Annotated in this window: 93 protein-coding genes (2 of these 93 running past the window's edge); 52 read left to right on the top strand and 41 right to left on the bottom strand. The window is 41.3% G+C overall.

Annotation, left to right across the window (positions count from 1 at the left end):
* The 3 genes in view from IPJ09_06975 to IPJ09_06965 are tightly spaced (at most 56 nt apart) and all read right to left on the bottom strand, a layout consistent with a single transcriptional unit that may run on beyond the window.
* Positions 1–2,545: the 5' portion of a hypothetical protein gene (locus tag IPJ09_06975; protein MBK7371172.1), read on the bottom strand. The gene continues 230 nt to the left of window position 1, outside the view; only the first 2,545 of its 2,775 coding nucleotides appear in the window; its start codon is at positions 2,543–2,545; its stop codon lies off the left edge, out of view.
* A gap of 48 nt (positions 2,546–2,593) precedes the next feature.
* Positions 2,594–3,772: a thiolase family protein gene (locus tag IPJ09_06970; protein ID MBK7371171.1), complete on the bottom strand. Its 1,179-nt coding sequence runs from the start codon at positions 3,770–3,772 to the stop codon at positions 2,594–2,596.
* Positions 3,773–3,828: 56 nt separating this feature from the next.
* Positions 3,829–6,216 carry a 3-hydroxyacyl-CoA dehydrogenase/enoyl-CoA hydratase family protein gene (locus IPJ09_06965; protein MBK7371170.1) on the bottom strand — a complete coding sequence of 796 codons (2,388 nt, stop codon included), beginning with the start codon at positions 6,214–6,216 and terminating at the stop codon, positions 3,829–3,831.
* A gap of 156 nt (positions 6,217–6,372) precedes the next feature.
* Between IPJ09_06965 and IPJ09_06960 the strand changes: the two genes are divergently transcribed.
* From IPJ09_06960 to IPJ09_06945, 4 genes are read left to right on the top strand one after another with little or no spacing between them, the layout of a single operon-like run.
* Positions 6,373–7,071 carry a MotA/TolQ/ExbB proton channel family protein gene (locus tag IPJ09_06960; protein ID MBK7371169.1) on the top strand — a complete coding sequence of 233 codons (699 nt, stop codon included), beginning with the start codon at positions 6,373–6,375 and terminating at the stop codon, positions 7,069–7,071.
* A 37-nt stretch (positions 7,072–7,108) separates the two neighbouring features.
* Complete coding sequence (locus IPJ09_06955; protein ID MBK7371168.1) at positions 7,109–7,510, top strand: biopolymer transporter ExbD; 402 nt, start codon at positions 7,109–7,111, stop codon at positions 7,508–7,510.
* Between the two features lie 40 nt (positions 7,511–7,550).
* Entirely contained in the window at positions 7,551–8,492 is a 942-nt protein-coding gene (locus IPJ09_06950; protein MBK7371167.1) for an energy transducer TonB, read from the top strand.
* Between the two features lie 40 nt (positions 8,493–8,532).
* Positions 8,533–9,834, top strand: coding sequence for a bifunctional folylpolyglutamate synthase/dihydrofolate synthase (locus IPJ09_06945; protein MBK7371166.1), 1,302 nt, complete (start codon positions 8,533–8,535; stop codon positions 9,832–9,834).
* Positions 9,835–9,910: 76 nt separating this feature from the next.
* On the opposite strand, the gene IPJ09_06940 is transcribed toward IPJ09_06945, so the two are convergent.
* Positions 9,911–10,303, bottom strand: coding sequence for a hypothetical protein (locus IPJ09_06940; protein ID MBK7371165.1), 393 nt, complete (start codon positions 10,301–10,303; stop codon positions 9,911–9,913).
* Positions 10,304–10,497: 194 nt separating this feature from the next.
* Between IPJ09_06940 and IPJ09_06935 the strand changes: the two genes are divergently transcribed.
* Complete coding sequence (locus IPJ09_06935; protein ID MBK7371164.1) at positions 10,498–11,055, top strand: UbiX family flavin prenyltransferase; 558 nt, start codon at positions 10,498–10,500, stop codon at positions 11,053–11,055.
* Here the strand turns inward: IPJ09_06935 and IPJ09_06930 are convergent.
* The 3 genes from IPJ09_06930 to IPJ09_06920 are packed head-to-tail and all read right to left on the bottom strand — an operon-like array spanning position 11,052 to position 13,744.
* Positions 11,052–12,074 (bottom strand): YihY/virulence factor BrkB family protein, encoded by a 1,023-nt coding sequence (locus IPJ09_06930; GenBank protein MBK7371163.1) that lies wholly within the window; start codon positions 12,072–12,074, stop codon positions 11,052–11,054. The two genes, IPJ09_06935 and IPJ09_06930, sit on opposite strands and share 4 nt — an antisense overlap.
* The gene (locus IPJ09_06925) at positions 12,046–12,483 is read right to left on the bottom strand and encodes an acyl-CoA thioesterase (protein ID MBK7371162.1); all 438 of its coding nucleotides are present in this window, start codon (positions 12,481–12,483) and stop codon (positions 12,046–12,048) included. Before IPJ09_06925 ends, IPJ09_06930 begins: the two co-directional genes overlap by 29 nt.
* Before the next feature lies 1 nt (position 12,484).
* The gene (locus IPJ09_06920) at positions 12,485–13,744 is read right to left on the bottom strand and encodes an arginine deiminase (GenBank protein MBK7371161.1); all 1,260 of its coding nucleotides are present in this window, start codon (positions 13,742–13,744) and stop codon (positions 12,485–12,487) included.
* 223 nt (positions 13,745–13,967) lie between these two features.
* Here IPJ09_06920 and IPJ09_06915 point away from each other — a divergent pair, with 223 nt between their 5' ends.
* The 6 genes from IPJ09_06915 to IPJ09_06890 all read left to right on the top strand — a co-directional run bounded on the left by IPJ09_06915 (position 13,968) and on the right by IPJ09_06890 (position 21,083).
* On the top strand, positions 13,968–14,636 hold the full coding sequence (locus IPJ09_06915; protein ID MBK7371160.1) for a hypothetical protein: 669 nt from the start codon (positions 13,968–13,970) through the stop codon (positions 14,634–14,636).
* Between the two features lie 23 nt (positions 14,637–14,659).
* Entirely contained in the window at positions 14,660–15,688 is a 1,029-nt protein-coding gene (locus tag IPJ09_06910; protein MBK7371159.1) for a hypothetical protein, read from the top strand.
* Between the two features lie 87 nt (positions 15,689–15,775).
* On the top strand, positions 15,776–17,356 hold the full coding sequence (locus tag IPJ09_06905; protein ID MBK7371158.1) for an OmpA family protein: 1,581 nt from the start codon (positions 15,776–15,778) through the stop codon (positions 17,354–17,356).
* 6 nt (positions 17,357–17,362) lie between these two features.
* The gene (locus IPJ09_06900) at positions 17,363–18,469 is read left to right on the top strand and encodes an ABC transporter permease subunit (GenBank protein MBK7371157.1); all 1,107 of its coding nucleotides are present in this window, start codon (positions 17,363–17,365) and stop codon (positions 18,467–18,469) included.
* Positions 18,470–18,471: 2 nt separating this feature from the next.
* Positions 18,472–19,272: an ABC transporter ATP-binding protein gene (locus tag IPJ09_06895; GenBank protein MBK7371156.1), complete on the top strand. Its 801-nt coding sequence runs from the start codon at positions 18,472–18,474 to the stop codon at positions 19,270–19,272.
* A gap of 170 nt (positions 19,273–19,442) precedes the next feature.
* Positions 19,443–21,083: an alkaline phosphatase family protein gene (locus IPJ09_06890; protein MBK7371155.1), complete on the top strand. Its 1,641-nt coding sequence runs from the start codon at positions 19,443–19,445 to the stop codon at positions 21,081–21,083.
* A gap of 65 nt (positions 21,084–21,148) precedes the next feature.
* Here the strand turns inward: IPJ09_06890 and IPJ09_06885 are convergent, their stop codons facing one another.
* Complete coding sequence (locus IPJ09_06885; GenBank protein MBK7371154.1) at positions 21,149–24,490, bottom strand: fibronectin type III domain-containing protein; 3,342 nt, start codon at positions 24,488–24,490, stop codon at positions 21,149–21,151.
* A 467-nt stretch (positions 24,491–24,957) separates the two neighbouring features.
* Between IPJ09_06885 and IPJ09_06880 the strand changes: the two genes are divergently transcribed.
* The 5 genes from IPJ09_06880 to IPJ09_06860 all read left to right on the top strand — a co-directional run bounded on the left by IPJ09_06880 (position 24,958) and on the right by IPJ09_06860 (position 32,017).
* The gene (locus IPJ09_06880; protein MBK7371153.1) at positions 24,958–25,407 is read left to right on the top strand and encodes a GNAT family N-acetyltransferase; all 450 of its coding nucleotides are present in this window, start codon (positions 24,958–24,960) and stop codon (positions 25,405–25,407) included.
* 1 nt (position 25,408) lies between these two features.
* The gene (locus IPJ09_06875; protein ID MBK7371152.1) at positions 25,409–26,554 is read left to right on the top strand and encodes an aminotransferase class V-fold PLP-dependent enzyme; all 1,146 of its coding nucleotides are present in this window, start codon (positions 25,409–25,411) and stop codon (positions 26,552–26,554) included.
* A 22-nt stretch (positions 26,555–26,576) separates the two neighbouring features.
* The gene (locus tag IPJ09_06870) at positions 26,577–28,259 is read left to right on the top strand and encodes a D-aminoacylase (protein MBK7371151.1); all 1,683 of its coding nucleotides are present in this window, start codon (positions 26,577–26,579) and stop codon (positions 28,257–28,259) included.
* Positions 28,260–28,411: 152 nt separating this feature from the next.
* On the top strand, positions 28,412–30,436 hold the full coding sequence (locus tag IPJ09_06865; protein ID MBK7371150.1) for a TonB-dependent receptor: 2,025 nt from the start codon (positions 28,412–28,414) through the stop codon (positions 30,434–30,436).
* 78 nt (positions 30,437–30,514) lie between these two features.
* Positions 30,515–32,017: an alpha-L-fucosidase gene (locus tag IPJ09_06860; protein ID MBK7371149.1), complete on the top strand. Its 1,503-nt coding sequence runs from the start codon at positions 30,515–30,517 to the stop codon at positions 32,015–32,017.
* Positions 32,018–32,053: 36 nt separating this feature from the next.
* Here the strand turns inward: IPJ09_06860 and IPJ09_06855 are convergent, their stop codons facing one another.
* Entirely contained in the window at positions 32,054–32,479 is a 426-nt protein-coding gene (locus IPJ09_06855; GenBank protein ID MBK7371148.1) for a DUF393 domain-containing protein, read from the bottom strand.
* 112 nt (positions 32,480–32,591) lie between these two features.
* Here IPJ09_06855 and IPJ09_06850 point away from each other — a divergent pair, with 112 nt between their 5' ends.
* Positions 32,592–33,155 carry a DUF4197 family protein gene (locus IPJ09_06850; GenBank protein MBK7371147.1) on the top strand — a complete coding sequence of 188 codons (564 nt, stop codon included), beginning with the start codon at positions 32,592–32,594 and terminating at the stop codon, positions 33,153–33,155.
* Between the two features lie 210 nt (positions 33,156–33,365).
* On the opposite strand, the gene IPJ09_06845 is transcribed toward IPJ09_06850, so the two are convergent.
* Complete coding sequence (locus tag IPJ09_06845; protein MBK7371146.1) at positions 33,366–35,744, bottom strand: zinc-dependent metalloprotease; 2,379 nt, start codon at positions 35,742–35,744, stop codon at positions 33,366–33,368.
* Positions 35,745–35,997: 253 nt separating this feature from the next.
* Here IPJ09_06845 and IPJ09_06840 point away from each other — a divergent pair, with 253 nt between their 5' ends.
* The 4 genes from IPJ09_06840 to IPJ09_06825 all read left to right on the top strand — a co-directional run bounded on the left by IPJ09_06840 (position 35,998) and on the right by IPJ09_06825 (position 44,504).
* Positions 35,998–38,436 (top strand): dienelactone hydrolase family protein, encoded by a 2,439-nt coding sequence (locus IPJ09_06840; GenBank protein ID MBK7371145.1) that lies wholly within the window; start codon positions 35,998–36,000, stop codon positions 38,434–38,436.
* Positions 38,437–38,728: 292 nt separating this feature from the next.
* Positions 38,729–40,705 (top strand): carbohydrate binding domain-containing protein, encoded by a 1,977-nt coding sequence (locus IPJ09_06835; GenBank protein ID MBK7371144.1) that lies wholly within the window; start codon positions 38,729–38,731, stop codon positions 40,703–40,705.
* Positions 40,702–43,056, top strand: coding sequence for a c-type cytochrome (locus IPJ09_06830; GenBank protein MBK7371143.1), 2,355 nt, complete (start codon positions 40,702–40,704; stop codon positions 43,054–43,056). Before IPJ09_06835 ends, IPJ09_06830 begins: the two co-directional genes overlap by 4 nt.
* Positions 43,057–43,112: 56 nt before the next feature.
* A complete protein-coding gene (locus IPJ09_06825; protein MBK7371142.1) occupies positions 43,113–44,504 on the top strand; it encodes an L-alanine-DL-glutamate epimerase in 1,392 nt (463 codons plus the stop codon).
* 73 nt (positions 44,505–44,577) lie between these two features.
* On the opposite strand, the gene IPJ09_06820 is transcribed toward IPJ09_06825, so the two are convergent.
* On the bottom strand, positions 44,578–45,771 hold the full coding sequence (locus IPJ09_06820) for a TIM barrel protein (protein ID MBK7371141.1): 1,194 nt from the start codon (positions 45,769–45,771) through the stop codon (positions 44,578–44,580).
* A 292-nt stretch (positions 45,772–46,063) separates the two neighbouring features.
* Between IPJ09_06820 and IPJ09_06815 the strand changes: the two genes are divergently transcribed.
* Positions 46,064–46,936 (top strand): cation transporter, encoded by an 873-nt coding sequence (locus IPJ09_06815; GenBank protein ID MBK7371140.1) that lies wholly within the window; start codon positions 46,064–46,066, stop codon positions 46,934–46,936.
* 57 nt (positions 46,937–46,993) lie between these two features.
* Here IPJ09_06815 and IPJ09_06810 read toward each other — a convergent pair whose 3' ends face one another.
* From IPJ09_06810 to IPJ09_06800, 3 genes are all read right to left on the bottom strand, one after another.
* Positions 46,994–48,313: a Gfo/Idh/MocA family oxidoreductase gene (locus tag IPJ09_06810; protein ID MBK7371139.1), complete on the bottom strand. Its 1,320-nt coding sequence runs from the start codon at positions 48,311–48,313 to the stop codon at positions 46,994–46,996.
* A gap of 225 nt (positions 48,314–48,538) precedes the next feature.
* A complete protein-coding gene (mqo, locus tag IPJ09_06805; protein MBK7371138.1) occupies positions 48,539–50,026 on the bottom strand; it encodes a malate dehydrogenase (quinone) in 1,488 nt (495 codons plus the stop codon).
* A complete protein-coding gene (locus tag IPJ09_06800; GenBank protein MBK7371137.1) occupies positions 50,013–50,282 on the bottom strand; it encodes a hypothetical protein in 270 nt (89 codons plus the stop codon). The genes mqo and IPJ09_06800 overlap by 14 nt, the downstream gene beginning before the upstream one ends.
* Positions 50,283–50,398: 116 nt before the next feature.
* On the opposite strand from IPJ09_06800, the gene mnmA reads away from it, so the two are divergent.
* From mnmA to IPJ09_06785, 3 genes are read left to right on the top strand one after another with little or no spacing between them, the layout of a single operon-like run.
* On the top strand, positions 50,399–51,508 hold the full coding sequence (gene mnmA / locus IPJ09_06795) for a tRNA 2-thiouridine(34) synthase MnmA (GenBank protein MBK7371136.1): 1,110 nt from the start codon (positions 50,399–50,401) through the stop codon (positions 51,506–51,508).
* Positions 51,509–52,246 carry a hypothetical protein gene (locus IPJ09_06790; GenBank protein ID MBK7371135.1) on the top strand — a complete coding sequence of 246 codons (738 nt, stop codon included), beginning with the start codon at positions 51,509–51,511 and terminating at the stop codon, positions 52,244–52,246.
* Positions 52,247–52,774, top strand: a complete 528-nt coding sequence (locus tag IPJ09_06785; protein MBK7371134.1) for a hypothetical protein — start codon at positions 52,247–52,249, stop codon at positions 52,772–52,774.
* Here IPJ09_06785 and IPJ09_06780 read toward each other — a convergent pair.
* Positions 52,769–53,116, bottom strand: a complete 348-nt coding sequence (locus IPJ09_06780; protein MBK7371133.1) for a DUF1232 domain-containing protein — start codon at positions 53,114–53,116, stop codon at positions 52,769–52,771. The two genes, IPJ09_06785 and IPJ09_06780, sit on opposite strands and share 6 nt — an antisense overlap.
* An 81-nt stretch (positions 53,117–53,197) precedes the next feature.
* Here IPJ09_06780 and IPJ09_06775 point away from each other — a divergent pair, with 81 nt between their 5' ends.
* On the top strand, positions 53,198–54,139 hold the full coding sequence (locus IPJ09_06775; protein ID MBK7371132.1) for an SUMF1/EgtB/PvdO family nonheme iron enzyme: 942 nt from the start codon (positions 53,198–53,200) through the stop codon (positions 54,137–54,139).
* Between the two features lie 13 nt (positions 54,140–54,152).
* On the opposite strand, the gene IPJ09_06770 is transcribed toward IPJ09_06775, so the two are convergent.
* From IPJ09_06770 to mfd, 3 genes are all read right to left on the bottom strand, one after another.
* Positions 54,153–54,608 (bottom strand): RES family NAD+ phosphorylase, encoded by a 456-nt coding sequence (locus IPJ09_06770; protein MBK7371131.1) that lies wholly within the window; start codon positions 54,606–54,608, stop codon positions 54,153–54,155.
* Positions 54,605–55,033: a DUF2384 domain-containing protein gene (locus IPJ09_06765; GenBank protein MBK7371130.1), complete on the bottom strand. Its 429-nt coding sequence runs from the start codon at positions 55,031–55,033 to the stop codon at positions 54,605–54,607. The genes IPJ09_06770 and IPJ09_06765 overlap by 4 nt, the downstream gene beginning before the upstream one ends.
* Before the next feature lie 85 nt (positions 55,034–55,118).
* Positions 55,119–58,565: a transcription-repair coupling factor gene (gene mfd / locus IPJ09_06760; GenBank protein ID MBK7371129.1), complete on the bottom strand. Its 3,447-nt coding sequence runs from the start codon at positions 58,563–58,565 to the stop codon at positions 55,119–55,121.
* 239 nt (positions 58,566–58,804) lie between these two features.
* Between mfd and IPJ09_06755 the strand changes: the two genes are divergently transcribed.
* Positions 58,805–59,524, top strand: a complete 720-nt coding sequence (locus IPJ09_06755) for a DUF2807 domain-containing protein (GenBank protein ID MBK7371128.1) — start codon at positions 58,805–58,807, stop codon at positions 59,522–59,524.
* Between the two features lie 180 nt (positions 59,525–59,704).
* Here the strand turns inward: IPJ09_06755 and IPJ09_06750 are convergent, their stop codons facing one another.
* The 7 genes from IPJ09_06750 to IPJ09_06720 form a co-directional block, all read right to left on the bottom strand.
* Complete coding sequence (locus tag IPJ09_06750; protein ID MBK7371127.1) at positions 59,705–59,953, bottom strand: hypothetical protein; 249 nt, start codon at positions 59,951–59,953, stop codon at positions 59,705–59,707.
* A gap of 149 nt (positions 59,954–60,102) precedes the next feature.
* Positions 60,103–60,561 (bottom strand): hypothetical protein, encoded by a 459-nt coding sequence (locus IPJ09_06745; GenBank protein MBK7371126.1) that lies wholly within the window; start codon positions 60,559–60,561, stop codon positions 60,103–60,105.
* A 68-nt stretch (positions 60,562–60,629) separates the two neighbouring features.
* Entirely contained in the window at positions 60,630–61,019 is a 390-nt protein-coding gene (locus tag IPJ09_06740) for a DUF423 domain-containing protein (GenBank protein MBK7371125.1), read from the bottom strand.
* Positions 61,001–61,681, bottom strand: a complete 681-nt coding sequence (ung, locus tag IPJ09_06735; GenBank protein ID MBK7371124.1) for a uracil-DNA glycosylase — start codon at positions 61,679–61,681, stop codon at positions 61,001–61,003. The genes IPJ09_06740 and ung overlap by 19 nt, the downstream gene beginning before the upstream one ends.
* Before the next feature lie 68 nt (positions 61,682–61,749).
* Positions 61,750–62,547 (bottom strand): DUF2520 domain-containing protein, encoded by a 798-nt coding sequence (locus IPJ09_06730; protein MBK7371123.1) that lies wholly within the window; start codon positions 62,545–62,547, stop codon positions 61,750–61,752.
* Between the two features lie 3 nt (positions 62,548–62,550).
* Positions 62,551–65,349 carry a cytochrome c biogenesis protein CcsA gene (ccsA, locus tag IPJ09_06725; GenBank protein ID MBK7371122.1) on the bottom strand — a complete coding sequence of 933 codons (2,799 nt, stop codon included), beginning with the start codon at positions 65,347–65,349 and terminating at the stop codon, positions 62,551–62,553.
* A gap of 1 nt (position 65,350) precedes the next feature.
* On the bottom strand, positions 65,351–65,743 hold the full coding sequence (locus IPJ09_06720) for a cytochrome c maturation protein CcmE (GenBank protein MBK7371121.1): 393 nt from the start codon (positions 65,741–65,743) through the stop codon (positions 65,351–65,353).
* A 196-nt stretch (positions 65,744–65,939) separates the two neighbouring features.
* On the opposite strand from IPJ09_06720, the gene IPJ09_06715 reads away from it, so the two are divergent.
* On the top strand, positions 65,940–66,410 hold the full coding sequence (locus tag IPJ09_06715) for a hypothetical protein (protein MBK7371120.1): 471 nt from the start codon (positions 65,940–65,942) through the stop codon (positions 66,408–66,410).
* Here the strand turns inward: IPJ09_06715 and IPJ09_06710 are convergent.
* The 5 genes from IPJ09_06710 to IPJ09_06690 are packed head-to-tail and all read right to left on the bottom strand — an operon-like array spanning position 66,386 to position 69,891.
* On the bottom strand, positions 66,386–66,709 hold the full coding sequence (locus IPJ09_06710; protein MBK7371119.1) for a divalent-cation tolerance protein CutA: 324 nt from the start codon (positions 66,707–66,709) through the stop codon (positions 66,386–66,388). The two genes, IPJ09_06715 and IPJ09_06710, sit on opposite strands and share 25 nt — an antisense overlap.
* Positions 66,700–67,548 carry a hypothetical protein gene (locus IPJ09_06705; protein MBK7371118.1) on the bottom strand — a complete coding sequence of 283 codons (849 nt, stop codon included), beginning with the start codon at positions 67,546–67,548 and terminating at the stop codon, positions 66,700–66,702. Before IPJ09_06705 ends, IPJ09_06710 begins: the two co-directional genes overlap by 10 nt.
* Before the next feature lie 3 nt (positions 67,549–67,551).
* Positions 67,552–68,487 carry a hypothetical protein gene (locus IPJ09_06700; GenBank protein ID MBK7371117.1) on the bottom strand — a complete coding sequence of 312 codons (936 nt, stop codon included), beginning with the start codon at positions 68,485–68,487 and terminating at the stop codon, positions 67,552–67,554.
* Positions 68,488–68,501: 14 nt separating this feature from the next.
* Positions 68,502–68,918, bottom strand: a complete 417-nt coding sequence (locus IPJ09_06695; GenBank protein MBK7371116.1) for an RNA-binding S4 domain-containing protein — start codon at positions 68,916–68,918, stop codon at positions 68,502–68,504.
* A 40-nt stretch (positions 68,919–68,958) separates the two neighbouring features.
* Complete coding sequence (locus IPJ09_06690; protein ID MBK7371115.1) at positions 68,959–69,891, bottom strand: DUF58 domain-containing protein; 933 nt, start codon at positions 69,889–69,891, stop codon at positions 68,959–68,961.
* Between the two features lie 111 nt (positions 69,892–70,002).
* Between IPJ09_06690 and IPJ09_06685 the strand changes: the two genes are divergently transcribed.
* Positions 70,003–70,374, top strand: a complete 372-nt coding sequence (locus IPJ09_06685; GenBank protein MBK7371114.1) for a VOC family protein — start codon at positions 70,003–70,005, stop codon at positions 70,372–70,374.
* A gap of 15 nt (positions 70,375–70,389) precedes the next feature.
* Here the strand turns inward: IPJ09_06685 and IPJ09_06680 are convergent, their stop codons facing one another.
* From IPJ09_06680 to IPJ09_06665, 4 genes are all read right to left on the bottom strand, one after another.
* A complete protein-coding gene (locus tag IPJ09_06680) occupies positions 70,390–71,439 on the bottom strand; it encodes a PorV/PorQ family protein (protein ID MBK7371113.1) in 1,050 nt (349 codons plus the stop codon).
* Between the two features lie 11 nt (positions 71,440–71,450).
* Positions 71,451–75,407 carry a hypothetical protein gene (locus IPJ09_06675; GenBank protein MBK7371112.1) on the bottom strand — a complete coding sequence of 1,319 codons (3,957 nt, stop codon included), beginning with the start codon at positions 75,405–75,407 and terminating at the stop codon, positions 71,451–71,453.
* Positions 75,408–75,419: 12 nt separating this feature from the next.
* Positions 75,420–79,019 (bottom strand): carboxypeptidase regulatory-like domain-containing protein, encoded by a 3,600-nt coding sequence (locus IPJ09_06670; GenBank protein ID MBK7371111.1) that lies wholly within the window; start codon positions 79,017–79,019, stop codon positions 75,420–75,422.
* Between the two features lie 202 nt (positions 79,020–79,221).
* Positions 79,222–81,786 (bottom strand): phosphoenolpyruvate carboxylase, encoded by a 2,565-nt coding sequence (locus IPJ09_06665; protein MBK7371110.1) that lies wholly within the window; start codon positions 81,784–81,786, stop codon positions 79,222–79,224.
* Between the two features lie 183 nt (positions 81,787–81,969).
* Here IPJ09_06665 and IPJ09_06660 point away from each other — a divergent pair, with 183 nt between their 5' ends.
* From IPJ09_06660 to IPJ09_06620, 9 genes are all read left to right on the top strand, one after another.
* Positions 81,970–83,586 (top strand): sodium/solute symporter, encoded by a 1,617-nt coding sequence (locus IPJ09_06660; GenBank protein ID MBK7371109.1) that lies wholly within the window; start codon positions 81,970–81,972, stop codon positions 83,584–83,586.
* Between the two features lie 144 nt (positions 83,587–83,730).
* Entirely contained in the window at positions 83,731–84,522 is a 792-nt protein-coding gene (locus IPJ09_06655) for a segregation/condensation protein A (GenBank protein ID MBK7371108.1), read from the top strand.
* Between the two features lie 158 nt (positions 84,523–84,680).
* On the top strand, positions 84,681–86,198 hold the full coding sequence (locus IPJ09_06650; protein MBK7371107.1) for a F0F1 ATP synthase subunit beta: 1,518 nt from the start codon (positions 84,681–84,683) through the stop codon (positions 86,196–86,198).
* Positions 86,199–86,215: 17 nt separating this feature from the next.
* Positions 86,216–86,470 carry an ATP synthase F1 subunit epsilon gene (atpC, locus tag IPJ09_06645; protein MBK7371106.1) on the top strand — a complete coding sequence of 85 codons (255 nt, stop codon included), beginning with the start codon at positions 86,216–86,218 and terminating at the stop codon, positions 86,468–86,470.
* A 139-nt stretch (positions 86,471–86,609) separates the two neighbouring features.
* Positions 86,610–87,434 carry a helix-turn-helix transcriptional regulator gene (locus IPJ09_06640; protein ID MBK7371105.1) on the top strand — a complete coding sequence of 275 codons (825 nt, stop codon included), beginning with the start codon at positions 86,610–86,612 and terminating at the stop codon, positions 87,432–87,434.
* Between the two features lie 107 nt (positions 87,435–87,541).
* The gene (locus IPJ09_06635) at positions 87,542–87,763 is read left to right on the top strand and encodes a hypothetical protein (GenBank protein ID MBK7371104.1); all 222 of its coding nucleotides are present in this window, start codon (positions 87,542–87,544) and stop codon (positions 87,761–87,763) included.
* A gap of 23 nt (positions 87,764–87,786) precedes the next feature.
* On the top strand, positions 87,787–89,022 hold the full coding sequence (locus tag IPJ09_06630; protein ID MBK7371103.1) for an amidohydrolase family protein: 1,236 nt from the start codon (positions 87,787–87,789) through the stop codon (positions 89,020–89,022).
* Between the two features lie 162 nt (positions 89,023–89,184).
* Positions 89,185–91,101 (top strand): molecular chaperone DnaK, encoded by a 1,917-nt coding sequence (dnaK, locus tag IPJ09_06625; protein ID MBK7371102.1) that lies wholly within the window; start codon positions 89,185–89,187, stop codon positions 91,099–91,101.
* Between the two features lie 81 nt (positions 91,102–91,182).
* On the top strand, positions 91,183–91,590 hold the full coding sequence (locus tag IPJ09_06620; protein MBK7371101.1) for an SET domain-containing protein: 408 nt from the start codon (positions 91,183–91,185) through the stop codon (positions 91,588–91,590).
* A 53-nt stretch (positions 91,591–91,643) separates the two neighbouring features.
* On the opposite strand, the gene IPJ09_06615 is transcribed toward IPJ09_06620, so the two are convergent.
* Complete coding sequence (locus IPJ09_06615) at positions 91,644–92,720, bottom strand: acyl-CoA desaturase (GenBank protein ID MBK7371100.1); 1,077 nt, start codon at positions 92,718–92,720, stop codon at positions 91,644–91,646.
* Positions 92,721–92,775: 55 nt separating this feature from the next.
* A complete protein-coding gene (locus IPJ09_06610; protein ID MBK7371099.1) occupies positions 92,776–93,987 on the bottom strand; it encodes a pyridoxal phosphate-dependent aminotransferase in 1,212 nt (403 codons plus the stop codon).
* 168 nt (positions 93,988–94,155) lie between these two features.
* On the opposite strand from IPJ09_06610, the gene IPJ09_06605 reads away from it, so the two are divergent.
* From IPJ09_06605 to IPJ09_06595, 3 genes are all read left to right on the top strand, one after another.
* Entirely contained in the window at positions 94,156–95,697 is a 1,542-nt protein-coding gene (locus IPJ09_06605; protein ID MBK7371098.1) for an acyl-CoA carboxylase subunit beta, read from the top strand.
* A gap of 62 nt (positions 95,698–95,759) precedes the next feature.
* On the top strand, positions 95,760–97,106 hold the full coding sequence (locus IPJ09_06600) for a peptidoglycan synthetase (protein ID MBK7371097.1): 1,347 nt from the start codon (positions 95,760–95,762) through the stop codon (positions 97,104–97,106).
* Between the two features lie 38 nt (positions 97,107–97,144).
* On the top strand, positions 97,145–98,155 hold the full coding sequence (locus IPJ09_06595; GenBank protein ID MBK7371096.1) for an SMP-30/gluconolactonase/LRE family protein: 1,011 nt from the start codon (positions 97,145–97,147) through the stop codon (positions 98,153–98,155).
* 44 nt (positions 98,156–98,199) lie between these two features.
* On the opposite strand, the gene IPJ09_06590 is transcribed toward IPJ09_06595, so the two are convergent.
* Positions 98,200–98,979, bottom strand: coding sequence for a GNAT family N-acetyltransferase (locus IPJ09_06590; GenBank protein ID MBK7371095.1), 780 nt, complete (start codon positions 98,977–98,979; stop codon positions 98,200–98,202).
* Between the two features lie 27 nt (positions 98,980–99,006).
* Entirely contained in the window at positions 99,007–100,416 is a 1,410-nt protein-coding gene (locus IPJ09_06585; protein MBK7371094.1) for an aminopeptidase P family protein, read from the bottom strand.
* 78 nt (positions 100,417–100,494) lie between these two features.
* On the opposite strand from IPJ09_06585, the gene IPJ09_06580 reads away from it, so the two are divergent.
* Both IPJ09_06580 and IPJ09_06575 read left to right on the top strand, forming a co-directional pair.
* On the top strand, positions 100,495–101,349 hold the full coding sequence (locus IPJ09_06580) for a mechanosensitive ion channel (protein ID MBK7371093.1): 855 nt from the start codon (positions 100,495–100,497) through the stop codon (positions 101,347–101,349).
* Positions 101,350–101,368: 19 nt separating this feature from the next.
* The gene (locus tag IPJ09_06575; GenBank protein MBK7371092.1) at positions 101,369–101,593 is read left to right on the top strand and encodes a hypothetical protein; all 225 of its coding nucleotides are present in this window, start codon (positions 101,369–101,371) and stop codon (positions 101,591–101,593) included.
* Here IPJ09_06575 and IPJ09_06570 read toward each other — a convergent pair.
* Positions 101,590–102,144, bottom strand: coding sequence for a DinB family protein (locus IPJ09_06570; GenBank protein MBK7371091.1), 555 nt, complete (start codon positions 102,142–102,144; stop codon positions 101,590–101,592). The two genes, IPJ09_06575 and IPJ09_06570, sit on opposite strands and share 4 nt — an antisense overlap.
* 240 nt (positions 102,145–102,384) lie before the next feature.
* Between IPJ09_06570 and IPJ09_06565 the strand changes: the two genes are divergently transcribed.
* On the top strand, positions 102,385–102,912 hold the full coding sequence (locus tag IPJ09_06565; protein ID MBK7371090.1) for a DinB family protein: 528 nt from the start codon (positions 102,385–102,387) through the stop codon (positions 102,910–102,912).
* Between the two features lie 29 nt (positions 102,913–102,941).
* Here the strand turns inward: IPJ09_06565 and IPJ09_06560 are convergent, their stop codons facing one another.
* Complete coding sequence (locus IPJ09_06560; GenBank protein ID MBK7371089.1) at positions 102,942–105,884, bottom strand: c-type cytochrome; 2,943 nt, start codon at positions 105,882–105,884, stop codon at positions 102,942–102,944.
* 153 nt (positions 105,885–106,037) lie between these two features.
* On the opposite strand from IPJ09_06560, the gene IPJ09_06555 reads away from it, so the two are divergent.
* The 3 genes from IPJ09_06555 to IPJ09_06545 all read left to right on the top strand — a co-directional run bounded on the left by IPJ09_06555 (position 106,038) and on the right by IPJ09_06545 (position 108,808).
* A complete protein-coding gene (locus IPJ09_06555; GenBank protein MBK7371088.1) occupies positions 106,038–106,433 on the top strand; it encodes a PAS domain-containing protein in 396 nt (131 codons plus the stop codon).
* On the top strand, positions 106,430–107,263 hold the full coding sequence (locus tag IPJ09_06550; protein ID MBK7371087.1) for an MBL fold metallo-hydrolase: 834 nt from the start codon (positions 106,430–106,432) through the stop codon (positions 107,261–107,263). The genes IPJ09_06555 and IPJ09_06550 overlap by 4 nt, the downstream gene beginning before the upstream one ends.
* Before the next feature lie 513 nt (positions 107,264–107,776).
* Positions 107,777–108,808, top strand: coding sequence for a glycosyl hydrolase 53 family protein (locus tag IPJ09_06545; protein MBK7371086.1), 1,032 nt, complete (start codon positions 107,777–107,779; stop codon positions 108,806–108,808).
* 7 nt (positions 108,809–108,815) lie between these two features.
* Here the strand turns inward: IPJ09_06545 and IPJ09_06540 are convergent, their stop codons facing one another.
* The gene (locus tag IPJ09_06540; protein MBK7371085.1) at positions 108,816–109,412 is read right to left on the bottom strand and encodes a superoxide dismutase; all 597 of its coding nucleotides are present in this window, start codon (positions 109,410–109,412) and stop codon (positions 108,816–108,818) included.
* A gap of 201 nt (positions 109,413–109,613) precedes the next feature.
* On the opposite strand from IPJ09_06540, the gene fumC reads away from it, so the two are divergent.
* The 5 genes from fumC to IPJ09_06515 form a co-directional block, all read left to right on the top strand.
* Entirely contained in the window at positions 109,614–111,005 is a 1,392-nt protein-coding gene (fumC, locus tag IPJ09_06535; GenBank protein MBK7371084.1) for a class II fumarate hydratase, read from the top strand.
* Positions 111,006–111,346: 341 nt separating this feature from the next.
* Positions 111,347–111,658 carry an integration host factor subunit beta gene (locus IPJ09_06530; protein ID MBK7371083.1) on the top strand — a complete coding sequence of 104 codons (312 nt, stop codon included), beginning with the start codon at positions 111,347–111,349 and terminating at the stop codon, positions 111,656–111,658.
* Positions 111,655–112,437 (top strand): tetratricopeptide repeat protein, encoded by a 783-nt coding sequence (locus IPJ09_06525; GenBank protein ID MBK7371082.1) that lies wholly within the window; start codon positions 111,655–111,657, stop codon positions 112,435–112,437. The genes IPJ09_06530 and IPJ09_06525 overlap by 4 nt, the downstream gene beginning before the upstream one ends.
* A gap of 321 nt (positions 112,438–112,758) precedes the next feature.
* On the top strand, positions 112,759–114,309 hold the full coding sequence (locus tag IPJ09_06520; protein MBK7371081.1) for an Rne/Rng family ribonuclease: 1,551 nt from the start codon (positions 112,759–112,761) through the stop codon (positions 114,307–114,309).
* Positions 114,310–114,428: 119 nt separating this feature from the next.
* A protein-coding gene (locus IPJ09_06515) for a hypothetical protein (GenBank protein ID MBK7371080.1) crosses the window boundary here: on the top strand, positions 114,429–115,343 show its 5' portion. It continues 159 nt past the right edge of the window; 915 of the gene's 1,074 nt are visible here — the first part of the coding sequence; its start codon is at positions 114,429–114,431; its stop codon lies off the right edge, out of view.

Here is a 115,343-nt window from a genome sequence, read left to right as displayed (position 1 = left end):
TTTTTAAAAAATATATTCCGTTGATCCCTTCGTCGGGATAAAGTAGCGGGAGATGATAACTGATTTTGTACCAGGAAGAATAGTCACTCGAAAATGGCCTATAGCCTCCAATAAATTCCGATCGATTGGCAAACCGATAAGGGTCTGATAGGGTTTGGTGATGAAAATCGGCTTTAAGCTCGATCACATGATTTCTGCTTAACCCTGGAACATGAAACTCGCCATTTAAGTCTGTTGCTGATGCAGCATGATTGAGGGCCCTGTTCCACTGGACAGTTATAGTTTGCGCTAATCGAGAACTTACATGTTGCTTTGCCAACAGGCGTCTATTTGATAATAAAAGGAAGGACCTGATGTATTGCGTAGATTGGTAATTCTTCCTTTCTCCTTGCTTATAATTTGGTATAAAAGATCCTAACTGTATTAACGGTTGTATGCCTATCACCTGATTGCCGGCATAATATCTTAGAGGTACTGTCAGGCCTAAGCGTAATCCGGTTTCATCCCATAGGATACTGTCTTTTTTAGGGCTTGAAAGACTATTGATTTTTCGCCCAAAAGTTGAATTGATATTGGTGGTCAGAATTGGGTAGGCTATTCCAAGGTCCATATTGCCGCCAATAGAATGGGATCGGTCTTCGTTGTTAAAACCATAAAAAATGGATCCATCTATCGTATTCAAAACATTACGCCCAAGGATTCTAAACACATTGCCTCCTTCGTCAGGGCGAACAGACCAGCTGTATATTCTAAATGGATTGTTTAATAGACTAGCCTTGGTAATGGTTGCAATAGGAAGGTCATTTTTATTTGCCGTTGCATACGGTTCAAGAGTGTTTATTGATTTCTCTTTACGGGAAAAATAATCCACCGGCTTGTAATCACAGTCCTGTAATTTTTTCCTTCTGATTTCTATGCCTGTTGAAGATCGAAAGTTGTAAAGAAGTTCATCTCCGAGGACACTGTATTGCTGGATGCCTATGCTATTATGAGTTAATTGATAGACCTTGTCATGGATTATAGCATACAGTTGGTCCCGGCCATCTATATCACTACTAAAATAAATCGTATCACTATTAATGGTGATATTGGCGATTATCCCTTCGATTGGGGTGGTTAATTGTTGAGTTGTATAATCCTTCAGTGAATACCTTACTATAGCAGCGTTCCCGCCACCTCGGACTATGGATAACAGTGTCGAATCTCCAACTTCAAAAATCGGGTAGGTGCCAAGTTTGTTTGGCTTCATTGGAATAGAATGTAATTTTTTGCCAAGAGTATCTAACACGACTATATTGCATGACCCATTGTCGAGATATTCCATGCAGGAGATCATGCTGACATCATTGGAAGGTGCAGGATTAAAATATTTTTGATGGTTAGATATTTTCCGCTTTGTTTTAGTGGCGATATTGAATAGAACTAAGTCAGAATAATTTCGATTGCTCCATCTGGAGTCTGTCCTGACTATAGTCCAGGCTGCCAATGGTTCGACGAATCCGTAATCAGGATTGGTGGTGATGCCCAAATTTGTCAGGGTTGATGTCGTATTTTTTTCTTTGATACATAGAGAGGGCAGTTTGTCAAAGGAGTGTTCAATAAACAATACCCCTCCGTTATAAAGGCGATTGGGAGTAGTATAGTTTCTAACCGAATTAGCCTTCGTATTTTTGATCAATACTTCATCATTAAGTTCTGAGTCTAGGCTATCTGCCTTGATTGCTTGGACAGCTCGTTTATATAATTGTGTTGCACTGAGCCCTGTATGACGAATCAAAGATTTATTAAACGGAAATAATAAGCCCTTGTATCGGACAGCATCATTCATTATGTTTCCCCACAGGTTTGGGCCAAATTGATCATTGACATATTTGACCATAGTATATCCCCACACATATTGATTGGGGACCAAATTTTTATAAGATCCATTTCTAACCTTGTCGTAAGACCAAAATTTTTTACCTTGCTGCAATGCTCTAAAATCAGCGACGAAGGAGGGCATTCGACCTCTTCCTCCATTTGAATTTTGAGTTTCAGCATTGACTGCATCCCCTTCAGCAAACCAATCCGGTACCACAAATCCATACGAGGCTCCCCAGGCTTCTTCTCCCAACAGATGATATAGCGCATTATTGATTCCAACTCTTGAGTTCATACCCTGGAGCACATGTCGGTATTCATGAATAGAAAGGGCTTCCACCCAATCGATCGAACCCAAAACATAAGGAAGGTGAGGAGGTGTCAAATAAAATTCTGACATCCAGGGTCCAATACCAACATATCCGTTTGATTCGATAGTTTGGTTTTGGAGCACCATGTTTATTTTGAATCGCTTTTGACCAAGCGAAGTGTCCTTGTAGTAGAATTCGTGGATTTTTTGGTATACACGATTTGCTGTAGATTCTACCCCGGATGGAAAAAAAATATTGATTTCTTCGGTTTTGAGCTGTTGCCAATGTAGACCAGGGGCATGCCCTGAAAAGTCCTGGCTTGTCAACTTGTTACCAAATAAAATAAGAATAAAACCGCAGCACCAGAGTTTCATGATCTCAATATTAACCATGCTCACTCAAATCGCAAAGGATATTATCGATCAATTGATGAGTTCATAGATACCGGCTATTCCTTGACCTCCTCCTACACAGGCTGTTACCATACCATATTTCAAATTTCTCCTTCTAAGTTCACTAAACAATTGGGTAGATAATTTTGCCCCTGTGCAACCGAGAGGATGACCTAGAGCAATGGCGCCTCCATTGACATTGACTATATCAGGATTGAGTCCGGCTTCCTGTATGACAGCGAGGGATTGGGCTGCAAACGCTTCATTGAGTTCGATCAGTTGGATGTCCTGAAGTTTTAAACCCCCTCGCTTCAAAGCTTTAGGAATAGCAGCGCAAGGGCCTATACCCATGATGATCGGTTCTACTCCGGCTACATCACAAGATACCAATCGGGCGATAGGCTCGAGATTTAATTCTCTCATCCTCGCTTCGCTCATGACGATGACGAATGATGCTCCATCAGAAGTCTGTGATGAATTGCCAGCCGTCACAGAACCATTCATAGCAAATACCGCCGGCAGTTTTGCAAGTGCTTCGAGGGTAGTATCTTTTCTCACCCCTTCATCAGTATCCATGATAAATGATCGTTCTATACGTTTATTGTTTTGGACACTAATGTCGGTGACATTCACAGGCACGATTTGATCTTTAAAATAGCCTTGTTCAATGGCATGTGCAGCCTTTTTGTGTGATTGCAAAGAGAATTCATCCTGGCTTTGACGATTGATATTATATTTTTTGGCTACAGCTTCAGCAGTAAGTCCCATGCCTACCACATAGTCAGGAGTATCTACTGCGACTTTGTAACTGGGTGCCAGTTTATATCCGGTCATGGGTATCATGCTCATACTTTCAGTGCCTCCAGCTATAATACAGTCTGCCATGCCTGCGCGGATCTTAGCTACTGCCATGCCGATCGTCTCAAGACCACTGGCACAATAGCGATTGACCGTCATGCCGGGAACATCTTTGCCCAGAGCTCGTACTGATATCTGCCGTCCTATCTGCAGTCCTTGTTCGCCCTCTGGATTGGCACAGCCTACGATGACATCATCTACGGACTTTGGATCCAAATTGGGCGTGGTCTCAAGCAAAGCCTGTATGATTTCCACAGCAAGGTCATCAGATCTAAAAAACTTAAAACTGCCTTTACCTGCTTTCCCAATGGCACTTCTCCTGGCGGCTACGATATATGCTTCTGTTGTCATTATTTAATATTTTGATCTAGTTGAAATTTGAATAAGGATACGGACTTGTTCAAAGCTTAATTTCTGAGCGGTTTGTTGTTTTCTAACATGTATTGAATGCGTTCAAGCGTTTTTTGTTCACCACATAAACTTAAAAAGGCCTCTCGTTCTACATCCAGGAGGTAGCGTTCGCTGACCTTTTGAGGACCGGACAGATCGCCCCCACAGAGTACCCAGGCGGCCTTTTTAGCTATTTTAATGTCATGTGCCGAAGCATAGTTGCCCAGTTTCAGACTGTGAGCCGCTATATACAAAGAGGCCAAACCTTGCTGGCCCAGAACCAATACATCTTCTCTGGGTATAGGCATGGTATAATTAGGAGCGAGCTCCAGTACTTTGGCTTTTGCTTCTGTAATATTTCGATCAGCATTCAATACGACGCTGTCTTTGTTTTTCAATAGGTACCCGAGGTCAAAAGCTTCTGTAGCTGAAGTACCTACAGCAGCCATAGCAATGGTCTTAAACTTCTCTACGAGGGTGGGTATCATGACATCGCCCTCAAAAAAGGAATCAGATGCTCTCACAGCAAATTCTTTAGTACCACCTCCTCCGGGGATCAATCCGACACCTGCCTCTACCAGGCCTATATAAGATTCTGCTGCGCAAAGTGCTGCATCACAATGCATTAGGGTCTCACAACCGCCCCCAAACACATAACCTTGAGTAGCAATGACGACAGGTATCTTGGAATACCGGCATCTCATAGTAGTATCCTGAAAAGTCTTTACTGCGAAGTTGAGCTCATCCCATTCTTGCTGATAAGCAGACATGGCGATCATCATCAGATTGGCTCCGACACTAAAGTTTTTGCCATGATTACCAATGACAAGCCCTTGCCATTTTCCTTCTTCAGCGATAGAGATACCTTCATTGATAGCTTTGACTACGCCTTCTCCAATCGTATTGGCTTTGCTCTTAAACTCAACACAAAGTACCCCATCACCGATGTCATGGATGACGGCATCCGGATTTTGATAGACTGGCTTGTTGCCCGATAAAGCAAAAAGATTGACCAGGGATTCTCTACCTGGTATCGCCAGATAGGATTTTGAACCAGGATCATAAGCCTTGATGGATCCATCATGTGTATAAAATGAAGTATGTCCTTTTTCAACCATTTCCTTTACCCATGGAGCTACAGATTGGCCATCGGACTCAGCCAATTCTATACCTTTGGACAGGCCGATTGCATCCCAATATTCAAAAGGTCCAAGATCCCAGGCAAATCCTGCTTTAAGCGCATCGTCTATACTATATATATTGTCACTGATCTCCGGGATGCGGTTTGAAGCGTAGGCACACAGTCCTGCAAGTGATCGTTTGATCAGCTGAGCTCCGGCATCTTCCATCGTGATGATGGCTTTAAGTCGGGGGCCTAATTCATCGGTTTGCTTGGAGACTCCCAGGCTGGTCAGTTGGGTCTTGTTGGGTACTTCGTATTCTAATGTCTTGAGGTTGAGACTGTAAATTACATTTTTGCCTCCGGCGTCTTTTTCATCAGATTTATAATAAAATCCTTTGCCGGATTTATTGCCCAGCCATTTGTTTTCCACCAGGTGAGTGAGATAAGAGGGCATCTTAAGCTGGTGTATTTGTTCATCATCCGTGCAATTGGTTTGAATGCCTTCAATCACTTTTACTGCAGTATCCAGGCCCACAAGATCTGATAATCTAAATGTGCCTGTACCGGGTCTTCCCATAGCTGGTCCTGTCAGTTTGTCGACTGTGCTGATGTCCAGGTTTAATTCTTCAGTCAGCTGGTATATCTTGGACATGGCGTACACCCCGATCCTGTTCGCTATAAATGCAGGTGTGTCTTTGCACAACACCGTCCTTTTGCCCAGGTGTACATCCCCAAACTTCATGAAGAAGTCTACTACTGCTTTATTGGTATCCTGGGTGGGAATGATTTCTAATAATCTGAGATACCTGGGTGGATTAAAAAAATGGGTGCCTAAAAAATGGGCCTTGAAGTCTTCACTTCTGCCTTCAGCCATCAGGTGAATAGGTATCCCGGAAGTATTGCTGCTGATGAGGGTACCCGGCTTTCGGTATTTTTCGACTTTATCAAATAAGGATTTTTTGATATCCAGCCTTTCTACTATGACCTCGATGATCCAATCACATTCGCTGATAAGAGCTAAATCATCATCAAAATTGCCAGTTTTGATGTTTGAAATCAGGCTTTTATGAAACAAAGGTGCAGGTTTGGTTTTAACAGCATTCAGCAAAGCTGTATCAACAATTTTATTCCTTGCCTTTTTGTTGCCCTTCTCTGCCTCTGTGAGGTCAAAAGGCACTATATCCAACATCAGAACTTGATAACCACAATTGGCCAGGTGACAAGCAATGCCGCTACCCATGACTCCAGAGCCAAGGACAGCTACTTTACTGATTCTATACATATTTCTTTCTTTGACCCAAAGTTAAGTTTTAAATAGCAAAAACCTTTCAAATTAGATTTTATTATAATATATCTTAACGAAGAGCTAATTTTGAACTTTATTATACTACATGGTGGTGATATACCGTTGTGCTAAAACTTAATCAAATACCAACATATGCTTTCAGTATTATTGTTTCAAGTGTCCAATCTTCCTCAGGTACAGACTGCTGTCGAATCCACGGGTACACAAAATTTATGGTCCGTTCTATTGCAGACCGGTTATTTGGGCATTGCCAATATCTTTATCAATTTGGTCCTTTCGGTGATTGCCATTTACATATTTGTAGATCGATACCGTTCCCTTAAACGGGCATCAAATGTGGACGAAAATTTTATGAATAATATCAGGAATAGTGTACAAAATGGCAATATTGATGCGGCCAAAAATCTTTGTGCCCATACTGACACACCTATAGCAAGATTGATAGAGAAGGGACTTCAGCGAATAGGTAAGCCTTTGCGTGACATCGATGCTGCGATTGAAAATACGGGAAACCTGGAATTGTTTAGAATGGAGAAAAATCTTTCTATACTGGCTAGTGTAGCTGGAGCGGCTCCTATGATTGGATTCTTTGGTACAGTGACCGGTATGATTCAGGCGTTTTATAATATGGCCAGTCAGCAAAATGTGACCCCAAGTGTCTTAGCCGGTGGTATTTACCAGGCACTCATCACGACTGCTGTCGGTCTGGCAGTGGGCATATTTGCCTATATTGCGTACAACCTGTTGGTATCCAACGTAGAGAAAGTAGTTTATAGCATGGAGCGTACCACAGTAGAATTTATGGACTTATTACAAGAACCAGCTAAATAAGCGCAGTGCATTTTTTCAAATCTTAAATAATCTCAGTATGGCGCTTAAGAAAAGAAATAAAATCAGTGCAGAGTTTAGCATGGCATCCATGACGGATATGATATTCCTGTTGCTGATATTTTTTATGCTTACCTCAAGTATAGTGAGCCCTAATGCGCTCAACCTTAAACTTCCATCTTCTACTTCAAAGACGGTAGCGGCCTCGACTTTAACCGTGTCTATTACCCCAAATGGCAAATATTATCTCAACGGCAAGGAAATGGCTTATAGCGTTTTAGAGAAAATGGTGCAGGTAGAAGTAAGTAAAAGCGGAGACCCTAAAAATACTACGATGACGATTGTAGCAGATAAAGATGCTACCGTCAATCACCTTGCGAGTGTCATGGAGCTTGCCCATGTATTGAGGATCAATGCTATCCTGGCCACAGAATCGAAATGATACTTTCGACCAGTATTTATCGTTAACATTAAAAGGAAATATGGAAATCCATTTATCAGATAAAGAAAGAAAAGACCAGCAAATAGCCCGATGGACCAGCATCATCGTGCATACCATTATTATTTTGTTGCTGTTCTTACCTTTACTAAAATTTCCAATTCCACCTCCAGGTCAGGAAGGTATTCTCGTGAGTTTTGGAATGCCTGACCAGGGACAAGGCGATGGTAAACCCATGACGCAAAATGAAGAAAAAGTAGATCCTACACCACCTAGCAAGCCTACCCCCCCGCAACCTGAAGAAAAGGAAGAAGTGACTAAGCCGACACCGGCTAAAGCTGCCGAAGCTGCTCCTCCTAAAACACCTGATAAAAAAGTGATCACTACTGAAGACCCAACTACTGCAGCTTTGAAGAAAAAGCAAAAGGAAGATGCCCAAAAGGCTGCAGATGCTGAAAAAGCCCAAAAAGCCGCGGATGCAGCAACAGCCAAAGCGGCACAAGATGATGCCAGGAAAAAAGCTGCCGCGGATGCTGCGCAGAAAAAAGCTGAAGCAGACGCAGCGGCCAAAGAACAAGCTGATCTGGAAAATGCCAAAAAGCAGTATGGGGATGTATTTGGAAGTGGTAAAGGGAATACAGGCAAGACTGGCAATCAAGGGGACCCTAACGGAGATCCCAATGCAGACAACCTGAAAGGGATCAGCACAGGTAGTGGCAAAGTTGGCGGAGGCCTTGATGGACGAGGCGTAAAGTTTGAACCTCAGATCCAGGAAAACTCTCAAAAGACAGGAAGGGTTGTGGTCAATGTTTGTGTGGATGGTAATGGAAATGTGATCAGCGCAAAATATACTCAAAAGGGATCTACTACCACTGATGCCACTTTGCGCCAAATAGCGGAAGATAGTGCCAAAAAATTTAAGTTCACTGCCAGTGCTATCGATCAGCAGTGTGGTACCATCACCATTGATTTTAAAGTAAAATAATAAGACTAACTATTGTATTTTGCCTGCAGATAAGTGATAGATGCCTCAGCAAATTTCATTGGCTGCCCGATATGATCAGACTATAGATTTTTTATATAGTCGTTTGCCGATGTTTGAAAGGGTAGGCCCCATAGCTTTTAAAAAGGACCTGACCAATATTTTGGCACTTTGTGAGATACTGGGTCAGCCACAAAAAAAATTTAAATCAATACATATCGCCGGGACCAACGGAAAGGGGAGTGTCTCTCATATGCTGAGCTCTGTCCTGATCGAAGCTGGATACAAGACAGGTCTTTATATCTCTCCACATTATAAAGATTATCGTGAAAGAATCAGAGTGAATGGCCACTATATCTCTAAAAAACAGGTGGTCAGTTTTGTAGATCAGATCGCTCCGCATATAGATGCTATCAGACCTTCATTTTTTGAAATCACAGTGGCCATGGCGTTTGACCATTTTGCTAACCAAAAGATAGATATTGCGGTGGTCGAGACCGGATTGGGAGGCAGGTTGGACAGTACCAATATCTTAAGCCCTATCTTGAGTATCATCACCAATATCAGTTACGACCATCAAAACATGTTGGGAAATGCCTTAACTGATATAGCCTTTGAAAAAGCAGGTATCATCAAGGCTGGCGTGCCTGTGTTGATCGGAGAGTACCAACAAAAGGTATTTAGTGTATTTAAAAATGCTGCTGTAAAACGAAATAGTGACTTAAAAGTAGCTTCACGGTTGGGTAAGGTGATGACTCAAGCGACTACTAATAGATATGTCTACAAGCCCCTGGATGGTAAATATCTCAAACTGGATATGCCATATCATGGGGCGTATCAAACCAAGAATATCCTCACTGTCATTCAAGCCACCCAATTATTGCACCAGCAAGGGATGTGCATTATATCACAGAGTGATTTAAAGAGGGGTTTAAAAAATGTCGATACTCATGCCCCTTTGGTTGGGCGATGGCAATCATTGTGCGATGTGCCAAAGATAATTGCTGACGCTGGTCACAACGTAGACGGGATTCGTGCTGCCATCAATGAATTGAGAAAGATAAGAGCCAGGCAGATTCACATCATATTCGGAACTGTAAAAGACAAAGATGTATTGCCTGTGTTGCAATTATTGCCAAAATCAGCCCAGTATTATTTTGTCAAAGCTGATATTCCCAGGGCAATGGATGACCAGGAATTATATGAAAAGGCACTTGGCCTTGGCTTAAAAGGTCAGGCATGCGGTACGGTCAAAAAGGGATTCCAAAAGGCAAAGTCCTTGGCAGGTATCAACGACCTGATCCTGGTGACTGGTAGCATCTTCGTAGTAGCTGAAGTATTGTAATAATCATCAGTTAGCACAAAAAAGCCTCACTGACTTTCATCAGCGAGGCTACATAATATTCGGGGGGAAATATATCTTATCGGTCGAGTGTAAACTCGGTGAAAAGCTTTTCTTTGTTACGATCGATGATCAAACGATATCTGCCATTGGTTAAAGTGCTGAGTGAAGCTTGTACTTCGTTTTTGTCCTGAATTCCTTTGACCGGGACTGCATTGCCTGACTCATCCTTGATCTCAAATCTGAGTACATCAAATTGGTTTCTAAGGCGGATGACGATCTTATCCTGGACCATATCCTGGTAGATCTCAAATGGGCTATCCTTTTCTTTATGGATGACATGGAATGCCAGGACTGTTTGACTTGCAAGCGTAGAGGAAGTTTTCAGGGCAGAGGCTGGGATACTATTCTGACCCGATACTAAATACATTGGGCCAATAAAAGCGATCAAAATGGGGAGTAGTTTTTTCATATATACTTTTTCTTATTTCGAAATAATTTGATTCTTAACAAATTAGATATTTTACAACTAATTGTAAATCAAAGATAATAAATATTATTAATAAATGTAATGTGTAAAATGAGAAATATTAAATATTTTTTTCGAATGACCTGGACCAACCCTGGTTATTAAGTTGCCAGATTTACAAGCATATTTGTGGTCCGATGAAAAAACTTGTAATTGGTATTTCAGGTTCTAGTGGGTCTATTTATGCTCATAGACTCATTCACAAGCTAGAAAATCTGAGACCCCAGTGGGCTCGCATAGGTATCGTGATCAGCAGCAATGCCCTCATCAACTGGCAGATTGAGCTCAATAGTGCTTTTAATCTACCTGATGGCATGGAACTATACCAATCTGGAGATTTTAATGCTCCTTTTGCTTCAGGTTCAGCCAGGTTTGAAACAATGATCATCTGCCCTTGTTCTATGGGGACGATGAGCAGGGTAGCTACAGGTATTTCTAATGATTTGATGACCAGAGCAGCAGATGTCATGCTCAAAGAACGCCGAAAACTGATCATAGTGCCCAGAGAAACCCCCCTCAGTCTTATTCACTTAAGACATATGGTCTCACTCACCGAAGGTGGCGCTGTGATACTGCCTGCGGTCCCTTCATTTTATCATCGCCCTGACACTATCCAGGCAGTGGTAGACACTGTGGTCGACAGAATATTGGACCACGCCGGATTCGAAGCGGATATTCTACGATGGGGAGATTAATCAGTCATTACCTTTTTTATGTCCCGGTTGACTGCTATACTGGCATTGAGTTCAAAGCAAGCTACGATTACAAAACAATTTAATTGAATGTAGAGCAAAATAATGATCAATGCGCCTATCGGCCCGTAAATCAGGTGGAAGGAACCAAAATTATTGATCAAAGTAGAAAATATTAGGGATATGATAATCGAACTGGCTGTAGCCAAAGTAGTACCTGGTGAGAAAAATCGGAGCCTTTTCTTCATGGAAGGCCCATACCTGAAAATGGTGGCAAATATGCCTTGAAACAAAAGCACCACAATCAACCACTTGAAAATACCAATCACAAAGGCCGAATATTTTTCTAAAAACAAAAATTGGATGACCCAATTGTTTTCTTCCCCGTAGACCGGATTAGTGATGACCCATTTTTTGCTGGTAAAATAAGAGACCAGGCTGCCCCAGATTTCATTTCCAAAGATGATGATAGCGACAGAAGTCAACACCAGGATGGCAACCAGAAAAACCAATTTTAGGGCATCAAGTCTTTTTTGCCAAAAATTTCTTCTCTTAAAGGTCTCGTCATACGATTTTTCAAACCCCAGCATCATGGCCTGCATAGCGTTCGTAGAAAAATACAGCGCCATTATAAAGGAAATGGATAGGAGTCCATTATGAGGAATCGATACTACATCATCAATAGTCTTAAATAAAAAAGGCCTGACCGCGTCAGGAATAAAGGGTTCTATTTCTTTTAAAAATACGCTTTTGACACCCTTGATGGGTAAGATGGGGATGAGTGTAAAAAGGAATAAAAAAAATGGAAAAAGGGCGAGTAAAAATGAAAATGCCAGCGAATTGACTTTATGGATTATTTTTTCTCTGCGGGATTCGTTATACAAAAAAACCAAAATATCATACAAAGGTATCCTTGCAAATCCTGGCAAGGAGGTCTTTTGAGCCCATTGAATGGCATTGTTTACCTTTTCCTTTCCCAGAAGTTTTTCTAAACTATCTTGCAGTGGGTGTTTCGATTGCATGGGCTATTAGTTCTTGCAGTTTATTTGGACAGGGCACTCTTTTTTTTGAGGCTGCATCCAAAAAGCACAGTTTGATAGTGGCTGCATTGATAAGCTGTTTTGATTCATTGTAAATCTCGGTAAAAAAAATGATAGCATCCTCGGGTACTTGCCTTACGCTGGTTTTTACCTCTAATTCCTGATCATAAAGTGCTGGCCGTAAGTACCTTACCTGCATAGACATCACGGGCATGAGTACTTTTAGTTCCTCTTCAAGTTGTTTGTAGGCCATACCCAAAGATCGAATGGTTTCGACCCGGCCTATCTCATAAAATTCAGCAAAGCGGCCATAATATACAAAACCCATCTGATCGGTTTCACTATACCTTGTCCTGATATGGATGGAATGTGTGTATTCTTTTTTGCTCATATCAGGATGCTCTTTGAATAGGACAGGACAAACAATGCGGTCCTCCGCGGGCTCTGGATAGCTCTGCACTGGGTATGGTGATGATGGTCTGCTTTAGATTATCAGCTTCAGCCGTAGAATAATCTAAAAATTCCCTGGCTGGCAAGATATGGTAGCCTACCTGTTGTAAGGCCGATGCTGTCACGGGATTGCGGTCATAGGTGATGGCTACACCAGGAGCTACAGCTAATAAATTGCAGCCATCAGTCCATTGCTCGCGCTCCTGGGAAGGAGTCTCCCCGCCGCCGGCCCAGACAATTTCTATCTCTGTGCTGATCTCATTCCATAAAAATTCTTTGAGGGTAACATAGTACTGGGTTTCTCCGGTATGTCTATGCACTTCCACATAGGAGCTGAATCCGTCCTGAATGATGGGTTTATAGCCTACAAACCGATGAACATCTATCTGCGTGATGATGGTGTCAATATGCATAAATGACCTGTCTGACGGGATGTTGAACATCACCACATTGGATACGACTTCGTGGTCAAACAGATAGGATTTTAAAGAATGAAAAGCATGCAGATTGGTTCTTTCACTGATACCGATCAACACATAGTCTTTGTTTAATATCATGACATCACCTCCCTCCATGGATACGGGTTCGCCTTTTTTAGAAGGAGGGAAAGTGTCCAGGACACTCAGATCTATGATTTTACCGCTTTGCCTGGGAATTGAAAAGAGCGGATGATTGTACAGTATAAAACGGGTCAGGTAATTTTCTCTTGTACGTGCCTGCTTAGCAGCCTTGGTAATAAGAAAATGCTCGTTTAGGGCAACACAAATGTCACGTGTAAACAAAAAATTGGGGATCGGATCAAATAAAACCCTTTCGTCTGATGCATCATACCCGGTGATCAGACTTTCCGCCAAATCTTGATCAGATTTAGCACCCAGGTTGGCGCCAATAGATTTGGGTAATTCCTCATAATCTACCAGGCTTTGAATTAATTTTTCACGGTGTAGTTCATTTACTCCCAGAGATTCCTGAAGCAATATTTGCGTTTCCAAAACATTTTCTTTCCCAATCAGTTTTCTTAAGATATCTGCGAAAACTTTATGCTCTGCCTGCATAGCCGGCAAGTATACGATATCATCAAACAGCAGATCCGCAGATTTTTTTGGTGATACTCTTAAGATGCCGGCATCAGGATAGTGGAGAATGACTTTTTGTAAAGTACCTATTTCAGAGTCAACTCCTAGATTTTTTATAGTACGCATTTAGTGCAAAATTCAATGATTTTTCCCGGATTGACTTACTCTTCTTTAAAATAAAAAAACTTATATCCCTGGGTGTTGAACTCCATTTTCTACCAATGTTCATAAAATTCAGATCAAATCACTCAAAATTGAGGGTCAAAATTCGTTAAAATCTTCACGACTTTACCTAAGGATAATTTGTATTTTTGTGTCCTGAATATTAAATAATTTCCATTTTAGTTTCATGTTAAAAAAAATCAAGTCCATTTTTGTTGTCGAAGATTCGTCTGCACCTAAAGCTTCTTCAACTTCTTCAGGAGATACGAAAGGTGATACTAATCCACCGATGAGTGAGATTGATCTGACCATTCCCGCCCCTAACAATATCCCGGAAAGTTCCAGTGAAAATCGGTTTCTAAATATCCTGGCACAAGCAATTGAGAAAAATAATCAACAAGGCTTTGATTACTTTGAATTTCGACAATCACTGATCAACCTGTCAAAGTTGAATATGGACGAAATGACGAAATACAAAAGCGCCTACGCTGCAGCCCAGGCCATGGGGGTGTCACCGGCTACTTTGGTCGATAGTGCAAAATTCTACCTCGGATTATTAAATGATGAAGGCAAAAAATTTTCAATAGCTGAGCAGAATCAGCGAACTAAAGTAGTAGAAGATCGTAAAAACGAATTGACTCAGATCGCTAGTGAAATTCAGAAAAAACAGGAGATGATCATTCAATTACAATCACAAGTAGAAAAGCTTAATAAAATACTTGAAGATAAAAAACAAGATGCAGCTAATATGGCAGGCAAACTGGAGCATACCAAAAATGAATTTGAGACTGCTATGAAGTCCATCGCAGGTAAAATATCAGACGACATTGAGAAAATGAATCAATATTTGAAATAAAAACAGAATATTTAATCAAAGACATGGACAACACAGATTATAAACCAAAATCTTTCTGGAAAAGACCTGAAGGGGTGACTGGGGCTATCTTTTTAGCTGGTATCGTGCTTGGTGGAGGATTTTTATTGTTTTCAGTTTTGCCGGCCCTGGTGGTTTTAGTGCAGACCGCACTGGGATTGGCGGTTACCTTATTAGTTTTGGGAGCGATTATCTATATGGCGCTCGACCCTAAAATGCGCAATCTGGTCGGCTATATGTATAAAAGTGTGATGCGCTCCATCACAGGTTTATTTGTCAAAATCGATCCGATTGGTATCCTCAAAAGTTATGTAGATGACTTGAAAGCTAACCTAACTAAAATGAATCAGCAAATTAATCGGCTGAGAGGTCAAATGCATAAACTCAAAGAACTCATCCTCAATAACCAGAAAGAAATCAAAAACAACCTTGAAATAGCTTCTCAAGCGAAAATGTCTAACCAGCAGAATGTAGTCATCCTCAAATCAAGGAAAGCCGGTCGTCTTCAGGAATCTAATATGAAATATGATGATCTCTATAAAAAAATGGAGGTTTTGTACCGGGTATTGACTAAGATGTATGAGAATTCACAGATTATGCAGGAGGACATAGCTGACCAGGTAGAGGTGAAAGAGCAGGAAAGAATCGCAATCAGATCGAGCAACTCGGCCATGCGATCAGCTATGAGCGTGATCAAAGGTGACAAGGACAAGCGTGCTATGTTTGACCAGGCGCTCGAAGCGGTAGCAGATGATGTGAGTCAGAAAGTGGGTGAAATGGAGCGATTCATGGAGTTGTCAGATAATTTTATGAAAAGTATTGACCTTCAAAACGGAGTCTTTGAAGAGGAAGGGCTTAAAATGTTAGAAAAATGGGAGGGTGAAGGGGTTTCCAAACTATTGGGAAGTGAAAAAGCTAACCTGATATCCAAAGCCAACGATGATACGGATATCCTGGACCTGAATGCTCCTCTGTCTCGACCTGAGAAGGTTGGATTACACAAAAATCAATATGACGGCTTTTTTGAAGATTAGATCATTGTTCTTGATATTCAAAATGGAGCAAGAAATCCTTTCATTTTTTATGTAACTTCGAACTTATAATAAATTTAAACTATACATATGGCGACCCGACTTACAGGTTTTTCAAGATTTTTAATCACAATTCTCATATTAGGATTGATCGCTGCGGCAGGATACTTCCTTTTGAATAAAACCAATCTTGGCTCGAAGATCAAAGATCAGGCTCAGCAAACTTCCACCAGCACACCAGGCACATCTTCCGTGCCTAGCGGAAGTTCCAATAGCACCGGAGCATTTAAAGATGCCATCAAGGTCGGAGTAGTCACCTGGGGAGGATATGCAGGTGGCCAATATTTTAACGAAGGATTTAAGGCCAATTCGCGTTCGAGATTTGTGCAGGAATATGGTTTTCCGGTTGATTTTAAAATTCTGGATGATGTGCCTGTATCCCGCGAAGCATGGAAAAATGATGAGGTCAATCTTTTATGGTGTACCATTGACGCTTTGCCTACGGAGATTGGAGGATTGGCTGATTTTGACCCGGTAGTTGTATTCCAGTCTGATTGGTCCAGAGGGGGAGATGCTATAGTAGCCCGAAGAGGAATCAATACAGTCAATGACCTGAAAGGGAAAAAAGTTGCAGTAGCTGAGATGACGCCTTCTCATTCTTTTTTATTGTGGATGTTAGAAGCTGCCAATCTCAAAGCAACCGATGTAGATATCATCAAACAAGCCTCAGCCATTGATGCTGCCCAGGTATTTAAAAGTGGACAAGTGGACGCAGCCGTAGTTTGGAGTCCGGATGATCAGGCTTGTCTTAAGTCTGTGGCAGGATCAAAAATATTACAAAGCACCAAATCGGCATCTAATATTATCGCTGATGCTTTCATTGCAAAAAGAAGCTGGGCTGATGCGAATAGGGATAAACTTAGAAAATTGTACGAAGGTTGGATGAAAGGTGCTGCTGAGATCAATGCCAATGAATCCAACAAACGAAAAGCGGCCAAAATACTTGCAGAAAACTTTAGTGGCTTTACTGAAGACGATGCACTCGCTGCGATTAATAATGTCAGACTGGTCACCCATGGAGATAATGTCAATTTTTTTGGACTCAATCCCACTTATAAAGGAGTAACCGGAGAACAACTATATTCAAGAATGACCAGCATTTATAAATCACTTGGTTATGCCGAAGGCAAGGTACCGAACTGGCGCATCATCAGTGATCCCTTATCTATACGCAATACGGTGTTGACCGGCCCGGACAATGATGCCGAAACTGAAAAAGCTTTTACCAAAGTATCCGAAGAAGCAGGCAAGGTGCAACAAGCTATTTCTACTAAACGAGTATCTATCAATTTTAGATCCGGTGAATTTGAACTCGATGAGAATGCTAAATTTATAGTTGATCGCGAGATGGTAGATATAGCAAAAGCTTTTGCCAATTCACGTATTCGTGTCGAAGGCAATACTGATAATGTGGGTTCTTCACAGACAAATCAAATTTTGTCCCGTAAAAGAGCACAATCTGTAGTTGATTACCTGGTGGCAGTACATGGTATGAATCGTAATCGATTCGTTGTCGTTGGTAATGGACCTTCCAAGCCTGTAGGATCCAATGATACTGAAGACGGCAAAGCAAAAAACAGACGCACCGATTTTGAATTGATCGGAGAATAATCCAAAATGAAAGACTGGTTTAAATTGAGAGGTGATCTGGAAGGATCATCCAAATATATTGCGACAGCTATAGGTTTTGTATTGACCATTTTATTATGGTGGGTATTGGCAGAAATCTTTTCAAAAAACAGACCCATCTATCCTGGTGAAGACAATACTACGATGGAACTTATAGACTCAACCAGCAATCAATCTAAAGTAAAGCTTTGGGACGCCGGCGCTAAGACTGATGATGCTGCAGCAGTACGTTATGAAAAAGTCTATCCATTGCTACCAAGGCCTGATCAAACATTATTATCCTTCAAAGCTTTATTTACAAAAGACAACCTGGTGGGAAATACTTTACATTCTTGTTGGCTCAACCTCCAAGGATATTTTTGGGCTATACTGCTTGCTTTGCCCTTTGGTATGTTTTTATCACTATTCCCTGTTTTTAAAGTAATGTTTGCCAGGCAAGTCGATGCGATGAGATATTTGCCATTGTCTGCTCTAACCGGCTTATTTATTATATGGTTTGGTCTAGGCGACTCTATGAAAATTGCTTTCCTGGCAGTGGGTATCATCGTCTATCTTGTACCGGTAGTCATGCAACGAATCAAGGAGGTTGAAGACAATATGTTGCAAACCTCCTATACCATGGGGGCTACTGCCTGGCAACAGATCAAAAAAGTATATATTCCTGCTTCCCTATCGCACCTTATTGACGATATCAGGGTGCTGACGGCTATTTCGTGGACCTATATCATTATAGCAGAACTTTTAAATAAAGAGACAGGGATCGGAGCACTGATTTATACGAAAGCCAGGCTTGGACAGACTGATCGGGTTTTTGCTATCTTGATTGTGATTACCCTGGTCGGGCTTTTTCAGGACCAATTATTCCAATTAATTGACAAAATCATCAATCCTCACAAATATTATAAAAGCCGTGTTGATGGTCTGTCTGATGCCTCAATTGGCTTTATGGCCTGGGTTGCAGCTATCATTATCGGCATTTTGGCTGGTATGTTTCCTGCTGTAGGAATAATGAAATATGGTGCTTGGATCTTAGGTGCAGCAGGAACACTTTTTTTTGTGCTTGGTTTTTTCAAAATTAATAAAGCAAACCAATAGATATGTTTGAGGTGCAGGATACAGACTTACCTAACCTGATTGAGCTTAAAAATATAAGCCAATCATATGATGGGGGTAAAAATTTTATTATCAAGGATCTCAATTTATTGATAGAAGATAAGCCGGCACAAGGTCAGATGGTGATACTTTTGGGAATGTCCGGATGTGGCAAGTCAACCCTGCTTAGATATATCGCCGGACTCCAACAGCCTACCCAGGGCGAAGTTCATTTGCATGGTAAGCCCAGGACTGAAGCCGATCACGTTGGAATGGTTTTTCAGCAATATTCGTCCTTTCCATGGATGACCGTATTAGAAAACGTTGCAATTGGTCTTGAATTTAAAGGGGTGCCTGAAAACGAAAGAAAAGATCAGGCTATGGCGATGATAGAACTTGTGGGTCTGGCCGGGCACGAGAATAAATTTGCACAATATCCTACCTTGTCCGGTGGACAATTACAACGCGTAGCAATAGCGCGCAGCTTATTGGCTAATGCTGAAATTTTATTGATGGATGAACCCTTTGGAGCTTTGGATATAAAGACCAGGATCCAAATGCAGGATCTTCTGCTTGAATTGTGGAATAAATTTAGCTCTACCATTCTTTTTGTGACTCATGATATTCGTGAAGCAGTTTACCTGGGTGACGATATATATTTCATGAAATATGCTCCTTCCAGGATCGTCGAGCATATAAAAGTCGACCTGCCTTTTCATAGAAATCAAGACACAAGACGACTGTCCAGGTACAACGAATTGATCTATGAAGTAGAAGATGCAATGTTTAAGATTGCTGCCTTGTAAGTTGCAATTATTTAATCTGACCTGTTGTATTTTGTGGTGTTACATGCCGATGTTAGTAGTATTTTTGATCTGATAGCTCATAACTTTCAAAATAGTTCATTCTTTCTTTCTTAAAAGTGGCCATGTTTTATTTCAATTAATATAAAATATTCTTTAACTGAAATTTTCATATGAAGTCAAAAATAAATATCCTGTTAATTAGCCTGTGTTTATTGTTGTATGGTTATTCATCCATCAGTCAATCATTAGACACCCTGGTACGGCCTAAACTCATAGTAGGTATCGTTATAGATCAAATGCGTCATGATTATATATATCGGTATTGGGATAAATACGGTGATGGAGGTTTTAAGCGCCTGGTCAATCAAGGATTTTCCTGTGAAAATACCCAATACAACTATGTGCCTACCAATACGGCCCCAGGTCATAGCGCGATTTATACAGGTACTACACCAGCATTTCATGGGATCATTGGCAATGAATGGTTTCAGCGCTACAGTCGAAAAGCTATGTACTGCGTGGAGGACCCGACTGTAAAAGCCGTCGGAGGGGTAGAAGCCGCTGGCAAAATGTCACCGGTCAATTTATTGGCAACCACCATTACAGATGAACTTAGATTATTCACCTACGATCGGGCCAAAGTGGTAGGACTATCGCTGAAGGACAGGGGCTCTATCATACCGGCAGGTCATCATCCGACTGGTGCATATTGGTTTGATCCCAATACTTTAAATTTTATGACCAGCACCTTTTATATGTCTAAGTTGCCGGGATGGGTAGCTGATTTTAACAATAAAAAATGGTGTGAAGCTTTACTCAAAAGAGGATGGACTACGCTCCGACCTTTGAATGAATATACAGAAAGCCTCAGTGACGAGAATGATTATGAGGGCAGATTGGCAGGTGATAAAAGGGCCACTTTTCCCAGGGAATTTGATGCTTCTAAACCGAATTCAAGTCAGATTTTAAGCACGCCGCTGGGTAATTCGCTGATAACTGAGATGGCATTGGCTGCTTTGAAGGGGGAAAGCCTGGGTCTGGATAAAATCACTGATTTCCTGGCGATCAGCTATTCTAGCCCGGATTATGCAGGACATTTATTCGGACTGCAATCGGTAGAAGTAGAGGACCTTTATTTAAGACTCGATCTCGAATTGAGCAGATTATTAGATTCACTGGACCAGGTAGTAGGTCCCAATCAATACCTGTTGTTTTTATCAGCTGATCATGCAGTGGCCCAAGTGCCTCAATTATTAAAAGATCAGCATTACCCAGGAGATTATTTTAAAGGCAGCAAAATGCTCGATTCCTTAAAAGGTTACCTGGATGATGCATTTGGTCCTTACATTATAGACGGCTTCAGCAACAATCAGATTTATCTCAATGAAGACCGGATAAAAAACAAAAAGCTTGATCGCCCGGCTGTTGTATTGGGTATTAAAAATTTTGTAAAATCTTTTGATGGTGTGATCGATGCCTTTGAGCGCAATGAAGTGCCTTTTCTCTCCCCTGTCAATCCTACGTATGGCATGATCCTTTTAGGCTACTATCCACCCCGAAGCGGTGATATCATGATCATCACCCAACCAGGATGGTTTGAAAGTAGTTTTACCACGGGGACCACGCACGGATCGCCTTACAAATATGACACCCACGTGCCCCTGTTGTGGTATGGATACCATATCCAGCCTGGTAAGTCGTATAAACAATACGCACCCATTGATATAGCTCCAACCTTAAGCCAAATATTAAATATACCACTTCCAAGTGCCAGCATAGGCCAAGTGATTACCGAGCTATTCCATCAATAAAAAAGCCTGCACTTTTGAAGTAGCAGACTTGATCGTATCCAGTATTAAAATAATTCTTTCGCGGCTCAGCTTATTTTTAAAAACTTGACGGCTTTATAACTTTGGTTTGCCGCTTCAGCTTTGAGTATGTAAAAGCCTGCCGGGAGATCAGCCACATTCATAAAGCCGCTGCCTGCTGAGATACTTGTTTTTTTGTGCAATTTTCCCTGGAGGTCAAATACGGAGATTGAAGCATTGGTAGTGAGGCCAACTAGATCAATGGTTAATTGTTGTCTTGTAGGATTAGGTGAAAGTTTGACAGTCCAATCTGTTTTTTCTGACAGGATAGCATTAAATTCTATTTGGGCTGTATTGGTTTGGATCCGGAGAGAATAACATCGATCGTCATGGTGAGAATTGTTCCAGCCATAGACTCTTGCATAATAGGCACCGGGGCTCAAATAGAGATTGACCTGCTCTGGCTTTAAATCTGAATTTTGCGATATACCCATACTGGCTCCTGAACCCGAATAGACCCGTAAGTCATAATCTGCAGGGAGATTGGTCAGGTCTATCGTCAAATTACCGCCTACGGTCACCATGAATTTGTAAAAATCATTGTCCGCTGCAGGACTGATTTTGCCCATGATTTCTTCATTCATTGAAATTGGCTGGGCGGTAGTAAAACTCTCATTTTCTTTTAAGTCCATTGATCCCGGACATGTATCAGCAGCGGCCAGGGTATTAAATTGAGCATTGGCGAAGGAAGAAGAACTGTTTCCACTGCAGTTTGATTTTACCCTCCAGTCATAAATTGAACTTGTAGATAATTTGTCCAATTGATACATATTATTGCTTACTGTTATTGTTGTCCATATAGCTGCAGTAGTAAGCTTATATTCAAGTTGGTAACTGACAGCTTCGGCATTACCAGACCAACTCAAAGTAGTCGTGGTGGCATTCATATTGGTTGAAGTCAAATTGGCTGGCACATTACAAACTGTAGGTGTAGGCGGAGCGGTGGAGCCCGATGCTTTAAATTGAGTTTGGGTATATCCACTGACGCCGGAAGCGCAGTTGGTTCTTATTCTCCAATCATATACTGTACCAGCTACCAAACCAGACATATTTATTGTTGTAGCCGAGGTGTTGGTCAATACAAGCCAGCTGGCAGAAGTAGCTTTTTTAAACTCGATGGTATAGTTGAAGGCACTGGCGACTGCTGTCCAGGATAAGTGAGCCGATGTCTGCGAAATATTAGTAGTACTCAGATTGGTTGGAGCAATACAAGTACTTGGCGATAAGGTCACAAAATCTGATGTGGTATAGCCACTAGTGCCAACAGAGCAGTTTGATTTTACTCTCCAGTGGTAAGCGGTAGATGCTTGCAGTCCGGATAGTACAGCCGTAGTACCGGTCGTATTATTTAAATGGTTAGTCCAATTGGTGGCGGAAGCCAACTTATAGTCAACCGAGTAACTGGTGGCATAGGTATTCGATATCCAGGACAACGAAGCTCCTGAAGTATTGATATTTGTGACGGAAAGACCAGTTGGTGGAATGCTGGTACAATTGATGGCTGTAAGCGTGGTAAATTGCCCTGAAGTATATTCAGAATTGCCTCCTGTACAATTGGCGGCTATCTGCCATTGGTAGGTGGTATTTTGTGAAAGACTTACCATATTGAATGACTGTGAAGTCACAGTGGTAGATGCAGTAATCCAGGCTGTCGTCCCAAGGACTTTATATTGCATGCTATAACTATCGGCTCCAGGTACTGCTGTCCAGTTCGCAGTAGCGCTACTGGTGGTCACATTGGTCACTGTTAATCCGGTAGGAGGTGTTGAGGTACAATTTGGTGTTGCAAGAGCTGTGGTGAATTGAGATTCAGAGTATGCTGAATTGGTGGAACCACAATTTGCCTTAACCTGCCATTGATAAGTTGTGCCTGGGATCAGGCCCGCTAAGTTGACGGTCAGCGCTGTAGTGGAAGATGTCAATACAGTCCATGAGGTATTTGTTGCTATTTTATAGTTTATTGAATAAGACGACGCACCGCTGACAGCTGACCAGTTCAGGCTAGATCCCGACACAGTAATGTAGGTTGCACCAAGACCTATAGGAGGAGTGCAGATAGGAGCCGGTGGTGCTACGGTATTGCATGCTATGACACAAGATCCGTTATTGATGGCATTTAAGATCAGGGCTTTTGGTTGAGGGCCAAATCCATTATTGAAATTGATGCCTATGCTGGTAAGATGACAGTAGGACATGATAGTGCCACCGTTAATTGGGGTAGGGCCAGCGCTGCAGGTGCCTTCTGGGGCATGACAATTATCTATGGGGCCACCGGGCCAATTACAGCTATGGGTATGGGGTGAACCTAAATTATGGCCTATTTCATGGGTGATGACCTCAGAAGTCCACGAGTATGCAGGTAAATTAGAATAGCTGGGTAATACCTCCGCATAACTGTATGGTCCTGCTGCTACAGAAGCTATATATGGAGAACATAATGTGCTCAGCCAGGCGATGCCTGATAGACTTCCAGCGGATTTTAATCTTACGAGTTGTGCGATATTGCCATTAAAATTTAATTGCTTTGCACGACCAAAGTCGGTCAATGCAGTAGAGGCAGAGGCATTATAGGGTTCAGCATTGGTCCATACAAATATCTCGGAGATCTTAACATTGATGCCTTCTCTCACATATAGAGCAGACACTACATTGAATACTCCGTTGATATAATTGACAGCTCCAATGGTACCACCTTTATTATTGTATACGCTATTGCCCAATTCAAAATATACATTGACGCATCCATCAGCTGCACGCTGTTCTAGTTTGGGTAGATTGATATGGCTTGATTTTTCGATATATCCTGGCAGAGATTCACTCATGCAATCTATGGATGGAGCTGTTGCTTGTGCTGCATCATACACTAGGTAGGACTCTCTTCTGAGAGCATTGGATTGCCCCACCACATATTTTTTATTTCCAATAGTATTGATGACGGCCACTACTTCATCATCAAAAAAACTGATGGCTGCAAAACTCCCCGGTTGTCCATCAATCTCTCCCTGATAGAATAGTCCCGGCTCATAAGAGACTGTTTCTTTCCGATCATTTTTAATATTAAAACCGGCGGCTAAAAAATTATTTTTTTCAAGATTTAAGACGATGTCTCCGTCCGGCGTAGGGATCATCATAGAGACTCTTTCATCTTGAGTAGCTTTTAGTTTAGTATATAATAATCGGTCATATTGGATGACTCTTATTTTCTGATTAGACCTTAATGTATTCCATTGGACTTCTTGCTGAAGATCTCTTTTAAAGATTTCTATAGGTATGGATTGTGATCTGAGGATTGTAACGCCTATAATTGATAATATAATTGTCAGAAATCTGGACTTTGAAAATGTAGGCATCGATGAAGGTTTTGGTTTTCTTAGAATCTTAAAGTAGAGTTAATACGGAAGGGGTCTCTGCTTTATTCTTTCTTTAATTTTTTTAACAAATAATCAATTTAACTTATTGAAAATGAATGAGTAATAGCAAGTAGCTGGAAAGAGTATCTTCTCGCTGATTATGATATATTTAACCATATTTATTTTATTCTGAACAAAGGCATTTTCACCTGTTCAGGTCTCTCTTTCAGAGGCAAAAATCTTACTTCTGAGATTTTTTAAATTGTATATAGACTCAACACAGGGCTGGCGAAAAGCATAGTGTAGCCAACACTATACAAGCTATCTTTTTGGGGGAATTTTTGAATTTTCAATAACTGTGCCAAAAGTGTATTTTCCATATGTGTTTTACATGGAGGCCGCGATAATACTACGTGTTTGTAGACCCTAATTGCTTGGTATTATTTTGATTTAGAGTATTATTGTGAATGAAAATATTAAGGCTCGATCTCAGCCATGTAGATGATCTGGTTCCATTGTTTGATAGCTATAGGCAGTTTTATAGAAAGCCTTCAGATTTAGCCGCTGCAGATGCTTTCTTACGGGAGAGGTTGTCGCTGAATGAAGCGATTGTGTTTGGTGCATTCGATGACGGTCACTTGATTGGCTTTACTCTTTTGTATCCTTTGTTTTCATCTACGAGGATGAAATCTTTTTACTTACTCAATGATTTATTTGTTTTGCCAGAGTGTAGAAACAAATCTGTGGGTAAAGCACTTTTAAATAAATGCAAACAATTTGCCACCGAACAAGGCAAGGCAGGACTCATGCTAGAAACCGAAAAGACCAATGATGTCGGAAATCATTTATATCCAGCCAATGGCTTTCAACTTATAGCGGATTCCAATTTCTATTTTTGGGAAAATTCAATTTCATAATATGCTGATTTGTCAAAAAGATAAATTTGAGTTCGAGGAAGGCATCACTTATCTCAATGGAGCCTATATGTCACCTTTATTGAAGTCGGTAGCTGAGATAGGCTGTGACCATCTTAAAAAGAAAATGCAACCCTGGCGGATAGCGCCTGCTGCTTTTTTTGATCAGGTCGATAGACTTAAGTCGCTGGTATCACGAATGCTTAATATTGATACCCCTGATCGAATAGCTATAATACCCTCCGCCTCTTATGGCGTAGCCAACGCAGCAAAAAACATTGATTTCAAAAAAGGCGACCGTATCGTATTGCTGGACCGGCAGTTTCCCAGTAATTATTATATCTGGAAAAAAATTGCTAATCAAAAAGAACTTCATATAGATATAGTTTCACCTCCGGCCCAGAATCAGGATCGTGGAAAAAAGTGGAATGCCAATTTATTGGATGCAATCAATGAAAGGACCAAAGTAGTCAGTATGGAGCATGTCCATTGGACGGATGGCACTTTATTTGATTTGGAAGCGGTTAGAAAAAAAACAAGACAAGTCGGGGCTCTGTTGATAGTGGATGCGACCCAATCAATGGGAGCTTACCCATTTGATCAACAAATATTCCAGGTGGATGCTTTGATAGCTGCTGCATACAAGTTTATGATGGGACCTTATGCCATGGGCTTAGCTTATTACGGCCCTGCTTTTGACCAGGGCCAACCTATTGAAGAAAATTGGATTAATAAAGAGGGAAGTGAAGTGTTTGAAAAATTATTGGATTATACAGATGAGTATAAACCTGGAGCATCGAGGTATAGTATGGGCGAGCAGTCACAGTTTATACATGTGCCGATGCAGATAGCCGCCACGGAACAATTGTTGTCCTGGGGTGTCGATCATATACAATCCTATTGCGCCTCCCTGGTGGATCCATTATTGTCTGTCCTGGAGCAGCAAGGTATATGGATAGAAGATCAGCCGTATAGAGCCAATCATCTTTTTGGACTTAAACCTTCCCAGAATATCACCCCAAAATTAAAGCAGAACCTGATGGAACACAAAGTATATGTATCCTATAGAGGTGATACTATTCGTGTATCTCCAAATGTTTATAACACCTTGGAGGATCTTCAAAAACTGATTAACTTACTTTCTTCATAAATTGCAGATCAATCTTTGCCATATGAAATCAATACTCGCCATTTATCTAGTTTTAGCCTTGATAGGATGTAAGCCAACTCCGGTCATGGTAGATCACCTGGTACATAACGCGATGGTTTATGATGGATCTGGGCGAGATCCGTATATGGGCTCTGTAGGCTGGAGTGGGGACAGTATCACCTATATTGGACCAGACGCCGGGGTTACATCCCCAGACAATATGGATGCTCAGGGCATGATCATCAGTCCCGGATTTGTCAATATGCTTAGTTGGGCACCGGAGACCCTCATCCATGACGGGCGATCCATCAGTGATTTATCGCAAGGCGTGACCTTAGAAGTATTTGGCGAAGGTACCAGCATGGGCCCTATCAATGAAACGATGCGCAAAGAAATGATGTCTTATATGGGGGATCATCCTTACGAGATAGGTTGGACTACTTTGGGCGAATACCTAACCTTCCTGGAAAGTAAAGGCGTATCCTGCAATTTTGCATCATTTATTGGTGCAGCTACTCCCAGAATTCATGAGTTAGGATACCAAAATAGGTTGGCTACCCCTGAAGAAATGATTCGAATGAAAGGTTTGGTCACACAGGCTATGCAGGAAGGCGCTATGGGAGTGGCTTCGGCTTTGATTTATGCTCCTGGCACCTATGCAGACACTCAGGAGTTGATCGAATTATCCAAGGCAGCTTCAGCGTATGGTGGAATGTATATTAGTCATATCCGATCTGAAGGCAATCAAATCTGGTCAGCCCTGGACGAGGTGTTCACTATTGCTCGTGAGGCTGCTATTCCGGCAGAAATATATCATCTTAAAATCAGTGGTAAAGAAAATTGGCGATATCAAGATCGATTGGAACAAAAAATAGACAGTGCTCAAAAGTCGGGTCTCAAAATCACCGCTGATATGTATAATTACACTGCCGGAGCAACAGGACTTGATGCAGCTATGCCTACCTGGTGCCAAGAGGGTGGTTATCCAGCTTGGGCTGCGCGGTTGAAAGAACCGAAACAACGAAAAAGAATCCTCAATGAAATGGAGACGCAGACTAATGCCGGTTGGGAAAATTTCTATAAACTCTGTGGACCTGAAAATATGCTTACGGTAGAATACTTCAACAAAGATCTGAGAAAATATGTCGGCAAGACCATTTCGGAAATCTCTAAAGAAAGAGGTACATCTGCCGCGGAAACCATCCTGGACCTCGTCATCGAAGATGGCAGCAGGGTAGGGGTCATTTATTTTATGATGTCAGAAGAAAATGTAAAACGCAATATTGCGCTGCCTTATGTCAGTTTTTGTAGTGACGCAGGTTCTATTGCCAATGAGGGTATGTTTTTGGAAAACAATGTACATCCAAGGACTTATGGCTCATTTGCCCGATTGTTGGGTAAATATGTCAGAGATGAAAAGGTGATCCCGATGCAAGAAGCTATTCGCAAACTCACTGCTCTGCCCTGCGAAAATCTAAAAATTAAGGATAGAGGTCTGCTTAAAGTCGGATATAAAGCTGACCTGGTGATTTTCGATCCTGCCACGATCGAAGATCATGCTACTTTCGAAAAACCACATCAATATTCTACCGGCGTCCATCATGTTTGGGTCAATGGAGTACAGGTCATCAAAGAGGGGCAACACACCAATGCCAAACCAGGCAGAGCCGTCAGGGGACCCGGATGGAATGGTTTTCAAAAATAAACTGCTGCAATCGCTGGCTCGCAGTAGGTTAATAGCTTCATTAGAGTGAATTTTTGCATCCGATTTCATTATTTAAAAATTTAATAACATGATGAAATAGGTGGGCTCGAACAAGCCCAATATATTGGACCATTGAATTAATACATATTTGTATGAAAAACATAGCTAATCCTATTTTTATTTTACTTTTTGCTATCAATATTGGTAATGGACAGGCATTGGATTCTATGCCAAAAGTACTCCTGCCCAATATCATAATCGATCATCAGGATTTAGATAAAAGTCAGGGAGTTAGACCTGTCCTCAGTATTTCTTCCAAAGATTTAGATGAAATGGGGGTGCTGACTCTGGTGGATGCATTGAACAGGCTTCAAGGCATAAGCCAGATTAATACCGGCTTTATATCCAGACCGGTCATGAGGGGACTGTCCGGCAATAGAGTACAGGTCATCCTGGGAGGCTTAAGATTGGAAGATCAAAAATGGGAAGACGAACAAGGCCTTGGACTTTCTACGGCAGGTATAAAAAAAATAGAGATCATCAAAGGACCTGCTGCACTTCGGTATGGACCAGAAGCGATTGGTGGGGTGATCAATATAGTTGAGGATATGATTGATTCACTGGATTCAGATACTCCGGATCGAAAGAGTAGCCATTTAAATTTAAAATCATTTTCTAATACACTTGGCTTTGGACTCGACTACACCTTAAATAAAAAAAATCCCGGGGGCAGCTCTTGGGCGGCCAATATAAGTGTCGAAAATCATGCAGATTATGCAGACGGTCATGGCCATCAAGCTGCCAATACCAGGTTTGCCATGTATAATTTAAAGCTTGGTCATCAACTTACTCATGGAAAATGGAAAACAGACCAAAAGGTATACGCTTCATTTGGGCAGTTTGGATTTATTAAGGATTCTTCAGAAATCAGAGAAATTTTAAGCGAATCCAGGTTTAGCAGGGAGTTTGAAGATGAACATTACAAGGTATTAAGCCTGATATTTAGCGATAAAAACATTTATACTATCAATCAGACTACTTCGTGGACTAGTCAGCTTGGTTGGCAATCGAATATCAGAGAAGAATTAGAAGGGGAAAAAGAAACTGAATTGGGCCTTACTTTGAATACACTTAATGTTAATAATATACTCGAAAAAAAAATTAATCCTAATCTACATTGGGTGGTGGGACAATCCATAATTTTTCAACTCAATCAAAACTTTGGATCTCGCATTATTGTGCCTAATGCCAATACTTTTGAAGCAGGGCTTTTTACTACGCTCACTAAAAAGATTCATATAGGTCAAACTCAACAAATGCTGATTGAAGCAGGGGGTCGCTACGATTTACGGACCTTAACGCCTAAGACCGGCAGAGATGATTTTCCTAATCTTCCTTTGCAGGATGATCGAATCAGAAGGGGCGTGTTTAACTACTCCTGCGGGGCGAGTTACCTAATCGATCAGTTCAAAATCAATATCAATCTTGCTACTGGATTCCGACAGCCTAATCTTGCAGAAATGTTTTCAGATGGACGCCATGAAGGCACCGCTCGCTGGGATTTAGGCGATCCGGGACTTAAAAGTGAATTTGCTATAAATGAAGAATTTTCCCTCAATTATACCTTCCAGCGGTTTAAAGTGATAGGGACGATCTTCAATAACAGGTATAAGAATTTTATTTTCATTGCTCCTTCCGGGGATTTGATTGAGTCATTTCCAGTGTATAAATATTTGCAATCGGATGCCAGGTTAAAAGGATTTGATGCCGGAATGGAGTGGAGCTCGGGAAAGGTGATAAATCTTGGGATGGATTATTCTTATCTCGTGGCCAAAAAAGATGATGGCTCGTGGCTCCCTTTGATACCGGCTAATAAATTTAGAGGCAATGTCCATCTCTTGATGCCACATTCAATAGGCAAAATTCAAAATATTAACCTGGCCTTTCATTCTGTTTATACTGCCCCTAAAAATCAGGTCGCAGCAGCAGAATTGAGGTCGCCTTCCTACTGGCTTCATTCTATTTCGCTGAGTGCCAGATTGAAATCTTTAAAATGTATTCTTACCTGCAATAACTTGACCAATACTTATTACAATGACCATCTGTCACTGTTGCGTCCCTTAGGAATAAGAGATATTGGTCGCAATGTGGTTTTGAATCTTGGATTTGATTTTTGAGAAAATGGACTTAAGCAGAATAAATTGAAGTAAACAGTCCTTTTTATATATTTTCATCTTATTAATTATTCAAATATTATGAAAACACGACTGCTTGTATGTATGCTCTTTTTGACATTAATGATTTCGATCAATGCTCAGACCAGGTATGATCCAACTTTTCAATCACTTGACTCAAGGCCGATACCGTCCTGGTTTGAGGATGCCAAATTTGGAATTTTTATACATTGGGGGCCTTATTCGGTACCTGCATGGTCACCCAAAGGCAGTTACTCTGAGTGGTACCAGCGCTGGCTGTTGAATAAAAAAACAGGTGGCAATGTAGCACCTGGTGCAAAAGAAATCTGGCAACATCATGAAGAAGTCTATGGCCCTCATTACAGTTATTACAATTTTGGTGATGAATTTAAGGCTTCGGACTTCGATCCGAAATATTGGGCTAAGCTTTTTGAAAATGCCGGAGCTAAGTATATCGTACTGACCTCCAAACACCATGACGGATTTTGTTTATGGCCTTCCAAGGAAGCTGACCGAACCTGGGGGTTTCCCTGGAATAGTTATACCACGGGTGCTAAAAGAGATCTTATTGGAGATTTAAAAGCTGAAGTCGATAAGACCTCCGTAAAATTTGGCCTTTATTATTCTATGTATGAATGGTACAATCCATTGTATCTCAAACCAGATAAAAAAGATTTTGTCGAAAATCATATGTTACCTCAAATGCATGAACTGATCGACAAATACCAACCCTGGTCTTTCTGGACTGATGGATCATGGGACCATCCTTCAGAGGTGTGGAAGAGCAAAGAATTCTTAGCTTGGCTGTTCAATGACAGCCCTGTAAAAAATACGGTTGTGGTAAATGGGCGATGGGGTTCTGATATTAAAAAAGGAGGGCCCTATGTCGGAAATTTTATTTCCACCGAATATGATGGGGTAGAGGCTTTGTCCAGGCCCTGGGAAGAATGTAGGGGCATCGGTTTTTCATTTGGATATAATAGCAATGAGGATATTGCCGATTATAATTCTTCTGTTTCGTTGGTCCATATGTTGATCGATATAGTCAGTCATGGGGGCAATTTGTTATTGGATATAGGCCCGGACGGCCAGGGCAAGATCCCTCCTGTGATGCAAGAACGTTTATTAGATATTGGTGATTGGCTCAAAATCAATGGCGAAGCCATTTATGGAACCAGAAAATGGAAAAACTCAGCGCAATGGTCGGCCGGCAAACAAAGTGATGGCGATACGTACAAAAAAGAACATAAGCTGGCTTATCTGGGCGGAGATTTTATTTTAAAACAAACCATTGATCCGGATCCGGGTTACGCTGTAAAGGAATTATTTTTTACTACCAAAGATTCTAATTTATATGTCATTCTGCCTAAATGGAATTCTACCGGCAAGATTGTAATCAAAGGTCTAAACCTGAATAAAAATAAAGTGATCATGGTGGAGAGTGGTCAGGTACTGAAGTATAAAAATTCTGGACCTGATGTTGAAGTCAGCTTGCCTGTCTTTGATCCTAATGTCATAAAAAGCAAATATGCTTATGTGATCAGGATAGAAGGTGTTAGCTGACCATTTATAAAATTAGGCAAGTAGTAGTCCTGATGATTATACTTCTCTAAATCTGTTTTTTAGTGCTTGGTCTGGTATGAGGCAAGCTTTCTCACCAAACCAACTATACCGATTCTTTGCGATAAATCGATACACACTGTCCCGAATGAATCTTGGGAAAAGCAATCCAAACTTACCCAGCCACCTGGCCCCTCCTCCAAGATGTACCATTACTTTCAGTGCTGCATCAGAGAAGATATAGACCTGGTGGCCATCCCACAAAATGACGGAGTCTATATCAGCGGCCAGAGGATATGAAGCGATGATCTTTTGACCAAAGGTTGATTGTAAAGTGGCGAACGAAAACACTTTTTTAGTATCTCTTTTGAGAATCCATTGAAAAAAGGCATCGCACAATACACAAGTGCCGTCAAAAAGAAGTACGGGTTGATCTTGTAGGTTAAATGCCGATGAATGATCCATTTTAGTGATTACAAAGGTATCGGAGAAGATGTATCAGTTGGGTTATTTATTTTGAGTGATGTGTCTTATCAATGATTCCTACGTATATAAAATAGTAGTCAATATTAATGATATGAAAAAATTATTATTACTTTTTGTTATTTTAGGCATGACAGGGTCGGGTATTTATGCTCAGGATAGCCTCACTGCCGGCGAAAAGCAGCTGTTGGTTTTATTTGGTACCATCTTTAGCGAAGCCAAACACAAAATCATCGAAGACAGCCGTACCAATGGTAATAAAAGTATCATGGGTAATGCCCTCCTGGAGACCATGAAGGGGCTCGCCAACCGGACCAAAGATCAGATCCTTACCTCCGGACCTGACGCCTCCTGGGTCAATCTACCTGACTTATTACAACAAAAAAAGGAAGTTTTAATCAGCCGTGGCAAAGCAAACCTTTTGCAAAATTTTAAGTCTTCTATTGAACAAGCTGCCATCAATGCCTTAAATAACTCTCTCCTGGCCATGGTAGATCAACTGACAGAGATTGACCCTCAAAGCCTGGTCACTGTCACCACTGCACAATCTGTATCCATCACTGATATCTTTTACAATTCCAATAAAAGCAAAATGGTGAATGCCGTAAAACCGGTGGCAAAAGCGGCCTTTAAACTATCTGGTGGTAAAAAGCTCTAGAATAAAATTGAAAACGAGATAAAGAAGTCAGGTGGGCCGAAATTAAACATTGATAATACCGAATTTCTCGCTACAGCGGCAACAGAATATTTCTTTAAAATGCTCAAACAAGAAGAGACTGGCATTAAGAAAAATCCACTACGTGCACTGGACAGCCTGATTGATGTATTGTTTCCCCAAAAAGGGTGATAATACAAACTGCTTTTTAAATTAATTTTCACTCCAACACCCGATCGGCGACCCATCCGGCATTTTAACTGATGAGGGTATAATAAAACTCGAAGGATCAGCTTTGAATTTTTTTATCAGCGACAAAATATAAGTGCCTTGAATCGAACTGCTGCTATTTACCTGAGCTTCAAGGGCTGAAATAAATTTACCCGTAGGGGCGATTACGGATGAAGGGAGATTTGTATCTGCCAATAATGACAATACTTTTTGGATGTACACCCTTTCAGTATTCAATTTTATTTCCTGCTGCAGACCATTCACAGCCACGTAACCGCCGATTTTAATATGAATCGTCTGAAGGTAACTCAGCAAACTCAAATGGCTGGCATCCCGGGCATTTTGTTCTACGATCCGCATGAGCCGCTCACTGTTTAGTAAAAATCCCAGGGTGTAGGTGGTCATAGCCTCCGCAGCAGATAGGGGGTCAAAAGTAAGTCCGGTATTGGATTCAAAGTTTTCCCGATCCCGACTGTATCCCAGGGGCTGTGGAGGAATCAATTGAATGATGCGTTCTGGCAATGCCAGTTCCGCCGGGCTGATACTTTGCAATATGCTGTTTAATGCCGAGGCTTGTTTGTCCGCAGTCAACATCATATTAGTTGTCTGACCATCCCCTTTCAAAGCATAATTGTAATCTACACCTCCGATCCATTTGGACACAGCTTCCACCTGGTAGCGATGACTGAGGTATAAGGGTACCAAAAGATTTTCGAGGATTGCCATGGGCTCGCCCGTCCTGATAGTGTTTACACCAAATTGGTTTAAAGCTTGTATTCTCACTTTCATCATTCGATTTAGTTCGTCGACAGCGTTGCTGCCATTGTCCCATAGGTGTGTATAAGCGTGAGCGCTCCCTGCGGGCCTGCCATCCTGGTCTGAGAGATATTTCCATCCTTGATCAATGGTCTCTTGCATGATGCGAATGAGTTGCGGGTTTTCATCAGTACCGGCAGGAAAATCCTGATATCCCCACAGGATGGCTCTTTTATCCCATGCACCAATACCAATATCATACGCGTTAGAAAAATCAACCTTCCCGTCTTTAAAGTCAATCACCGGATGAGGATAGTCCATCACCGAGGCGCGATCATTATAGCTGGATGCATAGTTATGAGACAGGCCCAAAGTATGACCTACTTCGTGTGCAGCGAGTTGCCTTAGGCGGGCAAGCGCAAGGTCCGTCATTGGTGCTGTATTCAGATCATCATCCTCAAATGGCGAAGCCATGCCCTGCGCAATCAAATAGTCCTGTCTTACCCTCAATGAACCAAGTGATACATGTCCTTTGATGATTTCTCCGGTTCGTGGGTCGGTCACAGTACTTCCATACGACCAACCCCGTGTACTTCGATGCACCCATTGGATGACATTGTATCGCACATCTAATGGATCGACATCTTCTGGCAATACCTTTACCTGGAAGGCATTGATATATCCGGCGTCTTCAAAGGCTTGATTCCACCAGGCAGCTCCTTCCATCAACGCTGATTTGATCGGTTCCGGACACCCGGGATCCAGGTAATAAATGATGGGTTCAATAGCTTCGCTGCTTGGTGCACCAGGATCTTTTTTAGCCAGACGATGCCTTACTGTAAGCATTTTATTGATTGGCTCAGAGATGGGTGTTGCGTAATCGAAATAGGATATATTGAAAAACCCTGTTCTCGGATCAAATTTCCTGGTTTTATATCCATGGTCAGGCAACTCTACAAAGGAGTGATGCTCATGCACGGTCACTGCCTCCGGGCTCGGCACTACGCTCCTGATATAACTTCCGGCAGGCTTGCCGGTGAAGGTGAGCATTACATCAAATTCAGAGTTTTTGGGGAAATTTTTAGTGCGCTCCATGGCGATGGCACTCCGGGATGGATCGAGCCGATAAGAGCCTTGCTGGGTGGATTCTAAACGGCCACTTACATCGTGCACATCTTGCATTAGAAGCGGAGTCAAGTCTATGGTCAATATTCCGTTTTCTTCTTTGTCTATGGTAAAACCCCAAAGAACGGATTGGGCAAAAGCTTCTTCGACAGATTTTTTCTCAGCATCGTTGGTAGAGATCGCCCTATAGTCATAATTGGGCTGAATGAGTAAAAGTTTGTTGGCAGCCCGTACAAATTTAACGATGCGTTCTCTGCCTAACTGACCTCTATCCAGTCCGATATCATTGGATCCTACCCCGGAAGATAGACTGGTGACATAAAGAAACTCTTTGTCCAGTTCTTTTACTTCCAGACTGATTTTTCCGTCTTTATGAGAATAGGTGTAATTGAAATACCCCTGGAAGGATTTAGAATCTTGGGCCTTTAATTCAGTAAACCAGGTGAGCAGGCCAAGGGAGATAAGCATAAATTTTTTCATAGATGGATTTTGAGTTGGGTTGTAAATATAATTCGTTGGTTTGGAATAATTATTTTGAAATGTGCAGTCACTGACCTTTAATTTCAATTGCGATTGCTGGATGACAAATTGCATCGGCATGGATTGACCTCCTGTTAGGATTGGGGTAAATGGTGTTGTTTTTATACAATTTTTTAAACATGCCATGATGAGTATTTGGCTGCTGTGAGATAGTCTTTTCGTATTTTTAAAGACTATAATAAAAAAAGGTTGAATGAAAATTAAATGCTTCGTGATTGGGATATTCGTTTTTAGAAGCTTCCTGATGACACAAGGACAACCTAACGGTATACAACTGGATGTACATTTTCCATATAAATACATGGAAGAAGTGCTTCCCGGTACCCAACGACTGACCCTCGAAGGTGATCTATCTGTAAAAATGCTGGATGGAGCACATCGATTTATCGAAGAAAAAATTTTCAATTCAGTACACGATCGTGCTAAAATGTGGCATCGTGATTTGTCCTCTTTTTCTGCTTATGAAAAATCAATCGAGTCAAACCGGCAACGCTTTATGAGTTGTATTGGGGTGCAAGATAAAACCAAACCGCCACACAATTATTCCATGGGGCCTGAAGCTGAAAACCAGAAGATATTGATGCAACGAATTGCTGTCAACGAGGATGCATTGATCGTAGCAGAAACGGCAAAATACAAAGTATATCAAGTCAGGTGGACTGTATTAAATGATGTCTATGGCGAAGGTCTGCTGCTTGAACCCAAGTCCAGGCCTTTGGCAAACATCATAGCTATCCCAGATGCAGATAACACGCCGGAGCAACTAGCAGGACTTGCCCCGGGCATAGTTGCTGAATCACAATTTGCCAGGCATTTCGCAGAAAATGGTTACCAGGTGCTGATTCCGGTACTTATAAGCAGATCATTGTTGTTTGCCGGTAAAACGCAGCAGCAAACGCATCGTGAATGGATATACAGACAGGCATTTCATATGGGAAAGCATATCATTGGGTATGAGGTAGATAAGGTCATATCAGCTATAGATTGGTTCAAGCAATCAAAATATAAAGACCTAAAGATTGGGGTTGCTGGATATAATGAAGGTGGCCTCATTGCCTTTTATTCCGGAGCGACCGATACAAGGATAGATGCAACTTTGGTCAGCGGCTATTTTAATTCCAGACAACAAGTTTGGGATGAGCCTATCTATCGCAATGTGTTCGGATTACTTTCAGAATTTGGAGATGCCGAAATTGCTTCTTTAATCGCTCCACGCTCCTTGGTCATAGAGCATAGTATAGTGCCAGATATCGTCGATGAAGTCTTAAAGACCACTGAAACGCCAGGTGTCATAGGTGGTTCGCCATTTACTGGATATAAAGGAAGATTAAGTACACCATCTTACGCTTCAGTCGATTCGGAGTATCATCGCATCCCTGCTTTGACAAAGCCAGGCTTCCAACCATGTTATCTCCTGAGCGGTCCGGATCATCAAGCAGTTCGATATGGATCAACAGCGGCCTTAAACCAATTCACTCAGCTTCTGGTACAAGCACCATTCATTAAAATTTCTAAAAATTTACCTATAGATAAACGAAAAACATTTGATCCTAAAGGTCGGCAGATCCGTCAGGTAAAAGAACTCGAAGATCATATCCAAGGGCTGGTTCGTGATTCAGATCAAGAACGTAACAGATTTTTCCTGTACAAGGTGATGCCGGAGTTTGAAAAAAGAACCTGGAGTTCAAAAGCATATCATCCCTATTATTCGCCGGATCACTTTGTTAAAGAAACTATTGCTTATCGAAAATATTTTCAGGAAGACATCATCGGAAAATTTGAGGATAAACTGCTGCCCCCAAACCCTCAGACCCGGAAAATTTATGATAAAGAACGGTGGTCCGGATACGAAGTAGTGTTGGAGGTATATCCCCATTTGATGGCTGCCGGTATACTCCTGATACCAAAAGATCTGATGGCGGGTGAACAACGACCGGTAGTAGTCTGTCAACATGGACGCAATGGCCTGCCTCAGGAACTCGTCGAAGGGAACAATACATATTATAATGATGTAGCAGCTAAATTGGCTGATCAGGGTTTCATCGTATATGTACCACAAAATCCATATCGGGGCGAAGACAGGTACAGGTGGCTTGACAGAAAAGCAAATACCATCAGGAAAACCTTATTCTCCTTTATAATATCCCAACATGATCAAACGCTACGGTGGCTCGCCTCACTGCCTTTTGTTGATAAATCCCGTATTGCATTCTATGGACTGAGTTATGGTGGTGAAACAGCGATGCGTGTGCCATCTGTGTTGGAAGGCTATTGTTTATCCATATGTTCTGGTGATTTTGGTGACTGGACGCGAAAGGTGGCAGATACACACTACAAAGCGAGCTTTATGAATACCCTGGAGTGGGAAATGCCTTATTTTAATATGGGCAATACCTTCAGCTATACTGAGATGGCTTACCTTATTTTTCCGCGCCCTTTTATGGTCGAACGTGGACATGATGATTTGGTGCAGCCGGATGAGTGGGTGGCGTATGAATATGGCAAGGTAAAATATGTATATGACCAGTTTAATCTTGGAGATAGGACTTCAATAGAGTTCTTTAACGGAGGACATTCCATGCGAAATGATGGGACTTTTAAATTTTTGCACCAGCATCTTAATTGGCCTTGATGCAGAAACATTCTGTGAAATTAATATATCCAGATGACAAAAAAGTATATCAGCTTTAAAATTAAAGACAATAGGATAGCCAGTGCCATGAAAAGGAAAAGTATAAATTTCACTATGATTATGTGTGTCGTGAGAATGTAGGTAATACTCAGAACTTTTGATGTCAGTATAAAGGTTAATCTTGTGAAGTGTATTTACCCAAATTGAAGTAATACAAATTCTTTAGTTTTATAGCTCTTAGAAATCCTTAATTTAAAAATTGTATATGAAAATAAAATCCTGGACTAGATGGATGGTATTAAGTACAGGTCTTGTTTGGTCCTGCGGAGTTCTACAAAATGACAATCCAACTCAAACAATAACTATCGACATTGATGCCAAGGCACCTCTGGTCCCAATCCAGCCAACCATGTTTGGTATTTTTTTTGAAGACATCAATTCAGGGGCAGATGGTGGTTTGTATGCAGAGTTGGTTAAAAACCGGTCCTTTGAATTTGAATATCCCTGGATGGGTTGGCGTCATTTGCCAAATCCTGAGACTAGGTTCAATACCATCAATGAACTCACTATTATGAGCAATGCACAAAACCATCCCAACAATACCCGCTACGTTAGGATAGACAAACGAGATACCAGTGCCGATTTTGGTTTTCAAAATGAAGGCTTTGACGGCATGGGTATCAAACAAAACGATTCCTATGATTTTTCTTTTTGGGCTAGAAACAATACAGGTAATGTAAGGGTCAAAGCCGACCTGGTAGATACTTCCGGCCACATATTGGGAAGTGTAGAATTGGAGCCAAATGAATCGATTTGGAAAAAATGGGAAGGCACCATTAAATCCAATTCAACGGAGGAGCATGCTCGATTGAATGTATATTTCCTAGGCCAGGGTCAGTTGGATATCGATCATATTTCTGTCTTTCCTCAAGACACCTGGAAGGGCAGAAAAGGTGGTTTGAGGAAAGATTTGGTGCAGTTATTGGCTGATATGAAACCGGGGTTCATGCGATTTCCGGGTGGTTGTATTGTTGAAGGACGCACCCTGGACGAACGCTATCAGTGGAAAAAAACGCTTGGAAATGTAGAAGATAGGAAGCTGATGATCAATCGTTGGAATATGGAGTTTAAACACAGACCCGCACCGGATTATTTTCAGTCCTTCGGTTTGGGATTTTTTGAATATTTCCAATTGGCAGAGGATATAGGTGCCGAACCGGTCCCAATTATTTCTTGTGGATTGGCATGCCAGTTTAATTCAAGTGAGACTGTGCCGATGGACGAATTAGACCCATATATTCAGGATGCGCTTGATTTGATTGAGTTTGCCAATGGTGATATATCCAGTAAGTGGGGTAGTATCAGATCGGCTATGGGGCACCCAAATCCATTTAATATGAAGTTTATTGGTGTAGGGAATGAGCAATGGGGTCAGGAATATTTCGAACGGTATGCGCAGTTTGCAAAAGCCATAAAATCGAGTTACCCTGACATGAATATTATATCAGGCACCGGACCATTTGCTGAAGGGGAATTATTCGAATCGGCGGAAAAAGAATTGACTAAACTGAAACCGGAGATTGTTGACGAGCATTATTATAAAAACCCACAATGGTTTTTGGATAATGCCGGACGCTATGATAATTATGATCGTGCCCGATACAAAATTTTTGCAGGTGAGTATGCGGCCCAAAGTGTAGCTACAGTGAGTCCTGATAATCGTAATACCTGGGAATGTGCTTTAGCCGAAGCTGCCTTCATGACGGGACTTGAACGCAATGCAGATGTAGTCTACATGTCCTCCTATGCCCCTTTGTTCGCACATGTCAATCGCTGGCAGTGGACCCCGGATCTCATTTGGTTCGACAATTTGACTGCCTTTGGGACAGCCAATTATTATGTCCAAAAAATGTATGCAACCAACACTGGTACCAAGACCCTATCTATAAAAAGTAATGGGCAAAACATGACGGGGCAGCATGGCTTGTATGGTACTGCTTCTGTAGATGAAGATCAACATATAGTGATTGTGAAAATAGTAAATGTGCAGACACAAGATGTGAATGTAGAAATCAAATTGCAAGGAATGGTAGGTCAAAAAACCGGAAGATTAATTTCATTACACAACAAAGATTTGCAGTCATTCAATACTATTAAAGACTCAGACACAATAGTCCCGGATGAAAAAGACATTTTACTGCATGACGGATCAATGACATTAAAATTAGCTGGATCCAGTTTTGAGGTAATCAGGATTCCATCATTATGAAAAAAGTATTTATTTATCATTCTTTTCATATAGCGGCGGTTAAGCTCATTGTATTAGTATTGTTCTTTTCAATATTGATCGCCTGTAAATCCAATGTCCCACATTTGCCAACCAGAGCTATGGATCCCTGGGCTTTCAGGTCAGTATTAGATAAAAATCCACGGATGCTTACCTTGGCGATGGATGATGATTGTTTTGTAGCCTACGATCTTGCCCGATGCACGATTTATAAAGCCTGGAAAGGCGGTGTTACCCTCGAAGGAGCTGCCTATACAGATAAAAAAAATGTCCAGCCTACCTCCTGGGGCCGGGCGTATTTTAATGATAGCCTTCACCTCGCTGAATGGTCAGTTACGTGGCCGGGTAAACAAATTTCTTCTCAGGTGGTCAGCAAAGGTTATCATTTTGATCAAAATCGAATTACACTGGACTACCAAATAGGCCTATCTACTGACGATACCATCATGATTTCAGAGCAGCCGGAAGTTGTCTTCAAAGAAAACGGCAATGTTGGTCTGCAAAGAATATTTAAAACTACTGGAGTTCCACCGGGTGTCAGTATTGTATTTCATGGGGTAGACGGTGACATTCATTTAAAATCAAATGCTTCAACAACGGTGCTAAATTTTTATGAGGCTTTGCCTCCTCAGGTGCCACCGATCGAACAAGCTGAGTATGATCACCGGGGTCGTTATTGGATGGAAAAAAGCGATTGTATGACCTGTCACGAATACGATATCAAGACTGTAGGTCCATCCTTTCAACAAATCGCAAATCAATACCCTAATGAAAAATCAGTGATTGAACGACTATCGCTCAAAGTAAAACAAGGTGGCTCCGGTACATGGGGTACAACAGTGATGAATGCTCACCCACAGCTGGCAGAAAAAGAATTAAAAGAGATGGTAGCTTATATTCTGGCATTAAAGCTGGATACGGATATTCAGAAGAAAGAAGGATCAGGCACAAAAAGTGCGGTTGTAGAAGAAAAATTGAGACCAGGCTTTGGTGCATCCCTTGAAGGCATCCATCCAAGTTATACTGTAAGCACGATTCACCCGGCTCAGTTTAAACCTAGGGTAGGTGGTTTGGCATTTATGCCGGATGGCCGGCTTCTAGTGACTACCTGGGATGCCATGGGTGCCGTGTATATGCTCGATGGAGTAGAGACCGGTGATACCAATAAAATCAAGGTGACACGAATCGCCTCCGGTTTGGCTGAACCGCTGGGCATCGAAGTAGTAGACGGAGAAGTATATGTGCTTCAAAAACAAGAACTCACAAAGCTCATAGACACGGATGGTGACGGCATCATCGATGTGTACAAGACCATTTGCAATGGTTGGGGGGTAACGGCCGACTTTCACGAATTTGCTTTTGGCCTGGTGTACAAAGACGGTTTTTTTTATGTGACACTGTCTATGGCCATGCGCCTTATGTCTTATGAAAAACAAAAGCCGGATCGTGGCAGGACGATTAAGATTGCCAAAGATGGAAGTTTTGAATGGGTCAATTTTGGATTGCGCACACCCAACGGTATTGGCCTGGGAGTGGACAATGAAATATTTGTAACAGACAATCAAGGCGAATGGGAACCAGGAAATAAACTAATCCATGTCAAAAAAGGAGATTATCATGGTATGCGTTGGGGTCTCCCTGATTCATTGCCCAGTACTACGCCGGTTGCTACTCCTGTGATATGGCTGCCTGAAAATGAAATAGGTAATTCACCATCCGAACCGGTATTGATTCATGAGGGACCATACAAAGGACAGATGCTCCATGGAGATGTGACGCATGGCGGCATTAAGAGAGATTTTATCGAAAAAATAAAAGGCCAGTACCAGGGGGCTGTATTTCGTTTTTCTCAAGGATTAGAGGCAGGAGTCAATAGGCTACGATGGGGGCCGGATGGTGCCTTGTACATCGGTGGAGTAGGTATGGTAGGAGGCTGGAGCTGGCAGGAAAAACAATATGGACTCCAGAGGATGCAGTACAATGGCAAAAAGACTTTTGAAATGCTGGCTGTTCGCCTCAAGGAAAATGGGTTTGAAATTGAATTGACGGAGCCAATCAAAGAGAATACTAAAGTCCATGCTGAAGACTTTTTGATCCAACAATGGTGGTATTTGCCAACAGCCAATTACGGCGGTCCTAAAATGGATTTGGAGAATTTGAAAATTACTCACCTGGATATCTCCGGGGATAGAACCAGGTTATTATTGGATATCAAAGGCATGAAAAAAGAACATGTGATTTACCTGCGATTACCGGCTGATTTAAATAGTGAGACTGGCCATGCACTATGGTCTTCTGAAGCCTGGTATACTTTAAATAATTTTGTGGACTAAGGATGGCTTTGAATTGTTGAAAAAATAAAAATTGCATCGAGCATAAAACTAAAAAAATGAAACGCAGAGATTTTATAGATCATGCCGGAAAACTGGTAGCAATGTCTGCTATTGGCGTTACTAATGCCGCAAATGGTTTCAATAAAACAAGTCCAATGAAAAGTCAATTGTCTACCATCCGGATCAGGAATGTAAATAGCAATTTTGAGCGAGAACCGATGCACCCATATCGCTTTAAAGGGAGTGTGATCACGGAAGGCTGGCAGGTGGCCGCCTATCTGGAATCTGAATCTGGTATTCACAAAGTGGGTATCGGCGGACAAGGTACCTTATGGTCAGATTCCACTGTATTCGCAGCGCACTCCGTGGCAGGAGGCAATGCGTTGATGTATGCTATGAGCGAACGGGCACTCCAGGCCATGAAAGGAAATTCTTTTTCTTCGCCCCTCCAATTATTGGATGACCTTTTGCCTGAAGTATTTGAATATGGAAAAAAAATCACCCGCAACCCTAACCTAAGAAAAACTTTTGCGTTGAACGCTTTAGTGTGTGTAGACAATGCAGCCTGGTTATTATATGCAGCAGAAAATAATCTCCACCAATTTGATGAGATGATACCTGTAGCCTATCAACCAGGACTTTCGTATCGCCATACCAAGGTAGGTAGCATGCCCTCCTTTAGCGTCGGCACGGATCCTCAAAAGATCAAGGCAGCTGCGGACCAGGGATATTTTATCATGAAGCTCAAAACCGGCTCCTCCGGCACACAAAAAGAAATGATTGAAAAAGATATCGCATTTCTTTCGGCTGTTCATAAAGCCATTGGACATTACGAAACCCCCTATACCAGGAATGGAAAAATACCTTATTATTTTGATGCCAATGAACGGTATGACGAAAAGGATACGCTTTCCAGATTTTTGGATCATGCTCGGAAAATTGGGGCATTTGATCAAATAGCTGCTGTAGAAGAACCATTTGGAGAAAGAAATGAAATGTTTGTAGGTGACATGGGCGTCACCATAGCTGCGGATGAAAGCGCCCACACAGTAGAGGATGCTGCTAAAAGGATAGAGCAAGGGTATGGCGCCATTGCAGTAAAAGCGATCGCTAAAACTTTGAGTATGACGATGAAAATAACCCAGCTGGCTCACGAAAAAAACATCCCCTGCTTTTGTGCGGACCTTACTGTCAATCCTATCCTGGTAGATTGGAATAAAAACATTGCTGCCAGGTTAGCTCCATTTCCTAATTTGAGTATAGGTCTGCAAGAAACCAATGGCCATCAATATTATGAAAATTGGGCCACGATGATGACTTATCACCCCAAAGCCTCCTCCTCATGGATTAAAACACAGAACGGCGTCTATATCACGGATAAAACATTTTATGAGGAGAGCGCAGGAATATTTGAGCCATCACCTCATTACGAGGAAATGTTCAAATAGATTGGTATATATTAAGATGCGATCCTTATTGGAGAATCAGGTCTCTTTTCAATGTCAGATATACCCAATCGAATTATGCTTTTACAGCTTGTCTGGCCAATAACTTCCAAACTCCATTTTCCCTGGCCCACACCAATAACATTTTTAGATTTATACTTCCTGGTGTTCCGTTGTTAACCAATTCGCCACTCATGATATGACGCACCCAGGCGACATCGCCTTTGACGGTGACATCCTGATCCTTGATATCCAGTGATACCATATCTATTTTTTTGGTTACCAGGTCACTGATAAAAGATTCGCGACCTTCGACTTTACCATTGGAATGGCCATAGGTGAGTTCCGCACTGGTCAGATTGCGTAAGGCCAGAGAGTCTGCATCGATCATCGCTTTGACCAAATACTTGACGGACAATTCTACTGCTTTTACATCAGCATCCAGAGATCTTAAATAGGCCAGATGCATTGGCAATTGCACAGCAGCTCTGGAAGATTCGTCTTCAATGAAGTGATATTTTACGCCGATCTCTTTGGAAGCTTTCATCACTTCAGCGATATTGACATCACCTTGACCTAACACGACATTGCGTTCTTTGTCTTGTCTGCCATTGAGGTTATCTACCGAACCAATCATCCTGTCTTTTAAATGGGTGACGGGGATACGGTTAGGGTATTTTCGCATGAGTGAGGCTGGGTCTTGCCCGGGATTTCTCATCCAAAATACATCCATCTCTATGTTGACATACCTGGGGTCCGTTTTTTCCATAAAATAATCATACATGGTTCCAGGGCCGTTATATGGTCTGAATTCATAGCCGTGTGCGTGATACAGTAAAGATATACCAGACTCCGACAGCTGCTTACCAGCTTTATTGAAGACGGCTATTCCTTTCTCCAGGTCAGCGAAGGTAAAATCATCTCCATTGTGCGGTATCCAATAACAGACTGCATACTGAGCACCATAAAATTTTAAATTTTCGATGATGGCTTTGACACTGTCTGCATTTTCAAGTTTGTCAAAGTTTACTCCGGATGCTATTACTTTGAAACCATATTTATCTAACAATCTTTTATACTCTGTACGGTTCATACCCCGGGCACCTGCTCCTTCCAGATATTTGATGCCCATATCTTTGAGTTTGATCAACGCATTTTCTACGCCATCCTGCATATACCCACGAGCAGTGCCCATGATGATACCTACTTCCTGAGCGTTGGTTTGAGAAAGGGCACATATGAAAATCAGTATACTTGCAAATAATTTCATTGGATATTTTTTAAAATGAATGACTTCAAATTTAAGCTAATAAATGGGTATAATGGTGGATATCTATTAGTATAATTTTGAAATCACCAGGCTAGTTGAATCTTTTAGAGTATTGAATACAATCATTTTATCCACATGCAGTACTTTTTTATTTTTTGCATGGTCATAGACGCTGTGAATATTTGGGTAGATGTAGGGAAGCGTCATATTTAGTACTTGTGAAAAGTTGATTATTTAAAAAACAATTTATCCTAAACACTAATTTTGTTATGTTTAATCTGAATATTTTATAATGTCCAACAAACAAACTGCCATCAATACGACCTATTTCAGTATTGTAGGCAATTTCCTTTTAGCAGCCATAAAAGGTGTAGCAGGATTTTTTGGCAATTCTTATGCCTTGATTGCTGATGCTATGGAGTCTGCCACTGATATTTTTTCATCTGCCTTGGTATTGTTTGGATTAAAATATGCCAATAGACCTGCTGATAAAAATCACCCATACGGCCATGGTAGGGCAGAGCCCCTGGTGACATTTCTGGTGGTGGGATTTTTAATTGTATCTGCCACGGTCATAGCATATCAAAGTGTAAAAAATATAAGGACGCCACATGAACTGCCTAAGGCCTGGACATTGATCGTCCTCGCAATATTAATAGTCTGGAAAGAGTTTTCCTTTAGGTTAGTGATGCGCAAAGGAGATGAAACTAACTCCTCTGCATTAAAGGCAGATGCCTGGCATCATCGCAGTGATGCCATCACCTCGGTTGCTGCATTTATCGGGATTACAATAGCTTTAATTTTGGGCAAAGGATATGAATCGGCCGATGATTGGGCTGCACTTTTTGCTGCAGGATTTATTTATTACAACAGCTATCTAATATTCAGGCCTGCTTTGAGTGAGATCATGGATGAAAATTTGTACGATGAATTGATCGATCAAATCCGGCATGTTTCGCTTCAGGTCGAAGGTATTAAGAATACAGAGAAATGTTTTATCCGTAAGGCAGGCATGGAATACCATGTCGACTTACATGCCAAGGTAGCCGCTACTATCTCTGTAAAAGAAGGCCACGATATTTCCCATAAGCTCAAAGACACTCTGAGAAAAGAAATTCCTTCTTTGGGTCATATATTAATCCATATCGAGCCTTACGAATCTTGATTGATTAATTTATTTTGGCTTCTTAAAGTTCTGATAGTTCGTAAGATAGCTCTGGTACTAGCCTACAGGCAAGGTCCAAGGTGCTCTGTAAGAAGGTTTTATCAATTTACTGCCTTTTTCATTGAGCAATGTCTGACTGTCAGCATGCCAGGTCAACTTCTCCCCAGTCCTGTAGGCTATATTGCCCAGGTGGGCTACCAATGCCGCATTTCGTCCCATTTCAATAGTACAATTGGTCGGTTTTCTTGATTGAATACAGTCCACAAAATTGCGGGTATGGGCATCAAGGCCACTGGCAGTACTACGGGATTCTGGTACAGCTTCTGTCAGATATTTACCATTTTCGATTTGAGGGATTACCTTCCACCGTTCTCTATTGATGGCAAGGATACCATTTTCGCCGATAAAAGCTACTCCCGGCAATCCCTGGTCCTCAAAGTATGGGCTGGTACCCATAGCCATAAATTGCTCCCACACCAACGAGAAGTTCCCAAAATCATAGACAGTTGTAAGCGTGTCAGGGGTCTCAGAGGCATCCAAAGGGAAGGCCATCTTGCCACCTATAGCCGCTACGGATATCGGATCGGATACATTCATTCCTCCCAAAACCATGTCCAGCATATGTACTCCCCAGTCGGTCATCAGGCCGCCCGCATAATCCCAAAAATATCTGAAACTGCCATGAAAACGATTTTCATTAAACTTTCTCTTCGGTGCCGGTCCGAGCCACATATCATAGTCCACCCCTTTTGGAGCATCTGTATCGGGTTTGATATCAAATCCTCTACCGTAATTGACATCAGCCCATGCTTTTACCTGGCGTATTTTACCCAACTTGCCTGTGCTGAGATAGTCCAGAGCAGATATCCAATGAAGATCTGATCTTTGCCATTGACCGACCTGGACGACACGTTGATATTTATGAGCAGCGGCTACCATCAGATTGGCTTCATAGATGCTGTTTGCGATGGGTTTTTCGACATAGACATCTTTGCCGGCTTTGCAGGCTTCGGTCATGATGAGGCAATGCCAGTGATCCGGAGTACCTATTATGACCGCTTGAATCTCTGGCAGCGCCAATAACTTTCGGTAATCTGCAAATAACAAAGGTCTTTTACCTGTTTTCTGATGGATTTCATCAGCTCTTTTATTTAAGATGTTTTCGTCTACATCACAGAGGGCCGCGCATTGAACACCTTCGTTCTTGAGCATTGAACTCAGATCAGCCCAACCCATGCCTCTGCATCCTACGAGTCCGACTTGAATTTTTTCAGCTTCCTTGGAAGGCATTGAATTGGTACTCTGAGCGATCTTAGATATACCGGTGGCCAATGTTGCGGCACCCAATTGTTTGATAAATTTTCGTCTTGGTTTCATCCTGTTTAAAAGTATATAGAGCTAAGCAAAATAATTAATATTGACTGTTTCATCAAGGTTTAGAGTTTAACATTGTCTTCTTATAAGTGACACATCAATAATAGGCAAAAACCGAAATAGCGTCATCATACTAACGGAATTTAGCTAAATTTTAAGATCCGTTGTCAGCGGCCTGATAGAAGGCAAAGGACTGACACCTAAGCACCTTAAATACTTACTCACCGCTCACTCTAATCCCAATAGCCTACTGGTTCGATTGCGGCTGGCACGCACCAGCGCTTCGTCATCCTGGATTGATTGATGAAAGGATGGTATCCAGGTGCCCACTTGCTCTATCCAATTATCTTCGATCATGTCCTTTGCAAATCCTTTTTTTAATACATCCACCATGATACTCAGTGCGGTTGAGGCTCCCGGCGATGCCCCTAAAAGCCCTGCGATTGAACCATCATGACTGCACACGATCTCGGTACCAAATTCGATCATACCGCCTTGTTCGTCGTCTCTTTTAATCACTTGTACCCGCTGACCGGCGATACCGAGCTCCCACTCCTCAGACCGGGCAAGGGGCATATATTTTTTTAGTTCATTGATTCTGTCTTCGTGACTGAGGCTGAGCTGATGAATCAAATATTTGGTCAAAGGTAGATTATGGAGACCTGCAGAGATCATGGGTTTGATATTGTCTAGTTCGATAGACGAAGTCAGATCCCAAAATGAACCATGTTTTAAGAATTTAGTCGAGAATCCTGCAAAAGGTCCAAATAACAGGGCCTGCTGACCATTGATAAATCGGGTGTCAAGATGAGGTACTGACATCGGAGGGGATCCGACTTCTGCTTTGCCATATACTTTGGCCCAATGTCGCTTAATGATACTCTGGTTTTGACAGATCAGCCACTGGCCACTGATGGGAAAACCTCCGTATCCTTCAGCTTCCAGGATATTGGATTTCTCCAGCAACGGCAGGGTGCCGCCGCCTGCACCGATGAAAGCATAAAGTGTGCGAAGCACTATTCGCTCATTATCATTGGCCAGGTCGACAGACTCGATATACCAATGATCTTCATTTTTATATATATCCTCTACCTGGTGGTTGGTATATATCGTGACCCCGTCCAGCTGACCAAGGTATTTAAACATCGCCCGGGTGATAGAGCCGAAATTGACATCAGTTCCAATGTCCATTCGTGTGGCAGCGATAGATTGATGAGTAACACGACCGTCCATGATGAGCGGCATCCATCGGGAGATCTCCTCCCATGAATCCGAATAACTCATATCACAAAAAAGCGCGTTGTTGGTGAGTTGTTCATGCCTTTGTTTTAAAAAAGCGATGTTTTCATCACCCCACACAAAACTCATATGTGGCAGTTTCTGGATAAAAGTTTCCGGATCGATGATTTGTTTATTTTCTACCAGGTAGGACCAGAACTCTTTGGATCTTTCGAAGGCAGTAGCGATTTTTATCGCCTTGCTGATATCCACCTGGCCGTTGGATGACATCGGAGTGTAGTTGAGTTCACAGAATGCAGAGTGGCCAGTACCTGCATTGTTCCAGGCATCTGAACTTTCGAGTCCGACAGCGTCTAATTTTTCAAGTATAACAATAGATAAGAGTGGATTGAGCTCTTTTAATAAGATCCCTAAGGTACCACTCATGATACCCGCACCGATAAGGACGATGTCTGCTCTTAAGTTATTTTTCTGCATGGATTTTGAGCTTCCGGCTTTTTTTTAGTTCAAGACCAAATTCTTCTTTCCTTTTCGCTTTGAAGTCTTCCGCTAAATTTCCACCTTTTAAAATACCTCTTAGACTTTTAATATAATTTGCGGTTAAAGGCCTAAGGATTAGATCATTATCTCTTTCTATCAAGAGGATGCTGCAGCCTGCTTCCAGATGGTACTTTTTTCGAAAGTGTAATGGTATTAATATTTTACCGTTACCAGCAACCACAACAGTTTCCATATTAAGTGAATTTTTTAAAATATCAGGATTAATTTCTCAAAGTGCAAATTTAGCATTCCTCAGAATTTTAAGCCGAAATCACTCAAAAGGGCATTTACACTTACCTTTGCACCTTTATGAGTAAACACGGTCGCATTTTGGTCGCTATGTCTGGAGGTATCGATAGTACGGTAGCTGCCATGCTACTGCATGAACAAGGGTATGAAGTAGTAGGTATTACGATGAAGACCTGGGACTATGCCAATAGTGGTGGCAACAAAAAAGAAACCGGGTGCTGCTCACTCGACTCCATCAACGATGCCCGGGCTGTAGCCGTCAAAATGGGTTTTCATCATTTTATCATAGATATCCGCGAAGAATTTGGAGATTATGTGATTGATAATTTTGTTGAAGAATACCTTGCCGGCCGTACCCCCAATCCTTGTGTGCTATGCAACACACATATCAAATGGGAGTCTTTACTCAAACGAGCTGATGCGCTTGATTGCCAATCGATTGCTACAGGCCATTATGCCAGGATCAAAGATCTGGATGGTCGCAAGTATATATCCCGCGCTGAAGACACTTCTAAAGACCAATCCTATGTGCTTTGGGGGCTGTCACAGTCTTGCATGGAGAGAACCTTATTTCCTCTGGCTGAATATACTAAACCCGAAGTTCGGGATATGGCCTCAGAAAGGGGATATGACGAATTGTCTAAAAAGGCTGAAAGTTATGAAATTTGCTTTGTCCCTGACAATGACTACCGTGGATTTTTAAAAAGGCGCAAGCCAGAATTGGAAGCCAGTCTCAAAGGTGGCAAATACCTGGATATCCAGGGCAAAGAACTGGGCAGCCACGAAGGGTATCCGTTCTATACAATAGGCCAGAGAAAAGGCCTGGGTGTTCACTTCGGGGAGCCTATGTTTGTCACAGAGATCATCCCGGATAAAAATATTGTTGTGCTGGGTAGAGAAGAAGATTTGCAGAGCAATGACATGAAAGTCTATAGGACCAATTGGCAGAAATATGATAAGCCGGTAGAAATGGAATGTATCATCAAGATCAGATATCGTGATTCGGGCACCTGGGGTACTATTAAGACCAATGCAGATGGCACCACAGAGGTCAAGTTTAATGTAGCTGCTAAATCTATTGCACCCGGCCAATCTGCAGTATTCTTTGAAGGTGATGATGTCATAGGTGGTGGTATCATTCAATCAGGCAAACCCTTTTTAATGAACTAAATGGCAAGACTATTATATCTGTTTGTCATCATTATCCTGATTTCATGTGTGAAAAATGTGACAGAAGAGGTGGATATAAAGAGTGACAAGGCTTATTTTCCACTCCAGGTAGGTAAGTACAAAGAATACACTGTTGATTCCATCCTTTTTCGACAAGGTAGATTTTTAGATTCGGTTCGCACCCTGGTCAGGGAAGAAATCGTCAATATCACAAGCGATACAGTGGGTGATCTATACATTATTTTGAGATCTAATCGTAGGTTGACCACCGAGCCCTGGTCGCCTGCAGCCAGTTATACGGCACGCATTGCAGACTTCAAAGTCATACGCAATGAAGGCAATGTTCATTTTATTCCCATGGTATTTCCCATAGTCCTCCGTCAGCAGTGGGATGGCCTGGCACTCGTACAGACCGACCAAACTTACAATGTGCTAGGCGAATCCATAGAAATTTATCAAAACTGGGATCCCTTTCTCGTAGAAGCCGTTGACGAATCAGCTAAAATCGGTTCATTTCAGTTTGATCAGGTGATCAGTATATTACAGACAGATGAGGAGGACATTTTGGCCAAAAGATATTCTTTGGAGAAATATGCCAAAGGGGTAGGATTGATTTATAAAGAACTTACAGTACTTGATTGTAATAATACCATCAACCAATGCTCAGACAATGTTCCCTGGGGCCAGCGAGCCACCAAAGGATTTTTGCTCAAACAATTCATCACTAAGTATAATTAGGTGAAAAACGAATTTGAATCTCAATTGACCGCTATCGGTAGAGTCATTAAAACCGTTGGTTATAAAGGTGCTCTTATCATCGAATCATTTAATGGGTATGATGCCGTATGTGAAAATCTGGATAAATGTTTGATCCGGGTCAATGGTATCTGGGCTCCATTTTTTGTGTTAGAAATCAAAGATCATGGCGCGGACCTGGAAGTATTATTGGAAGATATTGATGAAAAGACTGCCAAACAACTCACTTTTCAGGAAATTTATGTGATGACCAAAGATCTGCCGGAACTGGAGGAAGACGAAGATGATGATGAATTGGACGGGTGGCTGGGTTTTACGATTATAGATGATCATTGGGGAATCATTGGAGTGATAGAAGAATTGAAAATACTGCCTGGACAAGAACTGGCAGTAGTCACTTATAAAGAAAAAAAAATATCCATTCCCCTGGTAGAAGATCTGATCTACGATCTCGATCTGGAGACTCAAACGATCAGGATGAATCTGCCGGACGGCTTGCTGGACTTATAAAAAATGTTCCACAGTACGAATAAGGTGCTTATCAGCGTGATGTCCTATCAACTTTTCTAATCTGTGACGGGCTTTTTCTCTGACATCATCATTGATATATGCAGCGATAAGTACCAGTGCATAGGACAACAGTCCAAGATCGTCTGTAAATCCCAGCACTGGAGTGAGGTCTGGTATGGCATCGATTGGACTGAGCAAATAACCTAATGCACCGATCACAATTGATTTGGCCCAAGCCGGTAAATCCTTACGTTTAAAAGCATAAAAAAGCAGCAAAGCTGAATACAATAGCCTAGTTCCGCCTTTTTTAAGAATTTGTTTGATCAATTTTACTTTTGTCATAAAAATCTAAATTACTATTATAACAAGATATCAGGGGTAATTAGTTGCTCTTTTAGACAGATTTGATGGTACTTTTGTAAGGTGAATCGAGTAGATAGTCGTTTAATTTATTACATACTTATATTTTTAATCTGCGCAAGTTGTAAGCCGGCGCTGGATATAGCTGATCAACGGCTTGAGGAAGGCACTTTTGTACTGCCCGGCTCTATCAGTATCACATCCAGTGTGGAGAATCATTATCCAGTGACTCTCCCGGGTATGATCTTCGTGCCTGGTGGCCAGGTGACACTTAGCGAACCCAGGTCACCTGCTGAAGTCACCGTAAGTGTGAAGGCATTTTTACTGGATAGTACAGAGGTCACCATTGCACAGTTCCGGTCATTTGTGCAGGCGACACATTATATCACAGATGCAGAAAAATTTGGCAATTCTGGAGTTTTTAGCATGGCCACCCGCGAATGGGCACTCATAGATAGTGCCAATTGGACTCGTCCAAGAGGATTAAACCTCCCTGTCGCCAAAGATGATGAACCTGTAACCCAAATCTCCTGGTTTGATGCTACTGCTTTCTGCAAGTGGAAAGGTAAGCGACTGCCTAATGAGATCGAGTGGGAACATGCTGCGCGCAATGGTCGCAATGATCAGAGCATCTATTCCTGGGGTGATGATTGGGAGACGGATACTTCCATCTTTGGCAATGTGTGGCAAGGTGATTTTCCCGAAGTCTTCAGAAATCTTGATGGTTATGAGACCGTTGCTCCTGTTGGTTCGTTTAGATCGTCTCCACTTGGTTTTAAAGATCTGTCAGGTAACGTATGGGAGTGGTGTGACAATTGGCGATTTGAGTATGAAGACCTGGCTACCGGTCACCATAGTCTTACAAAAGAAAAAGTAATTAAAGGAGGATCTTTTCTTTGTGCTCCAAATTATTGTCATGGATATGCCTTGAATTCACGGATGTTTACTACGCCGGAGACTAGTTTGTTTCATATGGGATGCAGGTGCGCCAAAGATGTTGAATAGAGGTATCCGGAAATCATTTAATGAATAGTCTTTTATCAAATTCAAATTTTTCCTTTTTAATGATTTTGACTTTTTTAAAGTCAGGATAAGCTGGGTTGATCAAAAAGTTATATTCTCCCGGTACGATCACGGAGGGTACTTTAAGTGTCAACACTTCCATGGAGGCTACAAATCGATCGCCGATCAGTTGAGTAGTATGTGCCGGAGGTATAGATTTCCAATCTGTTGGAAGTGCGGGCGATAGGGTAATCAGTGAATGATCAGGTAGTTCAACGGAGATCAATTCGTAGTCCAGGGGTACATTTCCCAAGGGTGTATGAACAGCGATTTCTGCCGTACATAGTGCTCTTGACTCGCTACAGTATAACAAAGCAGTGCCTTTGCTATTCCAGCGACCCCCACTTTTTTCAGCTCCCTTGCCTGTAAGGTCATGGGCATAAATTGATTTGCTTAATCTGAATACGATCATGCCAATACACCATGCTCGATTCGAGTCAGTTCATCTATCAGAAGATTGATGCCAAACGTACTGTCAAACAATGATTTAGGTTTTATATTTCCCAGGGCAAGATTTTCGGTATTCAACCAGAGGTCAAATTTGGGCTCATTGCCAAATACTTCAGCACCTTTTTTGTACAATAATACTATCTCAATAAACTTCTCCGATTGAACAGGGGCCAGTGATTTTTTGTCTTTAAGGTAGCGTTGCATAGTGCGCTCAGAGATGTGCAGAAAATCAGCCCATTCTATCAGGCTTAATGAACTCTTTCGGGCATATCGAAGAAAGGTATTAAAATCTATTCCCTTCCTTACCTGCTTTATCAGGGACAAGATATTAATGTCATCTATCGAACTATAGGGTAGGTTGGTGTTAAAGATATTCAGTGCTTTCATCTCTAAGGGATATTTTAAAAGCAAAGATACGCTAATTGTCGGAGTAAAAGCGACAAATGTCGTTATAGCCTCGGTAAAAATGTAATCAGGGTGCTGGAGTAGCGACTTTTTCTTCGATCTTGGCCAATAGATTTTCCAGTAATTTTTTCACCTCTTTCATGGACTTGACTTGATCTCTGCCGAGTATCAGACTTTCGTTGCTTTGTTTTAAATGCCAGTCTTTTTTGTATTCGTAAGTGCTCAGTAATTTTAAAAAGCTTTGAAAAAATGGAGTTTCGAAAAAACTCGATTTGGCATTGCCAAGGAAATATCCTCGTAGCCTATTGTTTTTGAATAATATACGCTCCATCCCCAATCGTTTTCCGATCCATCTGATGCGCAGTCCCTCGAAAAGTTCGATAACCTGGCGGGGTAGGGGGCCGAACCGATCTTTTAATTTTTCTGAAAATTTGATAATGGCTTCTTCGTCTGTGAGCGCATCCAATTCAGTATAAGTGCTTAATCGCTCCTGAATGTTTTGAATATAGGTGTCAGGTATCAATAGTTCTACATCCGTATCGATTGTACAATCCCGTACATAATCTTTTTTCTGAGCCAATTCATCTTTAAATACCTCTTTAAAATCTTCCTCCTTGAGTTCTTGTATCGCTTCATCCAGTATTTTCTGATAGGTATCAAAACCTATATCTGATATAAAACCGCTCTGTTCTCCACCCAACATATTGCCAGCTCCACGAATGTCAAGATCCCGCATCGAAACATAAAATCCACTCCCCAGGTCCGAATATTCTTCGATCGTCTTGAGTCGCTGCCTGGCTTCGGAAGTCAGGGTTGATACCGGAGGAGCTATCAGGTAACAATAAGCCTTTTTGTTGGATCTGCCGACCCTACCACGCAATTGATGGATATCACTGAGTCCGAATTGATGAGCATTATGAATAAACATGGTATTGGCGTTGGGGATGTCCAGACCCATTTCTATGATATTGGTGCTGACCAACACATCAAATTTTCGATCGATAAAATCTAATAGAGCTTGTTCCAGATTTTTAGGTTCCAGTTGGCCGTGAGCGATCCCGAACTCGACGGAAGGGCACTGTTCGCGAAGCATCATAGTCAGCTCAGGAAGAGAAGCTACCCGATTATGCACGAAAAATACCTGGCCACCCCGATTGACCTCATAGTGTATGGCATCGCGGATAGTTGCTTCATCAAAGGTGATGCGCTCGGTATGTACCGGTTGTCGATTGGCAGGAGGCGTTCTCATCACAGACATATCACGGGCTGACAACAATGAAAACTGAAGAGTCCTGGGGATGGGAGTCGCTGTCAATGTCAGGGTGTCCACATTGACTTTGCGTTTGCGCAGTTTTTCTTTGGCACTAACCCCAAATTTTTGTTCTTCGTCTATGATGAGCAATCCCAGGTCTTTGAATTGCAGTTCCTGGGCCAGTAGGGCATGGGTGCCAATAAGAATTTCTACTTTGCCTTCTTTGGTGCGAGCCATGATCTCCTTCTTTTCTTTGGCACTTCTAAATCGATTGATATAATCTATTTTGACATCAAACTCCTTGAGGCGGTCGCTAAAAGTCTTATAGTGTTGCGAAGCCAGGATAGTTGTGGGTACCATTATAGCCACCTGCTTGCCGTCCAGAATGGCTTTAAACGCGGCACGGATGGCCACCTCGGTCTTGCCAAATCCAACATCACCGCATACCATTCGATCCATGGGGTATTCCTTCTCCATATCTGCCTTGACCTCTTGGGTAGATCGGAGTTGATCTGGAGTGTCTTCATAAATAAAGGAGGCTTCCAACTCATGTTGTAAGTAATTGTCCGGGGCAAAGGCATGACCTTTGCTAGCTCTTCGGGCCGCATACAGTTTGATGAGTTCCTGTGCTATGTCTTTTACCTGTCGTTTGGCTTTTCGTTTAAGATTGGCCCAGGTATCACTCCCTATTTTGTTTAGAGTGGGCTCCGTACCTTCCTTGCCTACGTGTTTGCTGATCTTATGAAGCGAGTGGATGCTGACATAGAGCAAGTCATTGTTTTTAAAAACCAGCCTGACGACCTCCTGGGTGCGCCCATTGATTTCTATTTTCTCCAAACCTGAGAACCTTCCAATACCATGATCGATATGGGTCACATAATCCCCTGGTTGCAATTCTTTGAGTATTCTGATAGTCAGTGCTGAATCTTTTTGATAACCTTCTTTTAACCTGTACCGGTGAAATCTTTCGAATATCTGGTGATCGGTATAACAAAGTATTTTATTTGTGGGATCCACAAAACCTTTATGGATGGCGATGGGTACTGGTAGCAATGAAATATCTGCCTTTAGGTCTTTGAGGATTGCAGCCAGCCTCACTAATTGTTTGTCATTGTCTGAAAAAATATAACAGGCATATCCTTCCTCCTTTCTCAATTTCAAATCCTGAATCAGTAGATCAAAATTTCGATTAAAACTGGGTTGTGGTTGCGACTGCCATTTGATGGTTAGGAGTTCATGGGTTTCCAGTTCGGGTTTTTCCTGGTAAAAAACCATATTATAAGCAAGTATAGATCCGGTGATTTCACGCGGAAACAAAAATGCCTTTTCTCTAAATATTTTAGAAAAGGTAGATTGTTGTTCATCTTCTTTGTCAAATACTTTTACTGAATGGCTTTTTTCAAAACATTCTTGTAACCGATCCAACAAGTATTGCATATCTGCAGCCCATATAGTTGACTTGTCCGGTAATATCTCGAATAGGGATACTTTGTCTTCATTGGCAAACTCAGTATGAATATTGGGCAAAATGCTGACCTTGGCGAGATGCCTGATGGAGAGCTGTGACTCCGGTTCAAAGATCCGGATACTTTCTACTTCTGTATCAAACAACTCTACCCGGTAAGGATAATCGTTGGCATATGAAAAAATATCTACAATGCCTCCGCGGATTGAAAACTCACCTGGTTGTGTCACAAAATCTGTACGCTGAAAACCATATTCTGTCAATAGGTCCATGACAAAGTCCAAATCCAATTGATTCCCTTTCTCTATCAGAATCCTGCTTTTATTCAGCGCCTTTGGATTGACTACTTTTTCAAACAACGCTTCCGGAAAAGTAACGATGCAAAGTGATTTTGAATTGGGATTGGCCAGTTGATTGATGACTTCAGTCCTTTCGATCACCTGGTTTTGCCTAATCTCTTCAAACTTGCCTGGTACCTTGAACGAATCAGGAAGGAACAATACCGGGACCTCCTTTTCAATCAAATGCTGCAGGTCATTATAGACATAGGCAGCTTCCTCTTTGGTCTTATTGATGATGATATGGGTCCCTTGATGGTGTAGAATGGTTGCAGCCAGGCAAAAGGATTCCATTGCACCGGTCATACCCGTAATGAATATTTTGGCCGGTGAGTCATTCAGAGCAGTTGAGATTTCAGTTACTCGCGCATCTTGCCGATAGGTACCCAGCAAGTGACTCAGATTTTCCACGAAGCAAAGATAGGAAAGTAGTAATGAGATCAACCGATTTATTGTCATGTATCTACAGAGTGGTCAGGTTGTAACAACAGATTTTTATTCTTAGATGTTTTTGAGAAAATTATTTATACTGTACTGATATTCTTACTGTTATGAAGTGTATTAGCACCGAGTGCCATGAGTGAATAACTGTTAAAAAAGGTTCAATATGCAACCCTGCATGGATAATCACTTTCTTTGAAAGACATATAAATTCAAATCTTGAGAAACCAATTAATCAATATTATATCCTATTCATTATGAAAAAAATCTATCTATTTGTTGTCCTGGCTCTCATCAGTGTGTTATCATTCTCCTCCTGTGAAAAAATTGAAGGACACGGTCCCATCATCTCCGAAATCAGGAACCGGACAGGTTTTGAAGGGCTACGAGTCTCAGTATGTGGACAAATAAATTTCCAGGTATCCCCATTATACAAAGTGGAAGTATTGGCACAAGCCAATATACTTGATGAGTTAGAAACAAAAGTTGACGGTGCAGCTCTCGAAATTAAATGGTCCCATCCACTTCGAGTTCGCAATTGTGAGGACATCACCATCAATATATCTGGACCCAAACTTCGGTTTATTTCCAACAGTGGATCTTCAGACATTCAAGTACTTGGCTTTGTATCTCATCCTAAACTGGAATTGACTAGTAGCGGGTCAGGTAGCATTAATATCGATCAGATCGAGATCTCTGATGAGTTGGAGGCTAAAATTAGTGGTTCGGGACAGATCTTCATAGCCTCGGGTTTGGCAGATAGGTCTACTTTGTATGTCAGTGGATCCGGTGAGATGGATTTAAGTCAAGTAGAGACAGCCATCAATAATTCTCATATCTCCGGGTCTGGCAATGTGACTGTCAAAGTCAGTGAATATCTCGAAGCTCATATATCTGGAAGTGGTGATGTCTATTATTATGGTCGCCCACGTATCGAGACCAAGATCTCAGGATCAGGCAGGGTGAAGGGATTGTAATAAATTAGACGGTAGGGTCGAAGTTGTCTGCTGTTATCTGCTGGCAGTAACCCACATTTAGAGTCGGTTTTTCAACCTCGACTGGGTTAACGAGACTTACGAGTTCAAAATTTTTAAATAGGCAATCCAGTGCCTTACATGCTCTTTAAACTGGCTGGCCATGACTCAGGATATTTGGGCTCAATGATTTAAATCATGAACTACCCAGGCATTCAATAACTGGGATAAAGTCACTTCACCAAACGCAGGATGGATTCCAGGTCTGTTTAGGTCTGTTTGCTGGAAATCAAAAGCTTTAAGTCTCTCAAGGTTAGCCCTTCTTAAAATGCTAAAAGTGTTCAATAATTCGGTCAAAGATTTATCCTTATTACTTTCAAACTGCGCGTACCTGTCAAAGGGTGTAAAGTTTTTGTCTGCCTGATCAGACATAATCAAAGCTATTCGTTCGATCCATAGTGATTAGCTTCAGGTTTAAAAGTCAAGTTTTTCTGTCGATCAAAGGTCAAAACAAGCCCAGATAAGCAAAAAAAAAGCCGTCACGATAACGAAACGGCTTCAGAAATTTATTTAGAGTAAGCTTATGCGTCACCAAATTTTTTGACCAGCCAGATCACAAACGCTACTGTTCCAAACAACCAACACAAACTAGCTAAAAGGCCTAAAAATCCACCTCCTAAAAATCCACCACCAGTCACAACTGCGGCAGCTATAATCCAAAGCAATAATCCTGCTCCCCAACCAAAAACACCAAACCACAACCACTTATTAACCGGATCTTGAAAATCTACAGCATTTTTAGCCATTTTTTTGGTCATGAACTTCTGAACCATCCCAATTCTCTTTTGAGTTCTTACCTGCTTTCTTTCAATTTTTTGAATTTCTTTGGCTTCAGCTTTGGTCAAAGCTTTAGAATTTACCATACTGATTTTCTTCTCAACTCCATTACCAGGTACCAGATTGGCTACCGTATTTGTCGCTAAAGATAATTGTACCAGAAGGACTAAGGACAAGGCAATGCTAAATAATCTACTTTTCATAACAGGTTTTTTTAAATGTTTCCGGTACGAAATTATAATTAATTCTTAAGGAAAAAGAAATATCATAGTTAATTTTTTTTCTTTTTTACCAAAGTATTCATACCCAAAAGCCATGCCAGAATAAAACAGAGGCCTCCCAGTGGTGTGATGGCCCCTATCCATGCGGGAAGATTAGGCATAAGGCTTCTTAAGGATAAGAGGTACAGTGATCCCGAAAATATCAAAATCCCTATCAATGCCATAATGGCGCCTTTATATAAGGTTTTGTCCAGTGGTTTCCATATTAGATAGCTTAATGCCAAAAAAGTATGATAGAAATGGTATCTGTTTGCAGTCTGATAGGTGGCCGCAGCTGCTTCATCCATATATGGTTTAAGAGCATGTGCTCCAAACGCCCCAAGCACCACTGCCAGAGCTCCAACTGCCATGGTGATCATCATTAAATTTCTATTTTCCATTGAATAGGCTTTTTATGTTGTTTTAATAATAATTCATTTGTTTTTGAAAAATGTTTGCACCCAAAAAAAGCCCCTCCTGCCAGGGGTGAAGGATGTGCTGCCTCCAGGACAAAATGTTTCATTTCATCGATCAATACCTTTTTGTTTTTTGCATAATTCCCCCACAACAAAAAGACCAATCCATCTTTTTTGGCAGAAAGTGTTTTGATCACTGCATCCGTAAAATCCTGCCACCCACTTTTTTGATGAGCGCCTGGCCTGGATTGCTCTACAGTCAGGATAGCATTGAGCAGGAAGACTCCCTGGTCAGCCCAGCTGGTCAAATCTCCGTGTGTGGCAATCGGGATCTGCAGATCAGTATTGAGCTCCTTGTAGATGTTTTTGAGGGAAGCAGGTATGGTAATTTGCTTGGGCACTGAAAAACTCAATCCCATTGCTTGCCCTGCTCCATGGTACGGATCTTGTCCTAATATCACCACCTTGACCTGATCGAATGGGCAATGGTCAAATGCATTGAATATCAGAGGACCCGGAGGATATATAATTTTTTTGTTCAATTTTTCCTGGCGAAGAAATGCCCGCAACTGTTGAAAATAGGGCTTTTCAAACTCGTCTTTTAATACATTTTTCCACGAAGGATGAATATTTACTTCTGCTGCCATTAATCAAATTAACTATCTATTATTCAATTATTTAAGTAGTAATAATGAGTTCGATTCACTTTCGAATTTTATTTGAATTCATTTTGTATCAAGGTGGTCATTACCTTATAGGCTTCGTCCCAGCCGGGATGATACTTTTTGAGTAATTCCATATGTTTTGCCAGTACCAGGTTATCTTTTCTTCGTGCCGGTCCAGTCTGTGCTTCTCTTGGGGACATGGTCTTAATTTTAGCGCTGGTCTCTTCGATGAGGGGCAGGAGGATGTCGAAATCTATATTTTGAGCTGCCAAAAGTTGGTATGCCATCAAATATAAATAATTCGGGAAATTATTGACCATGACAGCTGTAAGATGAATATATCCCCTGGTTTCATCAGAGATCACCAACACCTTTTTACTGATCAAAGAAGCAAGTGCTTTTATCATTCCTGCATAGCGGGGTGTGGATCCAGTCACCAATAAGGGGATATTGGCATAAGACATTTTTTTTGATTTGGTAAATGTCTGCAATGGATACAATACGCCATGATTTTTAAAATAAGGACTCAATACTTCACATCCTACGCTACCCGCTGTATGGACTATCAAAGCTGTCTCAGGAAGAATCGATTTTAATTGAAGGGTTACTTTTTCGATCTGGTCATCCTGAACGGCAATCAGGTAGAGATGTGCTTGTGTATTGAGTTCTTCAATGGAGGCAGTCCAGGCACAATGTAGTTTAGTGCCTAAAGATCTGGCGTGCGCCTTTGTTTTGCTAAAAACCTGTATTATCGGGTAATCTCTCTGGTTGCTGATTGCTTTGCCCAAATGAGTCGCTACATTGCCTGATCCTATCAATACTATCTTAAGCCTCAGGATGACAGCCATGGTCTATACTTTTCGTAACCATCGCCTGATACCACTGAGCAACAATCCAGCGAGCATCAGAAGTGTGCCAAACCAAAACATATTGATGCCGGGAAACAATATAGATTGGACAACTATCAAATCATTTCGGGGAGCTTTCTCTGCTATCTCCAGATCAATGCTATCATCACCGTGATAATCCAAAAATCCAATGGTTACACTTTCTTTCTGAGGATCTATTTTGAGACAAGTCAATCGGATTTTTTGATCAAAGTTATAATCATGCACCAGATGGATTTCACTCTTACGGATGATAAATATAGGCTCAGCAGGTACCTTTTTTCCTGATGGGGTGGTGATTTCCAATCGGGCACTGACAGCGATATCACCCTCTTTTGATGCATACCTGGCGGCGTCTATATTTTTGTCAAATCCAAGAAATTTTATAGTGTAACCATCTATAGCTTCGGATTCATTTTCTTTTAATTCGAGTTCATGTCCCTGGGAGAGGGAGGGATAAAATGATTCAAGACTCTGAGGGCTGATCCTGACCTTAAGACCAAGATTGTTTTGAAGGTCAGGGAGGGTATAATACAGTTCTTCCCTCGAAATAATCGCGGGGTTGGATCTATATGTCTGGCTATCATTTAACTGATGAAACTCAATATTTGCTTCGACAATATCATCCCCAGGTATCGGGATATAGTCTGGATGAGCAGTTTTATTTTTTGCCCCTGTATAGATGCCGAAAGCACCACTCAGGAAAAAAGTGTCCCCTACAGCTACATGATAGGATTGATATTTCATCGCAGCTTCAGATTTGTCAGCAGCTTCCCGGTTCATCATCGTTGGCGGCAACCAATTGACGAAAGTATAAAGGTCTTTTGTAAGGCTTCGGTGTATGGAAGGATTAGTGGAAGGTGCTTGATTTTCACTTCGGCTATATACTAAGGTAGGTCTTGATACAAAGGATTTGACCGTAGTGCCATTTTCAGCTTTCTGATCAAATCGAAGATCAAATTCCCTGTTGAACGGATCGAGCAGGGTGTCTCCCTGGTAGGTGACTTCAAAATCTTTGATCGTCATAGGTGCCCCTTTGATTAGCACCAGGTTTTTCATATAGTCATCCGTCTTAAACCCCTCTATCAGGTCGGATTGAGCGAAAAGATTGGTGGAGATGATCTGCTTATTCAGCCCGGTGGCCAGGATGCCGAGCACCATCAAACCAAAACCAAGGTGAGAGATCGCAGAACCGGCCATTTTAAGATTGCCACGTAGAAAGGTGACCAGGTAGGTGATATTGGTGACTATGGCAAAAATACCAGCGAATTGAAGCACAAAATGCTGCCAGGAGGGTTCGTTGAAAGCTTTGACAGAAGCGATAAATGCTATCGATGCCAATCCAAGTGAGATTGATATTAATTTTAAAAAGCGCGATTTGTATGTATCCCAATGTGCATCCTTGTACCTTAATAGTTCTGAAATGCCACTTAAGAAAGACACTAATACTGCGATCCAGAGCTGATACCTATTGTGATGTCCTATTTGATCCACGATCACCTGGCCGGTAAAGGAAGGACTCAATGATTTAGCTATTTTATTGAACACCGGCAAGGAGGTAGAACTGGTAATCAATACCGCTGAAAACAATAAAATCATCGCCCCGATAAACATCCAGTATTCACGGCTATTGATTTTATCTTCCTCTGTAGGCTTTTCGATGTATTTTTTATTTCTAAAGAAAAGGACCATCCCAATCCCTGCAAAAACCACAGCCATTAATACCAGCTGCCATTCCAGGCCCATGTCAGTGAAGGCATGCACACTCGAATCACCCAGGACTCCACTCCTGGTGAGATAAGTAGAATACAATACCAGTATAAAAGCCAATAGATAATAAAGATAGGTGGTGCCAATAGCTCTGTGTGTAGCCCTGGCTATCATATTGGTGTGAAGTCCTGCCACCAGCATGATCCATGGCACAAGTGACATATTTTCTACAGGGTCCCAAGCCCAATATCCCCCAAAACTCAACGCTTCATATGCCCAGGCGCCTCCCATCAATATGCCAAGACCAAGGATAAATGATGAAAATAGTGCCCACTCTTGAGCTGGTTTTAGCCAGGCACGGCTCTCTTTTTTATACCAGCCGGCGAAAGCAAATAGAAATGGTACTATCGTGGCTGCAAAGCCAAAAAACAGGGTAGGGGGATGAATCGTCATCCAATAATTTTGTAACAGAGGATTGAGGCCATTGCCTTTGATCAAAGATACATAATCGGGATTTTGGAATAAAGGTGCATTATAGGTCTCCCTCACGAGGAGGCTGGGGCTGGATCCTATTTTGATAATATGCTCCCCCCATCCCAAGTAGAGGCCCAACAACATAGAAAAAAGAAATACCTGGAGTAAACTCAAAATGCCCATAACAGGACTTTCCCATTGTTTGGAGGTCTTGATCAATATCAGACCAAGGACCACATTCCAAAACATCCAAAGTAAAAAACTACCTTCCTGCCCTTCCCAAAAAGCGGCAAATATGTATTTAAATTTAAGATCATCTGAGATATGATGTCTGACATACTCATACTCGTAAAAATGATGGATCATGGCATAGAACAAAAGCCCGACCGTGACCCATACCATGATGGATTGAGCTAAAAACGAATATCTGGCATATTGCAGCCAATTACTTTGATTGGTACGGGCAGATCTGAAGAATGCTATGAAAGCATTGAGGCTGGCTAAAAAGCCGAGGATTACGGCAGCATGAATGATATATCCAACCCACAGATGTTCACCTACATAATTTATGGGCGGCATCTTAGATTTGTTTTTTCATGTAGATTTCTTCGTCTTTGTATTTAGACGGGCATTTGAGTAGAACTTCATTGGCGACGAAGTCATCTCCTTTCATTTCACCGGTCACTACGATTTGTTCTGACCTGTCAAAATCCTGAGGCTTGCCCTGCAAAAGGATGACTTTTTTCTCCTGGCCTTTTGGGTCTCTTAGGTAAAAAGAAAAATAATTTGGGTTTTCTTCAGGATTGTAATACATCTCCTTGTCTTTGGCTAGAAGACCAGCTACTTTGACTCTTTGGTTGCGTTGCGTAGCCTCAGCAAAAGTGGCATAACTGCTCACATCCCTGGACAGAGAAAAAAATATACCGATACTCACCAAAATAAGTATGCCGGCGATGATATTGAACTTATTCATATTGAAGGTTGATCTTCGCAAATTTACGCTTAATGCCAGTCATATTCAAAATTTACTTATGGCTCCACCAGATCAAAAAACAGGTAGTTCAACTGGCTGCAAGATTCCGTCAAGCTAGTTACATAACAATTATTTCATATACAAAAAGGAATAGATGGGCTTAATAATAGTAATTTAGGGTTCTAAACTCTTCATTATGCGCTGGAGAAAATTTGATGGAACCACCATAGAACCTCCAATCCTGGATGCAGTAGAAGCTACCCTGGTCAGAGAATCTGAAGCAGGCAATAAATTAAAGGTCTGTATCGGTACAGACTCTGAAGTGAGGCAAGATGGTATAGAGTTTGCAACCGTCATCGTTTTTTTGAGAGAAAAAAAGGGAGGATTTATGTTTATTCGAAATCAGCATAAGTCTAAATTGATGAGCATAAAAGAGCGTATGATTACAGAAGTCTCCATGTCTGTAGAAATAGCTTACCATCTTTGTGATTTGTTGGATCTGTACCATGTCGAGTTGGAGGTCCATGCTGACATCAATACGGACCCTCATTTTAAATCCAATGAAGCCTTGAAAGAAGCCATGGGCTATATATTAGGTATGGGTTTTGTCTTTAAAGCCAAACCCGATGCATTTGCTTCGAGCTACTGTGCTGATAAAGTAGTTTGATTTTCAACCCAGTGCCCATAGTCATCCGTGCAATTTACAGCTGACCATGTAATGGCTGGTAATTGATAGGGATGATGCCTGGTAATCGCTTTAATGACCTCTGGCACTAAATCCGGCATCGTTTTCATGATCACTAAAATTTCATTTTCGCACTGGCTTTTATCTTCCCAATAGAAATAGCTTCTGGCTTCGATGAGGTTGGCACAAGCGATCAATTTTGATTGAACCAAATCCAGAGCGATATGATCCGCAACATCTTTGCCCGCATAGGTAGTGTGTATCTCTGCGATTATGACCATGGCTGTTGATGATAGTTGACCAGGTTGTCCATAGGTCGCGCAAGAATATTGCCGCAAATCAATCGATTTTCTTCAAGACAGGCTTGTAAAAAGGTCTTAAAATGATAAGCTACAGAACCTACAAAATGTATGGGGGTGGTATGATAATCCTGGTACTTTGACAGATTAGCATCCACCAGGTCCTGAAAGTTTTTTTTCATCAACTTTTGAATAAATGGATGCTCTATGTGGAGAGAAGCAAAGGGCATGAAGCTGGCCAGGTAGGTATTGACCGCTCTGGTTTTATCATATAATTTTTGCAATAACAATTCATGGCGGCCACCTACAAATGTTTCAAAAGGAACGATCAAATCTGAAGGCATATCCCTGAAAAAATAAGCCCTGATGATCAGTTTGCCAAAATAATTGCCACTGCCTTCATCGCCCAGCAGATAACCAAGATTAGGTACTGAGTCGATAAAAAGCTGTCCATCATACAGACCACTATTAGAGCCTGTCCCTGTGATGACAGCAATGCCTTTTGATGTTCCGCACGTAGCTCTGGCGGCAGCTAGCAGGTCAGTCTCTACCTGAATAGATGCATGTGTAAATACCCTGGACAATAAACCCTTTACTTCGTTTTTTTTAGATTGCTCACCACAACCAGTCCCATAATAGGTTACTTGATTTACCTTTTGATTAATGTGGTGGGGTGTTTTTTTTATTAATTCGGTATAATAGGAGCCATGATCATGCGTATAAGGATTAAACCCTGATACTTCCAGATATTGCACCTCCCCATCCGTTGAAATAAATGCCCAGTCTCCTTTGGAAGCTCCACTATCACAAATTGCAATCATGCATCAATAACTTATATTAGAAAATAATGTTACAAACTTAGCATTTTCTCTTGGTCTGCCGATGATTTTCCAGTTTCCATCATATTGAATCATAGAAGGAAAATATTTTCTTCCGACCGAAATCACATCTATATCCATCATCACATCAAAAGAATAGGCAATTGTCTTGCCTATGATCCGGTATTTTCTTTTTACAATTTGATGGGTGGACTGGTCAAACCAGGTCTGCAATTTTTTGATCACTGTTTTGCTTTCTTTTTTATCCCTGTATTCTGGTTTTAGGTCAATGGTGAATCGATAACAAGCCTGTTGGTTAATTTCCTCAAAGGCAATGGAATAGTCATAATATTGCATCATATCCTTTTCAAAAATAGTGGTCTTACTACCCAACAAAGGCACTCTGACATCTACTCCGGGAGAAAACATGAGTTTTTTTAATTCTGCTACATGCCGCTCCATCCCTTTTGGTTTATCTTCATTTAGCGACGATACAGTATCCACACACGACAGACCGTGTGTAAAAAATAATCGATCATATAACTTGGCGGTATAATAATGATAGTCACCTGTTTTCTCATAAAAATCACCTTTAACCACCTTGTCTGATTCAATCATCTGTCTGCATGGAGCAGTATAGGTTTGCCTGGCTCGGCTGTTATAGGTAGCGGCAGGTTGCTTTTTTTTAGGAAAAAATTCGACCCAATTTGAAAAATCGTAAGAAGCGGATCGTAGATTTTTAAAAGCTGAATAAAAACTTTGATCAGTTACGATATAGGTTATAAAACTGTCTATATCTAGCTCCTGCTGGCTGGCAATTACGGTGATAGAATCAAGTGTGATAAATTGTTTGATGGCATCAATATCTTGCCCTTGCAATCTATTATCGAACCCAAGAAGTATTAAGGTGAATAAATAAATACTTTTAAATAAATAAGTCATAATAGATCGACCATTTATTCTTCGAGCCAAAAATCCTCCATATCTGTTGCAGAAGGATCTTTAAAATCATCGATGTCACGACGCTCTTTTTTGGTAGGTCTGCCTACGCCTTTATCTCTGACTTCTGCTGCTCCTTTACCAACGAACCAGGATTTGTATTTATTGAGTTCGTCCTCAGGAGTAAGATTTTCATAATAGTTTTTCGCCAGGGTGGCGCTGACTCTTTTTTCTAATAAGTCTTTGACTTTAATCTGTAATCTGAATCCTTCTTTGAATACAATCAACAGGTCACCCACTTTAATATCATGGGAAGGTTTAAGATAGGATTCAGCTAACTTGACTTTTCCTGCTTTGCAGGCATCCGTAGCGATGGTACGGGATTTGAATAACCTGATGCTCCAAAGCCATTTGTCCACTCTTACACCATCCATGATTATTTGGAATAATTTTATTTGTATTTAATGGAGAGAGTTATACTCCCATCCGGTTTCGTTTGGCCAGGTATGCCTGTAGTATAGGTTTGTACCCTTTAGTGATATCCGCTTCGATGAGTTCGATTTTAAATTGCAGACAATTCATTCGGATTTGTTCCTGCACTTTAGACATTTGAAGACGGTATTCTTTCTCTACTTCTTTCGGCCGCAACCTGATTTTTTCTCCCGTCTCAAGATCTATAAAGAGGTGTGGCCGGTTTTCGTATTGAAATTCGATCTCTTTACTATGATCCACTGTGTGGAATAATATCACTTCATGTTTATTATGTTTAAGGTGCTGCAAGGAAGCGAATATCTCATCCAGATGGGTTGGGTCTTCCATCATATCCGAAAAGATGATGACCAGGGATCGTTTGTGTATCCTTTCCGCAATTTCGTGCAATACTTCTGCTGCGTTGGTGGTACGGAGTTCGCCTGGTTGTTGTAATTGTTTTTCAAGATGACTCAATAATAGTTTGTAATGGGCCGTACTCGATTTAGCTTCCGTATGGATTTTTAAGGTGTCATCAAACAAGTCGAGTCCAAATGCATCACGTTGTCTGCGAAAAATATTCATCAAAGAGGCAGCCCCCAACGCCGAAAAAATAAATTTGTTTTGAGTATCATTGGCATCATGGAGGCTACTGATTGGAAACTGCATCGAAGAGCTCGCATCGATCACCAATTGGCATCGGAGATTGGTCTCTTCCTCAAAACGCTTGGAGTACATTCGATCAGTGCGGGCATATACTTTCCAGTCAATATTGCGGGTGCTTTCTCCTTGATTGTAGATCCTGTGCTCTGCAAACTCCACTGAAAAACCATGAAATGGACTTTGGTGCAGACCTACGATAAATCCTTCCACCACCTGATTAGCCAATAATTCTAATTTGCTTATTTCCCTGAGTCCGGGTTGTTCTAATGATACCATGTACCTTCAAAGATATGGATTTGTATTGTTGTGGTGGGGAAGACAATTCATCAGATCAGGTGTCAGAAGCACTTTTTAAGAATTATCCATTCGGTTCACTATTTTTATACTATGAAATCAACTGTTTTAGGATTAAGAACCTGTATCATTAAAGTAGCGAATCTGCACGCAGCCAAAGCATGGTATACTGAGGCTTTCCAAGCGGAGCCTTATTTTGATGAACCTTTTTATGTTGGTTTCAATATTGGCGGTTATGAATTAGGTCTGGATCCTAATGGATTCAATGAAGCATCCCGGTCTAACACGACGATTTACTGGGGTGTAGAGCAGATTCAGAATGAGTTTGATCGCCTTCTGGGCCTGGGTGCTACTGAAATCGAAGCTCCAAATAATGTCGGAGGAGAATTGATGGTGGCTACAGTGTCTGATCCCTGGGGAAATTTAATAGGGTTGATCTATAATCCTGAGTTTAAACTCGAATAATTAAGCTTTAAGCTGTTATAAAGCGAGTTTTAAAGATAGACTGTGACTACCACTCCAGGGATTGCTTGCCCGATAGCCATAGTCAATACCTAATCGCTGTTTGCTGTCTTTTTTGAAGGGAGCTTCGATGCCAAACCCAGCGGATAGACCCGTATAGACATTTTTTTCATCGGCACCACCTTGTGAAAGTTGATGTTTATACCCCCCTCGCAGGTAAAACACTTTATTGAATCCATATTCAAGGCCTCCACCTATTTCGTCACTGGAAAAGGAATTTGCGGTAAAATTCGCCACAATCGATAATCGATTTCTTTTGTCAAAATTTAGGTCATAAGAGGTACCTATATTTAACAAAGAGGGTAACTCAAATCCGGCAGACCGTTGGTCAAAAGTCAGATTATAGGGTACATCTCCTTCCGGACTGTTGCCTTGAAATGATAGGCCTTCGCCATTAAATCGCATCGGCGAACCTACATTGCGAAGGGAGATTCCAAATTTAAAATTGTCTTCAGGACCATTCACATATTGGACCCCCGCGTCAAAAGCAAATCCAAATGCGCTTAAATCTGAGGTCGACTCAGATATGCCGCGCACCAGGATACCTACAGAAACCTTGTTTTCAAAAGTGTAAGCATAACTAAGTCCCAGGTTGAGAAAGGTAGGAGAATAGGTAGCTCCGGTCCCTTCAGGCAATTGTGTCGTAGTGACATTAATATCCCCTAGATCCATGGCAACCAGCGTAAATCCAAAAGCGCCACTCGTACCCATCTTCTGTGCAAATCCCAGGGCATTAATTGATATACCAGATCCTCTAAGATATTGGGTATGGCCCATTAAAAGCTCGGTTTTGTTAATTCTGGCTAGTCCTGCAGGATTGAGCCAAAGCGATTCTACACCCCATACCATCGAGGTCGTCATGCCATGCAAGCCAGCAGCACGAGCCCATGGATTGATTGTCAATTCATAGGCACCAGCCTCACCCTGGCGATCTGGGTTACCTGCATTTATTTGCTGACACATGACTATGGTCAGACCGGCTATGAAGTAAAAACAATTTCTTCTCATCATGTCACAATTTATAAACCAGTCGGGTCAAACTTTCGATTGACATTAAACCATTTAATCGTAGTCTCTCCGATACCTTCCGCAGCTATATGTACCAGGTAAACTCCACTTGCTATAGGTATTCCTTTTGCGTTTTTCATATCCCATTCAAGATCAGGCGCATATCGTGTGTTGAGTACTGCGGGATTGTTTCTGTCTTTGATAGGAATATCTTTTTCATCCCTTTTATATTGCCTGATAAACCTGCCGTCCAGAGAATAAATGGTCACATTGCATTTAGCAGGCAGGTTGGTGATCTTGACAATATTGGAAAACTGTGTGGTTTCGTAAGCTGAATAGGCATAATATGGATTGGGTACCATATTGATTCTTTTCAAAGCGGCCGGGATCTCGGCTCCATTCAGCGCTTGACTTTCCTGACCACTAAAATTGAACATATATGAAGGGTACCCTTTGGCAGAATTAGTACCAACAGAAACATTGTAGGGGTTATCTACCCGCATTTTGATAGTCACCTCATTAGGTATGAGACCATCTTTGTATGGCAGTAATTTTTGTCCCTGAGTGACCATCGGTACACCCGTCCAGGACACATCCCGTAGACCTGGTATTTTCTTAAGAATACTTCCTCCCGAAGTCAACCTGGTACGTAAATCTTTGCACTGATCATACTCCTGGGATGTCACGTAGATAAAATGTTGTCCGCCTAAAAGGTAATTAAATAGGGTAGGAGCGCCTCCTGTTTGCAGGATGGCTTGAGAAGTGGGGTTCCACATCATATCGCCGCCAGTAGCTTTTTGATCATCAAAACCCTGGAGAAATAGTCTTCCATCAAATACAGTGTTTTCACCAAAAAAGATGTTAAGCCTTTTGCCGGTCTCTACATCTATGGCATACCCTGGAAACCAGGACATACCTACACCATCATTGTCAGGATCAGCGATGCCGTCCCCGTTAGCGTCTTCTTTACCCACAGATGGACTTTTTCGTAAATCCATATTTTTGGTGTCAAACAAAGTATTGATACCAAGTCCTACGGTAGTATTAAAATAATATGGAGATGCTGTCTCGACGACCACACAGCGGCTCCAGAGTGTCTTATCAGGCGTCAACACAATATCCACATTGTTGAGGTTTTGTAATTTAAATCCTACATTTTCTCTCATAATTCTGAAACCATCCCCAAGGTCCATCCAGGAAGGAGATATGTAAGGATTAGCTGCATCACTTACCCTAAAATCAGTCAAATAGAATGGCACGAAGGAAGTTCCTCCTCCCATTGTGGATAAAGCAGATTTTTGATCCAAAAGAAAATCAATACCATTTTTTCCGGTTTTGATGTAATTGAGTGGGGTATTTCCATTAGGGATTATTGTAAACCACTTAGGTTTGCTAGCATCTTTGTATACGATTTCAGAACCTATTGCACCGTTGCTCCCTTGAGGTGTATCACCTGCATCCAGCGTCTGACCCAGGGTCACTGAAAAGCCATATTTAGCGACTAACTGCTCATTAAGTTTGTCCAGGCTAGTCTCAGACAAAATGGGGCTGTTTGGATCCTGAGTATTCACTAATCTCCATCTGACCGGCGGGTCTAATTGATTATTACTTGGATTTAAATCAGTAAAAGTAAGTATGAACTCTCCGTCCTTGATATCCAATGGATTATACACTTTGACTTGAATAGGTCCTCTGCCGGGTTTATATTTTATTTTACCGTCAAATTTGTTTTCCGCAATAGCCTTTTTTGTCTCGTCGGACATATCTAAAAAATTGCCTCCGGCTCCTATACCATCCAGCCGGGTGATCTCTGCTCCATTGCCATAAGTGGATTGAAGGCTTGTATTGACTATGGGTCGGGGCGTAGGGACATATGTTCGGATATTTCTTCGCCCTTCCAGATATGGAGTACGCTGGCCAATCACATCGCGGGCATTGAATGGCAGGAAGCTATTGTAGGCATATGCAATAGCTGTAAAATAGTATTTTTTATGATTGACCAAAGTTCTGTCATTGGTCGCGAACTGGTCTTCTTTAATTTGAAAACTATGCCTGATACCAATATCCTGGCCTTCAACTTTGATTTCGGGAATCCATATGGGTTGGGTAGAATTGGGATCGGGGACGGACTTCCAGTTATAAATATTACTCACACCATTTTTTACATCAACCTGGTAGATCAGCCGCGCTTTGTTGACATCCTCGATATCAGAGATCCCAACATCAGCACTTTTTAATTGAAATATTTTATAGCCTTCGAATCGGTACAAACTATCAGTAATTCCTTTTGGCGCAAGCAGGTCGACCTCCTGATATGCTTCGCGGGCATTATTGGATTTAATCTCATCATTGGTCAGGAGTACGATCAATTCCTGATCTAACTCGATGAAATCCATATCAGGAGCATCAGGGCCATCTGTGATATCAAAACAATTGTCAAACAATGCCTGAGCCAGATCGTCTGCTGAAGTGAGGCGATCTATACTGGGACAAGGGTAATCCACATCAGGTACCCATACCACCCCGATGATGAGCTCATTGACAGCGCCAGGATCCAGTCTAAAAGGGCCTGAAGCCTGGATAGTCCGCCTGTCTCCAAAATCCAGGTTGGCGGTACACATTGACCACCCGCTGTTGACATTCGGAGCGTCTGTAAAAGCAAAATCGTTGCGGGCTGCACCTATCTGATAAGCAGTACCACCGAAAGAAAATGGAGTGCCGTCTTTCCAGGAACCCGACATATAATTATAATACTCCTGGGCATTGTCAGGGTCTGTCATGGCATTAGGCCAGTTACCTATAGCTGCATTATTATAATAGGTAAAAGAAGACATCCCGATTTCCTTCCCCTTCTCATCCAGAGGGCCACGAAAATAGTCGACTCCCAGGATAGGAATATTATTACAATAGGTGTTGATACCACCTGGGCAGGAACATCCGGTTTCTCCATCGGTAGCATCTTCATTATATACGTAGGCCAATGATCTGCTTACATCACAACCAATGTAATCATCGGTGTGGCAACCTAAATCCGGGTCTACATACATCGCGAAGAAGGTGCTGTCAATACTTTGAGTAGCACGATTGATAAGTTTGTACCGCTGAAAGGTCATATTATTGATCTCATCATTAGTAGCATAAGCAAAAGCTTGTACCTGGATCTCCATCTGGATTGGTTTGCCCTGGGTCTGGGTATGAATACCTCCAGCATCATTGTATATCCAGAAGGTCATTTCATCAGGATATTGAGGGGCGTTACATCCTCTGATCTCTATGATAGGGTAGTCACCATTACATGGATTGTACAGCCCGTCTCCATCCTGGTCATAGAAACCTGCCAGCCCCTGGGAAGTGTTGGGAAGGTCAAATCCGTGTATATTTTTGAAGTAAGGATTACCTCTGGCGGGCCATCCTAAAATATCTTCAGGTATTTTTTTACAGTCAAGGGCATTGCCACTTGCTACGGCTTCATTAAACGCTTTTATATGAATAGAGATATTTTCTCCCAATACCTGGAAATGGCGATCCCATTTAGCACAAGTATCTATGCCTATAGTTCCTTTATTCGGATCGAGCGGGCCTGGCCAAAAATCATTTCTGTTTCCTGTTCTATAGGTCTGTGCGGCCAATTTTAGATTTCCAACCGGATCGTAGCCACCGAGCCAAACTGCTCCGGCAAATATAGCTGAGACTTCAGGTACTCCTGACCCCGGTGTGACTTTGGGTACTATATATTTACCATTCTGAAGGTCCCACCATACATCCCCACCACCTAACAAGCGTGCACGCACATTATTAATAGACATATCAATAGAAGATGTAGAAGGAGCACAATCAGCCCTGGCAGAAAGTCGTTGTTTTAATTCGTTGATTTTACTTGGTTTGATAGGGTAGTTGGGATAGGCATTGAGCTGACCCAAGACTGCAAATGAGAATGAAATAAATAGGATTATATGACTTTTTACCATTTTCAATTTAGTTTAAAATTCTACAATTGCTCCCAGGAAAATTCTTCTGGGCAAAGAATAAAATCCGGGATTAAGTTCAGCCCATTGGTATGAGGCAAGGTAAGCATTGACATCTCGTCCCGAATTGAGGACTGTATTTAAAGCAGATTTTCCATCTGTGGAAGTCAAGTAACCATCATCCTCCGGGGATCCACTCACTGGATACACCCCAAATACGCTTTTTTGGTTAAGGACATTTTGCACCCTGAAGTATATATTGAGTTGCATGGGGAATTTTGAATTTGCTCCTCCAACCAAAAAGCTTTTATCTGCTCTCAGATCCAGGCTAAAGGACCAGGGAAGTCTTGATCCGTTCAATGCGCCTGCAAATCCAGTGCCTCCCAGCGGTTGCGCTCGTTGCAATTTAGTATAAGGTCTGCCACTAACAGCATTGGCTTGAATGTTGATGCCCGCATTGGCCAATATATCCAGACCATTGATCCGGGGCCCAGAATATGCCCGTCCGGATGCATATCTGTAATCCAATACAGTCACCAGCCGATGTCTCTCGTCGAAGTTCAATGGAAAAAGGCTACGGATATTACCCCTGGTATTGAGCCCTCTCTGTGAAGTCGAGCTGGACCCGGTACCATCCGCAAACTGTAAGGTGTAGTTGGCTTGCAACTCAATATTATTGGTACGACGAAGATCATACTGAAAGCTAAACCCCTTGACGGTGCCAAAATCCAGATTGCCGAATCCAGTATAACTATTGACTGGAGAAGGAACGTACAGGTAGTTTCTGCTCTGAATCATGTCACGCATCTCTTTATAATAGGCTGACATCTTCAGCGCCGAGGAATTGGTAAGCTTTTGTTGAAATCCTACTTCGTAGTCAATGGTTTGCTCTGGTTTGAGATTGGGATTGTTAGATGGTGTCCTGGATGGATCTTCAAAATAATAATAATCCAGGGCAGTAGCTATGGTATTGGATGGTGGTCGCTGTACCAGGATGTCGTAATGAGCATAAAAATTGGCATCATCCGAGATCGGAAATGAAAATGCCAGTCGGGGCATCACATTGATCTGAGGCACATAATCTGTAAATGATTGTGAGGGATCAAAGGATTTGAGCCGAATATTAGAATTGGGATCTTTGAGTTTTGGAGTCACTATTTCTCCGCCGAAAAGCACAGAACCATCATTGGCGGGAGTCCCATTTGGAAAGTACCATTGCTCTCCTTTTCGATAAGCTTTGACATTGTTGGAGTTTTTTCCCGTGACATATACCAAATAGTCATCACCCACTGCATCGGGTTTAGGATCGCCTGTCGTAGCAAAAAAATCTTTGGCCTGGGTGATTTCATAGAGAGAAAAAGGGTCTTTCAAGACTTTGGTATTGGCATCATACCGATCTATCCGCACTCCCAACCGAAGGATCAGGTCTTTATAATTAAACTTGTCCTGGATATAAGCTGCTGCATAAGTCGGTCGGTTGGGGGCCACTACAAAAGTCCTGCGACCTTCTGCATCTACCGAAGTGAAAAAATCTTCAAACTTGGCTTTGGTACTCAATTTATTTCCCAGGTAATCATATCCATAATAATCCAGAATACCCTGATCGGTCAGTTCACTGGCTGAAAACATGTCCAGCCTCAGATCAGCTGGTTGCAAACCATCCACATTGACATAGTCGTTGAGGGATTGTCCTGTCAGTTCCCGGATTCGTTTATAAAACAAAAGATCTTTATCCTCTTCGATCAAGGTTTTAAACTGTTCGTAAGTAAATGGAGTCACTACTCCCGGAAATGACCCAATGATTTGAGTGGTATCTACTCCTTTGATATGATTGTTGGCTTGGAGCCTGGCAATAGTCCAAAGTCCGTTTGGATTGATACCCCATGACCGGTTTTCTCTTTTTTCATAAATAAAGCCTACCTGAATATTGTGTCTGCCTTTGTCAGATCCCCCAGGGAAAAGGTCAAAACTTCCTTCGCCGTTAAAAGTCATGATGTCGCTTTCGCCTTTGGCATATGAATTGTACACGGAGCCGACATTGCTATGTAATCTCCAGGCTGAATTATAGTTACTGGAGAGTGATCCATTATAAGCGTAATAATCAAGCAGGGTATTTCCATCGAGGCCATTATTGTAGTTTGCGAGGACAGGATTGATCGTTCCAGGGGTATACCCATTGAGCTGTTGAAGATAGCCTGCATGGGCTACACCAGGTATGGGCCCTCGGGAATACGTAGATTCTCCCTCGACCGGGATCCAGGAAATGTCAAAATTTCCGACATAGCCATAATCGAATAATCTGTCCTTGTGGACATAGTCTTCGCTATTGCTTCTGCCTTTTTCATAAGAAGCCTGAAGGGTGTAAATAGCATTTCTCAAAAACCTATTGTCTCCCTTTTTAGTTTTCCTGGTAGCCTCAAGAGGATCGCCCTGAAGTCTATGGCGCCATTTAAATCCAACCCGATAATTCTGACCCGTAGCTATGGGGTTATTTTCATAATTCAATAAGTTCCAACCTGCACTTGGTGAAAACCTGTTTTGATTGTCATTAAATGCTCCGGTAAAACTGATATCGATTTTTTGGCTGAGCCGGGCATCTATCTTGCCATTCAAATCAATTCTATTGGCGAGCTCATTGATTCGGGCACTTTTAAGATTAACATCATTGTTGGTCAAAAATTCAGCGCTGGACAAAGGCACACCTTGTAACCTGGTCACTGGATTAGCCTCTAATTCTTTCAATTTATCTTGATTGGCGTAATAGGTACCTGTAGCTGAAGGACTATCATCTTCCTGTCGCCGGTATTGTGCACTGAGCCGGTAGCCAAGCACTGAAATTCCTTTTTTATTTTTCAAAATCGGGCCACTGAAATTGGTATTTAACAGGTTGTAGCCGTATGGATCCAGGTATTGTGAAGTCTCTAATTCGACGCCGCCTGTAAATTTATTGCTCGGTCCTTTGGTGGTTATAGAGATCACCCCTCCGGTGACATCTCCATATCTCGCTTCTACGCCACCGGTAATGACCTGTAATTGGTCTATTTCTGTCTGAGGAATGAGGCTGGTATTGACCCGCACGCCATCAATATAATAATTAGTGGCATTAGATCTTGATCCCCGGATATTAAGTGCTCCTCCATTTTGAGAAGCTATCCCTGCGGTAGTAGCAGCGAGTTCGTTAATGTTTTTGGTAGGAAGATTGCGTATTTGTTCGGAGGTCACGGTGCCTCCTGAGGTAGTATTGTCTTGTTGGATTAAGGGGACCTTGTATTCAGTGACTACCACTTCATTGAGCACGATTCCGGTATTCAGTTCAGCGTTGAGTCTGTTGGATTTGCCGGCGAATACTATTACCCCTTGAATACGTTGAGTCTGATAACCAATATAACTGAACTCCACATCATAAGTGCCAGGATCAATATTGGAGATGCTGTAGTTGCCATCTATATCCGTGGTGGTACCATTTTTTTGAACGCCGCTTTTAAATAAAACTACGGTGGCACCAATCAGTCCTTCCTTGTTTTCGTCCTGGACTTTGCCTTCCAAAGAAGTCTGGCTATGAAGCGCAGGGATCACCAAAATACCTAAAATAATACCGAGTAATAGTTTCCTCATAAAACTTTTGACAAATAGTTAAAATTCAATAGGATATGCAATGATAGTACAACGAAGATAAAGCATTAAACGCTGATTGGAAATACAAAGTTGGCTGTGATCATACTTCTCCTTGCATTTTAATCAGATAGCAGTATTTGAGCCTCAAATTATTTAATGATCTTCAACAAATAACTATTTCAATGCACCAACAATATTCAGTTTATACCGAATTGCGGGCTGCGTTGATGATGCCAAAGGAAGACCTGATGATGAGTCGCTCATAGACAGATCGGAGTTCGTGTTCTTTGTATTCAGGCTTTCGCAGCTGGATCAAGGCAAATTGTTGGATGGTGAGCAAGGGTTGTACGATGCGCTCCCGGATATCAACTGACAGTGCGTCAGCAGGATAATCCTCCATCAGGCTTTTATGTTTGGTGAGCTTGAGTACGTATTTTTCAGTTCTTTTATTTTCGTCGAAAATGATCTTAAACAGACCTGCATATTCCGGGTCCTTTTCAAGATAGGAAGTCAGTGGGAAAAAGCATTTTTTTAAGGCCATTTCATTATTTTCCATGAGCGTCTTGAAAAACAAAGAAGAAGCATATAAATCTTCGACCTCGCCCCATCTTCCCGCCTTATCAAGGTGCTCCAGCGCCGAACCTACTCCATAATATCCGGGCACATTCTGTTTTATCTGAGTCCAGGAACTGACAAAAGGGATAGCCCTCAGATCTTCCAGTCTGAGTTGAGCGGATTGTTTTCTCTTGGTCGGTCTGCTCGCGATGTTTGTATCACTGTAATAATTAAGCGGACTCACTACCGTCATATAAGACACAAACTTTGGATGATTTTTTAAGTCCCGAAATACATCAAGGCTAACCTGAGCCAGGTCTGACAATACCTTGCGATGATTTGGATTCAGGGTATTAGTTTGATCAGCGAGCACATCGTTATAGATGCCGGCATTGAGCAACTGTTCGATATTAAACTGTGCAGATTCGATGGTCCCAAAGCTGCTGCTCACCGTCTGGCCTTGTATCGTCAGTTGGATTTCAGTATTAGAGATTTTATGTCCGAGGGAAGCATAAAATTTGTGGGTTTTACCTCCGCCTCTTGAAGGGGGGCCACCACGGCCATCGAAAAAAACCACGCTTATGGCTTGTGCCCTGGAGACTGCAGTGAGCATTTCTTTCGCTTCATAGATACTCCAATTGGCCATGAGATAGCCTCCATCTTTGGTGCCGTCAGAAAATCCCAACATGATGGTCTGAAAAAATGATCTGAACTCGAGGTGTTTTCGATATCCCTGGTGAGCATACAGCTGGCTCATAATATCACCAGATTTGTTGAGGTCAGTTATTTTTTCGAAAAGTGGCACGATATCTACCGTGACTTGGTCTGTCTCCCATATGGTTTTTAAAAGAAAAAAGACTTCCAGGACATTTTGCTGCGACTCGCATTGGCTGATGATGTAACGATGACATCCCAATGCACCATTAGAAGCTTGAATATCCTTAATCGTCTTTATGGTTTGATAAGTGTCATAGAGTAGATTGCTATCATTAGGCACCGGTGGTGAGATTATCTTGCATGGACTAGATAAAAAGGCAAGCTTTTCATCAGGTTTTAAGGACGAATAACTTAATATGGTAGCATCAGTGTATGGCAACAGGGCATCGATCACCTCACTATGTACTATACTATCCTGGCGGATATCCAGAGAGGCAAAATAAAAACCAAATGACTGGACTTTTGCTATAAGTTCATCGACTAACTCCAGGAATAGTCCATCATGTTCGGACAGTATTATTTGACGCACCGTATTTAAATCGCCAATCAGATTTTCTTTACCATATTTTTCAGGATTGCCGATCAACAGATCCTCCAGCATGTTTTCAATTTGCCTAAGGATCTTGTCTATATTTTTAAAGGTTAGCCTTTTCTTTAAAATCTGGATATCCTCTATGTAGCAATTTACCAGGTTGGTTTTTAGGTTTTTAGCCACAGCACGGGTGGTGGCCTCAGTAACAAAAGGGTTGCCATCACGATCTCCTCCCGGCCAAAAGCCTAGATGAACCAATGGGTCTTGTTCGTTAGCGGACTCTGGCACCATTTTGTTGACTCTCTGATTGATTCTTCCAATAGCAGGATAAAATATATTACGCAGGTACCAGATGAGACTATTGGCTTCATCAACAGGGGTAGGCTGGATATGTTTGAAAAAAGGTGTTTTGCCTAATTGTTGCAGCAAGAGATTAATTTCTGTGATATTATTATCGGCGATGCTTTTACTTAAATCATAAATGATGCCCAGGACAGAATCCGGGTAAAATTGAGTAGGATGGGCAGTCAAAACCAATCTGACGGCAAAATCTTTTAATCGTTCGGCCAAAGCATCGGTAAGTGACTTTTGTTTTGTTTCTGCTTCTATTTGGTTGAGTGTCCCTTTGCCTTCAAGGTCGTGTGTATGACTAAAAGCAGCATCTTCCAATGCATCAAACAATACTACCTGCCGCTCCCCATACTGAATAAATCTGAATAAGAGGTCTATTTTGTCTTTTTCAAGTGTGTAATCAGTTTGGCTTTTAAAAAAATAATCTATGATTTCTTTCGGGCTTTTGCCATTGGCATATCCGTCTTCACAATAGGAAGCCAGGAGAGACAACAGTATCCCTGTCTTTTCTATTTTATGAAAGGGTAGAGAAGTAAATAAACTATTGAAAAGCTGAAACTTAAGTAATACCTCTTCTTTGAATACTGCTTCAGGATTGGCTGTAAATGACATAGGATACAAATATCGAGCTTATCCTTCAGTATTGGCTTATTACATCCATTATTTTCTGTCTGTCCATCCTTGTTGTAAGTAACAAAATGCTTAGTTAGGCATGTAATCGCTTACATTTTTTTAACAAAAGGGTTTGAAGTCAAATATTTTAAAGATATTTCGTGCCTTAAATGAAATATGAATATGAATAATGAATTGGTAAGACTAGACTGGATAGTGCTTGGAGGATATATGTTAGTCCTTTTAGGCATAGCCTGGTGGGTGATCAGTAAGAAAAATGAAACTTCTGAAGAATATTTTTTGGCTGGTCGCAACATAGGTTGGTTTGTAATAGGGGCATCCATTTTTGCATCAAATATTGGTTCAGAACATGTGGTAGGGTTGGCCGGTACAGGGGCTGAGAGTGGTGTGCCTCTGGCGCATTACGAATTGCATGCCTGGATAGTATTGTTATTAGGGTGGTTTTTTCTGCCTTTTTATATGCGGAGTAATGCATTTACTATGCCCGAATTTTTGGAAAAACGATTTGATGGACGGTCCAGGTGGTTTCTTTCTATTTTTTCTATAGCAGGCTATGTACTAACAAAAGTGTCCGTCACCATTTATGCAGGTGGGATCGTGGTAGCCAATTTGTTGAATATTTCTTTTTTGAGTGGGGCCATTGTGACCGTGATAGTCACAGGGATTTATACGGTATTAGGAGGCATGAGAGCCGTCGTCTATACAGAGGCATTTCAAACTGTATTGATATTGGTAGGATCCTCTTTAATTACCATATTGGGCCTGCAGGAGATTGGAGGTTGGTCCGAACTAAGAGCTACTGTAGGGAGCGAACATTTCAATATGTGGAAACCTGCATCTGATCCTCAATTTCCATGGACAGGGCTTTTATTTGGCGGCACTATAGTAGGTATATGGTACTGGTGTACAGATCAATATATTGTGCAACGGACCCTGGCAGCCAAAAACATACAAGTGGGCAGGCGTGGGGCCATCTTTGGCGCTTTTCTTAAGTTGGCTCCTATATTTATCTTCCTCATTCCAGGTATCATAGCATATGGACTGAAGAAAAAAGGGCTTTTAAGCTATGATAAAAGTGATGAAGTATTTCCCGCCATGGTCAAACATTTACTGCCTGCCGGATTGAAAGGACTTGTAGCAGGTGGCCTCATGGCTGCTTTGATGAGTTCTTTGGCATCTGTCTTTAATTCGGCATCTACTCTTTTTACTGTGGACATATTCAAACGGTTATATCCTGACACGGCTGAAAAGAAATTGGTGCGGATCGGTAAGATTGCTACAGGATTTATAGTATTGCTGGGCATGTTGTGGATACCGGTTATGCAAAAAATTGGCGGAGGCGTCTTGTATCAATATCTGCAAAATGTACAAGCATATATCGCACCTCCTATTACCGCGGTATTCGTCATTGGAATACTTTGGAAAAGGATGAATGGGCAGGCTGCTATCGCCACCCTCTTTTATGGTCTGATCTCGGCTACCTTGCGTATAGTGTTAGAATTGATGAAAGATTCTCTAAGTGGATTTCCACTTTCATTTGCAACTATCAATTTTTCGCATTTTGCCATTTTCAATTTTCTAGTTTGCGCAGCAGTAGCCATTGTGGTGAGTCTGGCTACAGCTCCGCCGAATGAACTGCAGCTGGCAGGATTGACGATCAGCACCCTTTCTCCAGAGCAAAGGCAGGCAAACAGAGATAGTTATTCTAAATTAGATGTGGCTATCTCACTATTACTCGCTGTGATAGTCATCAGCATCTTGATTTATTTTAGAGGTTAATATCTTGATTTAGCGGCTCATTTTAACTATATTTAGACGAATTCGAGCGAAAATGGGGGAGCATAGCTCCCCTTTTTCATGACTATAATATAGGTAATCCAGTTTTTGAGGTAATTTTGCTCCACAGATTTTGAACCAGTAGCGATGTCATTTACAATCAAACTCAAACAATTTGAAGGTCCTTTTGACCTTTTGCTTTTTTTTATAGAGCGGGACGAGCTTGACATTTATGATATACCAATTTCAAAAATTACCAATGATTTTCTGGATTATATCCACGAAATGGAGCAGCTCAATCTAGACCTTGCCAGCGAGTTTATATTGGTGGCTGCTACTTTAATGAGGATCAAAGCTAAAATGTTGCTGCCACGAAAGGAAATTGATGAAGAAGGTAATGAGATAGACCCTAGATTAGAGTTGGTGCAACGTTTGCTGGAATACAAAAAGTACAAAGCTGTTCTGGAAGAATTTGAGGCATTGGAAATGCGAAGGATGCAACAAGTATCCCGTGGTAATGTAGACCAGGAATTGAAAAAATTTGCGGAGAAAGCCTTTATTGAAGCTGAATGGGAATCAGTGACCTTGTTTAAACTGATGAAAGCCTTTGAGAAGATGCTCACTCAATTTGATGAGCGCAGACATGTACATAAGGTCTACAACTTTCTTTATACGATCCTTGATCAACAGGAATATATTCAGGATCTGATCGTGGCCAAGGAAAAAGTCACTTTTGAGGAAATCTTTGGTATCTGCGAAAATAGGATCCATGCTATTATTACATTTTTAGCCATGCTCGAACTGCTAAATCAGCAAAAGTTGAGTATCATTCTGGGACAAGGGGCTAATAATTTTTGGATAGTAGCCCCGGTTGCTGAGCTTGCCAGTCCTGCGTCTGAAACCCCAGACCTAAGTTCCAGTGAAAATCCTTCGATCTAACAAAAGTCTGGTTGTGGCAGGCTTTCCGGCTCATTGCTTAATATATAGTTATTCAAAAAATGGCTTTGCCGTTTTTAAATCCAAAAAACAAATCTTACCTTTGCAGCGCTAAAATTAAAAATCGATTCTAATACGCTCATTCTCAAAGAATAAAATATATGGCAAATATTGGTAGAGTAAAACAAGTCATCGGTCCTGTGGTGGATGTAAGTTTTGAAGGCGAAGGCAACAAACTGCCGGCTATACTTAACGCCCTGGTTATAAAGAGGAAAAATGGCAAAGACCTGATTCTTGAAGTTCAACAACACCTGGGCGAAGATACGGTGCGTGCCATAGCGATGGACTCCACAGATGGTCTTCGTCGGGGCATTGAAGTGACTGACACAGGATCTAATATCACGATGCCTACAGGAGATGTGATTAAGGGAAGATTATTTAATGTAGTAGGTGAAGCCATTGACGGTATCGGCGAAGTAGTTAAAGACAAAAATGCCTATCCGATACATAGAAAACCACCTTTGTACGAAAATCTTTCAACGGAAAAAGAAGTACTTTTCACAGGTATAAAAGTAATCGATCTGATTGAGCCTTATATGAAGGGAGGTAAAATCGGTTTGTTTGGTGGTGCGGGTGTAGGCAAGACCGTATTGATCATGGAATTGATCAATAATATAGCCAAAGCATATGAAGGGATCTCTGTATTTGCAGGGGTAGGTGAGCGTACCCGAGAGGGAAATGATCTTTTGAGAGAGATGATCGAATCGGGGGTTATAAAATATGGGGATGAATTCAAACATTCTATGGAAAAGGGTGGTTGGGACCTTAGTAAAGTGGACAAAAAAGCTTTAGAAGATTCTCAAGCTACCTTGGTATTTGGCCAAATGAACGAACCACCAGGAGCAAGGGCCAGAGTAGCGCTTTCCGGACTTACAGTAGCAGAGTATTACAGGGATGGTGATATGTCTGATCCAAATGGCGGCAAAGACATTCTTTTCTTTATAGACAATATATTCAGATTTACACAGGCAGGTTCTGAGGTGTCAGCATTGTTAGGTCGTATGCCTTCTGCTGTGGGGTACCAGCCCACACTGGCGACTGAAATGGGTTTGATGCAAGAGCGGATTACTTCCACCACCAGAGGCTCTATTACATCAGTGCAAGCGGTATATGTGCCTGCGGATGACCTGACTGATCCTGCACCGGCTACTACTTTTGCCCACTTGGATGCTACCACTGTATTGAGTCGTAAAATTGCTTCATTGGGTATATATCCCGCTGTGGATCCATTGGACTCTACTTCCAGGATCTTAGACCGCCATATCATCGGTGACGAGCATTATGATTGTGCCCAAAGAGTGAAAAACATACTTCAGCGATATAATGAGCTTCAAGATATCATCGCTATCCTTGGTATGGAAGAGTTATCTGAAGAAGATAAGTTGATTGTACAAAGAGCAAGACGGGTACAGCGATTTTTGTCACAGCCCTTCTTTGTGGCTGAGCAATTTACCGGGCTCAAAGGAGTATTAGTCCCTATTGAAGAGACTATCCGTGGATTCAATATGATCATGGACGGAGAAGTGGACGAATATCCTGAAGCAGCCTTTAACCTCGTCGGAACCATTGATGATGCTATCGAAAAAGGTAAAAAACTCATCGCTGAAGCCAACGGCTAATCAATATAAAATAGTATATGAATCTGATTATTTTGACTCCCGAGCATGAGATATTTAATGGTGCTGTAAAATCCGTTAAAGTACCTGCTATTGGTGGCCAGTTTGAAATATTAAACAAACATGCCCCAGTTGTCGCAGCTTTAGACAAGGGCAAAATAAAGGTGACCAATACTAAATCGGAGTCAACTTATTATCAAATTGACGAAGGATATGTCGAAGTTCTTAATAACCAGGTAGTCATCCTGGTGAGTGGGACCGTTCAAAAACAATAGGCCTGTACAAGCTATTTCTATTGACCACTTCATCTCAGGTGGTGCTTTAGACGAGTTTAAAAAAAAATTAGAATTTTTTGCCTAAATTTCCTCTTTATAGTTATATTTGAGCCGAAAACATATAACATATTTTCGTAATATGAATATTTTATCGGAGAGATTAAGTCAATGTATAACTGCGCTTTGTGCCTTAGAGAAGGTACAATCTTTCAGGCATTTTGCTGCTGCGATAGATTATTTACCTGAAAACTTAAGTGAAATACTTCAATCCAATATTGAACTGAGCCATGATGTAGTCAAAAAGACCTGCAAGTTATTTGATGTTAATCTTGCTTTCCTTAAGTCTGGAGATGGTACTATGTTTAATGAGCAAGACCTTCGTACTGACCTTCGTATCCTTACTATTGTGACAGATGTGCACAACGAAGAAAGAATCGTGCATGTACCGGTACCTGCACAAGCGGGTTATGTCAGTGAATTGGCCGATCCGGTTTTCTATAGTGAGCTACCTACTTATTCATTGCCTGACTTTAGGTTTAGTCAGGGTACTCATCGATCGTTTGATGTCTCAGGCGATAGTATGGAGCCTGTCCTGGAGGACGGTGATATTGTAGTTTGCAGCTACCTGGAGCCAAGCCAATGGATTCATGGTATTAAAGATGATCATGTGTATGTCGTAGTGACCTCTACTGATGTGGTGGTCAAGCGGGTCAAAAACTTAATAAGGCAAAAGAGATCCTTACAACTTATATCTGATAATGAGTCCTATCGTCCTTATCACCTTCCTGTTGAAAACATTCGTGAAGTCTGGTTTGTACGTATGAAAATTTGTCCCTTTACCCAGGCCCGCCCGTTCAATCCTCTCGAAGATTTGGTACATACCCAGGAACAGACCATCAAGGAACAATATGAAATGATCCGCTTTTTACAGCAGACTATCGAAAAATTTTCAGCAGTATCCTGATTTTCTTTTATTTCGCATTGATTAGTTGCATTAGCAGCATGAGTTAAATTGTTTATATTTATCAACTGCTTCCTATTACTTCATCACTTTAAGCAAATACTACCTTAATGAAATCAATCACAATAAAAGGCGAAGTACAATATATCAGCCTGGCTACCGGGTTTTGGGCCATCATCTCCGATAAAGGTGAAAAATATAGACCTGTGAATATGCCGGATCAATTAAAAACTGAGGGAAAGAAAGTAATATGTAAAGCAAAGCCAGTTGAGGAGGAAATCTCCTTGTTTATGTGGGGCACCCCAGTTAAAATCACTGTTTTCGAGACTTAAAGTTCACCTTATCCGGTAAGAGTATGCATTGGAGGTTTCATCTCGTTCTCATTTTATTGCTAGGTTCGATGCTATCACGAACTCAGTCTATATTATTAATCCCGGATAGGGTCTTTGATGGTGAGTCTTTTTTGGATGGATGGCAGGTTTTGGTTCAAGGAACTTTGATCAAGGAAATAAAACCAGTTATTTCAGTTGATAAAGGAACCACTATTCTAAAACTGCCTGGGACTACCTTGATGCCAGGCATGATCGAAGGCCATTCACATATTTTGTTACATCCTTATGAAGAGACTTCATGGAATGATCAGGTATTGACAGAGAGCAGGTCAGAGAGGGTATTGAGGGCTGCTCTACATCTGAAAGCTTCTCTCATGGCTGGTTTTACCACATTGAGAGATTTAGGCACCGAAGGCGTAGATTATGCGGATGTAGAAATTAAACAGGCCTTAGCGAAAGGCATATTGATTGGGCCTGATTTAATCTGTGCAGGTAGAGCGATAGTAGCTACTGGCAGTTATGGTCCAAAGAGCATGGTGTTTTCATCCCCACGTGGAGCAGAAGAAGCTGATGGGCAGGATCTGATCAGGGTAGTCCGTGATCAAATCGGCCATGGCGTGGATGTCATTAAAATTTATGCAGACTATCGCTGGGGTCCTTTTGGTGCTGCTATGCCCACTTTTTCCATTGAAGAGATCAAATCCATTGTTGAGACGGCGGCCAGCTCAGGACGACGCGTTGTTGCCCATGCCAGTACAAAAGAAGGCATGCGAAGAGCCATTCTTGGGGGAGTGAGTACTATTGAGCACGGTGATGAAGGTGATGCTGAAATATTTGCTTTGATGAAAAAGTTCAAGGTCTCATTGTGTCCTACTCTTGCAGCAGGCGAAGCAATCATGTCATATAAGGGATGGGAAAAAAATACGGACAGTCTTCCCGAAAGGATCAAAGCCAAGATGATGAGCTTTAAATTGGCCTTACAAAGTGGAGTAAAAATCATTTTTGGAGGTGATGTTGGTGTATTTGCTCATGGAGAAAATGCCAGAGAGCTCTTATTGATGAAAGAATACGGCATGACCAATATTGAAGTGTTAAAGACTGCGACTTCTATCAATGCCGATGTATTTGGACTTGATCATAAAGGAAGTATCAAGCCAGGTTACCTGGCAGATATCGTCATAGTCATGGGCCACCCCGGTGAAGACCTAAAGGCAGTTCAGAGTATAAAGCTAGTGATGAAGTCAGGTAAGATCTTGTAACCTTGATCTGCCTTTTTGTCAGACATCCTGAATATAAAGATGTCATACTAAGCATAAATTTACCTTTCTAGCCAACATTTTGTCAAAAAAACCTATTGGCATATGTATTGATAAACCAACTATGTTATCATAAATTAGAATTCACTAAAAAGAAATAATCATATGGGAAAAATAATTGGAATCGACCTGGGTACTACCAACTCGTGTGTAGCGGTCATAGAAGGCGGAGAGCCTACTGTAATAGCCAATGATGAAGGTCGAAGGACAACCCCTTCCATTGTTGGATTTATGGACAAAGGAGAAAGGAAAGTAGGTGATCCTGCTAAGCGTCAGGCTATCACCAATCCTACAAGGACCATATCCTCTATCAAAAGGTTTATGGGACGCAGATATGCAGAAGTCACGGAAGAACTCAAGCGTGTATCGTATAAAATCACCCGTGGAGATAATGACACGATCAGAGTGGATATAGATGGAAGGAATTATACACCACAGGAAATTTCGGCCATAGTACTACAAAAAATGAAAAAGACTGCCGAAGACTTTTTGGGATATGAAGTTACAGAAGCGGTCATCACGGTACCAGCTTACTTTAACGACTCTCAGCGTCAGGCAACCAAAGAAGCCGGGGAGATCGCCGGGCTTACAGTAAAAAGGATCATCAATGAACCTACTGCAGCAGCTTTGGCATATGGTATGGACAAGAAGAATAAAGACATGACCATCGCAGTATATGACCTTGGGGGAGGTACTTTTGATATCTCAATCCTTGATCTTGGAGATGGTGTATTTGAAGTAAAATCTACCAATGGAGATACTCACCTCGGAGGGGATGATTTTGATGGAGTCATCATCGACTGGCTTGCGGAAGAATTCAAAAAACAAGAAGCCATCGATCTCAGAAAAGATCCTATGGCTTTACAAAGACTTAAAGATGCTGCTGAAAGAGCTAAAATTGAGCTTTCATCTTCTTCTGAAACTTCTATAACCTTGCCATATGTGACCGCTGTTGATGGTGTGCCTAAGCATTTGGATGTTAAATTGAGCAAAGCTAAGTTTGAACAGTTGGTTGATCACCTCGTGCAAAGATCTATCAAGCCTTGCGAGCAAGCATTGAAAGATGCAGGTTTGACCAAAAATGATATAGACGAAGTGATATTGGTAGGAGGAAGTACTCGGATCCCGAGAATTCAACAGGCAGTTGAAGATTTTTTTGGTAAAAAACCAAATAAAGGGGTGAATCCGGATGAAGTGGTAGCCATAGGTGCTGCCATCCAGGGAGGTGTGCTTACCGGGGATGTTAAAGATGTCCTTTTATTGGATGTCACTCCACTTAGCATGGGTATAGAGACGATGGGGGGTGTTTATGATGTAGTGATCGAAGGAAATACTACTATACCAAGTCGAAAATCAAAAGTATACTCCACCGCTGCTGACAATCAACCTTCGGTTGAAATTCATATTCTCCAAGGTGAAAGAACTATGGCCAAGGACAATCGGGCTGTTGGTCGATTCATACTGGATGGCATACCACCAGCACAAAGAGGTGTCCCACAGATCGAGGTCACCTTTGATATCGATGCCAATGGTATGCTCAATGTATCTGCCAAAGATAAAGGCACCGGCAAAGAGCAAAAGATCCGAATTGAAGCTTCCACCGGATTATCCAAGGAAGAGATAGAAAGGATGAAGAATGAAGCTGAAGCCAATGCAGACTCTGATAAAAAAGCAAAGGAGATGGTCGAGAAAATTAATGTGGCTGACTCACTGATATTCCAGACTGAAAAACAGCTCAAAGATTTTGGTGATAAACTCTCTGCAGGCAACAAAACCAGTATCGAAAGTGCCCTGGCAGCCTTAAAAGAAGCGCATGCTTCTAAAGATGCCGACCGGATAGACAAAGCCACTGAAAGCCTTAATACTGTATGGCAAGCTGCCAGCCAGGAAATCTATCAGGCGCAACAAGGTGCAGGCCAGCCAGGGGCTGATTCAAGTGCTGATGCTGCTTCCGGTGCTAAAAATGAAGGAGCAGATAACGTGACCGATGTGGAGTACGAAGAAGTATCTGACAAAAAGTAAGCATACGTTTTGTTTTAAAAATAGCAAGGGCTTTGATTGATACGATCAGAGCCCTTTTTCTTTTAATTTAGCGCACTTAATATGAGTAAGAAAACATTGTTAGAAGAACTGAATCATCACCATTATGTGATGATCAAGCCATCGGGTATACACGGTATTGGAGTTTTTGCAGTATGCCATATTCCTAAGGGTTGCAGGCGAATGTTTTCAAAAGAGGAGGGAGAATGGGTCAGGTTGAGCTTCGAAGAAGTCAATGCCCTGCCAGACCCTGCCCGCTATATGATAGAAACCTATTGTCTCTATGATGACAAGGACTACTTTGTTCCTGCAGATGGATTTAAGAAAATGGATATCTCCCTGTATCTCAATCACAGTGATGAGCCAAATGTAGCCTCAATCAATGAAGGTGAATCATTTGAAGCAATCCGGGATATCCAACCCGGGGAAGAATTATTGGTTGATTACGGTACAATAGTAGATTGGGAATAAACTTTATTCCTTGAATCCTTTTAATACGTTATTTACGATTTATTGGAATACTATTAGGCAGCTGAACCTAAGGCCCGAAGGTGCATAAAGTGGGAATATATAGCACTTACCACAGTTGGAAACTCCACGTAAGCCACATTAAATTCCTTACAAGTTTGTTTGACAATTTTACTGATTGCAGGGTAATGAATATGAGATATTTTCGGAAATAAGTGATGCTCTATCTGATAGTTAAGTCCTCCCCAAAACCAGCCATGCCATTTTTGTTTGGTTGCAAAATTGGCTGTAGTTTTCATCTGATGCACTGCCCAATTATTTTCTATTAAAAATTCTTCTCCATGGGGTGCCACGAATTCGGCTTCTTCGTGTACGTGAGCGAGTTGGAATGTAAAGGCAATAACGATACCAGTCACGAATACCAATAGACCATAACCTAAAATCGTCTTTAATAGACCTACTTTAAATATGGGGATAATCAGAAATATCGCAACGTACGCAATTTTAGTTGCCCAAAAATGGACATGCTCTCCAATAGTCATCTTTGGTATAGCTATGGTACCTCTTATTTTACCTTTAAAATATTTTGAAAAATCGTTGGAGAAAATCCAAATCAAGTAAGACAGACTATATAGTAAGAAGCCATAAATATGCTGAAACTTGTGCATTGGTAGTTTTTTCTGACCTTCACTTACCCTCATAAATGGCCTGATGTCTATATCTTCATCCATGCCATCTATATTAGTGAATGAGTGATGCGCCATATTATGCTTATACTTCCACATATAGGAGCTTCCACCCAGGAGGTCCAGAGAATAGGCCATAATATTATTTAACCAGTTTTTCTTGGAATAGCTACCATGTGCTCCGTCATGCATCACATTGAATCCAATGCCAGCAAAAATGAAGCCCATCGCCATACATAGCACAAGGGCCAATAAAATACTCGAAGGCGTATAAAATACTAACCATATATAAGTAGCTGCAAGCAGGCTTATTAAAATGGCTGATTTAATGTATAATATGTAATTACCTGTTGGAGAAATTTTATTCTCTTCAAAATAATCAGAAACGCGCTGTTTTAATGTAGGAAAAAACTGTGCATTAGTATTGGAAAATTTAATTGCTGTCATACTTATATATAAAGTTACTCATTTATTCCGAAGTCACCAAGCATTCAAAATCATTCTAATGAAGGGTTGTTACCGCCTTCTTAATTCTTCTGACGGCTTCTTCAATATTTTGTTCGCTGGCGGCATAAGATATTCTGAAACAATTGTCATCACCAAAGGCGGATCCTCCTACGGTGGCTACATGTGCATGGTGCAATAGAAACAAAGCAAAATCGTCCGAATTGTTAATGACTGTCTGGCCATCAGTTTTACCAAAATAATAACTAATATCAGGAAAAATGTAAAAGGCACCGGTAGGAAAATTACATTTAAACCCGGGGATGTCCTTTAACAGTGAAATGATCAAGTCCCTTCTTTTTTTAAAGGCTGCAGTCATATCCAGGGTAGGTTGCAGGTCAGAATTTAATGCTGCTACGCCAGCTTTTTGGGCAATCGAATTGGCCCCGGATGTAATCTGCCCTTGGATCTTGGTACAAGCTTCAGCTATGAACAGAGGTGCTGCCATATATCCTAATCTCCATCCAGTCATAGCAAAGGCTTTTGAAAAGCCATTGATCACGACAGTCCTCTCTTTCACCTCCGGAAACGACGCTATGCTCACATGCTGACCGCTAAAGGTGATGTGTTCATAGATTTCGTCAGACATGATATAAATATTTTTATGTGGTGCCACCACTTCTGCTATTGCCTTCAATTCCGAATGACTAAATACTGATCCGGATGGATTACACGGGCTCGAAAACATAATCAGCTTGGTCCTTGAAGTAATGGCAGCGGCTATCTTGGATGCGGGAACTTTAAAGTCTTCATCTACAGAGGCTGATAGTAGTACAGCTTTGCCTCCAAACATATGCACTATATCACTGTAGGAGACCCAATATGGAGACAAAATAATGACCTCATCTCCAGGGTTAAGTAAGGCCATGCACAAGTTGGCGATGTCTTGTTTGGCTCCATTAGATACGACTATTTGATTTGGTTTAAAATCCAGTCCGTTTTCTCGTTTTAATTTGGCAACTATGGCTTCTCTCAGATCAAGGTTGCCCGCTACAGCAGTATATTTAGTATGCCCATCTTGCATAGCCTTGAGTGCTGCATCCTTGATATGTTGAGGAGTATCAAAATCAGGCTCACCTAAACTCAAGGTGATGACATCGATACCTTGCTCTTTCATTTTCCTTGCCATGGCAGCCATCTGTAAAGTTGCTGACTCGGTCATATTAAGCACCCGCTCACTTAAAATAGATTCGATTTCTGTTGTTGACATGTATTATATATTGCTAAAATGAATCGCAAAATTAATAATATCTTGATAAGCCATAGTATCTATGCAAGGTTTAAGTATCAATTCATTTAAAGTAATAAGAAGGAAGAGCAATAATTATTTGACCATGTTATTTGGCCACTTTAGAAACATCAAATAATATTAACAGCTATGGAAGAAAAACTGAAAAATTTAGATTCATTATCCATACTTGCCATGCAAGGAGGTGGGCAGCAACGCATTGAATCTCAGCACAATAAAGGAAAGTTGACCGCCAGGGAAAGATTGGCACTTTTGCTGGATGATACCTCCTTTGAAGAAATCGGAATGCTTGTCACCCATCGGAATACAGATTTTGATATGGATCAAAATATTTATTATGGGGATGGGGTAGTGACCGGTTATGGTACTATCCATCACCGATTGGTATATGTCTTTGCCCAGGATTTTACGGTATTTGGAGGTTCTTTGTCGGAGACACATGCTCAGAAAATCTGTGTCATTATGGATATGGCGCTGCAAAATCTGGCCCCTATCATTGGATTAAATGATTCCGGTGGAGCTAGAATACAGGAAGGAGTTGACTCTTTGGCCGGTTACGCAGAGGTTTTTTATAGAAACACTAAATTGTCCGGACTGATACCTCAACTTTCTCTGATTATGGGACCGTGTGCCGGTGGAGCAGTATATTCCCCGGCGATAACTGATTTTATAGTCATGGTAGACAAGACTTCATATATGTTCGTCACCGGACCCAATGTTGTAAAGACAGTGACAAACGAAGTGGTCACCAGCGATGACCTCGGTGGAGCACAAACGCATGCAGTCAAGTCAGGCATCAGTCATTTGATAGCAGCCAATGATGTAGAGGCTATCAATAAAATAAAACTTCTTTTGACTTATCTGCCTGCCAGCTATATGGAGACCGCCCCACATTACCCCTATATACTTGGTGACGAATATCGCATGGTTTTAAATTCAATTTTGCCAGGGTCCAGCCAGTCTCCTTATGATGTAAAGGAAATAATCAACAATCTGGTGGATGAAAACTCTTTTTTTGAAATTCAGGAGTTATATGCACCTAACCTGGTCATTGGTTTTGCACTAATTGCAGGTCGATCTGTTGGTTTTGTAGCGAACCAACCTAATGTGCTGGCAGGAGTTTTGGATGTGCATGCTTCTGTCAAAGGAGCCAGGTTTGTGAGATTTTGCGATTCCTTCAATATCCCCTTGATCGTATTGGTGGATGTACCTGGTTTTTTGCCTGGTACAGATCAGGAATGGAATGGTATCATCAGCCAGGGTGCCAAGCTGTTATACGCATTTTGCGAGGCAACGGTACCAAGGATCACCGTGATCACGCGCAAGGCATACGGGGGCGCCTATGATGTCATGAATTCAAAACATATCGGAGCTGACTTCAGTTTTGCCTGGCCTTCCGCTGAAATAGCAGTCATGGGAGCAAAAGGGGCCAGTGAGATTATTTTCAAAAAAGAGATAGAAGCAGCCTCTGATCCTGATGCGAAGGCTAAAGAAAAAGAATATGAATATGCTGAGAAATTTGCCAACCCCTACCGGGCAGCTTCCAGGGGGTATATTGACGCTGTAATCACTCCTGCCGATACCAGGAGAAAACTGATCAGAGCACTTGCTAGTTTGAGAAATAAAAAGATCCAAAGGTCCGATAAAAAGCATGGCAATATTCCACTTTAAATATTCCATCCACAAATAAAGAAAAAAACTAATACGAACTATAAATTTATCATTTTTGCCCCATGCGAATTCATATCATTGCCATGGGCGGAGCTGTCATGCACAATCTGAGTATTGCTTTGCACCTGGCAGGGCATCAAGTCACGGGGTCTGATGATGAGATCTACAATCCTGCCAAAGACAAGCTCGAATCTTATCATTTACTCCCACCTTTTGGATGGTATCCTGACCAAATCGATGCATCGATTGATCTGGTCATCGTAGGGATGCATGCTAAAAAGGACAACCCGGAACTTCTGAAAGCCATTGCCTTAAACTTGAAGGTAGTGTCCTATCCGGAGTACATTGGATTGCATGCTCAAAACAAAAAAAGAATCGTAGTAGCTGGTAGTCATGGCAAGACTTCCACTACTTCCATGATCATGCATATTCTAAAAGCTTGTGGGGTTGATTATGATTATCTCGTAGGGGCTCCATTGGAAGGCTTTGACCTAATGATCAAACTGTCGGATGCCCCTCTCATGATCATTGAGGGCGATGAATATCTCAGTGCTCCGACAGACCCAAAGCCTAAAATATTACATTACCATCCCCAAATCACCATCATCACCGGAATCGCCTGGGATCATATCAATGTCTTTCCTACCCATGAAGATTATATCCATGTGTTTGCAGATTATATTCAATCCTTGCCTTCAGGAGCCAAGGTGTACCATTTTGGTAAAGATGAAGAGCTTAACCATTTAGTCCATAAAACACCCAGGAGGGATATCTCATTTTCTGATTATGTAGCTTATCCACATAAGATTAAGGATGGCACAGCTTATTTGCTACATGCAGAGCATGAATTTCAAATCCAGGTGTTCGGTCTGCATAATTTTGAAAACATTCAAGCTGCGATTAGGGTTTGTTCAGATCTTGGAATCGAAGAAACAGCATCCCTCCAGGCGCTGATGAGTTTTAAAGGTGCTGCCAAAAGATTACAACCATTATTTATATCTCCTGACACCAAGATATATCTCGACTTTGCCCATGCTCCTTCTAAGGTGAAGGCTACCGTAAAGGCTATGCGAAGCCAGTTTCCTCAATTTAGGCTCATATGTCTGGTAGAGCTCCATACTTACAGCAGCCTCAACAAAGATTTTTTGCCACAATATGCTCATGTTTTGGATGAAGCAGATGAAGCAATCGTGTTCTTTAATAAACATACTTTAGAGATAAAAAGGATGCCTGATTTGGATATCGATTTTGTAAAAGCTGCTTTTGCTAAAACCAATTTGAAAGTGTTTACCCAAAACGATCAATTAGAAGGATATTTAGATAAAATAGATAAAAAAAGGACCGTGATTCTTTTCATGAGTAGTGGTACCTTTAATGGGGTAAATATTAAAGCCTGGGCACTTAACTAAAAATATTTCCTTATCGAATGTTTAAAAAATATAAGCTGATGAAAAAATCTATATTGATTTTTTGCGGGATCTATTTAAATCTCTGCTTAATGAGTCAAACCCCTCAAACTATTGGTCACCTCCATATTTTTAAAGAAGAAGCCAACGCGTTTATTGATCCTAATGCTGATATCGAGGTATTGGCCGATGGGTTTGATTGGGCAGAGGGGCCTGTGTGGTGGAAAGAGGAACAAGCCATTTTGTTTAGTGATGTTCCACGCAATACAGTATATATCTGGAGAAACAATGGTGAAGGAGCACTACCTTATATCAAACCATCAGGATATACTGGAGTAGGGGTGTACGGAAACGAACCAGGGAGCAATGGTCTCACCCGGGATCTCAAAGGAAACCTATTGTCGTGTGAGCATGGTGATCGGAGAATATCTATCATGCCCATGGGACGACCTGGAGGCAAAAAAACAGTTACTGACAATGATGGCGGAAAACGATTTAACTCTCCCAATGATGTGATCGTAGATTCAAAAGGCAGGATCTATTTCACAGATCCACCCTATGGTATGCCAGGCAAAGAAAACGATCCCGGGAAGGAAACAGGCGTGTTTGGAGTGTATATGTATGCCAACGGCAAAACAACATTGATCATTAAAGATCTGACCCGCCCTAATGGTCTGGCATTATCCCCTGATGAAAAGACTCTTTATGTTGCTCAATCAGATCCGGACAAAGCCATTTACATGAAATATCCGGTATTGTCTACCGGCATCGTGGGCAAAGGCAGTTTATTATTAGATGTGACATCGATGGCGAAATCAGGTTTGTTGGGACTGCCAGATGGTATCAAAGTGGACGATCATGGCAATATCTGGGGTACAGGCCCTGGGGGAGTGTTATTGATATCACCTAAAGGCGAATTGCTGGCCAGGATAGAGACAGGGCAAGCTACTGCCAACTGTGGTTGGGGAGAAGATGGCACAGTGCTTTATATTACGGCTGATCGTTATTTATGTAAGGTGCAGACGAAGGTGAAAGGCGTACCCTTCAGATGAGTTTGATGGTGAAGCATTGGATTACTATTGGATCCAGTTAGCATTTATAACAATGATTCAATCTGCTGATTCCAGTCCCCATTTAATTTAAAATCATCCAGGGGTCTTAGTGCTTCATCCTGGGAGACTAACAATTGAAATTTTTCAAGATCGCTGCTCCAGGAGTTGCCATTATAATATTCTACCCCTTTAAAATCTCTTGTTTTATACAGGGAAGATTTTTGATATCCATTGCCCAGATAAATATAGCTTTTATCCATTGCCTTGGCGATATGTATACATTTCCACATCAACCATTTACCTAATGGAATATTTTGTTCTAAAAAGGTGGTATCATAGAATGAAAACCAAAAGTGCATAAAAGAATCAGAAATCACTACCAGGATATATCCTATGACTTTGTCATCTTGGTTAAACTGAATGATATGAGTCAAATATTTTCTAGAGCAGATATATTTTATACGCTCTAATGGCATCTTATGATCCCCGATGCGTACGTTGCTATATTTTTTGGCGAAATCAAAAAACTCATCCCACTGATCAAAAGATTCTATGGGAATGACCGACTCTTTAATATTGAAAGAAGCTATTTTTCGTTGAACTCTACGATTTTCGCTGGTATCGGAAAAGTGGTCAAGTACTATGCGAATACCTCTTGATTTGTAAAAGATATCTGCTCTGATCTCCAGATTGCCGGTATAGGGTAGGAAACCATTGGAGTAAATAAATTCTAAATCACTTCTAGACTCGCAGATTGCATAAATGGTATAACCAAAAGTGTAAGAGGAATAATCGTGGCGATATTCGGATAAAAAAAATTTCATGAGACTACAATGGTGCGGATCCCGGGTTTAAAGGTAGGCTTGTTGCCTCAATTCTTCTACATCCTTGATTTCTTTTGGTATGGGTGGCCCCAGTATTTTACTGCCTTGATCCTCAACAAGCACATTGTCTTCAATCCTGATGCCGCCAAAAGGCAGCATGCGTTCGATTTTATCATATTGAATATGGTCTTTAAACTTCCCCTGTGCTTTCCACTGACTGATGAGCTCCGGAATGAAATATATGCCGGGCTCTACTGTCAGCACCATCCCCGAACGTAAGGATTTTGCCAGTCGAAGGGAACGCAACCCAAATTGGTTGCTTCTGGTCATATCTGGGGTATAGCCTGTATACTCTTCACCAATGGATTCCATATCATGTACATCCAAACCAAGCGCATGGCCTAATCCGTGCGGAAAAAATAGGGCATGCGCTCCCAAGGCGACCAGGTCATCAGAGTCCCCTGATAAGAACCCGAGTTGAGTCATTGATTGGGCAATATTCTTAGCAGCTGCAAGGTGGATGTCGAGGTATTTTGTACCGGCTTTGACAGCTTGAATGGCCTTGTTCAGGGTATCTAGTACAATGTTATAAATGTCTTTTTGAAAGCTCGAAAAGGTGGCAGCTACAGGAATGGTTCTAGTGATATCCCCAGCGTAATGCATGTGTGAGTCAGAACCGAAGTCACCCAATAAAAGCTGCCCTGGCTTCATAACATTGTGATATGAATGATTGTGTAAGGTTTGACCATCGACCGAGAGAATGATAGAATAGGGGATATCAAGATTAGCCGCCAGGCAGTGTGATCGGACAGCTGCCATAACTTCAGACTCCTGCATACCTGCTTTGGTCTTAGTCATCATTATACGATGCATCTGACCGGATACCTCTATGGCTTGTTCTAATTGGGTGATTTCTACATTTGACTTAATCTCCCGTTGTTGGACTACAGCTTTGGCTAATGGTATACTGTAATCTGACGCTATAGATTCAGGAGTCTTGCCCAGCAAAGATCCCAATTTGAAAGAATGATCCCCTCGATATACCGGAAGATAATGCACTCTTAATCCTTTAGTCACCGTTTTCTTAATAAGGTTCTCGCCTTGAGCCTGAGTGATTATATTTTCAATACCCGACCACATGGCTAGTTCCTGAAGAGAAGGCACAGGTCCAGTCCAAACAACATCATCCATACTGGCTTCATCACCCATCAGATAGCTTTGGCCTTCCTCGGCGTCGATCAAAATGGAGATGCCGGCCCTCTCAATGCCGCTATAGTACAACACATTACTATCTTGACGAAAGGGGTAGGTGTTGTCTCGGTAGTTTATACCACTTTCTTCATTGGCAACAAATAGGATCAGCCCATCTCCAATCAGGTTGGCTAATTCAGCTCTTCGAGCCTGGTAAATAGATGAATTAAAGAAATGTAAGTTCATTTTTAAAAGATTCAAGGTCAAATTAACGGAAAACCCTTCAAAACCTTGTGTAATTTTGCATCTTTCTATTAGGTAAATATGAATGTATTCTTTAGGCTACTAAAAGTGATTGGTATAGCAATACTCATCATCCTCAATGAAAATCTACAGACGATTTTTAAAAACTCCTTCATACCGCTTCATTTTATAGCTAGTATTGTAGGCTTTTCGTTATTCTTTCTATTGACTCAACTGGGAAAAGATTTGTTGCTTTATTTCTATCGAAAACGGAAAAAAATAGCTTTTAATAAAACTGACAATGTCACTGTAGGAATAGAGAATATTTATTTTTTGGTGATTAGTGGAGTGGCTTTTTACTTTTTGCTTCACTTGCTGAATCTCAAACCAAAGGACTTTTTTACTGGATTGACCCTGATTTCAGCTGCCATCGCTATCATCATGAAAGATTATATTTCTAACATTATCACCGGTATGATCTTAGGGTTTTCTGATAAAATAAAAATTGGAAATTATGTAAAAATCGGTAAGTATACAGGAGAAGTAAAGGATTTTTCGCTTACTATGATTACTTTGCAGGATGATGACGATGTGCTCATCTATGTGCCTAATAGTTCTATTTTCACCCAAGACCTCATCAATCATACGACACTTGATCAAGATATAAATACAATACATTTTGAGGTGAACAATAAAATGAAAATTCCATTTAGGGATCTTGAGAAGTTAATCGCCGATGTAATGAGTGAATTTGAGGTTGCTATCTTACCAGGTAGTGTTCAACTGGTAGTGGATGCTACGCATCAGGAAAGTACCTCGTTTAAACTGCAGTATACGCTCAATGGACAGGACCTTAAATTGTCAAAAAATCTTAAGTACAAAGTGTTGAAATGTGTCTACGAAAACACATCAATCAATGGATTACTCAACCGTTGATATATTAAAACGTAAAACTATGAAGGCAAAAAAAAAAGCTCCTGCAGTAGGAGCTTTTAGTGGAGATTCATTTTTGCCTTTTGATGTTTCAATCTCCAAAATATTTTTTTATTCAATACTTATTAATGAATACTCTACGAAGTTAAGCACTTTATGTAATTCTGCAAGTTTTCTATTGTATATTTTTTCAAACGAAATTTTTGAAAAAAAATTTGACACATCAATTCATGCTTATAGACTTTAAAACTTTGCAAGCAGCGGACACAGATCTTGAAGATGAAATTTAAACTTTAAAATAGAAGATACATCATACTTTTTCCCTGAAAAATGGAGCATATCCGTACTGCTTATTCCTTCATATCCAACCTGCCTAAGCATGGTAACAAGCTGTCCTCTGTGATAGGTAGAGTGGTTAAATACGTGAGCGAAGATGTGGTAATGTTTCATGATGACCGGATCCCCATTGATTCTTTTGAAAGAAAGTGTTCGGTCCATTTCTAAAGAATCGAATTGATCTACAAAGGACTTTAAATTTTCAGAACTCTCTGCCCAAAGCATTAGCAGTGCTGTTCGGCTTCCCCGGAATACACCAGGCAGCCAGACGGGGTTTTCCTTTTCCAGTAACCGGTCTAACCAGATTGTCTCCGCTCCAACTATATGCAACGCAGTCGAGGCGATAGAGCCAAAACTGGAAGTGATGGGTTGATTCCACTGTTCTTCTGGTAGAGCACGAAGCCATTCAGTCACGGTTTGGTTGGCCCATATATTGTAAGATGCAATTTCTTGAAAATACATGTTCATGCGTTATTATATTTTTGACGCTAAATTAAAATAAATCAATCTTCAAAACTAACTGAATCGCTTATTTTTGGACGATCAATAAAATGGTAGAACACAGAGAACACTTCTTTAATAAGATGATTTTGACCTTACACCATATCATTGCATCTGCTATCCCGACACTAATCAATTCAAGTTGTTCCGGCTAAAACTTGAAAAGAGTGCCTTCCTTCCTACAACTAAAAATTGAAAAAAATGGATAAACAAAAAATTGTTGAATTGATATTGGCTTCACATGATTCACTGCTACAGTCAGTGAAGAACTTGACCGAGGAACAGTGCGTGTTTTCCATGCCAGGTAAGTGGTCAGCATTGCAACATCTTAAACATATCGAACTCAGCAATACCCCTTTGGCTAACATATTCAGTGATAAGGATAGATTTCTATCAAAAAAGTTTGGTGAGGCAATAAATGGGAGCAGATCCTACGAGAAAATAACCAGTATCTATAAAAGTGCTTTGGCGCCGGGAGTCCGGGCTCCACAGACATTTGTGCCTGAACCTATCAGCTATAATGAAAGGTATGGTCTATTCGACGAATTTAATGCCAGGCTAAAGCAATTAATTTCATCTATGGAACTGTTTAGCGAAGCTGAAATCGACCGATACCTTATACCACACCCATTAGTAGGCAAGATCACTATGCGGGAGATGTTTTATTTTACGGTATTTCATGCAGGTCATCATCAGAACAATTTAATAAGAGATCTGGGAACAATGTGAGGCTTCTATTTTAATTATCCGGAATATGATTACTTATTGGATTGTAAGTATGCCAGCAAGTCCGCCATGTCTTGTACGGTCATATTTCCTTCCAGGCCCTCCATCATCAGAGATTTGCCTAGCGCGGTAAGGCTTTTGATATCTTTTTTATTCAACACCAATGTGGTCCCACCCATTTTTTTGATGGTAATCGAAAGGTCAGATTCAGCATCGATAATACCAATATGTATCTCGCCCTCCAAGGTTTCGATTTGATGGCTGATATACTTAGGGTCCGTGGCTGCATTAGGATCGAGTATGTCATGCAACAGGGTCTCTTTACTTTTTCTATTGATTTCAGTCAGGACAGGGCCTACTTTTTGCCCGACACTGCCGTATTGGTGACATTGACTACACAATCCTTCAAATATCCTGGCACCCTTATCTACACTACCTTGCAATTTTATTGCACCGTACATTTTATCTATAGCCTCTTGTCTGGTAGTGACGCCTGCATCCGAAAATAGAGCCTGAGCTCTTTTTTTGATATTCTCATCATCCGTCCACCAAAGTAATCGTCTACGACGCTCCAGATCAAAATTCATCTCACCTATATTTATGGTTCCCTTTTCCAGGCCATCCAGCAATGCGGGATGATGGATCTGTTTGTACAATAAAATATCACTGGCTGATCTCCTTGTTTGAGGACTCAAAGTTGCCCAAGCACGAATCAATTCAAACCCCACTTTTACATCACTGACTTTGGACAACTGTTGTAAGGCCGCTTGTTGCAGGGAGACTGGCTGATTGTTTTGTAGGCAGGCAAACAGAACAGAGGATTTAAGATCAAAAGGCGCCAAATCAAGGAGGTTTAAATATTCCAACCGCTCAGAATCGGGTATATTTTGGAGTAAGACCCGATGTAAAGCTTCTTCGCTGAATAGCCGGAATTTATTGGACATTGGCCAGCCCATTTTATTTCTTAGCTGAGCGAGTGCACCAATGAGCTGTTTGTCCTTGGAAAGCTCTAAAGTTTGGATCGATTTTTTGAGCTGATCAGAAGTGCTTTGCCCATTTGGTTTAAGTGAAAGATTAAGAATAATTTCGCTTTTTATTTGATCGCTGATCTTCGTACTGGAGAGCGATTGCATTAATGATGTCATATCCTGGTCTGATGCCGAAGCAAGTAGAGCTAAAGTGATTAATAATTTGTTTTTATTCTTAGAATTCGGTAGTGTAATGACTTGGTCAAACAGAGCTACCGGGGAGAATTTGGATGCCAGGGATAGCGCTGAAGTATTCCATTCATCCATAGGCAGGTGGACTGCAGCGAAGATAGCAGATAAAATATCTTGGCGATGCATATTAAAAGTCTTTTGATTTATAACACTGGTGCTTAAAGCTGCCTGCATTCTGGTTCTTTGATTTTCATCGGTCAATAATTGTAAACAAGCGTTTAAGATCATGTCATTCGAATCTAATCTGTTCTCGACCATCAAAAGTGATTGTTCCCGAATACCTGAGCTTGGATCTTTTAATCCGTTGAGGAGTTCTTGATCACTGACTTTTCGGAGGCTATTTAATATCCAGAGGGCATGGAGCCTGGACATCTCATTGCCCCGCAGCGTAAGCTCCTTCAATTTAATTATTTGCAGATCATCTGGATTGTGCTCCAGAATCAAACGATGGGCTGTCTTTCTTACCCATTGGTTATCATCTCCAAGACAAGCGAGGCGTCCGTCGAACGAATCTAACTTTGAATAGTCAAAAATCGAAGGTTCTCCTGATTGCAAAGTGATTTTATAAATTCTGCCTTTCTCTTTGCCCTCATTCATGTCAAGGGTGTTTTCTATTTCATCGGGTATCCACTCAGGATGTTCGATCACCTTTCGATGCATATCCACTATATACATGGCTCCATCAGGACCAGCCGACATATTGACTGGTCTGAATGATCGATCACTACTAGCCAGGAAATCCCGATGATCTAATAATCTACTGGCGCGCAGCGCAGCGCCATTACTACTTATTTTATCTATATGTATTAGATTCAGTACTACATCAGCCACCCAGACTGTATGCTGAAGATCTGGCCCAAGTCTCCCATTATTATAGTAGGTGATACCACATGACCCGGAGAAATAGCCGGATTGTTCGGGGTGATTTACTCTGGATTCTTGTTCTCCAATGGGATATATGCGGGCAAGTCCATTTTCTTCATGGTCTGAGATATTTAAAAGCGAATGTCCGATAGTTGTTTTTAGGTTCGATTGATATCTGCCAGAATAAACCAGGTTGGATATATGATTCAAGTTATGTGTCTCAAAGGGATGATCCCATTCGTCCATGGCCAATCCAAAACCTCCTGAGGATCTCCCGATTCGTTCAAGTTTTTTTGAATTGAGATTAAATCTAAAGTCCTGTCCCCTTAGATCTATCCTTGAGGTGGTATCTCCCCACCAAAAGGGTTGCCCGGAATTGCCGCCATTAACAGCATATATCCATCCATCCAGACCATATGTCAGCCCATTATAGTTGTGTTGGAGGTTACCGGTAGAAAATCCCGACATCAGTGTATCTACATGATCTGATATTTCGTCTCCATTCCTATCCTCAATGTACAACAAATAGGGAGGGGCAGCAACCAACAGGCCTTTTCGAAATAAAAGTATGGATGAGCCCAATTGAAGGTTTTCTGCAAACACTTTTGAATCATCAAATATGCCATCCTTATCACGATCTTTGAGTAAGATGACTTTACTGAAAACATCCTCAAAAGGATAACCAGGCATTTCTAATACATAGGCTTCTCCATGTGTGCCAAATTCAAGATCCACCGGATCTTTTATCAAGGGCTCCGATGCTACTTTTGTAATATTAAAGCCCGATTCCAGCACAAAGCCACTCAAATCATTTTTGGGTTCATGCTTACAGGACGACAATAATATAATAATCAAGTATAAAAGGATAAAGTCAGCTCTAAGCTTTTCCATGATTCCAGGTTTGACAATAATGTATAAATGTAGTAAAGTTCGTCTGCAATTTAAAAAGTAGAATATATACGTGACTATTTTCAAACCATAGTTGTATCATTAGGCAAATAGTTATACATTTAATTAAATATTCTTAATTTCGAACCCCCAACTATGCCCGGATACGATATAGAGATCATCCTTAATCGTCAGTTAGCTGAATGCCTCAGCATACCAGTTTTTATCACTGACACTTTTGGCAACCTGATATTTTACAATGAACCTGCTGAAGACATTTTGGGAAAGCGATTTGAAGATACTGGAGAAATGCCTGTAGAAGTCTGGGCTAACATATTCAAGCCGTTGGACGAACAAGGCATTAGTCTTTCTCCGGATGAACTGCCCTTAGTCAAAACCTTAAAAGAATTATTGCCCAATCATAAATCATTCTGGATTGAGAGTCTGGCCGGTGCCTCTAAAAGGATATCTGTGACCTCTTATCCTATTATTGGAAGGGAAAAAAAATTTTTAGGTGCAGTTGCAATTTTTTGGAAAGCCGATCCCGTATGAAAATAAAATTTTGGGGAGTACGTGGCTCCATACCCACTTCAGGTGCTGATACTAATAAATATGGAGGTAATACCTCTTGTCTGACCTTGACCGGAGCTGATTATAATCTGGTGTTGGACGGGGGGTCAGGTATGCAAAATGTATCTTTTGCAGATCCGATGATTGACAATCGTATTGACATCTTACTGACCCATTATCACCTCGACCATCTTCAAGGATTAGGTTTTTTCAAATCTCTGTTCAATCCAAATCTCGAAATACATATTTGGGGACCAGCCGCTGACTATGATGAACTGCATTTTAGGCTCAATAGATACCTATCGCCACCTCTATTTCCGGTTTTGCTCCGTGATCTGCCTTGCAAATTACATTTGCATGCCATTAATAATAGTCACTTTAGCATTGGAGCCTTAGACATTCATGCGAGGTATGTGATCCACCCCGGTCCAACAGTTGGCTACCGAATCAAAGAAGGAAATAAAGTTTTTACCTATATACCCGACCATGAACCAGCTTTGGGGCCTGAAGGCATGTTGAAATCTTCCAATTGGATATCAGGGTTCGATCTTGCGGATCAAGCTGATCTGCTGTATCATGATGGTCAGTATACAGCTCATGAGTACCTGACGAGAATAGGTTGGGGCCATTCATCTATGGCTGATGCTGTACTCTTTGCAAGAGCCTCTCAAGCCAAACACTTGATTTTGGCTCATCATGATCCTGGTCATACTGACGAGCAATTGGATGAGATTTATGCTCAGCTTATGGACGATCATCTCTGCGAATTTGTTTGCGAATTAGCGCGAGAAGGTATCACCATTGAACTTTGAGCTTGGTTTTCATTTAAAATAAAACTCTTTTTTTTAACTCCTTGTCTTAGATGAAATAGTAGACTGCATAATCAATAAAAAACTTTATTGAATAATCAGATATTTTGAATATTATTCAAAAAATGATTAAATAATTGAATATCGTATAAATATTTTTGTATATTTAATAATATTGTTCAACAATACTGGACATTTATTATCTTTGCTTTATAATTGATCTTCTATAGATTAATTTTTTTGACATACTGTGAGGTGATGAAATTGGCAGACATGCCCTCTTGTCTCGGGGGTGGAGTCAAGCGACAAACTGAGTATAAGGCCTGTCCCTGTTTGTGGACAGACTGGGGTTGACCACCAGGCAATGTACTCGTGCTAAGCTCTCCGTGAAGGTTCGAGCCCTTCCCTTACAGCTTTCTCATTTATTTTTCGGTTATATTTACGTGCTGCTTGTCTATGGAGGATTGAGCAGTTTTTACCTTGTGTATAATATTTTAACCTGCCTTTTGGATATCAATGAGACCGCTAATTAGCTTTTCTATCTGCTTTTTAATGCTCAGTGCTCAATGCCAGCGACCCGGTGCTCAGTCGCCCATTATGGAGAGGATTAAAGGACTCAGTTTTGTAGCACCTTCGCGACCATTTGACTCTAACCCATTTGTGGATGTATTAAATGTTAACTCCAGTTGGATCGCAGTCATCCCTTATGCTCTTTGCAGAGCTGGTGAGCCTGTAGTCCACTATGATCATCAAGAAAGTGACAAGCGGTGGTGGGGCGAAGGAAGACATGGCATTGAAGAAACTATATGCCAGGCTCAATCAAATCATATTAAAGTAATGCTGAAGCCACAGATCTGGGTAGGCAAGGATTGGATCGGCAATCTTCAATTTGCCACAGCAAAAGATTGGGAAAAGTGGGAAGACTCTTATGAAGATTATATTTTGCCATTTGCTGCCCTTTCTGAAGAGATGGGGGTAGAAATGATATGTATTGGGACGGAAATCAAAGGAAGTATTACTGCAAGACCTCAATTTTGGCAAAACTTAATCACTAAAGTTAGATCAGTTTACAAAGGAAAAGTGACTTATGCTGCTAATTGGGATGAATACGAAAAAGTAAGCTTCTGGAGTCGATTAGACTATATTGGGGTCAATGCATATTTCCCATTGTGCGAGGAAAAGAATCCAACAGAGCAATCTCTCACGAGAGCTTGGGATCCATTGTTAAATGAGCTGGGAAAGTTTTCAAAAAAGTATCACAAACCTATACTTTTTACTGAGTATGGCTACCTTAGCGTCGATGGAAGTGGGGGAAAGACCTGGGAGTTGGAGTCAAAATTAAAATCACTAGATTACAATCCTCAAGCTCAAGCCAATTGCCTTAATGCTTTACTCGAATGTTGCTCTAAAAGAGATTTTTGGCAAGGTGGTTTTGTATGGAAATGGTATTCAGATCCCAAAAATATGCGACATGGTTTGGAAAAAGATCATAGCCCACAGGGCAAACCTGCAGAGGATGTCATCAGAAAATGGTATGCAAAAATGTAGTGTCGGATTATAGTCTGGCTGCCACCGCATCCCAATCTACGACATTAAAGAATGCAGCCAAATAGTCAGCTCTTCGGTTTTGATAATGCAGATAATAAGCATGTTCCCATACATCTACGCCAAGAATAGGGGTGCCTTTTTGCTCAGCAATGTCCATAAGCGGATTGTCCTGATTAGGAGTAGAGGAGATAAAAAGCTTACCCTCACTATCCTTTGATAACCAGGCCCAACCACTGCCGAATCTAGTCATTCCGGCTTTGCTTAGTGCTTCTTTAAATGAATCGAACGATCCGAAAGTGCCATTGATTGCATCGCCGATGATACCGGTAGGTACTCCGCCTTTACCTGGGCCCATGATCTGCCAAAACAAGGAATGGTTATAATGCCCACCCCCATTATTTCTTATAGCTGGGCTCAACGTGGAGATATTGGCCATGATTTCCTCCAATGACTTATCAGCCCATATAGTATTTTCTACTGCATTGTTGAGATTGGTCACATATGCCTGATGATGTTTTCCATGGTGGATCTCCATCGTTCTGGTATCAATATGTGGTGTGAGTGCATCAAAGGCATAAGGTAAATCTGGAAGTGTAAAAGCCATAATAGTATTTATGTTTAAATAATTGATTTGATCTGATTAAACATCTGCGAAGTTAACTGCTTGAATCGATAAGTCAAAAAATTAATCGTATGAATCATCGAGACATGGAATCTTTACTATGATATCAATCATCAAGTCTACTGAAAATATCCTGTATTTGCCCTACTATGGTTTATTACCTTTGTGGCAAATATTAAGATTATGTCTATACGCAAAGAAAAAGACTCTATGGGATTCATAGATGTGCCTGCAGAAGCCTACTGGGCAGCTCAAACACAACGGTCCAGTCAAAATTTTAAAATCGGTGGTCAAAGAATGCCGATTGAAGTAATAAGGGCGTTCGCTATATTAAAAAAAGCAGCAGCTTTTACCAATCTGGGTTTGAAAATTTTAGATAAAAATAAAGCAAGGTTGATTGCAGAAGTGTGCGATGAGATTTTGGAAGGCAAACTCGATGATCAGTTTCCTTTGGTGGTCTGGCAGACTGGGTCTGGTACCCAATCCAATATGAATGTCAACGAAGTGATAGCCAATCGGGGCCATGTATTGTCCGGCGGGTCATTGACAGATGCTAAGAAAATATTGCACCCCAATGATGATGTCAATAAATCACAATCCAGTAATGATACTTTTCCCACTGCGATGCACATTGCGGCTTATAGCGCGCTCATGGAATGGACTTTGCCAGGCCTTTTAGATCTTCGTGATACTTTTAAGAAAAAGTCAAGGGCTTATATGAAAGTAGTCAAAATTGGTCGTACACACCTGATGGATGCTACCCCCCTTACCTTGGGCCAGGAGCTCAGCGGATATGTAGCCATGATAGATCAAAGCATTTTAACTATTAAGAACAGCTTGACACATCTCGCCCAATTAGCTTTGGGAGGAACCGCTGTGGGTACCGGACTCAATGCGCCGAAGGGGTACGCCGTCAAAGTCGCAAAGGAAATTGCCAAATTAACCGGCTATCCCTTTATCACGGCTCCAAATAAATTTGAATCACTGGCTACCCATGATGCATTGGTAGAAGCACATGGGGCTTTAAAGACTACAGCTGTATCCTTATTTAAGATAGCAAGCGATATTAGATTATTAGCGTCAGGGCCACGCAGTGGCATCGGAGAGATTACCATCCCTGACAATGAACCCGGATCTTCCATCATGCCGGGCAAAGTGAATCCAACGCAATCTGAAGCCATGACGATGGCTATGGCTCAAGTGATTGGCAACGATGTCACCATCAATATAGGCGGCATGAATGGTCATTTCGAGCTCAATGTGTTTAAACCTGTCATAATATATAATTTTTTAATCTCAGCCAGATTGATCGGAGATGCTTGTGTCAGCTTTAATGAACATTGTATTATGGGGTTGGAGCCCAACTATGCCAGGATCAAGCATAATCTGGACAACTCGCTAATGCTGGTTACAGCTTTAAATACAAAAATTGGATACGATAAAGCTGCAGAGATAGCCAAGAAAGCCCATAAAGAGCATATTACGCTCAAAGAAGCTGCCATTTCGCTGGGTTATATGACCAGCGTTCAATTTGATCAGTGGGTCAAACCTGAAGATATGGTTGGCCCTAAATAGCTTCAGTTAATTATTGATTAAATCATAGGCCTGAGCTTCTGGCAGCCATAGATATACGCAAATAACCTGTTAAGTATCTTATTATTAATTATATATACATTGCAATAATTAGTTATATTTATATAGTAAAGCAATGATATTTTCCTGATTATATATGATGCTGACAGTCTGTATATACAAAAAGCAACCGATTGATTGGAAAAACCAAAAATCTTAATATAACTATCAGAAAATAAATATTTTATAAAAAATTTCTTTGTTTCAAAATAAAACTTGAAATTTGCACCCTGCCGGAAAAGAAAGGCAGTAATACATTATAATTAATTAAAAACCAGTAACTAATGAGAAAAGCTGATCTCGTTGCAATGATTTCCGAAAAGACAGGAGTGCCTAAGGTAGATGTACTTGTGAGTTTAGAAATGTTTTTTAAAGAAGTGAAAGGCACACTCGCCGAAGGTGAAAACGTGTATATCCGAGGATTTGGATCTTTTATCATCAAGAAAAGAGCTAAAAAAATTGGTAGGCACATTAAAAAGAATGTGGCTATTGAGATTCCAGAGCATTTTATTCCTTCTTTCAAACCAGCTAAAGTATTTGTAGAGCAGGTGAAAAACAAAGTCACACAATTGCCTGACAATGATGAGGAAGAATGAAATCACCGCTGATACTTTTATTGATTTCAATAGCTTCGTTTTTTCTACTTTATTTTGGGTTTAGTAAGATTTCTCCAGAAATAAGGTTTCCTGAAAAGTCAGGGACCACTAATAGTTTTGACACAACATTTGACACCGATCTATCAAAATGGAAGGATTCTCTATCAGAAAGTAATCATCAATATGTAGACTTGTTGGAACAACAGATCGCGCAAGCCACTGATGACAGTATACAACGTACTTTGTTGGAGCAACTTTCAGGATTTTGGTATAATCAAGGAAGAGTGAGTATGTCTGCAGAATATGCTTATCTGATAGCAGAAAAATTTCCAACTTCTGATCGATGGGCTTTGGCAGCAACCAATTTTATAATTGCCGCCAAACAACCAGAAGTTGATCCGGGTGATTTAACAAAATGGGTAGAAAAAGCCAAACACGGTTTTTCTCAGGCCATTGCGCTTGATCCAGACAATGTTTCACTCCAGCTCAATCAAGCACTCATCAATGTGGAATTTCCTTCTGAAGGTAGCCCTATGAATGGCATATTGGAATTGAGAAGATTGAACGAGACTTATCCAGACAATACCTTAGTAATCTATCATTTAGCCAGGTTGTCTATTCAGACTAACCAATGGGATCGGGCTAAAGAAAGATTGCAGGCTCTGATCAAACTAGATCCTGGATTTGTAAGAGCATATTGCCTCATGGCTCAGGTAGCTCAGCATGATGGTGATCAACTAGCTTTTGAGAACTGGTCAAAAAAATGTGTTGAAAAATAAAGTAAAAACAATCTATTTGGCTCACGCCATTTAGATTTATGATATTTAAAAATATTTTAATCATTTAATCAAATTAATTTAAAATGCCTTGCGGTAAAAAAAGAAAACGCCATAAAATGGCCACCCACAAACGAAAAAAGAGACTTCGTAAGAATAGACATAAAAAGAAACTGAGATAGTGTAATCCAGGTTGAATGGGTATGAAGATGATCTTTGATCATTAATGTATTTAATTATTCGCTCCTTTTTTATACCCATCTTTTCTCGGAAATCTTATTCTGGGGATATCCATTCAATCTGGTCCTTAATTATTTATAATTTATGGAGCGCGAACTCATTATCAATTCTACTCCTAAGGATGTAGAAATCGCTTTACTTGAAAACGGAAAATTGGTTGAGTTACATCACCAGGTATCCGATGAAAATTTTCAAGTAGGTGATGTGTTTTTAGGGAGTGTCACCAAGCTTATGCCTGGACTCAATGCTGCGTTTGTAGATATTGGACACTCTAAAGATGCTTTTTTGCATTATACCGATCTTGGACCAGGACTTAATTCGTTTTTGTCATTTACTGAAAAGTCTATACAAGGCAAATTAACTTCACATATGCTCGACCAGTTTATGGTGGAGCCTGAGATCAATAAACATGGCAAAGTCAACCAGGTCCTTGCCAAAAAACAAAACATCCTGGTTCAAATACTCAAAGAGCCCATTTCTACCAAAGGTCCCAGGTTGTCAGGAGAAATTACCATTCCTGGTAGATTTATGGTACTAACACCATTTACTGACCAGGTAGCTGTCTCGAAAAAAATAGAAGATCAGGATGAAAGAAAGAGGCTTCAGATCCTAGTGGAGTCGATTAAACCTAAAAACTTTGGTGTAATCGTCAGAACGGCTGCTGCCGGCAAAAAAGTAGCTGATCTTCACGAAGAAATCACTGAACTCACTGAGAAATGGGACACCATACATAAACAATTGTATAAAGGACGGGCACCACTTAAATTATTGAGTGAGTTGGACAAAACCTCCTCGATGCTTCGAGATTTGTTGAATGCCTCTTTTAATAAAATAGTGACTAATGACAGGGATCTATACCAAAGCATCAAATCATTACTTCAAAGTATAGCACCAGAACAAACTAAAATAGTCCAATATTTTAAAGGGGACAAACCTATTATGGATCAACTGGGGGTATCCCGACAGATCAAGTCTTCTTTTGGTAAGACAGCGACCATGCCTAGCGGTGCTTACCTGGTCATAGATCATACTGAAGCGATGCATGTGATCGATGTCAATAGTGGTCCAAAGATGCAAAAGACTGATCAGCAATCTGCTGCTTTATCGGTCAACCTGGAAGCAGCCATGGAGATCGCGCGGCAGCTCAGACTCAGAGATATTGGAGGATTGATCATCATCGATTTTATCGATATGAAAAGCCAGGAACATAAAAATCATCTGTACAAAATGATGAAAGATTTTATGGCACCTGATCGAGCACAACACAGTATTCTGCCGCTCAGTAAATTTGGACTGATGCAGATCACCCGGGAGCGGGTAAAACCTGCAGTCAATATCAATATCAACGAAACTTGTCCGTCTTGTGGAGGCACTGGTCATATCAGACCATCTATCCTGGTGACTGATGAGATCGAGCGTGACCTGGATTTTTTGATCAAACACAGGACAGATACAAGGTTTACGGTAGAATTGCATCCTTTTTTAGCCTCCTATTTTACCAAAGGGCTTTGGAGCAAACAATGGCAACTTTGGTGGAAATACAAAAGATGGATCAATATCCGGGTTAATGAGAATATTGCCTTGACTGACTTTAAATTATTTGATAGTAATCAGGATGAAATCCGTATGAATTAATGGGCAAAGTCACCATTTCTGTGGATTGCATCCTTCTTAGAGTTAAAAGGTCCACGAGATCTTCAAAATATTGTTTAAGTTTAGGCATGTAGGGTACCATGCTCACGCATACCTCAACCATGTCACTTCGAATACTTATTTGTCCTTTGCATTGGGGATTAGGTCATGCGGCCCGATGCAGATCGATCATAGATTATTTTGTTGATCGGGGCCATGAAGTGCATGTGGCAAGCGATGGTTTGGCCTTTGATTTTCTGCGATTACATCATCCTCAACTTCCAGCTCACCGCCTTGCTCCCTTGGAAATTAGATATGGTAGATTATTTTGGTATAAATTATTTACGCAGTCGTTTTACGTTTTTAAGTGGATGGTCAAGGATAAGATTCGATTGAAAGAGCTACAAGCAGAATTTGGATTTGACCTTATCCTTTCAGACTCGAGACCTGCTTGTAGGTTAAAGGGGGTAGCGTCTGTCTTACTTATACATCAGGCAAAACCCATTTTACCATGGAAGATCTTAGGGAAGGTGGTGCAGCTGGTCATGAAAAATTGGATGTCCCGGTTTGATCGTATTTGGATACCTGACATCGAAGTCAATGGAGGACTCAGTGGAAACCTTGGTAATCTAACCTCATCCATCCAGGAAAGAAAGATTGGATTTTTGACCAAAATTATTCCATCTGAAGCAGAAAGTCCTACTCAATATCAGTGCGATATTTTGGCTGTAGTCTCTGGGCCGGAACCCATGAGGACCAGATTTGAACATTCCTTGAGAGTCTCGCTTAGACTGGCAGATAAGCTTATGATGGTTGGAGGCAGACCTGATTTGGCCGCCCAATCTAATGGATATCAATCTTTTGTCAACCAATCTACCCTAACCGGATATATCAGTGTAGCTCAATATATAATCTGCCGGGCCGGATACAGCACACTGATGGATTTGGCGGCATGGTCTAAAAAATTAATTTTGGTCCCCACTCCAGGCCAGACTGAACAATGGTACCTGGCCAGGAGGCTGGTGGATCTGGACATG

Source organism: Saprospiraceae bacterium, from assembly GCA_016709995.1.
GTDB lineage: Bacteria > Bacteroidota > Bacteroidia > Chitinophagales > Saprospiraceae > JADJLQ01.
The sequence above is the reverse complement of the archived record's forward strand: the minus strand, read 5'-3'. Positions and strand labels throughout refer to the sequence as shown.

Bases quoted from the DNA above. Each gene is read 5' to 3' on its own strand.
- IPJ09_06615 (MBK7371100.1), bottom strand. From the start codon at position 92,720: ATGACAGCAATTAAATTTTCCAATACTAATGCACAGTTTTTTCCTACA.
- IPJ09_06880 (MBK7371153.1), top strand. From the start codon at position 24,958: ATGAAAATATTAAGGCTCGATCTCAGCCATGTAGATGATCTGGTTCCA.
- IPJ09_06870 (MBK7371151.1), top strand. From the start codon at position 26,577: ATGAAATCAATACTCGCCATTTATCTAGTTTTAGCCTTGATAGGATGT.
- IPJ09_06915 (MBK7371160.1), top strand. From the start codon at position 13,968: ATGTTAAAAAAAATCAAGTCCATTTTTGTTGTCGAAGATTCGTCTGCA.
- IPJ09_06835 (MBK7371144.1), top strand. From the start codon at position 38,729: ATGGTATTAAGTACAGGTCTTGTTTGGTCCTGCGGAGTTCTACAAAAT.
- ccsA (MBK7371122.1), bottom strand. From the start codon at position 65,349: ATGCCGCCCATAAATTATGTAGGTGAACATCTGTGGGTTGGATATATC.
- IPJ09_06890 (MBK7371155.1), top strand. From the start codon at position 19,443: ATGAAGTCAAAAATAAATATCCTGTTAATTAGCCTGTGTTTATTGTTG.
- IPJ09_06755 (MBK7371128.1), top strand. From the start codon at position 58,805: ATGAAAAAAATCTATCTATTTGTTGTCCTGGCTCTCATCAGTGTGTTA.
- IPJ09_06765 (MBK7371130.1), bottom strand. From the start codon at position 55,033: ATGAAAGCACTGAATATCTTTAACACCAACCTACCCTATAGTTCGATA.
- IPJ09_06520 (MBK7371081.1), top strand. From the start codon at position 112,759: ATGGAGCGCGAACTCATTATCAATTCTACTCCTAAGGATGTAGAAATC.
- IPJ09_06710 (MBK7371119.1), bottom strand. From the start codon at position 66,709: ATGGTCATAATCGCAGAGATACACACTACCTATGCGGGCAAAGATGTT.
- IPJ09_06935 (MBK7371164.1), top strand. From the start codon at position 10,498: ATGAAAAAACTTGTAATTGGTATTTCAGGTTCTAGTGGGTCTATTTAT.
- IPJ09_06800 (MBK7371137.1), bottom strand. From the start codon at position 50,282: ATGGAAACTGTTGTGGTTGCTGGTAACGGTAAAATATTAATACCATTA.
- IPJ09_06585 (MBK7371094.1), bottom strand. From the start codon at position 100,416: ATGAACTTACATTTCTTTAATTCATCTATTTACCAGGCTCGAAGAGCT.
- IPJ09_06540 (MBK7371085.1), bottom strand. From the start codon at position 109,412: ATGGCTTTTACACTTCCAGATTTACCTTATGCCTTTGATGCACTCACA.
- IPJ09_06545 (MBK7371086.1), top strand. From the start codon at position 107,777: ATGAGACCGCTAATTAGCTTTTCTATCTGCTTTTTAATGCTCAGTGCT.
- IPJ09_06590 (MBK7371095.1), bottom strand. From the start codon at position 98,979: ATGAAATTTTTTTTATCCGAATATCGCCACGATTATTCCTCTTACACT.
- IPJ09_06905 (MBK7371158.1), top strand. From the start codon at position 15,776: ATGGCGACCCGACTTACAGGTTTTTCAAGATTTTTAATCACAATTCTC.
- IPJ09_06550 (MBK7371087.1), top strand. From the start codon at position 106,430: ATGAAAATAAAATTTTGGGGAGTACGTGGCTCCATACCCACTTCAGGT.
- IPJ09_06965 (MBK7371170.1), bottom strand. From the start codon at position 6,216: ATGTATAGAATCAGTAAAGTAGCTGTCCTTGGCTCTGGAGTCATGGGT.
- IPJ09_06690 (MBK7371115.1), bottom strand. From the start codon at position 69,891: ATGGTATCATTAGAACAACCCGGACTCAGGGAAATAAGCAAATTAGAA.
- IPJ09_06930 (MBK7371163.1), bottom strand. From the start codon at position 12,074: ATGCAATCGAAACACCCACTGCAAGATAGTTTAGAAAAACTTCTGGGA.
- IPJ09_06820 (MBK7371141.1), bottom strand. From the start codon at position 45,771: ATGAAATTATTTGCAAGTATACTGATTTTCATATGTGCCCTTTCTCAA.
- IPJ09_06840 (MBK7371145.1), top strand. From the start codon at position 35,998: ATGAAAATTAAATGCTTCGTGATTGGGATATTCGTTTTTAGAAGCTTC.
- IPJ09_06950 (MBK7371167.1), top strand. From the start codon at position 7,551: ATGGAAATCCATTTATCAGATAAAGAAAGAAAAGACCAGCAAATAGCC.
- IPJ09_06600 (MBK7371097.1), top strand. From the start codon at position 95,760: ATGCGAATTCATATCATTGCCATGGGCGGAGCTGTCATGCACAATCTG.
- IPJ09_06960 (MBK7371169.1), top strand. From the start codon at position 6,373: ATGCTTTCAGTATTATTGTTTCAAGTGTCCAATCTTCCTCAGGTACAG.
- dnaK (MBK7371102.1), top strand. From the start codon at position 89,185: ATGGGAAAAATAATTGGAATCGACCTGGGTACTACCAACTCGTGTGTA.
- IPJ09_06640 (MBK7371105.1), top strand. From the start codon at position 86,610: ATGAATATTTTATCGGAGAGATTAAGTCAATGTATAACTGCGCTTTGT.
- IPJ09_06685 (MBK7371114.1), top strand. From the start codon at position 70,003: ATGAAATCAACTGTTTTAGGATTAAGAACCTGTATCATTAAAGTAGCG.
- IPJ09_06780 (MBK7371133.1), bottom strand. From the start codon at position 53,116: ATGACAAAAGTAAAATTGATCAAACAAATTCTTAAAAAAGGCGGAACT.
- IPJ09_06670 (MBK7371111.1), bottom strand. From the start codon at position 79,019: ATGAGGAAACTATTACTCGGTATTATTTTAGGTATTTTGGTGATCCCT.
- IPJ09_06730 (MBK7371123.1), bottom strand. From the start codon at position 62,547: ATGGCTGTCATCCTGAGGCTTAAGATAGTATTGATAGGATCAGGCAAT.
- IPJ09_06875 (MBK7371152.1), top strand. From the start codon at position 25,409: ATGCTGATTTGTCAAAAAGATAAATTTGAGTTCGAGGAAGGCATCACT.
- IPJ09_06810 (MBK7371139.1), bottom strand. From the start codon at position 48,313: ATGAAACCAAGACGAAAATTTATCAAACAATTGGGTGCCGCAACATTG.
- IPJ09_06560 (MBK7371089.1), bottom strand. From the start codon at position 105,884: ATGGAAAAGCTTAGAGCTGACTTTATCCTTTTATACTTGATTATTATA.
- IPJ09_06630 (MBK7371103.1), top strand. From the start codon at position 87,787: ATGCATTGGAGGTTTCATCTCGTTCTCATTTTATTGCTAGGTTCGATG.
- IPJ09_06865 (MBK7371150.1), top strand. From the start codon at position 28,412: ATGAAAAACATAGCTAATCCTATTTTTATTTTACTTTTTGCTATCAAT.
- IPJ09_06910 (MBK7371159.1), top strand. From the start codon at position 14,660: ATGGACAACACAGATTATAAACCAAAATCTTTCTGGAAAAGACCTGAA.
- mqo (MBK7371138.1), bottom strand. From the start codon at position 50,026: ATGCAGAAAAATAACTTAAGAGCAGACATCGTCCTTATCGGTGCGGGT.
- ung (MBK7371124.1), bottom strand. From the start codon at position 61,681: ATGGCAGCAGAAGTAAATATTCATCCTTCGTGGAAAAATGTATTAAAA.
- IPJ09_06745 (MBK7371126.1), bottom strand. From the start codon at position 60,561: ATGAAAAGTAGATTATTTAGCATTGCCTTGTCCTTAGTCCTTCTGGTA.
- IPJ09_06715 (MBK7371120.1), top strand. From the start codon at position 65,940: ATGCGCTGGAGAAAATTTGATGGAACCACCATAGAACCTCCAATCCTG.
- IPJ09_06705 (MBK7371118.1), bottom strand. From the start codon at position 67,548: ATGATTGCAATTTGTGATAGTGGAGCTTCCAAAGGAGACTGGGCATTT.
- IPJ09_06655 (MBK7371108.1), top strand. From the start codon at position 83,731: ATGTCATTTACAATCAAACTCAAACAATTTGAAGGTCCTTTTGACCTT.
- IPJ09_06900 (MBK7371157.1), top strand. From the start codon at position 17,363: ATGAAAGACTGGTTTAAATTGAGAGGTGATCTGGAAGGATCATCCAAA.
- IPJ09_06885 (MBK7371154.1), bottom strand. From the start codon at position 24,490: ATGCCTACATTTTCAAAGTCCAGATTTCTGACAATTATATTATCAATT.
- IPJ09_06860 (MBK7371149.1), top strand. From the start codon at position 30,515: ATGAAAACACGACTGCTTGTATGTATGCTCTTTTTGACATTAATGATT.
- IPJ09_06830 (MBK7371143.1), top strand. From the start codon at position 40,702: ATGAAAAAAGTATTTATTTATCATTCTTTTCATATAGCGGCGGTTAAG.
- IPJ09_06850 (MBK7371147.1), top strand. From the start codon at position 32,592: ATGAAAAAATTATTATTACTTTTTGTTATTTTAGGCATGACAGGGTCG.
- IPJ09_06920 (MBK7371161.1), bottom strand. From the start codon at position 13,744: ATGCGTACTATAAAAAATCTAGGAGTTGACTCTGAAATAGGTACTTTA.
- IPJ09_06565 (MBK7371090.1), top strand. From the start codon at position 102,385: ATGGATAAACAAAAAATTGTTGAATTGATATTGGCTTCACATGATTCA.
- IPJ09_06825 (MBK7371142.1), top strand. From the start codon at position 43,113: ATGAAACGCAGAGATTTTATAGATCATGCCGGAAAACTGGTAGCAATG.
- IPJ09_06650 (MBK7371107.1), top strand. From the start codon at position 84,681: ATGGCAAATATTGGTAGAGTAAAACAAGTCATCGGTCCTGTGGTGGAT.
- IPJ09_06925 (MBK7371162.1), bottom strand. From the start codon at position 12,483: ATGAGCAAAAAAGAATACACACATTCCATCCATATCAGGACAAGGTAT.
- IPJ09_06570 (MBK7371091.1), bottom strand. From the start codon at position 102,144: ATGTATTTTCAAGAAATTGCATCTTACAATATATGGGCCAACCAAACC.
- IPJ09_06750 (MBK7371127.1), bottom strand. From the start codon at position 59,953: ATGTCTGATCAGGCAGACAAAAACTTTACACCCTTTGACAGGTACGCG.
- IPJ09_06970 (MBK7371171.1), bottom strand. From the start codon at position 3,772: ATGACAACAGAAGCATATATCGTAGCCGCCAGGAGAAGTGCCATTGGG.
- mfd (MBK7371129.1), bottom strand. From the start codon at position 58,565: ATGACAATAAATCGGTTGATCTCATTACTACTTTCCTATCTTTGCTTC.
- IPJ09_06695 (MBK7371116.1), bottom strand. From the start codon at position 68,918: ATGGATGGTGTAAGAGTGGACAAATGGCTTTGGAGCATCAGGTTATTC.
- IPJ09_06855 (MBK7371148.1), bottom strand. From the start codon at position 32,479: ATGGATCATTCATCGGCATTTAACCTACAAGATCAACCCGTACTTCTT.
- IPJ09_06605 (MBK7371098.1), top strand. From the start codon at position 94,156: ATGGAAGAAAAACTGAAAAATTTAGATTCATTATCCATACTTGCCATG.
- IPJ09_06555 (MBK7371088.1), top strand. From the start codon at position 106,038: ATGCCCGGATACGATATAGAGATCATCCTTAATCGTCAGTTAGCTGAA.
- fumC (MBK7371084.1), top strand. From the start codon at position 109,614: ATGTCTATACGCAAAGAAAAAGACTCTATGGGATTCATAGATGTGCCT.
- mnmA (MBK7371136.1), top strand. From the start codon at position 50,399: ATGAGTAAACACGGTCGCATTTTGGTCGCTATGTCTGGAGGTATCGAT.
- IPJ09_06580 (MBK7371093.1), top strand. From the start codon at position 100,495: ATGAATGTATTCTTTAGGCTACTAAAAGTGATTGGTATAGCAATACTC.
- atpC (MBK7371106.1), top strand. From the start codon at position 86,216: ATGAATCTGATTATTTTGACTCCCGAGCATGAGATATTTAATGGTGCT.
- IPJ09_06660 (MBK7371109.1), top strand. From the start codon at position 81,970: ATGAATAATGAATTGGTAAGACTAGACTGGATAGTGCTTGGAGGATAT.
- IPJ09_06530 (MBK7371083.1), top strand. From the start codon at position 111,347: ATGAGAAAAGCTGATCTCGTTGCAATGATTTCCGAAAAGACAGGAGTG.
- IPJ09_06635 (MBK7371104.1), top strand. From the start codon at position 87,542: ATGAAATCAATCACAATAAAAGGCGAAGTACAATATATCAGCCTGGCT.
- IPJ09_06680 (MBK7371113.1), bottom strand. From the start codon at position 71,439: ATGAGAAGAAATTGTTTTTACTTCATAGCCGGTCTGACCATAGTCATG.
- IPJ09_06790 (MBK7371135.1), top strand. From the start codon at position 51,509: ATGGCAAGACTATTATATCTGTTTGTCATCATTATCCTGATTTCATGT.
- IPJ09_06845 (MBK7371146.1), bottom strand. From the start codon at position 35,744: ATGAAAAAATTTATGCTTATCTCCCTTGGCCTGCTCACCTGGTTTACT.
- IPJ09_06595 (MBK7371096.1), top strand. From the start codon at position 97,145: ATGAAAAAATCTATATTGATTTTTTGCGGGATCTATTTAAATCTCTGC.
- IPJ09_06675 (MBK7371112.1), bottom strand. From the start codon at position 75,407: ATGGTAAAAAGTCATATAATCCTATTTATTTCATTCTCATTTGCAGTC.
- IPJ09_06665 (MBK7371110.1), bottom strand. From the start codon at position 81,786: ATGTCATTTACAGCCAATCCTGAAGCAGTATTCAAAGAAGAGGTATTA.
- IPJ09_06955 (MBK7371168.1), top strand. From the start codon at position 7,109: ATGGCGCTTAAGAAAAGAAATAAAATCAGTGCAGAGTTTAGCATGGCA.
- IPJ09_06945 (MBK7371166.1), top strand. From the start codon at position 8,533: ATGCCTCAGCAAATTTCATTGGCTGCCCGATATGATCAGACTATAGAT.
- IPJ09_06815 (MBK7371140.1), top strand. From the start codon at position 46,064: ATGTCCAACAAACAAACTGCCATCAATACGACCTATTTCAGTATTGTA.
- IPJ09_06525 (MBK7371082.1), top strand. From the start codon at position 111,655: ATGAAATCACCGCTGATACTTTTATTGATTTCAATAGCTTCGTTTTTT.
- IPJ09_06895 (MBK7371156.1), top strand. From the start codon at position 18,472: ATGTTTGAGGTGCAGGATACAGACTTACCTAACCTGATTGAGCTTAAA.
- IPJ09_06720 (MBK7371121.1), bottom strand. From the start codon at position 65,743: ATGAATAAGTTCAATATCATCGCCGGCATACTTATTTTGGTGAGTATC.
- IPJ09_06620 (MBK7371101.1), top strand. From the start codon at position 91,183: ATGAGTAAGAAAACATTGTTAGAAGAACTGAATCATCACCATTATGTG.
- IPJ09_06740 (MBK7371125.1), bottom strand. From the start codon at position 61,019: ATGGAAAATAGAAATTTAATGATGATCACCATGGCAGTTGGAGCTCTG.
- IPJ09_06770 (MBK7371131.1), bottom strand. From the start codon at position 54,608: ATGATCGTATTCAGATTAAGCAAATCAATTTATGCCCATGACCTTACA.
- IPJ09_06940 (MBK7371165.1), bottom strand. From the start codon at position 10,303: ATGAAAAAACTACTCCCCATTTTGATCGCTTTTATTGGCCCAATGTAT.
- IPJ09_06610 (MBK7371099.1), bottom strand. From the start codon at position 93,987: ATGTCAACAACAGAAATCGAATCTATTTTAAGTGAGCGGGTGCTTAAT.
- IPJ09_06575 (MBK7371092.1), top strand. From the start codon at position 101,369: ATGAAGGCAAAAAAAAAAGCTCCTGCAGTAGGAGCTTTTAGTGGAGAT.
- IPJ09_06700 (MBK7371117.1), bottom strand. From the start codon at position 68,487: ATGACTTATTTATTTAAAAGTATTTATTTATTCACCTTAATACTTCTT.